Here is a 115,343-nt window from a genome sequence, read left to right as displayed (position 1 = left end):
GTTCGCGACGATGAACGCGATCGGTGACAGCACCGCTGCGGCGGGCATCCGGTAGGGGCGCTCGATCTCCGGGATCCGCTTCCGGAACGCACCGAGCGCCAACGGGGCACCGGCGTACATCAGGACCGACGCGCTCGTGATGAGGCTCACCAGCCCCTGCCACGAGGGGAACGGTGCGAAGCACGCGCAACCGACGACGAACGCCGCGACGAGCCCGACCCACGGCACGCCCTGCTTCGTCGTCCACTCGAACGCCTTCGGGAAGTACCCGTTGCGACTGAGTCCGTAGGAGATGCGGCTCGTCGCCGTCACGTAGATCAGCCCGGTCCCCGCGGGCGAGATGATCGCGTCGATGAAGATGACCACCGCCAGCCACGTGATGCCCGCGGCCATCGCGATGTCGGCGAACGGCCCCGTGTACTTCGTGAAGTCGGCGGTGGCCCAGGACCCCTGGATCGCATCCGACCGGAGCACCCCGAGGAACACGACCTGCAGCAGCAGGTAGATCACCAGCCCGATGAGCACCGAGCCGATGACGGCGCGCGGGATGTCCCGCCGCGGGTTCTTCGCTTCACCCGCGAGCTGGTCGGCCTGCTCGAAGCCCAGGAAGGCGAAGATGATGCCGGAGGTGGACACCGCCGCCAGGACCCCCTTGGCACCCTCGGGCATGAAGCCGTCAGCCGCCGTGAAGTTCGAGCCGTGGAACCCGCTGAATGCCAGCACGATGATGACCAGCAGCGGGATGGCGACCTTCCACCACGTCGCAGCCGAGTTCGTGTTCGCGAGGATCCGGACGCTGAGCAGGTTGATCACGGTGACCACCGCCATGAGGACGACCGCGATCGCGATGCCCGCGCCGGTGAGCAGCTGCTGCGTCTCCCCGTCCACTGTCGTCGTGTGCAGCCACGGGTGCGCGAACTGCCAGTGCTGCGCGTACTTGATCATCGCCTCGACCTCGATCGGAGCGACGGTCACGGACTGCAACCAGGAGAACCAGCCGAACGACGCGCCGGCGATGCCGCCGAACGCGATGTGCGGGAACCTGGCCGTCCCGCCCGCGATCGGGAACATGCCGCCGAGTTCGGCGTGCACGAGGGCGAGGACGAGGATCGCCACACCGCCGATGAGCCACGAGATGATCGCGGCCGGGCCAGCGGTCTTCAGGGCCTCCTGCGACCCGAAGAGCCAACCGGAGCCGATGATCGACCCCGTCGAGGCCCAGATGAGCCCGATGAAGCCCACGTTCCGCTTGAGGCCGGAGTCCGGCAACGCCGGCGTCGTCGTTGTAGCCACTGCTGCTCCCGTCGAGTGAGCGGGCCCCACGAACGGGGGTCGCGCTCATCGACTCTGGCACCGCTACAGCGGCTTGGCCGGATTCTTTAACATGCCGGAAACAATTGTGCTGTATAAGCACTCAGGCTGCTACTTCTTGGACTTCTTCTTCTTGCCGTCGTCCTTCTTGTCCGACTTCTTCTTGTCGGACTTCTTCTTGCCGTTGTCCTTCTTCTTGGACGGCGTCTTGTCCGACTTCTTCGGCTTCTTGCCGTCGTCCTGCTTCTTGGACGGCTTCTTGTCCGACTTCTTCGGCTTCGCTTCCCCCGAAGGCAACGGCAGGACCGGTGCCTGCTCCGGCGACTCGACCCCGTCGATCGGCTCGACGACCACGGCGGAACCCGTGTCCAGCGCGACGTCGACCGCGTGTTCCTCGAGCACGGGCGCGAGCGCGTCCGTCACCCGCTCCACGGTGAGCACCGCGTCGTCCTCGGCGAGCCGCAACAGCGCCTGCGCGGTCCGCACCCGGGTCGTGGTCTTGCGTGCCAGGACGTCGGCGCGCGCACCCTCGAGGAACGTGCGGAGCGTGCGCTCGACGACCGACCGTCCACGCGATGCAGCGCGGTCCAGGCGGTCCAGCTCACCGGCGACCCCGGCCACGTCATCGGCGACGTGCTCGTGCCGCACCGACTCGATCAGCGCCGCGATCGCTGCTGCACCCCGTTCGACAGCAGCCGAACGCTGGTCGAGCACGACGAGCATCTCGACGACCGAACCGTAGGTGACGGTCTCGAGGCGGACGGGCTCGGCACCCCGGCCGCGGACGACCAGGCGGGCGTCGGGCGTGGGCAGCCAGGCAGCGAGGGCGGCAACCGTGGCGACGGACCCCACGATCCGCTCGTAGTCGGCGAGCACCACTCGCTCCTGCTCGCGCAGACGGACTCGGATCGCGATCTCCTGCACCACGTGGGGGCCTTCCGTTCGGGGTCGGCGCGGGCGTTTCCCTGCGCCTCCTCCGGAGCGTAGTCCCCTGACGTGGCGAGACAGCGAACGCCCCGGCATCGTCCAGGGACGGTGACGGGGCGTTCGTGCAACACGTGGTGACAGCGGCTCGACGACCGGCGAATGGTGGAGATGGGGGGAATCGAACCCCCGTCCATCGCTGCAATTCGACGTCTTCTACGGGCGTATCCGGATAGTTCGTTCTGCTCGGCCCCGTCCTTTGCTACCGGCTTCTAGGACGACGGGCCCAGTCTCAGTGCAAGTCCCGCACGGCCCTGAGGCGCAACCGTGCAGCAAGTCCTCTGGATGACGCCGGGATCAGGTTAGGGGACGGTCACCTGGCCGACGGACTTCATGTGCTGGGCTGCTTACGCAGCGAGAGCGAAGTCAGTGCGCTTGGAATTGGCACTTGTTGTTTTCCACGGATCGTTCACGAGATAACCGTGGGTCCTCGGCCCGCTTCCCGTCGGCACACAGGCAATGTCGAAACCGATCATCCCCATGCGGGCCGGACGTGCGAGCCGCTGTCACGCTGTTGAGTTGTGTTGCGACTGCTCCGATCGGAGCAGTCCCTCAGTCTAGCTGACCGAGGTGCGAGGCCGCTACTCGCCGACGCGGTTCTTCGTGCGCATGGCCCGCTCGGCCTCACGCTTGTCGGTCTTCTCCCGCATGGCCTGACGCTTGTCGAACTCGCGCTTGCCCTTGGCGACCGCGATCTCGATCTTGGCCCGACCGTCGTGGAAGTAGATCTGCAGCGGCACGAGGGTGTAGCCGCCCTGGGCCGTCTTGTGCGAGATCTTCACGATCTGCTGCTTGTGGAGGAGCAGCTTGCGCTTGCGCCGAGGTGCGTGGTTGTTCCACGTGCCCTCGGTGTACTCGGGGATGTGCACGGCATCGATCCAGGCTTCGCCCCGGTCGATGTAGGCGTACCCGTCGACCAACGAAGCGCGTCCCATGCGCAGGGACTTCACCTCGGTGCCGGACAGGACCATGCCGGCCTCGTACGTGTCCTCGATGAGGTAGTCGTGTCGGGCGCGACGATTCGTCGCGACGATCTTCTCACCGCGTTCCTTCGCCATGACGACTCCTCTCGTACCGGGCACTGCGCTGCGCAGCCCTACAGACTACCCAACAGCAGGCGCCTCACGCACCTTCCCGGCGCGGCGGATCAGACCTTGAGGTAGCGGCGGATGGCGATCGACGCCGACACCGCGGCGAGCAACACCCCGATGACGATCACCGACGGCACCACGATGGCCGCATCCCCCATGCCGATGAACGCCGTGCCGGTGAAGCGCTCGGCCAGGAAGTTCCGGACGAAGAACCACACCACCGCGGTGATGGCACCACCCGCCAGGACGGCTCCGATGGCGGCGGCGATCACCCCCTCGAGCACGAACGGCGTCTGGATGAACCGGTTCGACGCACCGACCAGCCGCATGATGCCGAGCTCTCGCCTGCGACTGAAGGCGGACAACCGGATCGTGGTCGCGATGAGGAGCACGGCGGCGACGAGCATGAGCGCCGCGATGCCGATCGCCGTGTACGACGACGCGTTGAGCAGGTTGAAGATCGGTTGCAGGTAGCCGCGTTGGTCGACGACGCTCTGCACACCGGCGACCTTCGACAGGCTCTCGACGAGGACGTCGGCCTGCGACGGGTTCTTCAGGTTCACCCAGAAGGTCTCGTTGAGGTACTCGGGCTTGACGAACTCGGTCGCCGCGGAGTCCTTGAACTGCTCCTTGAAGCGGGTGAACGCCTGGTCCTGGTCCTCGTAGTACGTCTTCTCGATGTACGGCTTGAGGGTGGACGACTCGAGCTGGGCCTGGACCTGCTTCCGCTGGTCCTCGGTGGCCTTGGCACCCGTGCAGTTGCCGGTGGTGTCGGTGTCGGTGCACAGGTAGACGGCGACCTGCGCCCGGTCGTACCAGTACCCCTTCATCTGGTTGATCTGCATCTGGAGCAGGATCGCGGTCCCGACGAAGGTGAGCGAGATGAAGGTCACGAGGACGACGGAGACGACCATCGACGCGTTGCGCCGCAGGCCCGAGCCGACCTCGGACATGACGAGCCCGAGCCTCATCGGATGAGCCCCGGGATGGTCTGGATGCCGGTGGTGTTCGACACGGTGCCGCGCTGGATCGGGACCGCCTGGGTCTGGTAGCCGCCGGACTGCTCGTCACGGAGGACCGCGCCGTTCGACAGCTCGATGACCCGACGCTGCATCTGGTTCACGATGCTGGCGTCGTGGGTCGCCATGAGCACGGTGGTGCCTCCCTGGTTGATGCGTTCGAGGAGCGCCATGATGCCGGCGGACGTGGTGGGGTCCAGGTTGCCGGTGGGCTCGTCGGCCAGCAGGATCGCCGGCTTGTTGACGACGGCGCGGGCGATCGCCACGCGCTGCTGCTCACCACCGGAGAGCTCGTGCGGCATGCGGGTCGCCTTGCCCGCGAGTCCGACGAGCTTCAGCACGTCGGTGACGGCCTCGCTGATGAAGCCCTTGCTCTTGCCGATCACCTGCAGCGAGAACGCGACGTTGTCGAAGACGTTCTTGTTCGGAAGGAGTCGGAAGTCCTGGAACACGACGCCGAGGTTGCGCCGGAAGTACGGGACCTTCCGCGACGCCAGGGAGCCGAGGCGCTGCCCGAGCACGTGGATCTGGCCGCGGGAGGGCTTCTCCTCCTTGAGCACGAGGCGCAGGAAGCTGGACTTGCCGGAACCCGAGGCGCCCACGAGGAACACGAACTCGCCCTTGAGGATCTCGAGGGTGAGGTTGTCGAGCGCCGGACTCGGGTTGCCCGAGTAGAGCTTGGTGACCTGGTCGAATTTGATCATGACCGGATCAGGGTAGGTCGCCCCGCTTGGAAAGCAAGCGAGGCGCGCGGCTCACGAACCCCTACGCGTCGACGGATTGCTTGCGCCAGCGGATGCCGGCGTTGATGAAACCGTCCAGGTCGCCGTCGAACACGGCTGAGGGGTTGTTCACCTCGTGCTCGCTCCGCAGGTCCTTGACCATCTGGTACGGCGCCAGCACGTAGGACCGGATCTGGTCGCCCCAGCTCGCCGTGATGTTGCCGGCGAGCTCCTTCTTCTTCGCGTTCTCCTCTTCCTTCTTCAGGAGGAGCAGGCGCGACTGCAGCACGCGCATCGCGGCCGCACGGTTCTGGATCTGCGACTTCTCGTTCTGCATCGAGACGACGGTACCGGTCGGGATGTGCGTCAGGCGCACCGCGGAGTCGGTCGTGTTGACGGACTGCCCGCCGGGGCCCGACGAGCGGAAGACGTCGACGCGGATGTCGTTCTCGGGGATGTCGATGACCATCGTCTCCGGCATGAGCGGGATGACCTCGACCGCGGCGAACGAGGTCTGCCGCTTGCCCGCAGCGCCGAACGGCGACATGCGGACGAGCCGGTGGGTGCCGGCCTCGATCGACAGCGTGCCGAACGCGTGGGGCGCGTCGACCTCGAACGTGGCGGACTTGATGCCCGCTTCTTCGGCGTAGGACGTCTCCATCACGGTGGTCTTGAAGCCGTGCTGTTCGGCGTACCGCAGGTACATGCGCATGAGCATCTCGGCGAAGTCCGCGGCGTCGACGCCACCGGCCCCGGCGCGGATGGTGATCACGGCGGGGCGGTCGTCGTACTCGCCGTCGAGGAGCGTCTGCACCTCGAGGTCGCCCATGGTCTTCTGGATCGCCTTGAGCTCGGCGACGGCTTCGTCGGCCGAGTCCTGGTCGTCGCCTTCGTTCGCCATCTCGACCAGCACCTCGAGGTCGTCGATGCGTCGCTCGGTGTCGGTGATCTTCTTGAGCTCCGACTGCCGGTGCGAGAGCGCGCTCGTCACCTGCTGCGCGTGCTCGACGTCGTCCCAGAGGTCCTGGGCGCCCGCCTGCTCGCTGAGGTCGGCGATCTCGCGCTGCAGGCGGTCGACGTCGACCACCGAGCGGATGTTGCCGAAGGTCTCTCGGAGGGCGGAGAGCTGCTCGGTGAAGTCCAGTTCGACCATGGTCACCGATCCTACCGGCGCGAGCCCGCCGCGGCAGACCGGGAGGCCCGGTGTGGGTCCGTCGCGCCAGCTCGGCGATTCGACTTGCGCCCGGACCCCGATCCACCGATAGATTGCAGGACATGTTGCGCATCCAGAACATCAGTACATCGGTCCGCTTCCTGCCGGCTCTTTTCGTGGGCGCGGCGGTGGTCGCCGCGGTCATGATGCCCTCGTCGGCTTCAGCGTCCGCGCTGGAATCGAACGGCGGCACCGCAGGGGGATTCGCCGAGATCTCCGGACCCGAGGACACGCAGGTCGTCATCGACGACACCGACCCCGCGCAGATCCTCACCACGAAGAAGGTGGGCGGCGGCACTTGGATCTACGGGACCGGCGGTGGCAACTCGTACTCCTACTACGACCACAAGACGAAGAAGCACTCGTCGACGGCCTGCTCCGGGTACGGCACGAGCTGCCGTGGATCGGGCTGGGTCGCGAAGGAGAAGCGCTCCGTTGCGAAGGTCCTCAAGACGGCGTGGGGCAACACGGCCTTCTGGAACACGAAGTAGCCGTACCGGGGCGTCCTCGACCATGCTCCGGGTACTCGGTGCCTTCGCGGCGGCCGCGATCGCGCTGCTCCTCGGCTTCGCCGTGCAAGGCGCCCACGACACGCAGTCGATGGCGACCATCCGGTCGGCGCTGACCATCTCCCACGCGGGTGAGGACGCCCCGACCACGAGGCTCCTCCGCGCAGAGGCGACGAGCCTCAGAGCGAACTTCTACCAGGTCCGCATCGACCCGACGGGACGGACTCCGACGCGGACGCTCGCTCCCGTCATCGGGGACCGGAGCACCCACGAGCGTGTCTTCCCATCCGGGTCCTACGCTGCGTTCGACACGAGCCTGACGACGGAACTCACCCAGGCACCGAGCAGCCCACTCGGGACGTACTTCTCGACGCTGCCGCCCCGAGCGCTCGAAGCGGTGTCCGACCGTCTCGCGATCGCGGGAGTCGACACGCACGTCGAGGCGATGAGCTGGGGCGGGCTGGCTCTGTACTTGCTGGCGTACACCCCGCTCGTGATGGCGGCTGCGGTCGTCGGAGGCGCCTCGTGGCTGGCGGGCCGTGTCCGCGGGTTGGCCCAGGTGCGAGCACAGGCCGTCCTCCGGGTGCACGGCGTGCTCGGACCGTTCGTCCGGGACATCACCGCTTCCGTGCTCGTCGCTTCGGCGGCGTTCGTCATCTCGGCCGGTCCAGCGATCCTGCTGGTTCATGCGTACAACGGCGGACACCAGCTCTGGTCGTACCTCGCGATCAGCGCGGTCCTGCTCGGAGGGTTCCTCACGGCGTTCATCGTCGGGGCATCCGGTCCCGGACTCCTTCCGCGCGGGGTGCGATTCCGCCCGGCGTTCTCGAGCTGGCGTCCGTGGCTGCGTGGACGCGTCACGATGGCGGCGGCACAGGTCGCCACGCTGACCCTGGTGGTCTTCCTCATCGCCCAGGGCTCGGCTGCGTGGACCTCTCTCGCCGTCGTGCGTGCGAGCGGCCCTGACTGGCGGGGCTGCTCCGCGTGCACGGTCACCATCTTCAACGGGTTCGACGGCCAATCGGCTCTCGATGACGCCGTCAGGCCGTTCAGTTCATCGGTGCGAGCGTCGGAGCGGAAGGGGGAGGTGGTCCTGAGTTGGGTGCGGGGTGCCGTCCGGGGGGATCGGTTCAGTCCGGGCGACTCAGAATCGAACGTGATCCTCGCGAATCCGACCTTCGTCGCGCGCTCCGGAGGCGGTCTGCCGGATCCATTGCACGGCAAGGACGGGCCTGGAGAATGGGGGCTCCTGGTGCCGAGTGACCACGCGGACCGTGCCGAGTCGATCGCGGACGAGTGGCTCGAAGCGTTCCGGGAGCCGCTCGGCACCGTCCCGAACCAGTCCGCGCCGAAGCGACCACACATCGCCACGTACCCCGCCGGGCGAGTGTTCAACTACGGGCAGACCGGCTTCCGGAACGAGGTCTACTCGGAGTCGCCGGTCATCGTCGTCGCCTCGGGGTCGGCTGGCCTTCTCGATGACGAGTCGTACTTCGCGGCTGGTTCGTCGGGCGACCTGCTCTTCACAGGCGGCCCACGAGAGACGCAGCAAGCGCTCGACACGGCGGGCGTCGAACGATCGGTGTACTCGCTGGACAGCCTCGGGACGCAGATCGCGAGAGGAACAGCGGCCGCGCAGTCGAAGCTCGTGGTGTCGCTCGTCGCGGCCGCTGCAGGTCTCGTCGCGCTGCTCGGCATGCTGACGATCGGAGCGCGCATCGATGTGGCCCGGAGACGCGACCAGCTGCTCGTCCTCCGAGCGCACGGCGAAGCTCCTGCCCGTGTCCACCTGGTGACGGCACCCCGGTCACTCGCCTTCCTCGCGAGCACGGGTGTCGCTGCCCTCGCCGCGGGGACCAGTGGGCTTCTCGGAGCCGACATCCCGACGGGAACGCTCGTCACCGTCGGGATCGCCGTTTCGGTCGTCGTCCTCGTGACGAACGCATTCATCACCACTCGGCTCACCACCACGAAGGGACTCACGACCGATGAACGATGACGATGCTGCCGTGCACGTGACCGGTCTCCACCACACCGTCGGGAACCGCGCCGTGGTCTGCGGGCTGGACCTGACCGCGCGGGCAGGCGCCGTCCACGCCGTCACGGGTTCCTCAGGTGTCGGCAAGTCGACCCTGCTCCGGTTGCTCGGAGGACTCGAGCGACCGACGAGCGGCGCGATCCGGGTGTTCGACCAGCAGGTGGACACGTTGCGTGGACCGGCACTGCGCCGGTACCTCCGTGACTGCGTCGGTTTCGTGTTCCAGGACGCCGGTCTCGTTGCGCAGTGGACGGTGCGGAAGAACATCTCCGCCGTGCAGGCAGCAGCACCTCGCGCCCCCGTCTCCACACCCTTGAGCATCGAAGCCGCCGCCGATCGTGTCGATCTGCCCAGCCGGCTGCTCGATGCGCGCGCCGGGGAACTCAGTGGCGGCGAGCGTCAGCGTGTGTCGATCGCCCGCGTCCTCGTTCGGAAACCTCCGCTGGTGCTCCTCGACGAACCCACCTCCGCCCTCGACGCTGATCGGACGCGGATGGTCGTCGAGCTCATCCGCGACCTCGCAGACGACGGCGCCGTCGTCCTCGTCGCTTCGCACGACACGGTGATCACCGACGCGTCCGATGCCCGGACCGTGCTGCGGGAAGCGTCATCGACGACCTGACCGGTCGGCGTCGCACCCGCGCCGGCGGGCGCGCTACCGCCCCAGCAACGGCTCCCGCGACGCCATGCCCGCAGCCCCGGCCCGCGCCACCGCGTCCGGCAGCGCCGCCAGGAAGGCGTCGACGTCCGCATCGGTCGAGGTGTGCCCGAGCGTGATCCGGAGCGCGCCGCGGGCGTCCTGCTCCGACAGGCCCATCGCGAGCAGCACGTGCGATGCCTCGGGCACGCCGGCCTGGCACGCGGATCCGGTCGAGACGGCGACCCCGGCCGCGTCGAGCAGGAACAGCAGCGAGTCGCCCTCGCAGCCCGGGAACGTGAAGTGCGCGTTGCCGGGCAGCCGGTCGTCGGGGTCCCCCATCAGCGCGGCGGACGGCACGGCCGCGCGGACACCGGCGACGAGCCGGTCGCGCAGGGCGACGAGCGACGGGTGCGGCATCGGCTCGGCGGCGACCATCGTGGCCGCGACGCCGAACGAGGCTGCAGCGGGGGCGTCCTGGGTGCCGCTCCGCACCTGGCGCTGCTGCCCGCCGCCGTGGATGAGGGGCTCGACGGTGGCCTTCCGCCCGAGCACCAGCGCACCGATGCCGACCGGTCCGCCGACCTTGTGCGCGGAGACGCTCAGGGCGTCGAGGCCGGACGCGGCGAACGACACCGGCACCTGGCCGTAGGCGGCGACGGCGTCGCTGTGCACGGGCACGCCGGCGGCGTGCGCCAGCTCCACGATCCGTGCCACGGGCTGGATGGTGCCCACCTCGTTGTTCGCCCACAGGAACGTGACCAGGGCGACGTCGTCGGCGGAGGCGAGCCGTGCCTCCAGTCCGACGAGGTCGACGCGACCCTGCGCGTCCAACGGGACCACGTCGATGACGGCCCCCTCGTGCGTCTCCAACCAGGTCAGGGTGTCGACGGTGGCGTGGTGCTCGCCACCCGGGACGACGATCCGGGGGCGGGCACGGTCGCGTTGACGAGCCCAGAACAGGCCCTTCACGGCGAGGTTGATGCTCTCGGTGCCGCCGGAGGTGAACACGACCTCGACGGTGTCGGCGTCGAGCGACCGGGCGACCGCGGCGCGACCGTCCTCGAGCAGCATCTTGGCGCGCTGCCCGGCGCTGTGGATCGAGGACGGGTTGCCGACGGTTCCGAGCGCGTCGGTGAACGCGGCGAGCGCCTCCGGCAGGATCGGCGTCGTCGCGGCGTGGTCGAGGTAGACCGGCATCTGCACCCCCTGGAACGAGCGGTGTCCAGGATACGCGTCGGTCCTCGTACCCTTGTCGGGTGCACGAGACAGCGATCGACCACACCCCGGGGTTCGACCTCGGGGCCGACGTCCCGCGGTTCTCCCTGCGGTCCGCCACCGCCACGGCCGTCGTCGTGGTCGTCGAGCGAGCGGACGGGCAGCCGGTCCGGTACCCGCTCGAGCGGCTGCCGGCGACCGACCTGTGGACGGCCGAGATCCCCGGCGCCGCCCCGGGTGACCGCTATCACCTGCTCGTCGACGGGCCCGTCGGACCGCGGAACGAGTTCGACCCGACACGGCCCCTGCTCGACCCGTACGCCCGCGGCATCGCACCGACAGGGCCCGGGACGCCCCGCTGGACGAGCGTCGTCGTGGACGACGCCTTCGACTGGGGCGGCGTCGTCAAGCCCACGGTCCCGCTCGACCGCGCCGTGGTCTACGAGGCGAACGTCCGCACCCTGACCGCCGCGAACCCGCACCTGCCGGAGCACCTGCGCGGCACGTACGCCGGGGTGGCGCACGAGAGCACCATCGCGCACCTGCACCGGATCGGTGTCACGACGCTCGAGCTCCTGCCGGTGCACGCGTTCGACACCGAGAACTGGTTGCGGGACGCCGGCCGCGAGAACGCCTGGGGCTACAACACCCTCGGGTTCTTCGCGCCGCACGCCGCGCACGCCTCCGCACCCGCACGGGCGGAGGGCGCGTCCGCGGTCCTGCGCGAGTTCAAGGGCATGGTCCGGCTGCTGCACGAAGCGGGCATCCAGGTGGTGCTCGACGTCGTCTACAACCACACGGCGGAAGAGGGCCTCGGCGGGCCCACCACCAGCCTGCGCGGCATCGACGGTGCGGAGCGGTACCGGTGGACCCAGGCCGCGCCGCCGTTCCGGGACACCTACTACGACACCACCGGCTGCGGGAACACCCTGGACACCTCGGTGGAGTCCACGGCGGACCTGATCGTCGACAGCCTGGTCTACTGGGCGCGCGAGGTGCAGGTCGACGGCTTCCGCTTCGACCTGATGGCCGCGCTCGCCCGCGACGCCCACCACGTCTTCGATCCGCAGCACCCCCTGCTCGAGCGGATCCGGAACCACCCCGACCTGCAGGACACCCTGGTCATCGCCGAACCGTGGGACGTCGGACCCGACGGTTGGAAGACCGGCTCGTTCGGGGCGGCCGGCGACCGGACCAGTGAGTGGAACGACGGCTTCCGCAACACGGTCCGCCAGTTCTGGCTGACGGACATCGCCGAGGAACGCCGCAACGGCATGCCCCGCACCGGCATCGGCGCCCTCGCCGGCGCCCTGACCGGCTCGCGCCACGTCTTCGGTGCCGACCGCGGTCCGCTCGCGAGCGTCAACTTCGTCACCGCCCACGACGGCTTCACGCTGCTCGACCTGGTGTCGTACGACGGCAAGCACAACGAGGCGAACGGCGAGGAGAACCGCGACGGTTCGAACGACAACCGCTCGTTCAACCACGGCATCGAGGGCGACACCGCCGACCGCGGCGTCCGGGCAGCGCGCGGCCGGTCGATGCGGAACCTCGCGGCGACGCTGCTGCTCTCCGCCGGCGTGCCGATGCTCACCGCGGGTGACGAGCGGAGCCGCACGCAGCACGGCAACAACAACGCGTACGTCGTGTCCGACGACCTCACCCCGGTGGACTGGTCCGACGACGAGGACGCCGAGTCGATGACCGAGGCCGTCGCCGCGCTCGCCCGGTTCCGGCAGGCGCACCCCGCACTCCGGCCGACGCGCTTCGGCGTCGAGGGGCAGGAGACCCCGGGTGCCTCGCGGATGTCCTGGTACGGGCCGGACGGGCACCCGATGACCATCGAGGGCTGGGACCAGCCGGTGCACCGCGTCCTGCAGTACTTCGCCGAGTCCACGCCCGAGCACGAGCCGTACGACCGCGTGCTGGTCGTGGTGCACGGCAGCGGGCGCACTCGTGACCTGACGCTGCCGGTGCGCGAGGACGTGCTCGGCTACCGCCTCGCGTGGTCGAGCGAGAAGCACCGTGACCACGAGCGGCTCCGCCCCGCCGGTCAGGTGTTCACCGCCTACGGCCCCGGCATCCACCTGTTCGAGCCGGCGTAGCGCGCGATCCGGCCCGCGCCCGGCACGTGACCAGTGGGCGGACGGGAGGCCCGTGGCGGCCCCGCCACGGGCCTCCCGTCCGGTTCCTCCACAGGTCCACGGCGCGCCCGACCGTCCACAGGGGGCGGATTCCGGGGAACGCGGAGGCGCTCGCCGGGTAGCGTCGGCTCCGTGGCCACCGCAGACCGACCCCGCCGACCGAAGATCGGGCGCATCCCGATCACCGAGCTCGCCCCGAGGACGCCGAACGGGTTCCCCGGCAAGGCGTTCGACGGCGAGGTGATCACGTTCGGTGCGACCGTCTTCCGAGAAGGACACGGCATCATCGGCGCCGACCTCGTCCTCGAACGCCCGGACGGGGGCACCAGGACCGTCCCCCTGGCCCTCGGCGCGCCCGGGACCGACCGGTACGAGGCGACCGTCCAGGTCGACCACGTCGGCGTCTGGACCTGGCACGTCGAGTCCTACTCCGACGACTGGGCCACGTGGCTGCACGCCGCGCGGCTGAAGATCGCGGCCGGGGTGGACACCGAGGCGACGCTCCTCGACGGCGCCCTGCTGCTCGACCGGCTAGCCGACGAGACCGACTCCCCCGCCGCCACCCGTGCGGCAGCCAAGGTGCGCGACACCGACCTCGACCCGGCCGAGCGCCTGGCCGCCGTCGACGACCCGCGCATCGTGGCCGAGGTCGAGGAAGCCCCGCTCACCTCGCTCCGGACGCACTCCCCGACGCAGCTGCTCGACGTCGAACGCACCCGTGCCGGCGTCGGCGCCTGGTACGAGTTCTTCCCCCGCAGCGAAGGCGCGAAGAAGAACCCGGACGGCTCGTGGAAGAGCGGCGACTTCCGGACCTCGGCCCGTCGTCTGCCCGCCGTCGCCCGGATGGGCTTCGATGTCGTCTACCTGCCGCCGATCCACCCGATCGGCACGACCGCGCGCAAGGGGCCGAACAACACGCTCACCCCGGGGCCGCACGACCCCGGCAGCCCCTGGGCGATCGGCTCCCCCGAGGGCGGGCACGACGCGATCCACCCCGACCTCGGGTCCGAGGACGACTTCCGCGACTTCGTCGAGACCGCCAAGAACACCGGCATGGAAGTGGCGCTCGACTTCGCGCTGCAGTGCTCCCCCGATCACCCCTGGGTCACCGAGCACCCGAACTGGTTCACGCAGCGCGCCGACGGCTCGATCGCCACGGCCGAGAACCCGCCGAAGCGCTACCAGGACATCTACCCGATCCAGTTCGACTCCGACCCCGAGGGCCTGGTCGCCGAGGTCCTGCGCGTCCTGCGGCACTGGATCGACTTCGGCATCCGGATCTTCCGGGTCGACAACCCGCACACCAAGCCGCTCTGGTTCTGGGAGCGCGTCATCCGCGAAGTCCGCGACGAGCACCCGGACACCGTGTTCCTGGCCGAGGCGTTCACCCGGCCGGCGATGATGCGCGCACTGGCCGAGGTCGGGTTCCAGCAGTCGTACTCGTACTTCACGTGGCGGAACACGAAGGAAGAGATCGAGTCCTACTTCGAGGAGCTGTCGCACGAGACGAGCGACTACCTGCGCCCGAACCTGTTCGTGAACACGCCGGACATCCTCACGGAGTACCTGCAGTTCGGCGGCCGCGCCGGCTACAAGGTACGTGCCGCGCTCGCTGCGACGGGCGCCCCGACGTGGGGCATGTACTCCGGGTACGAGCTGTTCGAGGACGTCGCCCGACCGGGCTCGGAAGAGAACATCGACAACGAGAAGTACGAGTACAAGCCGCGTGACTTCGCCCTGGCTGAGGCCGAGGGCGCGTCGCTCGCCCCGTACGTGACGATGCTCAACCGGCTCCGTGCCGCGCACCCCGCGCTCCGCCAGCTGCGGAACCTGCACGTGCACGCCGCCGACGACCCGGCGACCGTCGTGTACTCGAAGCACCTGTCCGGCGAGTTCATCCGCTCCGGGCACGCCGACACCGTGATCGTCGTCGCGAACGTCGACCCGCACTCGGCGCGTGAGACCACCGTGCACCTGGACCTCGCTGCGCTCGGCCTGCCGGCCGACAGCCGGTTCGACGTCCGTGACGTCGTGACCGGGCAGCGCTGGGTCTGGGGCGCGTCGAACTACGTCCGCCTGGACGCCTTCCAGGAACCCGTGCACCTGCTCGTCGTGGAAGGACTGCACCGATGACGAACGACCCGACCGCACCCCAGCCGACCCCGCCGTCGCGCCGCGGCCCCGCCGTACCGCCGGTACCGCCCCCGCCGCCGCCCGTGCCCGCGCGGACGCCGTCCGACGCGAAGCCGGAGCCGCGCTACGAGCCGCGGGTCTCCGCCCCCGACGAGGACCTGCCCGGCGCTCCCGCTGCACCGCGCGAGGCGCCCGACCGCGGGGTCGCCGAGTCCGCCACGCTGGCGGGACACCCCGCCGACGCGACGCACCCGCGGGTACCGTCCGTCGACGCCGTCGCGTCCTCGGGCGCTCCGACCGGAGGCCCGTCCACCGTCGCGCCGTCGACCGCCCTCCCGACGCCGCCGGCTCCCGAGCCCGCCACCGCCGACAGTACGGGCCCGCGCCCGGCTCTGGTCGAGCAGTGGCTGCGCCAACAGGTCGCCGAGGGCCGCTGGTCCCAGCCCCACGACGTCCTCGGCCCGCACGCCGTCGACGGCGGAACGAGCGTCCGCGTGGTGCGCCACCTGGCGCAGGCGGTCCGGCTCGTCCGGCTCGACGGCGACGACGTCGAGCTGACCCACGAGGGCGACGGTCTCTGGGCCGGTGCCACCACCGAGGAGCTCGGGCGCTACCGGGTCGAGGCCGACTACGACTTCGACGAGTCCTCGGAAGAGGACGACGCCACCTGGACGACCGACGACGCGTACCGGTTCGCCCCGACGCTCGGCGAGCTCGACCTGCACCTGTTCGGTGAGGGCCGCGACGAGCAGCTCTGGCACCACCTCGGTGCGCACGTCCGCACGATCGACGGCGTCGACGGCGTCGCGTTCTCCGTGTGGGCGCCCCGAGCCACCGCCGTCCGCGTGATCGGCGACTTCGAGGGCTGGGAAGGCCGCACCACCGCGATGCGCCGCCTGAGCGACCTCGGCGTCTGGGAGCTGTTCTGGCCCGGAGCCGTCGCGGGGCAGCGGTACAAGTTCCAGATCCTCACCGACTCCGGCTGGGTCGAGCGCGCGGACCCGTTCGCCCGCGAGGCCGAGATCGCCCCGGCCACCGCCTCGGTCATCACCGAGTCGAGCTACACGTGGTCCGACGGCGACCGTGCCTGGATGGAACGCCGCGCGGAGACGACCACGCACGATGCGCCGATGAGCGTCTACGAGGTCCACCTCGGCTCGTGGCGCCCCGGGCTGTCGTACCGCGAGGTCGCCGACCAGCTGATCGGGCATGTGCAGTACACGGGCTTCACGCACGTGGAGTTCCTGCCGCTCGCCGAGCACCCGTTCGGCGGCTCGTGGGGCTACCAGGTCACCGGGTACTACGCTCCGACCGCACGCTACGGCTCCCCCGACGACCTGCGGTACCTGATCGACCGCCTGCACTCCGCCGGCATCGGCGTGATCATGGACTGGGTCCCCGGACACTTCCCGAAGGACGAGTGGGCGCTCGGACGCTTCGACGGCCACGCGCTGTTCGAGCACCCGGACCCCCGCCGCGGCGAGCAGCTCGACTGGGGCACCTACGTGTTCGACTTCGGGCAGCCGCAGGTCCGGAACTTCCTGGTCGCCAACGCCCTGTACTGGCTCGAGGAGTTCCACATCGACGGCCTGCGCGTCGACGCCGTCGCCTCGATCCTGTACCTCGACTACTCCCGCACCGACTGGCTGCCGAACATCCACGGCGGCCGCGAGAACCTGGACGCCGTCGCGTTCCTGCAGGAGACGAACGCCACCGCCTACAAGCGCTACCCGGGCATCGTGATGATCGCCGAGGAGAGCACCTCGTGGCCCGGCGTGACCCAGCCGACGAGCGCCGGTGGGCTCGGGTTCGGCCAGAAGTGGAACATGGGCTGGATGCACGACTCGCTCGAGTACGTGCAGCGCGACCCCGCGTACCGCAGCTACCACCACGACGAGATCACGTTCTCGCTCGTGTACGCCTTCAGTGAGCAGTTCACCCTGCCGATCAGCCACGACGAGGTCGTGCACGGCAAGGGATCCCTCTACGGCAAGATGCCCGGCGACGAGTGGCAGAAGCTCGCGAACGTCCGGGCCTACCTGGCGTTCATGTGGGCGCACCCCGGCAAGCAGCTGCTCTTCATGGGGCAGGAGTTCGCCCAGCCCGCAGAGTGGTCCGAGGCGAAGGGGCTCGACTGGTGGCTCCTCGACCAGCCCGGGCACCGCGGTGTGCAGGACCTCGTCGCCGCCCTGAACCGGGTCTACAAGGACACGCCCGCGCTCTGGACGCACGACAGCACGGCCGACGGCTTCGAGTGGATCGAGGGTGGCGACGCACCGCACTCGACGCTCGGGTTCCTGCGCAAGGACGGCGACGACCGGCTGGCGGTGTTCGTGAACTTCTCGGGCGTGCCCGTCGAACGCCGGTTCGGCCTGCCGAGCGCCGGTGCGTGGCACGAGGTGCTCAACACCGACGCCGCGGAGTACGGCGGCTCCGGTGTCGGCAACCTCGGAGTCGTCACCGCCGAGGACACCCCGTGGGCCGGCCGCCCCGCATCGGCGCACCTCGTGGTGCCGCCGCTCGGGGCCGTCTGGCTCAAGCTCGAGCGCTAGCTGTGGCCCGCGTCCTGGACGCGGCCGCAGACGGACGGGAGGCCCGGTGCCAGCTGGCACCGGGCCTCCCGTTCGTCGGTTGCGGACCGCTAGTACAGGGCGCTCGCCAGGCGACGGCGGGCCGCGACCACGCGCGGGTCGTCGGTCCCGATGAGCTCGAAGTACTCGACCAGGCGGACGCGCAGGGCCTCACGGTCCTCGCCGAACACCGTCGGCACCAGGTCGAGCAGGCGCCCGAAGGCGTCCTCGACGTGGCCACCGGAGATGTCGAGGTCGGCGACCGCGAGCTGCGCCTGGACGTCCTTCGGACCCGCACCGGCGGCGGCACGGATGTCGTCGGCGGTGTGGCCGTTCAGCCGGTCCAGGAGCGACACCTGCGCGAGCCCCGCGACGGCCATCTGGTCGTGCGGGTCCTGCAGGATCGCGGTCTTGTACTCGGTGATCGCCGTGGCGTAGTCGCCCTGCTCGATCGCGTCGTACGCGGCCTGGTGGTGCGGCGGCAGCGCTTCCGGCTCCGGCTCGCCCTGCTCGGCGGTGTCCTCGGGCGCGGCAGCACCGTCCACGGTGACGCGACCGGAGACGCCGTTCTGCTCGGCTGCCTGGAGGACCTGCTCGTAGACGTCGCGGACCTGCGCCTCGGGCAGCGCGCCGACGAAGAGCCCGAGCGGGCGCCCGCCGATCAGCGCGGCCACGGTCGGGATCGACTGCGCCTGGAACGCCTGCACGAGCTGCGGGTTCGTGTCGGCGTCCACCTTGGCGAGCAGCACGCGCCCGCCGTACTCGGCGGTCAGCTGCTCGAGGATCGGCGAGAGCTGCTTGCACGGCCCGCACCACTCGGCCCAGATGTCGACGATGACCGGCACCACGGACGACAGCTCCAGGACGTCCTGGAACGTGTCGTCGGTGACGTCGAGCACGAGCGACGGGACGGTCAGGTCGGCGCCGGTCTCGGTACCCGGTGCTGCTGCACCGGTCGGGCTTCCCGCCTGCGCCGGAGCACCGGCGGGCGGCTGGGGCGGCCGCTGTGCGCGGTCGACGAGGGACGACAGGTCCACGGCTCCGCGGAGCCCGGACGGGGTCGGGGGGATGTTGCTCATTGCACCTCACTCGCTGCGGTCAGGCCCTGCGTGAACCCGAGCAGGACCACTTTGTCATCCGAGGCGACCGGCGGCACGTAGAAGAGCAGCTGGACGCCGTACGTGGCGCTGATGCCCTTCTTGCTCGTGTCGACCCCGGACAGTGCCTTGACGGCACCCTCGGTGTTGACCTCGGCGCCGGAGGCGGTCGGGGTCACCTTCTCGATCTCGTTGAGGTCGGCAGAGACGAGCGCGCCGGCGTCGTCGGTCGCGATCGCGACGGCGGAGTCCTCCGGGGCCTCGGACGAGTACTCGATCTTCGCCGTGTCCGGCAGGGACTTCGCCTTCTTGTCCTTGTACGCCTTGCCGATGGTGGTGCGGAGGCCGTCACCCTCGGTGGCGAACAGGTCGGCGTACTCGCTCTTCGAGTCCTTGGACAGGATGTCGCCGTAGGCGGTCGCGACCTGGTCCGGGGCGATCGCGAGGAGCTTCGACTGCGGGGCCAGGAGCGCCGCACCGATCGACGTCGGGGCGAGGCTCGGGATCTTGGCGTCGGCCTCGAGCGAGACGTCGTAGGCGACCTTGTACGGGTCGCGCGCGGTGTCCTGCACGAGCGTCAGGGCCTGCGGTGCCGACTTGGCGTCGCAGTCCTCGGCGACGATCACGAAGACCGTGCGCGGCCACGTGTCGGTCTGCTGGGGCAACGCGACGCACACCTGACCGGCCGAGATCGCCGGCGGTGCCTTGGCGTCGGAGTCCTTGCCGCGGATGGAGTAGTTCGCCAGGCGCAGGTCGAGCGCGGCACCGGTGAAGCGGGTCTTCGCCAGGTCACGGTCGCGGGCGCCGTCGGACTGCTTCGCCACCGTGGCGATCCGCTCGACGACCCGGGTGATCTGCTGCTTGGTCGCCGCCGTGGGCTCGGTGGTCTCCGCTGCGCCGGTCGCGCTGGCCGTGGGGGTCGGGGTCGCGAGCGAGGGGTCCCCGCCCTGCGGCCAGTAGTCGGAGGAGCAGCCGGCCAGGGCGAGCGTGCCGACGAGCACCACGGGGACCGCGATGAACGCGCGCGATCCGCGGCGGCCCCGGGTCGGGACCTGTGCGCCGGCGGCGGCGGCGCGACGCGAGGCCCGTACGCGCGGCGGTCGGGTGCCACCGCTGCGACGACGCGGCCCACGACCGCGGCGCTGGTGCAGGAACGCCAGGATCAACAGCACGATGCCGCCGAGTGCGAAGACGCCACCGGCGACCAGCAGGGGCCCGACGGACGGCGTCGCGGTGTCCTTCGGCCAGGTGACCGAGACGTCGCTCGGCGCCGCGGCGGTGCCGTCGCTGACGATGAGGACCGAGACGTCCTGCGGCAGGCGGACCGTGAACTGCCCGGAGCCGTCGTACTCCTGGTACCAGAGGTCACTGCCCTTCGGCGACGGGACGGACGCCTCGGAGCCGGTGGTCTTGCCCACCAGCTTCGCGCTCTCGGCGTCGAACCGGAGCGTGGTGTGCTCGGCGTCACCGACCCACGCGTCGACGTCGGCCGTCTTGCCGTACGCCGCGAAGACCTTGCCGGAGCCGGACACGTTGATGCGCTGGTAGCCGGGGTTCGCGTTGAGCGTCGACCCGGGGATCACGGTGACCGGAGCGGAGCTGCTGGTCGAGCTGTCCGCGACGAGCGAGGACGGCGGAGCGAACACGGTCCGCTGTCCGACCGCCAACGCGACGAGCAGCAGGCCGATGACGAAACTGACGATCGCCAGGACGAATCGCACGAACACTCTCCCTACCGCGCCGGGGTGGGGATGTCGGCGCGCGAATCAGCGACTCAGGATAGCGAGCATGGCTGAGCAGCGCATCCATCCGGGCTGTCGTCGGACTCAGACGACCCCGTCGGGCCACCACTACAATCGACCGCGGGCCGGATCGGGCCCTCCGCCGAGCACCCAGGAGCGACACGTGGCGAACGACGAGGCAGAGTTCGGGACCGAGCTGCGCGGGTACCGCCGCGACGACGTCGACCGCTCACTGAACGACCTGCGCCGTGAGCTCATCAAGTCGAACACCGACCGTGCCGACGCCGCGAAGGAGATCCGTCTCCTGCAGTCCCGCGTCTCCGAGCTCCAGGGCGAACTCGACGAGGCCGGCACCCCCACCTACAGCGGCCTGGGCACACGTCTCGAGTCGACCCTGCGCGTGGCAGAGGAGCAGTCCACCCGTCTCATCAGCCAGGCGGACATCGACGCACAGCGCCTGCGGGCGTCGAGCCGGGCCGAGGCCGACCGCACCGTGCGCGAGGCACAGGAAGAAGCCCGCGACACCCTCGAGGACGCGCGCACCCGCTCCACCAACGAACTCACCCGTGCTCGTGCCGAGGCCGCCGACACCGTCGAGCGTGCCCGTGCCGAAGCCGGCCTGCTGACCCAGGACGCCCGCAACGAGGCCGCGGCCATCCGGGGTGCCGCGGTGACCGAGGCCGCCGAGGTCCGCTCCGTCGCCATCCGTGAGACGAACGCCCTGCGCGCCCAGGTCGAGCACGAGGTCGCCGAGCTGCGCGAGATCGCCCAGCGCGAGTCGGCCGACTCCCGCACCGCCGCGGCCGACCTCGACCGCGAGACCGAGCACCGCCGCTCGGTGTTCGAGGCCGACCACGCCCGCCGGGTCGAGGACCTCGACCACGAGGAGTCCACCCGCCGTCAGGCGCTCGAGCGCGAGGTCGCCGAGGGGCGTGCTGCGTGGCACCGGGAGCGCGACGAGCAGCAGCGGGCGCACGCCCTGGCGATCGAGACCGGCCGCGCCGAGCTGCAGGCCGAGGTCGACCGACGTCGCGCCGAGATCGACGGCGAGTTCGCCGACCGCCGCCGGGTCGTGGACGAGGAACTCGCCGCAGCCCGTGCCGAGTGGGACCGGGAGCTCGCCTCGGCGCGCACCGCCCTGGCACAGGAGGCCGAAGCGTCGCGTGCGCAGCTGCGCGTCGACGAGGAACAGACGCGCGTCGAGAACGAGCGGCTCGTGCAGGAGACCGCCGACCGCATCGCACGCGAGCTCGAGGAGCACGACACCCGCATCGAGCGGGAGCGCGCCGAGGCCGACGCCGCCGCCGAACGCGCTGACCGCGAGCACGAGAACGCCCTCGCCGCCCGCCGCGAACGCGAGCACGCCGAGGTCGACACCGAGATCGCCGACCGTCGCTCCGCCGAACTCGACACCCTCGAGTCCGAGCGCACCGCCCTCCGTCAGGAGATCGACACCGCCCGCGCCGACCTGGCGAAGGAACGTGACGAGGCCCGTGCCGAGGTCGCCCGCGAGCGTGACGAGGCCCGCACGACGCTCGAGTCCGAGCTCGCCTCACGCCGGGACGACGCCGAGCAGGACTACCTGCAGAAGCACCACGAGACCGTCACCGAGACGCAGAAGTACCTCGACGAGGCGAACCTGCAGCTCGCCGAGGCCACGCGCCGTGCCACCGAGGCCCGAGAGCGCGCCGAGCGGCTCCAGCAGGAAGCCGACGACCTCGAGCGCACCAGCACCGCCGACGCGCAGGAGCACGCCCGCACCATCGTCGCCGATGCCCAGGACCGCGTGCACCGCATGGTCTCCGATGCCGAGGAGCGGACGGCTGCCATCACCGCCGAGGCGGAGGACCGACTGTCGGCGATCCGCACCGAGCGCGAGGCCGTGGCGGGCTACCTGGAGAACCTGCGCGGCGTGCTCACGCACGCGACCGGCCTGCTCGGGACCGCACCCGGCACCGCGGCCGGAGCAGCCGACGACGCAGTGGACGCGAGCGAACGCTGACGCGAGCCGACCAGGAGGCGCGGGTCGCGCCTCCTGGTCGGCCCACCGCACCGAGGTGGGCACGCACCGTGCGTCAGACCAGCGAGTGCCGTCAGACCGGCCAGTGCGTCGGCAGCGGCGCGCTGCCCGGCACGACGAGGTCGGCGACGGCGTCGAGGACGATCCGGACGTAGCGCTCCCCCACCCACAGGTGCTTCGCGCCCTCGATCGGGACGACCCGGACGTTCGGGGCGACGGCGAACCGGGCGATCGCTTCGTCGGGCTGCAGGAAGTCGTCGTGCTCGGGCACCAGGGCCACCACCGGGACGTCCACGGCTGCCCAGCGCGCGAGCTCGTCCTCCGTGGTGCGGTGCAGTGGCGGCGAGAGCAGGACCACGCCCGCGACGGTGCCGGCCTCGACCTGCTCCAGCGCGTGTTTGAGGACCACCTCGGTACCGAAGGACCAGCCCACCAACCACGGCGTCGGCAGACCACGGTCGACCACCTCGGCGACGGCGGCTCGCAGGTCGAAGCCCTCGGAGACACCCTCACCGAACACGCCCTCGGAGGTGCCGCGTGGCGACGTCACCGACCGGAAGTTGAAGCGCAGGACCGCGATGTCCGCCAGGGCCGGCAGACGCGCAGCGGCCTTCTTGAGCACGTGCGAGTCCATGAAGCCGTGCGCGGTCGGCAGTGGGTGCAGCGTCACGACGGTGCCCCGTGCCGGGCGCGAGTCCGGTTCGGCGAGCTCCCCGACCAGGGTGAGGTGGTCGTCGGTGACGAGCTCGACGTCGGTGCGGCGAGCGGGCAGCTGCGTGGCGGAGCGGATCTCGCCGTCGTCGGTCATGCGATGCTCCAGCAGTGGTTGTGCCAGTGACGGCGCGATGCCAGGTCGGCAGCGTCGCCGAGGACCCCGTCAGAACGCCAGACCACCACGTGTGCGGTGCCGGGCAGGACCGTACCGCCGCACCCGGGGCAGATGTACTCCTTCTGCGCCGAGGCCGCGGAGACGGGCTGGACGAGGTACTCCCGCCCGCGACGCACCTCGGTGCGCTTCCACGAGCTCATCAGCCGATCGAGGCCGGTGTCCTCGTCAGGCTCGACGTCGCGGCCACGGGGACGCCGCGGCCGGTTGCTGCGCGGCACCCCAACTGCCGATCAGTACCAGTTGTTCGCCTGGCTGTGGCCCCAGGCGCCGCAGGGCGTGCCGTAGACACCGGCGATGTAGTTGAGACCCCACGTGATCTGCGTCGCGGGGTTCGTCTGCCAGTCGGCACCGGCGGTCGCCATCTTGCTGCCCGGGAGCGCCTGCGGGATGCCGTACGCACCGCTGGGGTTGTAGGCGTTCACCCGCCAGCCGGACTCCTTGTTCCACAGCGAGACGAGGCAGTTGTACTGGTCGGTGCCCCAGCCCCGGGCCGTCACGAGCTGCAGGGCGATGGCCTGTGCGCTGCCCGCGTCGGGCGTCGCGGCCACGGCGGCCAGCGTGTTCGCGGCGGAGACGGTCTCGGTCTCGGTCTCGGTCGCGGCGGCGTCGGTCGTCTCGTCGGTGGTGGCGTCGTCGGCTTCTTCCTCGACGACAGGCTTGACGACCTTGGGCGCCGGCACGGTCACGCCGTAGCCGTCGCGGTCGGCAGCGGCGTCGCCGTAGGTGCCGTGCGCGGTGTACTGCTGCGGGGCCTGCGGCGTCTTCACGAGCACCGGGGTGTCGACCGCGGCCTGCGCGACGTCGGCCTGGAGCGGGTTGAAGAGCGACGCCCCGACGAAGAGGAAGACCCCGACGAACGAGAACGCCGGAACCGAGGAACGCTTCCGTGCGAAGGCGTTGACCGCGGCGGCTGCGCCACGGCTCGGCTGCTGCGCCGTCGCGGTGCGCTGCTTCGCGGCACGCGGGTCCACCCGGGCCGCGGGGGCCTCGTGCGCGAACGCGGCGATGCGTTCGTCGGACACGCGGTTCGCTGCGACGGACTTCGGCGTCGCGACGGGACCGGTCTCCGGCAGGACCTGCGGGTTCGCCTGGAGCACCGAGGTGTCCGCCGTACGGGTTCGGTTCAGTGCCGCGCGGCGCTCACCCGAAGCCTGGAGGCTGAGGTGCTCGCGGGGATCGCGGTCGGAGCTGTGGTCTGCCGTGTGCCTGCCCATGAGTAGGACCAGGGTAACGGAACGATCACGGAAAGCGAAGCACCTGGGTGCAGCGCGTCGTCAGCGGACGGCGAGCATGACCTCGACGACGGCGTCGAGCAGCGCGTCCACCTGGCCCTCGCGGTAGCCGCCGTGCTTCGGGCGGAACACGATCGACCGCACCTCGGTGAGGCTCAGCGGCTTGCCCTCGCGGAAGTAGCCACCGAGGCGGGCCGCGAACGCGTCGACGTCCTTCGGGTGGTAACCGGTGCCGAGCACGCTCACCCGGTTGAACCGCTGTCCGTCCGGGCGCTCGAGGCGGGCCACGACGTCGGAGGCCTTCGTGCGGGCCTCGGCGTACCAGGCCTTCTGCCCGGCGTCGCCGATTTCCCGCTCGCGCTCCCGGGCCGCGAAGGCGTCCTCGAGGCGCTCCAGCGCTGCGTCGACGTGCGAGGTGGAGTAGCCGCCCTTGCGCATCGAGAACGCGGTGGCGCGGATCTTCGCAGCCTCGATGCCGGGGGCGCTGTCGTCGGCGGAGTACGCACGACGGGCGTCCTCGAGGAAACGCTCGACTTCGTCGACGTCGTATCCGAGGGCGGAGCGGGCTGCGGTCGGGAAGGTGGTGGCCACGGCGTCATTCTGCCAGTCCCGACCCGTGGCACAACCTGGACGCGCTGAGGGCGGCGCTCAGGGTGGGCCGACGAGGTCGATCGAGGTCGGTCAGTGGTTGACGATCAGGTACAGCACGTAGGCGACGGCAGCCGACGGCAGGATGCTGTCGATGCGGTCGAGCAGTCCGCCGTGCCCGGGCAGGAAGGACGAGATGTCCTTGATGCCGAGGTCGCGCTTGATCATCGACTCGGTGAGGTCACCCAGGGTCGCGGACCCGGAGATCAGCACGCCGAGCACGACGCCGGTCCACCACGGCAGGCCGAGCATGAGCCAGGCGACCAGGATGCCGACGATGATGCTCGCTGCGACCGATCCGGCGAAGCCCTCCCACGTCTTCTTCGGGCTGATCCGCGGCGCCATCGGGTGCTTGCCGAGGTTCAACCCGGTGGCGTAGGCACCGGTGTCGACAGCGACGACGACCAGGATGAAGCCGATCACCCACAGGTTGCCCTGCGACTGCGCGGAGAGCAGGACGACACAGGCGCCGAGCAGCGAGATGTACGCCTGCACGAACAGGCCGTTCGTGACGTCGCGGAACACGTCGCCGGCCGACGGCTTCTGCCGCGAGAGCGCGACCTCGACCAGACGCCAGAGGCTGATCAGGACGATGCCACCGAGCAGCGTGAAGAGTGCCGCGACCTGCCCGAGCAGGAACGCCGCCGGCACGATCGCGATCGCGACGGCGACGCTCGGGATCCGCGGGACGTCCCGGCCGGCGAAGCGCATGGCGCTCGTGAGCTCGTAGACGCCCACGCCGAGCAGGAACGCCGCCACGACCATGAACGACGGCGGCCAGATGAGGAGCGTGCCGAGCATGACCACGGCGAACGCGAGCGCGATGCCGATCGCCGCCGGCAGGTTGCGCCCGGTGCGCGCCGTCAGGGCCTCGTTGCGCGCACCGAAGTCGGCCTTGCGCTGCCGGAGCTGCGCCTCGAAGTCGGTGCGGGCCGCTCGGGCACGCGCATCGAAGTCCTGGCGGAGCCCCTTCTTCACGGGCCCGGTGTGGTCGGGTCCGTGCTCTGCTGTGGGGCGTTCACCGCCCTGGTCCGGGCGGCGCATCAGACCTCGAGGAGTTCGGCTTCCTTCTTCTTCAGCGACTCGTCGATCTGGTCGACGTGCTTCTTCGTCAGGGCCTCGAGGTCCTTGTCACCGCGCGAGATCTCGTCGTCCGAGATCTCACCCTTGAGTGCGTCGAGGTCGTCCTTGGCCTTGCGGCGGATGTTCCGGATGACGACCTTGTGGTCCTCGCCCTTCGTCCGCACCAGCTTGACGAACTCCTTGCGGCGGTCCTTGGTGAGCTCCGGGATCGTCACGCGGACGATGTCGCCGTCGTTCGTCGGGCTGGCGCCGAGGTTCGGGAACGTCGCGATGGCGCGCTCGATCTCCTTGAGCGCCGTCTTGTCGTACGGCGTCACGATGAGCGTGCGGGCCTCGGGCGTCTGCAGCGACGCGAGCTGCGCGAGCGGCGTCGGCGTGCCGTAGTACTCGACCGGGATCTTCTGGAAGAGCGCCGCGTTGATGCGGCCGGTGCGGACGGTCGAGAAGTCGTCCTTGGCGACCTCGACAGCCTTCGCCATCTTCTCGGTGGCTTCGGTCAGGACATCACTGATCACGGTGTTACTCCTTCGGTACTGGCGTCGAGTCTAGTCAGCGGTGCGGGTCAGTTGCTGACCACCGTGCCGATGCGCTCGCCACGGATGGCGGCCTGGACGTTGCCGTCGCCCTCCATGCCGAAGACGTGCATCGGCATGCCGTTGTCCATGCAGAGCGAGAACGCGGTGGCGTCGACGACCTTCAGGCCCTTCAGGAGCGCGTCCTGGTAGGTCACGTGGTGCAGCTTCTCGGCCGTGGCGTCCTTCTTCGGGTCCGCCGTGTACACGCCGTCGACACCGTTCTTGGCGACGAGGACCTCGTCGGCCTTGATCTCGAGTGCTCGCTGCGCGGCCACCGTGTCGGTCGAGAAGTACGGCAGACCGGCGCCGGCGCCGAAGATGACGACGCGGCCCTTCTCGAGGTGCCGCTCGGCGCGCCGCGGGATGTACGGCTCGGCGACCTGGGTCATCGCGATGGCCGACTGCACGCGTGTCGCGGCCCCGGCCTGCTCGAGGAAGTCCTGCAGCGCCAGCGCGTTCATCACGGTGCCGAGCATGCCCATGTAGTCGGCACGGCCGCGGTCCATCCCGCGCTGCGAGAGCTCGGCGCCGCGGAAGAAGTTGCCCCCGCCGACGACGATCGCGATCTCGACCTCGCGCGCGGCGACGGCGATCTCCTTGGCGATGGCCCCGATCACGTCGGGGTTCACGCCGAGCGATCCGGCCCCGAAGGCCTCTCCCGACAGCTTCAGCAGTACGCGGCGTCGTCCGGTCTTCTCGTCGGTCATCTGATCGCACCCTTCGTCGTGGTCTCGTGGAAATGTACTCGCGGATGTGTCGCGTGTGTGTCGCGCCCGGAGGCGCGAAAAACGGGGCCAGGAACCTGGTTGGTTCCTGACCCCGTCACGGGTTCGTTACGCGCCGACCTTGACGCGGGCGAAGCCCTGGATCGTGATGCCGGCGTTCTCGGCGGCCTTCGCGACGGAGATCTTGTTGTCCTTCGCGTAGTCCTGGTCGAGGAGCGACACCTGCTTGATGTAGGCGTTCACCCGACCCTCGACGATCTTCGGGAGCGCAGCCTCGGGCTTGCCCTCCTCGCGCGTGATCGCCTCGACGGTCGCACGCTCCTTGGCGATCTCGTCGGCCGGGACCTCGTCGCGGGTCAGGTACGTCGGGTTCGCGAACGCGACGTGCTGGGCGATCGAGCGGGCCTCGGCAGCGTTGTCACCCTCGTACGCGATGACGACGGCGATCTGCGGCGGCAGGTCCTGGCTGGTCTTGTGCAGGTAGATCTCGAAGGCCGAGCCCTCGACACGGCGGACCGTGCGGACCTCGAGCTTCTCGCCCAGTGCGGCGGCCGACTCGTTGACGACCTCGAGGACGGTCTTGCCGTCGACGGGGGCGGCGTTCGCGGCGGCGACGTCAGCTGCACCGGCGGCCGCGACGGCCCCGAGCACCTTGTCGGCCAGCGTCGTGAACTTCTCGTTCTTCGCGACGAAGTCGGTCTCGCTCGCGAGCTCGACGACCGTGGCGGCGCCGTTCTCGGAGCTCGCGACGACGACGCCCTCGGAGGTGGCACGGTCGTCGCGCTTGGCGACGGCCTTCGCACCCTTGATGCGGAGCAGCTCGACGGCCTTGTCGTAGTCGCCGTCGGCCTCGACGAGCGCGTTCTTCGCGTCCATCATGCCGGCGCCGAGGTCCTCGCGGAGCTTCTTCACGTCAGCAGCGGTGAAGTTTGCCATTGACTGTCCTTTCTGGACGGTACGTGTGTGGAGAGTGGTGACGCAGGCGCCGGACCCGATCGGGTCCGGCGCCTGCGACAGGTCACTCGGCGGGGGTGGTCTCCGCGGCTGCCTCGGCCTCGGCCGTCGGCTCCGCGTTCTTCGCGTCGTCGGCGATCGGCTCGCCGATCTCCTTCGCGGCGACCTGCGCGTCAGCGTTGTTCTCCTCGACGGTCGCACCCTCGGGAGCGGCGTCGGCGGACGGCGTCGCGGCGTCGCCACCGAGGAGCTCCTGCTCCCACTCGGCGAGGGGCTCTGCGGCCTCTTCGTCGTCGCCACCGTTGTGGCGGGTCTTCAGGCCCTCGGCCGCGGCGTCGGCGACGATGCGGGTGAGGAGACCGACGGAGCGGATCGCGTCGTCGTTGCCCGGGATCGGGTACGTGATCTCGTCGGGGTCGCAGTTGGTGTCGAGGATGCCGATGATCGGGATACCGAGCTTCTGCGCCTCGTCGACGGCGAGGTGCTCCTTCTTGGTGTCGACGATCCAGAGCGCGCTCGGGGTCCGCGTGAGGTTGCGGATACCACCGAGGGTCTTGTGGAGCTTGTCCAGCTCGCGCTTCTTGATGAGGAGCTCCTTCTTGGTGAAGCCCTTCGTCGTGTCGTCGAAGTCGATCTCCTCGAGCTCCTTCATGCGCGCGAGGCGCTTGGAGACCGTCTGGAAGTTCGTGAGCAGACCGCCGAGCCAACGCTGGTTGACGTACGGCTGGCCGACGCGGGTCGCCTGCTCGGCGATGGAGCCCTGCGCCTGCTTCTTGGTGCCCACGAAGAGGATCGTGCCACCGTGCGCGACCGTCTCCTTGACGAAGTCGTACGCGCGGTCGATGAAGGCCAGCGACTGCTGCAGGTCGATGATGTGGATGCCCGAGCGCTCGGCGAGGATGAAGCGCTTCACCTTCGGGTTCCACCGACGGGTCTGGTGTCCGAAGTGGACGCCGCTGTCGAGCAGCTGGCGGATGGTGACGACGGCCATGTGCCGTCCTCCTTCTGTGTTCTCGGAGCGCAGCTGTGCTGTGCCCCTGTTGCGGTTGTGTCGAGCACGACCGGAGGTCGTGATCCCTGGTGTCCTGGCACGCGACCGCCCGCTCGTGAGAGCGGGACCGGTGGTCGGGTGCCGGGTCGGAGACGGCGAACCGTTGACGACCCTGTGGACACGCGAAGTCAGCGCGCATCAGCGCACTGCTGGAGAAATGCTAGCAGACAGGAGGCCCGGATCACGCGCGCCGACCGGCTGACGTGATCCGGGCCTCCTGTCCGGTGTTCTGGGTGTCTCAGACGCGTCTGATCACGCCTTCGCGTTCACCGTGTCGCCCTCGGCGGAGATGCCCATCTCCTCGAGCGAGCGACCCTTGGTCTCCGGGATCTTCGCGATGACGAAGAAGAACGAGATCAGCGCGAACAGCGCGTAGATGCCGTACGTGACCGTCAGGTTGAAGCCGGACAGCACCGGGAAGGTGATCGTGACGATGAAGTTCGCCACCCAGTTGGCGGCCGAGCCGATGCCGAGCGCTGTGGCGCGGATGCGGTTCGGGAACATCTCGCCGAGCAGCACCCACATGAGCGGACCCCACGTCGCACCGAACGACACGACGAACAGGTTCGCGAAGATGAGGGCGATGACGCCCCACGCGCCGGGGAGGCTCGGGTTGCCGTCCACGATCGTCGACTGCGAGAACGCGATCGCGACCATCGCCAGCGACACGAACATGCCGGCGGAACCGGTGACGAGCAGCGGCTTCCGACCGACCTTGTCGACCAGGAAGATCGCGATGAACGTGACCGCGACGTTGACCACCGACGTGATCGTCGAGATGAGGAACGAGTCGCTCTCCTTGAACCCGACGGCCTGCCAGAGCGTCGTCGAGTAGTAGAAGATCACGTTGATGCCGACGAACTGCTGCAGGACGGCCAGGATGATGCCGACCCAGACGATGGGCTGCAGGCCGAAGCGGTTGCCCCGGATGGAGCCCTTCTTCTCGTTGGCTTCCTTCTTGATGCCGTCCTGGATCTCCTCCAGGCTCGTGTTCACCGTGTCGCGCGGGACGATCTTCGTCATGACCGCGCGGGCGTCTTCCGTCCGCCCCTTGGCGAGCAGGTACCGCGGCGACTCCGGCAGCGTGATCGCGAGGATGCCGTAGACCACCGACGGGATCACGCCGACCAGGAACATCCAACGCCAGGCCGGCAGGCCGAAGACCTCGGCGGACGCGCTGCCTGCCGTGACGGCGAAGAACTGGTCGGAGAGCAGCGCGGCGAAGATACCGAGCGTGATCGCGAGCTGCTGGAACGAGGCCAGGCGCCCGCGGATCGCCTTCGGCGACACCTCGGAGATGTACGCCGGCGCGATCACCGAGGCCGTACCGATGCCGAGGCCGCCGACGAGACGCCACAGGACGAAGTCCCACGTGGCGAACGCGAAGCCGGAGCCGATCGAGCTCACCAGGAACAGCACCGCGGCCCAGAACATCACCCGGGTGCGGCCCCAGCGGTCAGCGAGTCGACCGGCGAAGTAGGCGCCGAACGCACAGCCGATGAGCGCGGACGCGACGGCGAAGCCGCTCGCCGCCTCGGACAGGCCGAACTCGCCCTTGATGGCCTCGACGGCGCCGTTGATGACCGACGAGTCGAAGCCGAAGAGGAAACCGCCCACCGCTGCTGCGATGGCGAACGCGGTGACCTTCCCCTTGAACGCACGGTCCTCGCCGTGCCCGGTGGCTGTGTTGGACACGATGCTCCTGGGTTCTGCCGGCCGTGCTGCTGTGGGCACGGTGCCCCGGCGGTCGGCTCGTTCGCCGTCCGTGCGGCGTTGCGTGGTCCGGAGCGGCCCCGACTGTACTCCTCGTGGTGGATGTGGTCATAACCGGGTGCGCTCGGTGCGCGGGGCGGGGCGGTCGGGTCGGGTCGGGTCGGGGAGGGTGTCGCCTCGACTCGGAACGACACCGTCGATGTCGTGCGACATCGAGGACGTCGTTCGTTGCGGTCGCGTCGTCCCTCCACAGGCCGGGAGGCCCGCCCCACCCTCCACGGACCGCCTCACCTCGGTCGTGTGGCCGGTCCGTGGCGGACAGAGTGACGGCATGCTCCTGTTCCCCGGCTCCGGCACTCGGCTCCCTCCGGTCGCCGCGATGGTGGTGGTGATCGGGATGCTCGGGGCGTTCTGGACGGCCACCGCGTCGTTGCCCGGACCCGTGCCCGCGCCGGAGGACCTGCGCGACCACCGGTATGGCACGGCGGCGACTCGTGCTGCCGAACCGTGGATCTGGCCGACCGGAACGCGGGTGGTCGAGCGCGGGTGGGAGCCACCGTCCGACGACTACGCCGCCGGTCACCGCGGGCTCGACGTCCCGGCACCGCTCGGCACGACTGCGGCGGCGGTCGACGACGGCACGGTGGCGTTCGCCGGACCCGTTGGCGGCAGGAGCGTCGTGACGATCGACCACGGCGGCGGGCTCGTCAGCACCCTCGACTCGGTGCAGCCGCTCGTCGCTGCCGGGGACGACGTCCGACAGGGTGATCCGGTCGGCCGGGTGTCCGTGGGGCACTGCCCGGCCTCGGCACCGTGTCTGCACCTCGGCGCGCGGGTCGACGGCCGCTACGTGGACCCGACGTCGTACCTTCCCGTGGCCGAGTGGCCCGTGCTGTTGCCGGAGTCCGCCTGGCCGGGGTGAGCGACGGCGACGAGCGGTGGGCTACGGGCGACGGGCGACTTCCACGTGCGACGTCACACGGTCGCACGGTCGCGCCGTTCCAACGTTCCGACGCCGCGCAGCCGCACGAGTGCGCGGCGCCGGTCCGGCGGTCGCTCGGCGCCGGTCCGACGGTCGCTCGCGGGGCACGGCGCCGGTCCGGCGGTCGCGCCGTCAGGCGCGCGGGTGGGCCGTCCGGTAGACCTCGCGCAGCCGTGCTGAGGACACGTGCGTGTAGATCTGCGTCGTCCCGAGGCTCGCGTGCCCGAGCAGTTCCTGGACCGCCCGCAGGTCCGCTCCCCCGTCGAGCAGGTGCGTCGCCGCGGTGTGCCGGAAGGTGTGCGGTCCGCTCGGCCCTTCGCCGGGAAGGTCCCCGAGCAGGCGAGCCACCACGCGGTACGCACTTCGCACCCCGAGCCGGCCACCCTGGTCACCGAGGAACAGTGCCGTGCTCGGCGCGTCGGCCCGTGCCGCGAAGGTCGGACGCCCCCGCGACGTCCACGCCTCGAGTGCGTCACGGGCCGGGACGCCGAACGGCACGACCCGCTCCTTCCCGCCCTTCCCGAGCACGCGGACCGTGAGCCGCCCGCGATCGACGTCGGCGACGTCGATGCCGACGAGCTCGCTCACCCGGATGGCCGCGGCGTACAGCAGCTCCACGAGCGCGAGGTCCCGCAGCGCACCGGGATCGTCGGTCGCTGCACGGGCCGCGAGGCCGTCGAGCAGCCCGCGGACCTGGTCGGCCGACACCACCCGCGGCAGGTGTGAGCCGCCCTTCGGTGCACGGAGCCGCACGCCGGCGTCCGTCGCGGTCACCCCGGTCTCGCTCGCCCACCGGGTGAAGGCCCGCACCGACGACGACCGGCGGGCGATCGTCGACCGTGCGAGCCCCCGCTGGTCGGCTTCCCACAACCAGTCACGGAGGAGTTCGAGGTCGACCCCGTCGATGCCGACGACGCCGCGTCGCGCGGCGAACTCGACGAACTGGTCGAGGTCGTTCGCGTACGCGCGGAGCGTCTGCTCGCTGAGTCCCCTGGCGTGTCGAGCGTGCCCGAGGAACGAGTCGACCGCTGCCACGAGTCGCTCTTCCTTCTGCTCTGCTCGGTCCGCCACGTCGTCAGCGTACGGCTGGCCGACGTCAAGCGCGGCCCCACCCGCCGCTGCTGTGCGCCACGAGCCCCTGCAACTGCGCGAGCGCGAGGGCGTCCGCCACCGCCGCTCCGGACAGCCCGGACCGTCGAGCGATCTCGGCCTCTGGCAGGGCACGACGGCCGAGCGCGTCGAGGACCCGGACGACCTCGGGATCGCGCTGGACCGACACGAGGGGTTCGTCCGCCGCCGCGGTCGCACCGGATGCGGCCACGGGACGCATCGCGGCGACCGGGTCCCCCGGGTGCACGACGAGCTGCGCCCGGCCCTGCGCCACGAGCCGGTGGCACCCGACCGACGCCGAGGACGCGAACGCTCCCGGGACGGCGAACACCGGGCGACCGAGCTGCCCGGCGTGGTGCGCGGTGTTGAGCGCACCGGACCGCGCACCGGCCTCCACGACGACCGCAGCATCGGCGAGGGCGGCGATCAACCGGTTCCGGGCCAGGAAGCGCCATCGGGTCGGGCGGGTCCCCGGCGCCGACTCCGCCACCAGGGTGCCCTGCCGAGCGACGTTGTGGAGCAGCTGGACGTTGCCGGCGGGGTAGAGCTGGTCGATCCCCCCGGCCAGGACCGCGATCGTCGGGGCCCCTGCGGCGATCGCCACCCGGTGTGCGACCGCGTCGATCCCGTAGGCGCCGCCGCTGACGATCGTGCAGCCGGCGTCCGCGGCGGACGAGGTGATCTCGGCGGCTGCTTCGGCCCCGGCGATGGTGTTCGCCCGCGACCCGACCACGGCCAGGGCGGGTGCCCCGTCGCCGACACCCGCCATGGCGCTGCGAGTCCAGAGCACGAGTGGGGCGTGGGGGCCGAGGTCGTCGATCGCCGTCGGCCACCCAGCGGACCCGGGCACGAGCAGTCGTGCCCCGACGGCTTCGGCCGAGGCGACGACGTCGGCCACGTCGGACCGGACCAAGCGCGGTCGCCACCGGTCGATGGCCGTGTGCAGGACACCGGCGAACGCATCGGGATCCTCCGCACCGGGTACGCCGGCCTCCACACACCCGTCGAGCAGATCCTCGAACGCACCGTCGGCTGCCAGCAGGACCGAGCCGAGGGCGCGCTCCGACCCGAGGGCCGCCATGAGCTCACCGGCGACGGAGTCCCCGGGCTCCACGATCACGGACCACGCGACCCGAGCGGCGGTCTGGACCGGGTCCGACGCCCCGTCAGTCCCGAGGACCCGCCGGATCGCGGCGAGCAGTTCGCTGCCGTGGCCGGGCCCCACGCCGCTCACAGCGCGCTCCGCAGGGCTAGAGCACCCCGGACGTGTGCTCTGCTCGGACGGTCGACCGCTTCGAGGTCGGCGAGGGTCCACGCGAGCCGCATCACCCGGTCCCATCCCCGCATGGTCAAGGTGCCGAGGTCGAGCGCCCGGTCGAGCTCGGTGGTCGAACCGGGTTCGATCCGACCGTCCGCCCGCAGCCAGGCTCCGGTGACCTCGGCGTTCTTCGTCCACCCGGTGTCCCGGAGGCGTTCGGCCATCCGAGCGCGGGCCGCAGCGACGCCGGCGCGGGCCTCGGCCGTCGTCGGCGTGCTCCCGTCGGTACCACGCATCTTCCCGGTCGTCACCCGGGGCACGAGCACCCGGATGTCCATCCGGTCGAGCAGCGGTCCGGACATCCGCCCGAGGTAGCGCCGGACCGCACTCGGCGGACACTCACACGGTTGGCCGTGCGCTCCGCCGGCGTTGCCACACGGGCAGGGATTGGCAGCGAGCACGACCTGGCACCGCGCGGGGAACTCGGCGGCGCCCGCAGCCCGGTGGATGGTGATCCGACCGGACTCGAGCGGCTGGCGGAGCGCGTCGAGCACCGCACGGGGGAACTCCGGTGCTTCGTCGAGGAACAGGATGCCGCCGGTCGCCCGCGACACTGCTCCGGGTCGCAGCACACCGGAGCCGCCGCCGATCAGGGAGATCGCCGACGCGGAGTGGTGCGGGGCCTCCCACGGGGGCTTCGTGCTCCACGACGCCGGCCCGAGTCCGGCGACGGACCGGACGGCGGCGACCTCGAGCGCGGTCGCGTCGTCGAGGTCGGGCAGGAGCCCGGGCAGGCGCTCCGCGAGCATCGTCTTGCCGGCACCGGGTGGACCGAGCAGGAGCACATGGTGCCCACCGGCCGCCGCGGCGACGACGGCGCGCACCCCGATCGGGTTCCCGACGACATCCGCCAGTTCGGCCACCGGGCGTTGGACCGAGGGCACCGGCACCGGCAGCACCGCGTCGACCTCGACCGGCGGCAGCAGCGCGCCGGCGTCGATCGCAGCCGCACGGAGTGAGTCGACCCCGGTGGTGCGCACGCCGTCGACCACGCGGGCCTCGGGCAGGTTGCCGATCGGCAGCACGACTCGGTCGGCCCCGGCGTCGCGGGCGGCGAGCAACATCGGGATGACTCCGGCGACCGGTCGGACCCGACCGTCCAGACCGAGCTCCCCGATGTAGACGATCCGCTCACTGACGTCGGGTGCGAGTCCGGCGCCGGCGAGCACGGCCATCGCGATCGCCAGGTCGAACCCGGAACCCCGTTTCGGGATCGCCGCGGGCGTGAGGTTCACCGTGATCCGACGAGCCGGCAACGGACACCCGGCGTTCGCAGCGGCGGCACGGACTCGCTCGCGCGCCTCGCCGAGCGAAGTGTCCGGCAGTCCGATGATGCTGAAGGCGGGCAGCTGGCTGGTCAGGTGGGCCTCGACCTCGATCCGGCGCCCGGTCACGCCGAGCAGGGCGACGGCCGCAGCACGGCCGATGCCCGTCACAGCACACCCGCCACGTGTTGCACGGCCGTCCGCGGGCCGTCGACGTGGACCGCGACCACGTCGATGCGGATAGCGCGTGCCGACACCTCCGGATGGGCGTCGAACCACTCGGCCACGAGTCGTCGCATCCGCGTGAGCTTCGTCGCCGTGATCGCCTCGAACGGATGCCCCGTCGTCGTACCGGATCGCGTCTTCACCTCGATGAACGCGAGTGTGCAGGAATCCCACGCGACGATGTCGATCTCGCCCCGGGCGCACCGCCAATTCCGCTCGAGGACCCGGAAACCCCGTTCGTGCAACCACGCCACGGCCTGGTCCTCGCCGAACCGCCCCAGGCGGCCGTTCCGGAGTGTTCGTCCAGGGCGATCGTGCAGCTTCTGTTCCATGTCATTGCCTCCACGGCAACGATCGCGGGAACGGCAGCGAGGATGTGCACCGACGAAGACTCTGTGGAATCAGACGACGACGATCGCCCTTGGGGAGGAATGACGAAGGACCCGGGTGATCGCGATCATCCGGGTCCTTCGTCGACAGCGGCTCAGTGTGCGGCTGCGTACGCTTCCTGCACCTGGGTCGAGATACGACCACGGGTCGAGACCTCGTAGCCGTTCTCCTTCGCCCACTCGCGGATCTTGCCGAGCTCTTCGGAGTTGCCACGCTTCGGGGCCGACTTCGGCGCCGTGCTGCCGGTGCGACGACCGGAGACCTTGCGCGCTGCGGCGATGTAGTCGGAGATCGCTTCGCGGAACTTGTCGACGTTGTCGTTCGTCAGGTCGATCTCGTACGACGAGCCGTCGAAACCGAATTCGACCGTGCGACCTTCACCGGTGGTGATGGGGGAATCGTCGAGGTCGTCGACGAGCTGGACGGTGACCTTCTGTGCCATGCGCGGCTCCTGTTCATTGGACGGGAAATCCCGACCAGAATAGCGCGTGGAATTCCGGCACGTCACCGATCACCGGCGATTCACCGAATGCACCGGAATTGACGATCACTCGTCGAGTGCGAGTTCCTTCGGCAGTTCGAGTTCTCGCGATGTCAGTTCTTCGACATTCACGTCCTTGAACGTGAGGACGCGGACGCCCTTGACGAACCGGTCGGAACGGTAGACGTCCCACACCCAGACGTCGTTCATCGTCAGTTCGAAGTAGAAATCGTGTTCGGTGTCCCGGCGCACGAGTTCGACCTCGTTCGCCAGGTAGAAACGCCGCTCGGTCTCGACCACGTAGCGGAACTGCGACACGACGTCGCGGTACTCGCGGTACAGGGCCAGCTCGACCTCGCGGTCGTAGTCGTCGAATTCGTCCTCATCCATTGCGCCCACAGTCTACGGCGGCAGCCGCACCAGTGCGCGACAGCAGCTCGAGGGATGCACCCGAAGACGGAAGTGCGAGCAAGCTCGGCGTCCGCTCCCGATCCGAGCCCACCGAGGTTCCACAACACGCCGTGTGCGCTCCGCTGAGGTTCCGCTGCTGCACCGGGCATGGGCCGAGATGCCGAGATTTCGGAACCTCGCGCGCCACAGGCACGGCAGGGCGGGCGACCGCAGCGCGTCAGCTGACGAGCGCGTCGAAGCCCTCGAGTGACACGCTCGACGCCTGGTGCAGCCATGACTTGCGGTGCAGTGCGTGTGCTCCGACCGCGCGGATGGCGTCGTAGTGCGCGGTCGAGCCGTAGCCCTTGTTCGACGCCCAGGCGTAGTGCGGTGCCTCGTCGTGGGCCGCGATCATCAGGGCGTCCCGCGCGACCTTCGCCACAATCGACGCCGCGGCGACCGAGGCGCAGTCCCGGTCGGCCTTGACCTGCACGACGACCTCGAGCGGGTCCGTCGTCGGACGGAGCGAAGCGGGGACGGCACGGGTCAGCCAGTCGAAGGACCCGTCCAGCACGACGACCGCGCCGTCGAGCGACAGGCCACCGGCGACCAGCGACTCGAGCGCCTGCGCCCCTGCGGCTCCGAGCGCCGGGACGATCCCCTGCCGGTCGACGTACTCGGCGGACGCCATGCCGACGGCGGTGCGCGCCCACCGGGTCACCACGGGGACCAGGTCCGTCCGGCGGGTGGCGGACAGCAGCTTCGAGTCGGCCAGACCCTGCGGGACCCGCCCGACGTCGATCGTCACGGCCGCGACGCCCACGCCGACGGGACCGGCGATCGCACCGCGTCCGACCTCGTCCATCCCGATGACCGTGACACGGCCTTCGGCCAGCAGCCGCTTCTCGACGCGGAGGGAGGGGCGGACGGGGGTCACTGGTCGCGCTCCTCCACCCCGGCGAACACCTCGGGGTGGTCGTCGAGCCACGTCCAGCGGCTCGTCGGCCAGGAGATCACGAAGGCGCGGCCGGTCACGTCGGACAACGGCACGAACCCCTTCGACGGCGTGTCCCCGTTGTAGCGGGAGTCCTTGGAGTCGTTGCGGTTGTCGCCCATCACCCAGATGGTGCCCTTCGGCACGGTGACGGAGAAGTCGGTCGCTGAAGCAGGGGCGCCGGCCGGCAGCTTGAGGTACGGCTCCTTGATCGGGACGCCGTTCACCGACATCTGCCCGAGGTCGTTGCAGCAGGAGACCTTGTCCCCTGGCAGACCGATCACACGCTTGATGAGGTGGTCGTCGCTGTCGCCCGTCCCGAGGCCGATCTGCGTGAGGACCCAGTCGATCGCCTTGGCGGGCTGGGTGTCCGGCGTGACGCTCGGCACCTCGGACCCGGCGAGCCATCCACCCGGGTCCTTGAACACCACGACGTCGCCGCGTTTCAGTGCCACGACACCCGGGACGAGTTCGTTGACGATCACGCGGTCGTTGATCTGCAGCGTGTTCTCCATCGACGCCGACGGGATGTAGAACGAGCGGATCAGGAACGTCTTGACCAAGAACGACACGAGCAGCGCCGCGATGAAGATGATGACGAGGTCGCGGAGGAATGTGAGGATCCCGTTGCGCTGCTTCTCGGGCCGGGGCCTGCGCCCGGATTCCTCAGTCGTGTCCGTCATTTCCGCTCTCGTTCACACCGTGCCCGCCCGGGTTCAGCGGGCGCAAAGGGAAAGCCCCCCGTCGATGCACAACCGTACATCGGCGAGGGGCCAGCAGCGGCGTCCGGCTCGCGGGCGCTCACTGTGAAGGCGATCAGGCGTCGCGCTTCTCCTTGATCTTGCGGCGGGCCGCCTTGCCGCGCAGTTCGCGCAGGTAGTAGAGCTTCGCGCGACGGACGTCACCCTTGGTGACGATCTCGATGTGGTCGATGATCGGCGAGTGCACCGGGAACCAGCGCTCGACGCCGACCTGGAAGCTCACCTTGCGGACCTTGAAGGTCTCGCCGATGCCGTGGCCCTGGCGGCCGATGACGACACCCTGGAAGACCTGGATACGCGAGCGCGTGCCTTCGACGATGTTCACGTGCACCTTGATGGTGTCACCGGCGCGGAAGTCCGGGACGTCGGTCCGCAGCGATGCTGCGTCGACGTTGTCGAGGAGCTGGCTCATGGCTGTTCTACTCTCTGCGGACGCACACGGGTCGCCGCGGATCGATGTCTGATGAAGTGGTGGTGCGTACCCGGTGTCGGCGACTCCCCCGTGGCAGAGTCCAGCCAGGGCACAGCGATCCATACTGCCACACAGAACGCCGGGGGCAAAACAGCGAGGATGGACCCATGATCGAACTGCGCACCCCCACGGAACTCGACGGACTGCGCGTCGCCGGTCGGTTCGTGGCCGACGTCCTCGACGAACTGCTCGCCACGGTCGACGTCGGCGTGAACCTGCTCGAGCTCGACCGCGTCGCCGCGCGGATGATCGCCGACCGGGGCGCCGAGAGCTGCTACGTCGACTACCACCCCTCGTTCGGCAAGTCGCCGTTCGGCAAGAACCTGTGCACCTCGGTGAACGACGCGGCGCTGCACGGTCTGCCGTTCGACCACGTGCTGCAGGACGGCGACCTCCTCAGCCTCGACTTCGCCGCGAGCGTCGACGGCTGGGTGGCGGACTCCGCCGTGTCGGTGCAGGTCGGGACGCCCCGCGACGAGGACCAGACGCTCATCTCGACCGTCGAGCGCGCCCTGGCTGCCGGCATCGCGCAGGCTGCTCCGGGCAACAAGCTCGGCGACGTCTCGCACGCGATCGGGCACGTGGCGAAGGAGGCGGGCTACAGCGTCAACCTGCAGTTCGGCGGGCACGGTGTCGGTCACACGATGCACGGCGACCCGCACGTGCCGAACGACGGGCGACCCGGGCGCGGTCTGAAGCTCCGGCCGGGCCTGGTGGTCGCGATCGAGCCGTGGCTGATGCAGGGCACCGACGAGCTGTACCAGGACGACGACGGCTGGACGCTCCGGAGCGTCGACGGCTCACGTGCTGCGCACGTCGAGCACACGGTGGCGGTCACCGAGGCCGGACCCGAGGTCCTGACCCTGCGTCGCGCCCAGCGCGCCGACCCGACCGCCTGACGGACGGGAGGCGCGGTGCGGTCCCGCCCCGCGCCTCCCGTCCGTCACTGGTCGCGACCAGTGCCCCAAAGCGACAGATCTCGGCTGTGGCCGCCGTCATGTGCGCGACAGCGACAGTTGTCCGCGGATGTTCCGCGGCAGACTGTCGCTTTCGCGAAAGCGACCAAACAGGCGGCAGGCCGCCGCCGGCCGGCAGCCGGACGCGCGCCCGTCAGGCAGGCGGCAGCAGGTCCGGCCGGACGCGCCGCGTCCGCTCCACCTGCTGCTCGTGCCGCCACGCAGCGACCTTGCCGTGGTGGCCGCTGAGCAGCACCTCGGGCACGTCGTGGTCGCGCCAGGACGCGGGCTTCGTGTACGAGGGGTACTCGAGCAGGCCGTCCTCGTGGGACTCCTCGACCAGGGACTCGGGGTTGCCGACGACGCCGGGGACGAGTCGCCCGACGGCCTCGATCATGGCCATCGCCGCGACCTCGCCGCCGTTCAGCACGTAGTCGCCGAGCGAGAGTTCGACGACCGAGCAGCGTGACGCCGCCCACTCGAAGACGCGGGCGTCGATGCCCTCGTACCGCCCGCAGGCGAACACGAGGTGGTCGGAGGTCGACGCGAGCGAGCGCGCGATGGACTGCTTGAACGGCGTGCCGGCGGGCGTCGGGACCACGAGGGTCGACGAGCCGTCCGGCCGCAGCAGGGCGTCCAGCGCCTGCGCCCACGGTTCCGGCTTCATCACCATGCCGGCGCCGCCGCCGTACGGCGTGTCGTCGACGGTGCGGTGCCGGTCGGTCGTCCAGGAGCGCAGGTCGTGCACGTGCAGGTCGAGCAGCCCACCGGAGCGGGCCTTGCCGAGCAGGGACACGTCCAGCACGGAGAAGAACTCCGGGAAGATCGTGACGATGTCGATCCGCACGGCAGCTAGTCCGTGACCGTCTCGGGCCGCGAGGTGTCCTCGGGGTCCTCGAACAGACCCTGTGGCGGCGTGACCGTGACGGTGCCGGACGCGATGTCGACCGCGGGCACGATCGCCGCGACGAACGGCACGAGGACCTCGCCGCGCGACGGGGTGTCGATCGCGAGCAGGTCCTGCGCCGGCATGTGGTCGACCCGGGCGACGGTGCCGACCTCGACGCCGTCGCGCAGCACCTTCAGCCCGACCAGCTGGTGGTCGTACCAGGCGTCGTCCTCGCCGGTCTCGGCGTCGGCGTCCTGCTCGACCCAGAGGATGATCCGGGCGAGCGACTCGGCGCCGGTGCGGTCGTCGATCCCCGCGAAGAACGCGACGGGGTGACCGTTGTACCAGCGGAGCTCGTCCAGCTCGAGGGTCTTGCCCGACCACGGTGAGTCGTCGGGGACCTGGAGCGTGAACGTGGCACCGGGGGTGAACCGACGATCCGGGTCATCGGTGTAGAGCTCGAGCTTGATGCCGCCCTTGAGCCCGTGTGCCTTCGTGATTCGACCCACCCGGAGCTGGGTCGTCTCCCTAGGAATCGGTGTCGACCACGTCGACCCGCACACGCTTGCCGTCGGCCAGGGCCGAGACGAGGGTGCGGAGTGCCTTGGCGGTCCGCCCGGCACGACCGATCACGCGGCCGAGGTCCTCGGGGTGCACGCGCACCTCGAGGACCTCGCCCCGCGGGGAGGTGGAGCTGGCGACGCGCACGTCGTCAGGGTGATCGACGATCCCCTTGACGAGGTGCGTCAGCGCGGATTCGAGCAAGGACTACGCCTCGGTCGTCTCGTCGGCGGTCTCGGCGTCGTCGGTCTTGGCGGCGGGAGCCGTCTTCTCCGACTTCGGCTTGAGGACGGCCTTCTTCGAGGAGTCGACCTGGAAGGCCTGCTTCGGCTCGGCGACCTTGACCTTGGACGCGGTGTCCTTCTCGCCCTTGAACTTGGCCCAGTCGCCGGTCAGCTTGAGGAGGGCCGCGACCTGCTCGGTCGGCTGCGCGCCGACGCCGAGCCAGTAGAGCGCACGCTCGGACTCGATCTTGATGACCGAGGGCTCCTCGGTCGGGTGGTACTGACCGATCTCCTCGAGGACACGACCATCGCGCTTGGTGCGCGAGTCGGCGACGACGATGCGGTAGTAGGGCGCACGGATCTTACCGAGACGCTTCAGACGGATCTTGACAGCCACAATTGCTCCTGTTTGCTTACGTTGTGGTTGAACTGGAACCGCGGGCGTGGGGGCACACACGGTGAAAGCTCGAGAGAGATCGCTCACAGCTGGATAGAGGGTCGAGCTGCGGCGATTCGACCGTTCATTCTTACAGATTCCGGGCCGCGATGCGAGCCGACGCGCTACGGCGCGAGTCGCCGGACCGCTTCGAGGGCCTCGGACGTCGCGCGGACCGCGTCCACGCTCCGTGCGTCGCGTGCGCCGCCGACGACGGCGAACGGCACACCGGCGGCCTGGAGGCCCGTCACGAGTCCGTCACGCACGTCACCCTCGGTGTCGATCGCGCGTTCCTGCCCGGCGCAGACCACGACGTTGTCCGCCGGGATCGCACGCTCCTCGCCGTGCTCGTCGCGGATCCAGAGGGCACCGGGCTCGATGCGCAGGTACTCCTGCACGCCACCGACCATGCGCACCCCCGCGTCACGGAGGCGACCGATGGCGACCCAGCGCGAGGTGATCCCGACTCCCTGCCCGAACTTGCCCGATCGGCGGAGCACGGTGACGTCGGAGCCCGGCCGGATCGTGCGCGACGCCGCGGGCAGCCGCTGGGGGACGTCGCCGACGAGTTCCTCGGAGACGTCGAGGTCCCAGCGCGCGGCGAACTCGGTGGCGCGGACCGACTCGTCCGGCGACTCGGTCAGGAACGCTGCGGTGTCGACGCCGATGCCGCCGCCGCCGATGATCGCGACGGTGCCGGCCGGCACGCCCTCGCGCAGTGCCCGCTCGTACGACAGGACGTGCGGCAGGTGTGCTCCGGGGACGTCGACGTCGCGCGGGACCACCCCGGCGGCGAGCACCACGGCGTCGCTGTCGGCCAGGTCCGCAGTCGTGGCCGGGCGGCCGAGGTGCACCGTGGCTCCTCGTTCGTCGAGCTCGGCGCGGGCAGCCCGTACGGTGGCGGCGTAGTCCTCCTTGCCGGGCACGAGCGCGGCGAGGCCGAACTGGCCGCCGAGCCGGTCGGCGGCTTCCCACACGGTGACGCGGTGGCCGCGTCGGGCCGCGTCGACGGCTGCGGCGAGACCGGCCGGTCCCCCGCCGACGACCTCGACGCGCTTGGGGTCGGTGGTCGGACGCGCCGGGAACGCGACCTCACGGGCGGCGCGCGGGTTCACCAGGCAGGACACCGGCGCGCCGATGATCGAGCGGTCGAGGCAGGCCTGGTTGCAGCCGATGCAGGTGTTCACCAGCGCGAACCGGCCCGCGAGCGACCGGTTCACGAGCGCGGGGTCGGCGAGGAACGGTCGGGCGAGCGCGACGGCGTCGATGATCCCGTCGGCGAGGACCGTCTCACCGTCGCGCAGGTCGGTCATCCGGTTCGACGCAATCACCCGGACGTCGGGGTACGACGAGGCGCGCACGACTCCGGCGATGCGCGCGGCGTAGGCGAGCCAGGCACCGTGCGGCACGGCGGCCTGCACGGTCGGGGTGCGGGACTCGTGCCAGCCGATCCCCACCGAGATGCCGTCGAGCCCGAGCGGCAGCAGGTCGTGCACCAGGGCGTCGACGTCGTCCTCGGTCGACGAACCGGGCATCAGGTCAGCGCCGGAGAGCCGGATCGTCACGGCCAGGTCGGGCACCGCCGCACGGACGGCCTCGACGACCGCCACCGTGAAGCGCCGTCGACGCTCCGGCGAACCGCCCCACTCGTCGTCACGCAGGTTCGTCAGCGGCGACTGGAACTGGTTGATGAGGTAGCCCTCGGACGCCATGATCTCGACGCCGTCGAACCCGATGTCGCGCGCGGACCGGGCCGCGGCGGCGAAGTCCTCGATGGTGCGCTCGATCTCGGCCGGCGTCAGCTCGGTCGGCACCACGCCACGGGCGGCCGCCCAGGGCAGGGCCGACGGTGCCACCACGCGCTGGGGGTCCCCGTGCCGATCGACCATCCCCGCGGCGAGCGCGTACCGCCCGGCGTGGAACAGCTGCGCGAGGATCGTGGAGCCCTCCTCGTGCACGGCGTCGACCGCGGCGCGGAACCGCTCGTCCGCTCCCCCGACACCGAACACGGCGAAGTCGGGGCCACCACGGGCCTCGTCGTTCACCGCGATGCCGCCGGTGATGATGCACGCGGCGCCACCGGCGGCACGTTCGCGGTAGAACGCCGCCATGCCGGCCCCACCGTCGTCGTGCACCTCGAGTCCGGTGTGCATCGACCCCATGACCACCCGGTTGGGCAGGGCCAGGGGGCCGAGTGTCCACGGCGAGGAGACGACGGCGAGCTCGGGCAGGGCGACGGTGCTCATGCCCCTACTCTGCCGCGTCGACAGCCGCGTCGTCAGCAGGGAGCACCGCGTCGCGCAGCGGCGACGTCGTGTCCGCCCAGAACGGCGGGGCGATCACGGTCAGGCCGCCGTCGACCGACAGCACCTGACCGGTGATGTAGCCGGCCTTGTCGGACAGCAGGAAGTCCACCGCGTCGGCCATGTCGTCGGCGGTGCCGGGGCGCTGCAGCGGGAGCTTCTCGAACACCGAGTCGATCGGCGCCTGGCCGGGGACCTTCGTGTAGAAGTACTCGAGCGAGTCGGTGTCGATGAGGCCACCGTTGACCGCGTTCACCGTGATCTGGCGCGGACCGAACTCGACCGCCATGTACTTCATGTACGACTCGCTCATGGCCTTCGCGGCGCCGAGCGCGGCGTAGGTCGGGAACGCGCGGAGCGATCCGTACGAGGTCACGACGACGATGCGCCCACCGCGGTCCATCAGCTCGGCGGCACGCTGCGCCCCGAGCACGAACGAGCGGGCGTTGGTGGCGTAGCTGCGGTCCAGGTGGTGCAGCTTCAGTTCCTTGACGGGCTTGAACGCGCTGGCGGCGGCGTTCGCGACGAACATGTCGAGGCGGCCGTAGGTGTCGCGCACCAGGTCGAACAGGGCGTCGATCGACTCCGGCTGCTCGATGTCGACCTGCGCGGTGATCCCGTCGCCGCCGGCGGCCTTGACGTCGGCCAGGGATTCCTCGGCCAGGTCGGCGTTGCCCTTGTACGTGACCACGACGGTCACGCCGCGCTGGCCGAGCTTCTGCGCGAGCAGGCGGCCGATGCCGCGCGAAGCGCCCGTGATCAGTGCGATGGGTGCGTTGGTGCTGTCGGTCACTGCGGTCCTTCAGGTGAGTGGGAGACGGACGGGAGGCCCGGGGCGGGCCCGCCACGGGCCTCCCGTCCGGTGGGTGGTTGTGGTCTAGAACCCGGCCTTGCCGGTGACGACGGCGCGGCCGACGACCAGCTTCTGGATCTCGTTGGTGCCCTCTTCGAAGCGCTGCGCGCGCGCGTCGCGGTAGACGCGCTCGATCGCGTTGCGCTTCCAGTAGCCCTGGCCGCCGTGCACCTGCAGGGCCTTGTCGGTGACGCGGGCGAGCATGTCGACCGCGACCATCTTCGAGGCGCTGGACAGCGTGCCCGCGTCGGGGCGGTCCTCCTCGTAGGCGCGGGCCGCCTCGAGCACCAGGGCGCGGGCGGCGGCGATGTCGGCGTAGTTCTCGGCCAGGTAGAACTGGATCGCCTGGCGGCTGGACAGCTGCTTGCCGAAGGTCTCCCGCTTGTTCGCGTACTCGACGGCGAGCTCGTTCGCACGCTCGGCGAGGCCGACGGCGCTCATGGCGACGGACACGCGACTCGGCAGCAGGAAGCCGCCGAGCGCGACCTCGAGCCCCTGCCCCTCGGCGCCGAGCAGCGCACTGGCCGGCACGGGCACGTCGGTGAAGCGCAGGATCGCGTGGTCGGTGCCCCGGATGCCCATGGTGTCGGAGTCGTCGATCACCTCGGCGCCCGGCAGCCCGCTGTTCGGCATGAGGAACGCGACCGTGCCGTCCTGGCCGCTGGTGCCCTCGAGGCGGGCGGCGATGAGCCAGTAGTCGGCCTGCACGCCGAACGTGATGAGGTGCTTCTCACCGTTCATGACGTAGGTGTCGCCCTCGCGGCGGACGGTGGTGCGGATGTCCGCGCCGGTGCCGGCCGTGGCCTCGGTCAGGGTGAACGCGACGAGCTTGTCACCCGCGACGCTCGGCTTGACGACCTGCTCGATCTGCTCCGGCGTCGCGTAGGGGGCCATCGCGCGCCAGGTGCCGTTGATGACGTGCACGAGCATCCGGATCGACGCGTGCGAACGCGAGACGATCTCCATGACCTCGAGGTAGCGCGAGAACGGGATGGCCCGTCCGCCGAGCTCGGTCGGGGCGGCGAGGCTGAGCCACCCGTTGTCCTTGAGCTCCTGGAACAGCTCCGGGGCGACCCGGCCGGTGCGCTCGATCTCGTCCGCCCACTCCTCGCCGGGGCCGCGGACCCACTCGGTGACCTCGGCCTTGAGCTGCTGGAAGGCGGATTCGGTGGCGGTTTCCATGACCAGCGTCATCGTGTCTCGTTCTCCTTCGTGGTGCTCGCGGCGACGAGCGCGGCTGCCTGCTCACGCAGGACGTTCTTCTGGACCTTGCCGACGGCGTTGCGCGGGAGTTCGTCGATGGACTCGAGCCGCTCTGGCCAGTAGTACTTGCTCACGCCCGCCTTGTCGAGCGCCTGCTGCATCGCCGCGAAGTCGAGCCGCTCCACGCCGGCGGCCGGCACGACGAACGCGCACGCACGCTCACCGAGTCGGGGGTCCGGCATCGCGACGATCGCCACGTCGGTGACCAGGGGGTGCTGGTACAGCAGGTTCTCGATCTCGACGACCGGGATCTTCTCGCCACCGCGGTTGATGACGTCCTTGATCCGGCCGGTGATCGACAGGAAGCCGTTCGCGTCGACCTTCGCCAGGTCGCCGGTCTTGTACCAGCCGTCCTCGGTGAAGACGTCGTCGGTCAGGTCCTGGCGGTCGAGGTACCCGTCGAACATCGTCGGCGAGTGCAGCTCGAAGTTGCCCTCGGTGTCGGCGGGGAGCTCGTGGCCCTCGTCGTCGACGATCCGGATCCGGATGCCCGGCAGCGCACGACCGTCGTGCCCGTACGCTGCCGCCGGGTCGTCGATCGGGCTGGACAGGGCGCCGAGGCAGGTCTCGCTCGTACCGAACGCGCCGAGGATGGCCGTGCCGAGCACCGTCGCGGCCCGCTGGGCGAGGGCCCGCGGCACAGCAGCACCGGTCGGCACGAAGATCCGCAGCGACTCGGGCTGGGCGCCACCGGCTTCGACCAGGTCGACGAGGTCGGTCAGGAACGGGGTCGCGCACTGCACGAACGACGCCTTCGCGACGCCGAATGCCTGCTCGAGCGCGACGGTGCCGTCCCACACCGGCTGGATGACCTGCGGCGCACCGAGCCGGAACGCCAGTAGCATCCCGTACAGGAACCCGGTCTGGTGCGCCAGCGGCGACGGGATGTAGATCCGGTCCGCGCTCGTCAAGCCCGACTGCGCGACGTGCATGGCCGTGGCCAGCCCGAGGGTGCGGTGCGGGTGCTGCACGCCCTTCGGCTCCCCCGTCGTGCCGCTCGTGAACAGCAGCTGGCAGACGTCGTCCGGGCCCGGCGCGCGCGAGGTGATCTCGTCGACGTCCACGTGCACGGCGTCGAGGGCGTTGTCGAAGTAGCGCCAGTGCCAGTCGCTCGTGGCCACCCGGTCCAGGGCGTCGGCCGGCAGCGGCGGCTGGTTCGTCGGAGCGTCGACCTGGCCGCGCGCCTCGGACCGGAGCACGATCACGTGCTCGACCGAAAGCCGTCGCTGCTGGGCCTTCGCCTCGTCGATGACGTCGAGGAGCTCGAGCGCGGGCCGGCGCTTGCGGAAGACGTTCGGCAGGAACACCACGCGGGCGCGGGACCGAGCGAGCGTCATCGTCGTCTCGCGCGGACCGAACACCGGCATGATCGGCGTCGCGACGGCCCCGATCTGGATCGCGCCGAGGGTGATGGAGACGAACTCGCGCCAGTTCGGCAGCTGCATGGCGACCGACTCGCCCCTGCGGACCCCGAGCTCGAGCAGGAGCGCGGAGACATTGTCGGCCTCGTCCTGCAGTTCCCGCCACGTGGTGTTCACGGGTGCTGCGCCGCCGACCTCGATGACCGCGAGGCCGTCGGGATCGGTGGTCGCGAGCGCGCGGACCTTCTCGCTCAGCACGAGGGGGTCGGCGTCGACACCGGCGAGCGCGAGCGGCTCCGGGGTCGTGGGCTCGGCCGGGTGCTGTTCGCCGAGGTCGGCGCGCTCGCCGCCGGCGCGCTCACCATCGGCGCGCTCGCCATCGGCACGCTCGCCATCGGTGCGCTCGCCGAGGTCGGTGCGCTCGTCGGCGATCGCGGCGGCCTCGGCCGCGTCGGCCCGGTCGTCGCGGGCGATCTGCGCGGCGAGGGCGTCGCCGACCTCCATGTCGAGGCCGACGGAGTTCATCGCCTCGAGGAACGTCGGGTACGAGATCCGGTAGGCCCGCGGGTAGGTCAGCCCCGAGGTGCCGCGCGCCTTCGAGGCGGCGACGGCGAGTGACATCAGGACCCGGTGGTCGTTGAACGACGACATCTGCGCGCCGTGGAGTCCCTCGGCCCCGACACCGGTGACGCGGAGTTCGTCGGCACCCTGCTCGGCCCGGCCACCCATGCGGTTGAGCTGCAGCATCGCCGCGACGCGGTCGGACTCCTTCAACCGGATGTGGGCGACGTTCCACAGCCGGGTGGTGCCCTCGGCGAAGGTGGCCATGGTCGACAGGACCGGCAGCAGGTCGGGGATCGGCTGGCAGTCGATGTCGAGCGGTCGCAGCGGGGAACCGTCGTGCTCGATGCGCACGAACCCGGTCTCCTCGTCGATCCGCATCGGGACGCCCATCGCCTTCGCGAGGTCGAGGAACTCGCTCTCCGGGTGGTCGGTCTCGGCGGTGGTGAAGGCCGTCATGCCGCGCAGGAGCAGGTTCGACTCGCGGATGCCGGCCGCGGCGATGCCGAACGCGGCGGAGCCGATGTCCGGCGGGATGACGTAGTCGTGCGGGGTGGCCTGCTGGTTCGCCGGGATCCGGTACTCGAGCCAGTCGTCGGAGACCTCGACCGTCAGGCCGAACTCTCGCATCATCCGGACGGTCAGTTCGACGTAGGGCTGCTCGTTGAGCCGGTCGCCGGTGATGTGGATCCGGGTCTCCTGCTCGGCGAACGGCGCCACGAGGAGCAGGCCGGAGACCCACTGCGACAGGGTCCCGGCGATCGTGACGTCGCCGCCGCGGGGGCGCCTCGGCTGGACGGTCACGGGCGGGCAGTCGTTCGTCGCCTCGAGCTCGATGCCCATCTGGGTCAGCGAGGTCAGCAGTGCCTTGATGGGCCGGCGCTGGAAGTACTTCATGCCCACGAGCGTCATCGGCTTGTCGGCGAGCGACGCCAGACCGGTCATGAAGTAGAGCGTGGTGCCGGAGGACCCCATGTTCAGGATGCTGTCGGCGCCACGGGACCCGTGGTCGACGACGTCGGTGGCCTCGTACCGGCCGCCGAGCCCGGTGACGTGGTACTCGTCCCCGCGACGCTTCACGTCGACGCCGAGGGCGCGGAGCGTGCCGACGGTCCACTCGACCTGGCGGGTGGCGCTGATGCCGGAGACGATGCTCGTCCCCTTCGCCAGCGACGCGAGCACCAGCGCGCGGTGCGCGTGGTACTTCGAGACCGGGACGTCGAGTTCACCGACGAGTGGTGCGGACGTGCCGCGCACGACCAACTGCATGCGTACCTCTTCCTGCTCTGTACATATCAACGGTACGCCCGGTGTGGAACTACTGTGAATCGGATCCGCACGACCAGAAGCCGCCGTCGTTGTGCGTGTCCGACAACCTTCCGGGCAGGATGTACAGCATGGACATCCGCTTCACCGAGTCCCCTCCGTCGACCATCGGCGTCGAGTGGGAGCTCCCGCTGGTCGATCTGTCGACCGGCGACCTCGCGCCCCGTGCCCCTGCCGTCATCGCGGCCGTGCACGAACGACTCGGCGATCGCGAGCGGGTGACCGAGGAACTCCTGACCAACACCGTCGAGGTCGTCTCCAGCGTGCACGCGCGGGTCAGCGACGCCACGAGCGAACTGTCCGGCATCATCGGCGAGGTCATCGACGCCGCCGAGCCGCTCGGTGCCCAGGTCATGTGCTCCGGCACGCATCCGTTCGCCGTCTGGGACCAGCAGGAGATCACCCCGGACAGCGAGCACTACACGACCCTGATCGACCGGACGCGCTGGTGGGGTCGGCAGATGCTCATCTGGGGCGTCCACGTGCACGTCGGCATCGACGACCGCGACAAGGCCCTGCCGATCCTCGGCGCGATGCTCGCGTACGTCCCGCACCTGCAGGCCTTCACCGCATCGAGCCCCTTCTGGGCCGGCATCGACACCGGGTACGCCTCGAACCGGGCCCTCATGTTCCAGCAGCTGCCGACCGGTGGCCTGCCGCCCGCACTCGGTGCCTGGGCGAACTTCGAAGAGGTCGTGAGCGACCTCACGCACACGGGCGTCATCGACAGCGTGAAGGACCTGCGGTGGGACATCCGCCCCTCACCGAAGTGGGGCACGCTCGAGAACCGCGTGTCCGACGGCATCTCGACCCTGCACGAGGTCGGCGCCGTGACCGCGCTCGTGCAGTGCCTGGTCACCGCGATGTCCGACCGGCTCGACGCCGGCGAGACCCTGCCGACGATGCAGCCGTGGTTCATCCGCGAGAACAAGTGGCGCGCCGCCCGCTACGGCATGGAGGCCGAGATCATCACGAACGCCGCCGGCGACGAGCGGCTCGTGACCGACGAGGTGCACGACCTGGTGCAGCGGCTCGACCCGGTGGCCGAGCGGCTCGGCTGCCAGCAGGAACTGCACCACCTCGACACGATGATCGCGAACGGGGCCTCGTACCAGCGGCAGCTCCGGGTCGCGCAGGAGCACGGCGGTGACCTGCGCGAGGTCGTCCGCCACCTGGTCACGGAGTTCCGCGAGTCCCTGTGACCCCGGGCCGTTCCGCGTAGCTGGTCGAATCGGGCGTACCGGGTCGTTTTTCCGACCAGGTACGCCCGATTCCGCTTTCCATCGCGCCCGTTCTGGGAAGGAACGTCGCGACGTGCGCGCAGACGGACGGGAGGCCCGTGGCGGATCCGCCACGGGCCTCCCGTCCGTCAGGGGTCGCGACTAGCGACCCAGGAACTTCTGCAGGCTCGCGAGCTCTTCCTCGGTCGGCGCCTTGCCGCCCTTGGCGGCACCGCCGAGGCCGAGGCCGGAGCCCTTCGGCGCCTGCTGCGGAGCGGCAGCCGTACCGGCGGCGATCGCCGCACGCTTGGCCGGGTTGCCGACCTTCGACTTCTTCTTGCCGCCCTGCTGCTGCTTCTTGCCGCCGTGCATGCCCGGGATCGGACCCATGCCCGGCATCTGCGGCACGCCACCACGGGCGACGGTCTTCATCATCTTCGCGGCCTGCTCGAACCGGTTCACGAGGGCGTTGACCTCGGTGACCGTGGAGCCGGCACCCCTGGCGATGCGGAGTCGGCGCGAGCCGTTGAGGAGCTTCGGAAGTTCGCGCTCCTTCGGCGTCATCGACTGGATGATCGCCTCGGTACGCACGATCTCGCGCTCGTCGAAGTTGTCGAGCGCCTCGCGCATGCCCTTGGCGCCCGGGAGCATGCCGAGCATGCCCTTGATCGAGCCAGCCTTGCGGAGCTGCTGCATCTGCTGCAGGAAGTCGTTCAGCGTGAACGAGTCGGATGCGATCTTCTCGGCGACCGCGCGGGCTTCGTCCTCGTCGAAGGCCGACTGGGCCTGCTCGATGAGCGACATGATGTCGCCGAGGTCGAGGATGCGGCTCGCCATGCGGTCCGGGTGGAACGGCTCGAAGTCGTCGAGGCCCTCACCCGTGGAGGCGAACATGATCGGGCGGCCGGTGACGCTGGCGACCGACAGGGCCGCACCACCGCGGGCGTCGCCGTCGAGCTTCGACAGCACGACTCCGGTGAAGTCGACGCCCTCTTGGAAGGCACGGGCGGTGACGACGGCGTCTTGACCGATCATCGCGTCGATGACGAACAGGACCTCGTCGGGGTCGACGGCCTTGCGGATGTTCGCGGCCTGCTTCATCAGCTCGGCGTCCACACCGAGGCGACCGGCGGTGTCCACGATGACGGTGTCGTACTGCTGGTCGACCGCGGCCTTGATGGCGTTCTTGGCGACCTTGACCGGGTCACCGACGCCGTTGCCGGGCTCCGGAGCGAAGACGTGCACGCCGGCCTGCTCGCCGACGACCTGCAGCTGCTGCACGGCGTTCGGACGCTGGAGGTCCGCCGCGACGAGCATCGGGGTGTGGCCGTCCTTCTTGAGCCACTTGCCGAGCTTGCCGGCGAGGGTGGTCTTACCGGCACCCTGCAGACCCGCGAGCATGATGACCGTCGGCGGCTTCTTCGCGAACTCGAGGCGACGCTGCTGCCCGCCCAGGATGCCGACGAGTTCCTCGTTGACGATCTGGACGACCTGCTGCGCCGGGTTCAGCGCGCGGTTGACCTCGTCGGAGAGGGCGCGCTCGCGCACTGCTGCGGTGAACGCCTTGACGACCTCGAGCGCGACGTCGGCGTCGAGGAGCGCCCGCCGGATCTCGCGGACGGTGCCGTCGACGTCGGACGGAGTCAGCCGACCCTTGCTCCGCAGATTGCGGAAGGTCTCGGTCAGCCGATCGGAGAGTGAACCGAATTGCGCCATGATCCGTCGATTCTACTGGTTCACGAGCAGGTTCCCTGATCCGGTGTCCGACGCTCGGTATCGTCGAGGCATGCGCGCCGTCCCCGAGGACCTCAACCCAGCGGTGGTCGCCGAGATCGACGGACGGCTCGCGCGCCTGCAGTCCGACCTCGGTGTGACGATCCCGTGGGCGATCGAGAGCGGCAGTCGCGCCTGGGGCTTCCCGTCGCCCGACAGCGACTACGACTGCCGGTTCCTGTACGTGCGACGGCGCGACGACTACCTGTCGCTCTGGCCCAGCCGCGACGTCATCGAGACACCGCTGGACAAGGTGTTCGACGTCAACGGGTGGGACCTCGCGAAGACGGTCCGCCTCGCCGTGAACGGGAACGCGACGGTCGGCGAGTGGCTGCGCTCACCGATCGTGTACGCGGGTGACGAGGCCTTCCGCGACCGGCTCCTGGCGTTCGTCGCGAGCGTGGCCGACCGCGGGCGCATCGGCCGGCACTACCTGCACGTCGCCGCGCGGCAGTACGAGCGCGAGATCACGCTGAAGCGGTTCTTCTACGTGCTCCGGACCGCGGCCTCGCTCCGGTGGCTGCGGGACCACCCGGAGAGCGCCATGCCACCGATGGACCTGCCGACGCTGCTCGCCGAGTCGACGGTCGAGCGTGCGGTGACGGAGGCGACGACGGAACTCATCGCGGTGAAGGCACGCACGCGCGAGCTCGGCACCGGTACCCCGCCCGAGGTCCTCGTCCGCTTCGTCGACGCGGAACTCGACCTGGCGCGGCCGTTCGACGACCTGCCGCCCGAGAACACCTCGGTCGAGGCGTACGCCCGAGCGGATGCGTACTTCCTCGGCGAGCTCGACCGCCTGCGCTGACGACGACCGGACAGCGCTGGGCGGGCGGGTGGCGCGGTGCCGCGCAGAACGGCTCAGCGGAGCACGACCCCCTCGGTGAGCTCGACCGGGGCGTCCAGCCCGACGTCGAGGACCACCGGCGCGGTCGACGGCAGGCGGTCAGCGGTCGGGAACCACCGCCGCTCCGGCGACACCAGGATGACGAGACCGTCGACGTCGCCGACCGCGGCGAAGCCCTCGCCTGCTGGGTTGGCGTAGGGCTCGAGTCCGGCGCGGCGCAGTGTCCCGACGGCACCGAGGACGTCGGGCACGGCGATGCCGACCTCGCTGACGGACAGAAGCGGAACAGCGGACGCGGGCCCGGACGCGGGTGTGGCCGCGACGAGGTCCCGTCGCTCGATCAGCTCGAGCAACTGCCGGTCCGGACCCTCGAAGTACACCGATCGCGAGTTCCAGTTCGGCGGGCCCTCGAACTCGTCACGGCCGTCGGCGTCGACCAGCACCGTCGCGATCTCGGCGATCCACGCGGCAGCCACGTCGAACGTGCCCGCCGGGATCGTGATCGCGAGGTGCAGCGCGCCGGTCATCCCCGGCAGCTCCCGGAACAGGAGCCGCGTCGACCCCACGTGCACCTCGACCGATTCGTCGGCGCGGTGGACGGGGCAGCCGAGCCGTTCCCAGAACCGGGCCGTGTCGTCGAGCGAGCGGGTGGCGAGCTGTACCTGGCGGATGTCCATGTCCGCCATCCGAAGCCCTCAACCACGGTTCAGGTCAAGGTCGTCCGCGTTGTTGTACTCCGTCCAGAAACCGTCGTAGGCTCGCCAGCATGCCGGAACTCGAGATCGTGCGGCCTGCCGGGCTGCTCGACTACGCCGAGGGACTCGCGCTGCAGCGGGACCTCCACGCCGACGTCGTCGCCGGCCGCTCCCCCGGGGCCCTCGTGCTGTGCGAGCACCCGTCCGTGTACACCGCTGGCCGCCGCACCGAGCCGTCCGACCTGCCGACGAACGGCGCGCCGGTGGTCGAGGTCGACCGCGGCGGGCGCATCACCTGGCACGGCCCCGGACAGCTCGTCGCCTACCCGATCGTCCGACTGGCCGTTCCGATCGACGTCGTGGCGTGGGTGCGTGACCTCGAGCAGGTCATCATCGACGCGGCGGCGACCGTCGGGGTGGAAGCGCGGCGCATCGACGGCCGGAGCGGCGCGTGGACGTCCGGGTCGGCGCCGACGACCGGGTCCACGCCGACGACCGGTGCGCCGCCCGCCAAGGTCGGCGCCATCGGCCTGCACGTCGCCGAGGGCGTGACGACCCACGGCATCGCGATCAACTGCGACAACGCACTCGACGCCTACGCCGCGATCGTGCCGTGCGGCATCGCCGACGCCGGCGTGACGACGCTGAGTGTCGCCGCCGGCCGGCCCGTCACCGTCGACGACCTCGCCGACACCGTGGTCGACCGCATCCGCGCTGCCGAACACGGCATGCGGACCGGCCACCGGATCGGCAGCGCCGCCCAGAGCACCACGACGGCCCGCATCACGACCGCCGACACCGCATCCACCAGCACTGTGCCCGCACGACAGGAGACCCTCGTATGACCCTCGCCCCCGAAGGCCGCCGGATGCTCCGCGTCGAGGCCCGCAACGCCGAGACCCCGATCGAGACGAAGCCCGGGTGGATCAAGACCCGTGCCACCCAGGGCCCGGAGTTCCGCGAGCTGTCCGCCCTGGTCAAGGACAAGCAGCTGCACACCGTCTGCCAGGAGGCCGGCTGCCCGAACATCTTCGAGTGCTGGGAGGACCGCGAGGCCACGTTCCTGATCGGCGGCTCGCAGTGCACTCGCCGGTGCGACTTCTGCCAGATCGACACCGGCAAGCCCGAGCCGCTCGACCGCGACGAGCCCCGCCGGGTCGCCGACTCGGTCGTGTCCATGGGACTCAAGTACGCCACGGTGACCGGCGTCGCCCGCGACGACCTGCCCGACGGCGGGTCCTGGCTCTACGCCGAGACCATCCGCCAGATCCACGAGCACTCCCCCGGCACCGGCGTCGAGATCCTGGTGCCGGACTTCAACGGCCGCCCGGACCAGCTCGGCCAGGTGTTCGACGCCCGCCCTGAGGTCTTCGCCCACAACGTCGAGACCGTGCCGCGGATCTTCAAGCGGATCCGACCGGCGTTCACGTTCGAGCGCTCCCTCGACGTCATCACGCAGGGCCGCGACGCCGGGCTCGTCACGAAGTCGAACCTGATCCTCGGCATGGGCGAGGAGCGCATCGAGATCGAGGACGCCCTGCAACGCCTGTTCGAAGCCGGCACGGACATCATCACGTTGACGCAGTACCTCCGCCCGTCGCCGCGGCACCTGCCGGTGGCGCGCTGGGTCAAGCCGGAGGAGTTCGTCGCGCTGCGTGAGGTCGCCGAGGAGATGGGCTTCGCCGGTGTCCTCGCCGGCCCGCTCGTCCGGTCGTCGTACCGCGCCGGACGCCTGTGGGCACGCGCCACGGTCGCGCGCGGCGGCTCGGTTCCCGAGCACCTGTCGCACCTGCTCGACGCGGCGCCGGGTCGCCAGGCCGTCTGAGTCTCGCGCGGAGCTGCGCGAGTTTCGCGCTCAGCGACAGTTCTCGCGCTCCGGAGCGCGAGAACTGTCGCCCAGGCCGAGACTCGGCGCGCGCGGCCCGAGACTCGGGCACGGACAGACGGGAGGCACGGTGCCAGCTGGCACCGTGCCTCCCGTTCGTCCATCCGCCCGTTCAGGGCGACGCGAGCGCTATGCGCGACCGCGGATGCTCCTGAGGAGCCAGCCGATGACGGCCAGGATGATGAGGACGATCCCGACCCACAGCAGGAACTTCAGCGCACCGACGAAGATGCCGCTGAAGAGCAGGACGAGGCCGACGATGATCGCGATGATCAGGAGTGCTGGCATTGAAAGGGCTCCTTCCGGTGTACCTGGACGATCCCTGTACTGCGGAGACAGTACCCGGAATCAGCCGACGAGGTTCTGCACGAACACGTGCGGGGTGAAACCGGTCAGGTCGTTGATGCCCTCGCCCTGCCCGATGAGCTTGATCGGGATGCCCGTCTTCTCCTGCACGCTGAGCACGAACCCGGCCTTCGCGGAGCCGTCGAGCTTGGTGATGACGAGACCGGTGACCCCGGCGCCCTCGATGAACGCCTGCGCCTGGGCCAGGCCGTTCTGCCCGGTGGTCGCGTCGAGGACGAGGAGCACCTCGCTGATCTCGGTCTGCTTCTCGACGACGCGCTTGATCTTCGTCAGCTCGTCCATCAGGCCTGCCTTGGTGTGCAGGCGGCCGGCGGTGTCGATGACGACGATCTCGGTGTTGTCGCGGATCGCCTTCTCGACGGTCTGGTACGCCACCGAGGCCGGGTCCTGCCCGGGCTGCGAGGGGCGGACGACGTCGACGCCGGCGCGCTCGGCCCAGGTCGCGACCTGCTCGACCGCGGCAGCACGGAAGGTGTCGGCCGCTCCGACGAGGACCGTGCGGTCGTAGGTCTTCAGGAACTTCGCGAACTTGCCGATCGTCGTGGTCTTACCGACGCCGTTCACCCCGACGACGAGCACGACGGCGGGCCGCGCGCTGAGCTTGAGCGTGGTGTCGAGCTTCGACAGCCGTTCCTCGAGCACCTCGCGCAGCATGCGCTGCAGGTCGGCCGGGTCGGTCGTGCCGTAACGGTCGACGCGCGCGTGCAGGTCCTCGATGATCGCCTCGGAGATGTCCGGACCGAAGTCGGCGCCGATCAGCGCGGTCTCGAGGTCCTCCCACGTGGTCTCGTCGATCGTCTTGCGCTGGAAGAGGCCGCGCAGCCGTGAGGACAGTGACCAGGAACTCGCCATGCTCCCAGCTTAGAGCGCGGCGCATGTCCGCTGTGCCCGGTATGCTCGGTCTCACGAAGGGGAGTATTCCCTCTCGGTGACCCCGTCAGTACGGCCCGGAACGATCCGGACCCGGGGCGCCGGTCGTGCAGCACCGGTTCCGGTGCGACACGGCGGAAGAGACCTTCAGGCCTCGGCGTACCCGCACATCAGCGGCGCGCCCTACCTGAAGGAAACCGTGGACGTCCCACTCTTCGTCTGGCTCCTCACCATCGCAGGCATCCTCGCCCTGCTGGTGTTCGACTTCTACTCGCACGTGCGCACCCCGCACGTGCCACACATCCGCGAATCCGCGTTCTGGTCCGTGTTCTACATCGGACTCGCGATCCTGTTCGGCTTCGGCATCCTGGTCTTCGGCGGCGGACAAGCCGGCGGTGAGTACTTCGCCGGGTGGCTCACCGAGAAGGCGTTGTCGGTCGACAACCTGTTCGTCTTCCTCATCATCATGACGAGCTTCGCCGTGCCGAAGGAGTTCCAGCAGAAGGTCCTGCTGGTCGGCGTCGCGATCGCCCTCGTCGCCCGAGGCATCTTCATCGCGCTCGGCGTCACGATCATCGAGAACTTCTCGTGGGTGTTCTACCTGTTCGGTGCGCTGCTGTTCTGGCTCGCGTGGTCGCAGGCCCGCAGCGGCAACGACCACGGCGGCGACGAGGGCGACTCCCGCCTGATCCGCATCCTGAAGCGCATCATCCCGACGTCGGACCACTACGACGGCGACCGCCTGACCACCAAGGTCGACGGCAAGCGCCTGTTCACCCCGATGCTGCTCGTCATGGTCGCGATCGGTCTGACCGACGTGCTGTTCGCGCTCGACTCGATCCCCGCGATCTTCGGGCTCACCCAGGACGCCTTCATCGTCTTCACCGCGAACGCGTTCTCGCTGCTCGGCCTGCGGCAGCTGTACTTCCTGATCGCCGGGCTGCTCGAGCGTCTGATCTACCTCGGCCAGGGCCTCGCGGTCATCCTCGGCTTCATCGGTGTGAAGCTCGTCTTCCACGCCATGCACGTCAACGAGCTGCCGTTCATCAACGGTGGCGAGCACATCGAGTGGGCGCCGGAGATCCCGATCTGGTTCTCGCTGGGCTTCATCCTGCTGACCATCGCGGTCGCGACGACCGCCTCGCTCGTCGTCTCGAAGAAGCGCCAGGAGCGCGGGCTCACCCCGACGGGCGAGCCGAAGGAGTCGGTCGCGGCCGACGCGGAGTAAGCGTCACGCCCTGGACGGGCGGCAACACGGACGGGAGGCACGGTGCCAGCTGGCACCGTGCCTCCCGTCCGTCCGTGGTCGCGGCCAGAGCCGCGAAAGCGACAGATCTCGTCGCGGACCCACGATCCTCTCCGCGAAAGCGACAGATTGCCGCGAACTGTTGGCGGAGATCTGTCGCTTTCGCGGCGCGCGACCGCAGCCAGCCAGCCAGCCAGCCAGCCGGCTACGCGACCGCGTCGGCGGGCTCGCGCTTCTGCACCCGCTGCCCGACGACGGCGGACACGCCGTCCTGCCGCATCGACACCCCGTACAGGGCGTCGGCGATCTCCATCGTGCGCTTCTGGTGCGTGATGACGATGAGCTGCGAGGACTCGCGGAGCCGCTCGAACACCGTCAGCAGGCGGCCGAGGTTGGCGTCGTCGAGGGCGGCCTCGACCTCGTCCATGATGTAGAACGGCGACGGCCTGGCGGTGAAGATCGCGACGAGCAGCGCCACTGCGGCCAGGGACCGCTCGCCACCGGACAGCAGCGTCAGGCGGTCGATCTTCTTGCCGGCGGGCTTCACCTGCACGTCGATCCCGGTGCCGAGCAGGTCGGACGGGTCGGTGAGGTTGATCGAGCCGGAGCCGCCCGGGAACAGGATCGGGAAGATGACGTCGAAGGCGTCCTTCGTGTCGTTGAACGCGGACTCGAAGATCGTCTGCATCTTCGTGTCGAGCTCGTCGATGATCGTCATCAGGTCGGTGCGGGTCTTCTGCAGGTCCTCGAGCTGCTCGGCGAGGAACGCGTGCCGCTGCTCCAGCGCCTGGAACTCCTCGAGCGCGAGCGGGTTCACCTTGCCGAGCCGGCCGAGGTCGCGTTCGGCGGCCTGCAGGCGGCGCTCCTGCTCGGCGCGGACGTACGGCACGGTCTCGACGTCGGCGGAGTCGACCTCGTCGGTGACGTCGAACTCGGGCAGGGCGGGGCCCCCGGGCAGGGTCGACGCGAGCTCGACGAGCGCCACGGTGTCGTCGCCGGGGCTGGTGTCGAGGTCCGCCGTGCCGTCGTCGGGGGCGATGTCAGTGTAGGCATCGTCGACCGGCGCCGTGTCGCTGTCGACCGGCACCGTGTCAGCATCCGCCGGCTCGTCGAGGCCCGCCGCGGCAGCCGCGGCGCGCTCGGCGTCGCGGTGCTTCCGAGCCAGCACCCGCGGGTCCACCAGCACGTCGACCGGCACCGGCACGGTCGGCCCGTACTCGGCGACGAGCACGGCCTCGGTCAGCCCGAGGTCGCTCAGCGCCCGGTCGAGCACGCCCGACACGTGCAGTTTCTTCTCGTAGATCTCCATCTCGAGCGAGTGCACGCCGTCGGTGATCGTCTGCAGCCGGTCGCGGAGCTCGCGCTCCTCGTTCCGGATCGCCTGCAGTTCGGTGTTGCGCTTCGACCGTTCGGACTCCTCGGTCGCGAGCCGCACGCGTGCCTCGGCCAGCGAGCGGTCGACGGCGCCCAGCACGGCCGGCAGGTCGGCGAGGACGGCTTCGGCGGTCTCGATCTGCCCGCGGCGGATCACCGCGCGACGCGCTGCTTCCTCTGCCGCCGCGCGCTCGGCCTCGAGCTGCCGTTCGAGCTGGTCGGCGCGTTGCCGTTCGGCGCGGACACGCTCGCGCACGGTCTGCACCTGGATGCGCTGCTCGACCTCGGCGGCGCGTGCGGCCTCGAGTGCGTCCTGCAGGCCCGGACGCTCGGAGGCATCGACGACGGGACGTTCCTGCTCGGTGAACGCGCGGTGCGCCGTCTCGGCCTCTGCCAGGGCGGCGTCGACGACCTCGACGGCGCCGTCGGTCTCGGCGAGGGCGGCACGCAGGCGCTCCACCTCGGCCGCCGCGTTCTCGGCCTTCGCCCGCGTCGAGGCGCTGGCCCGGTCGTACTCGGCCGTCGCCTTCGCGTGCGCGCGGGATGCCGCGTCGGCTTCGTCCGCACGGCGGCGTGCGTCCTCGACGGCGGTGCGTGCTGCCTGGAGGCCCGTGGCTGCGTCCTCGGCGTCCGCCCCGATGGCGTCGCGTCGCGTCACGGCGTCGTCGCGCTCCGCGACGAGCTCGATCCGCGAGGTCACGCGTTCCCCGCCGCCGGTGACGCGGACGGCGCGCACGAGGTCACCGGACCGGGTGACGACCGTCGCGTGCGGGGCGGCGGCGAGCACGGCCTCCAGGTCGAGCGTGTCCGCGTTCGCGCCTTGGCCGTCGGCAGTCTCTGCGATCAGGGTGTTCCGCAGGATCGCGGCGATCGCCGGCGGGCCCTGCACCAGGTCGAGGGCGCGGTGGACGCCGGCCGGCAGCGTGTCCGGCAGGTCCGTGGGGACGACTTCGGCGTCCGCGACGACGACGTCGATGCGTCCGATGTCCGCGGAGCGGGCGTGGTCGACGGCGTCGAGCGCGACCGACCGGTCGTCCGCGAGGACGGCGTCGGCGAGCCCGTCGAGCGCGACGGCGACGGCGCCCTCGAACCCGGGCGTCACCGTGAGCGCGTCGGCCAGACGCCCGACGATGCCCGCGCGTCCGGCGTCGATGAGCGCCTGCGAACCGTCGCGGACGTCGATCGACATGCCGAGCGCCGCGACCCGTGCGTCGAGGGCGTCCCGCTCGCGCTCGAGGGCGTGCAGCCGGTCGCGCTGCTCGTCGCGGGCGGCCTGCGCGGTCTCCAGCTGCGCACGAGCCGCCTGGAGCGTGGCGGCGAGGGCCTCGTCGTCGACGCCCTCGGACGGATCGGCACCGAGCTCGGCGAGGGCCGCGGTCGCGCGCTCGGCGCGTTCGCCCGCCTCGGCGAGGGCCCGTTGCCGACGCTCACGGTCCGCCACCGTGGACCCGCGCTTCGACCGGGCCACGTCGACGGCGTTCGCCAGCCGCTGCGCCTCGAGGTCGTGCTGCGAGACGCGGGCGGCCTGCGCGGCGATGCGGTCGTCGAGGGCGTCGAGGGCGTCACGGGCGGCCTGCACCGCACGGGCGGTCTCGGCGGAACCGCCCTGCATCTCGTCGGCGCGGGCGGCGAGCCGATCGGCCTCGGCACGGACGCCGGCCACTCGCTCCGGGGTGATCGAGGGGCCCTGCTGCGGGGCGTCGGCCTGCTGCGCCAGGAACATCAGCCGCTGGTTCGCCAGGCTGGACAGCCCGCGCAGGCGCTCCTGCACGCTCTCCAGGCGGTGCACCACGGTCCGGGCGCGGTCGACGTCATCGCCGACCATGCTCTGCTCGACGTGCTGCTGGCGGACCCGGGTCTGGTCGAGTCGCTCGGTCAGGACGATGCGCTCGGACTTGCGGCCTGCCTCGACCTCCTGGTGGTCGTGCAGTTCGCGGCGCAGCCGGACGACGTCGTCGGCGAGGATGCGGGCCTTGGCGTCCCGCGCGACGGCGGCGACGGACTGGGCCTTGCGCGCGACCTCGGCCTGGCGGCCGAGCGGCTTCAGCTGGCGCCGGATCTCGCCCGCGAGGTCGGACAGGCGGGTCAGGTTCGTCTGCATCGCGTCGAGCTTCCGGAGGGTCTTCTCCTTGCGGCGACGGTGCTTCAGGATGCCTGCGGCTTCCTCGATGAAGCCGCGGCGGTCCTCCGGGGTGGCATGCAGGACCTTGTCGAGCTGCCCCTGCCCGACGATGACGTGCATCTCGCGGCCGAGGCCGGTGTCACTCAGGAGCTCCTGCACGTCGAGCAGCCGGCAGTTCTCGCCGTTGATGGCGTACTCGCTACCGCCGTTGCGGAACAGCGTGCGCGCGATCGTCACCTCGGAGTAGTCGATCGGCAGCAGCCCGTCGGTGTTGTCGATCGTCAGCAGCACCTGGGCGCGGCCGAGCGGCCCGCGGGTCGAGGTGCCTGCGAAGATGACGTCCTCCATCTTGCCGCCGCGCAGGGTCTTCGCCCCCTGCTCCCCCATCACCCAGGCCAGGGCGTCGACGACGTTGGACTTGCCCGAGCCGTTCGGGCCGACGATGCACGTGACGCCCGGCTCGAACGCGAACGTCGTCGGCTGCGCGAAGGACTTGAACCCCTTGATGGTCAGGCTCTTCAAGTACATGCGGTCTCCGGGTGTGCTCGCTCGTGCGGCGCTGTGGTGCTGCTGGGCGTCAGGCTAACGCGTGCGGGCGCGGGGACGCGGTTGGCACACGGGGCAGATGTGGCTCGAGCGGTTCATGAAGGCCTCGCGCACGATCGTCGTGCCGCAGCGGGGGCAGGGCTTCCCCTGCTGGCCGTAGACGTTCAGCCGCTGCGAGAAGTACCCGGACTGCCCGTTGACGTTGACGTACTGGGCATCGAAGCTCGTCCCGCCGTCCTCGAGTGCGCGCCGGAGGACACTGCGCACCTCGTGCAGCAGGCGTGCGAGGTCGGCACGGGTCAGCCGCTCGGCCGGTCGGTCGTAGTGCAGCTTCGCGGCCCAGAGGGACTCGTCGGCGTAGATGTTCCCGATGCCGCTCACGACGCCCTGGTCGAGCAGGATCCGCTTGATGCCGCTCGAACGCTTCCGGGCGATGGCGGTGAAGCGGTCGTCGTCGAACGCGGGGTCGAGCGGGTCACGGGCGATGTGCGACACCTGCTGCGGCACGCTCCGGCGCCACACGGCGTCGGGGTCCGCCACGTCGACGTGCCCGGCGAACCCCGCGGGGGCGCCGTCCACCGTCGGCACCATCGCGTCGATCGCCATCGAGCCGAAGGTGCGCTGGTCGACGAACTCGAGCTCGACCGCGGGTTCGGTGGTGCCGTCGCGGTCCGTGCCGACGGGTTGCACGTCGATGAGGATGCGACGGTGCTTCGCCGCCGGTCGACCGCGGCCGAGCAGGATCTGGCCGCTCATGCCGAGGTGGGCGACGAGCGCTTCGGGTCGGTCGCCCTCGTGCTCGGGCTGCAACGGCATCCAGAGGAACTTGCCCCGACGGACCGCTGCGGCGATGGTGCGACCGGTCAGGCGCTCGGCGAAGTCCTCGGCCGGGCCGTCGTGCCGGGTGAGCGCTCGCTCGTCCACGACGTCGACGAGCAGCACCCGAGCGCCGCTGACCGCGGGTTCGAGGCCGGCGCGGACGACCTCGACCTCGGGGAGTTCGGGCACGCGGTCAGGCCGCTCGGCCGGACAGCCGGGTCCAGGCGTCGAGCGCCGCGGACATCTCGGCGGCCTTCTTGCTCGAGCCGGTGCCGACCGCGATGTCCTCGCCCTGCAGGACGACGGTCGCGCTGAAGGTCTTGTCGTGGTCCGGGCCGGTCTCGGTGACGCGGTAGGCCGGGTTGCCGAGCGACAGGCTCGCCGCGAGCTCCTGCAGGCTCGTCTTCGGGTCCATCGCGGCGCCGAAGCGGTCGGGGTCGATCATCAGCGGCTCGACCAGGCGGAGCACCAGGTCGGTCGCCGGGTCGGGGCCCGCGGACAGGTAGGTGGCACCGATGACGGCTTCGACGGTGTCGGCGAGGATCGACGACTTGTCGCGGCCGCCGGTCTGTTCCTCGCCCTTGCCGAGGCGCAGGTACTGGCCGAGCCCGATCATCCGGGCGATCTCGGCCAGGGCGACCGTCGACACCAGGCTGGCGCGACGCTTCGCGAGGTCACCCTCGTCGAGGTCGGGGAAGGACCGGTAGAGCTTCACGGTCACGGCCTGGCCGAGGATCGAGTCGCCGAGGAACTCGAGGCGCTCGTTGTGCTTGATGCCCCCGTGCTCGTAGGCGTAGGAGCGGTGTGTCAGGGCGAGCTGGAGCAGCTCGAGGTCGATGTCGACCCCGAGCTGGCCCTGCAGACGAACGACGTCCGGCCCCACGGGGCGGGACCCCGTGGCGCCGGACGTCGTCGTCATGCGTTCGGTCCGATCAGACGTCGGCGACCTTGCGGCCCTTGTACTCCATGTACAGGGGGGTGCCGGCCGAGTCCTCGACGACCTTCGCGCGGTGCGGGAGGCTGTAGGTGACCTGACCGTTCTCGATCGTCTTGACGAGCTGGATCGGCGTGGCCTTCCACTGCGAACGACGGGCGTGCGTGTTCGCACGGGACTGCTTGCGCTTGGGAACGGCCATGGTGAATCTCTTTCGGTTGGTCGGTGGTCGGTACGGGGGCTGGCGGTGTCGGGGCCTACTCGGCCTCGGCCCGCTCCTCGCCCTCGGTGGTCTTCGTGTCGGTGGTGTCGCCGTGGGCCGCACGCTCGGCTGCTTCGAGCTGGATGCCGGTCAGGGCTGCCCAGCGCGGGTCCAGGGTCTCGTGAACGGGCTGCTCATCGAGGTCGGCCAGTCGCTCGCCCGTCACCGGGTCGAGGCCTGGGCAGTCCGGTCGGCAGACCGGCTGGAACGGCAGCGCCAGCACCACCGCATCTCGAACGACCTGTTCGCAGTCCACGTGGTCATCGCGAACGAAGAAGTCGAAATCCTCCGAGGCATCATACGCGAACAGCTCGGCGAAATCGACCTCGACGGGTTCGCTGATGTCGATGAGGCAGCGCGAGCACTCCCCCGTCGCGTCGGCCGAGGCGTGACCGGACACGAGGACACCCTCGTGCAGGCCCTCGAGCCGCAGGTCGATGCGCAGCGGAGCACCTTCGCGCACCGCGATCACACCGGCTCCCAGCGCGTCCGGCACCACGATGTCGAGCGAGTGCTCGCGCATCTCGCCCGGACGGTGCGCCAGATCGCGCACGCGCAGGGCGTAGGGGCTGTTCACGTGGGAAGACACGATCGTCAACCCTAGCGTGAACGCAGCCGAGAGTCGAGGCAGGCGGGGGTGTGTCCGCGCGTCGGGCGGCCGTGCCTCCGGCTCGGCGTGCGGCTCGGCGTGCGGCTCAGCGTGCGGCGAGGGCCGCCGCCACGGCCTTCGGCACGTAGGGGGTGACGTCGCCGCCGAGCGTCGACACCTGGCGGATGAGCGAGCTCGACACGTGGGAGCGCGAGGCGTCGGGCAGCAGGAACACGGTCTCGACGTCGGCGAGGTGCCGGTTCATGATCGCCATCGGGGTCTCGTACGCGACGTCCTCGCCCGATCGCACGCCCTTGACGAGCACCTTCGCCCCGACCTGCCGGCAGTAGTCGACGAGGAGCCCGGAGGTCCACTCCCCGACCCGGACCGTTCCCGGCGTGCCGACCTCGGCCAGGGACTCCTCGATGAGCCGGACGCGGTCGACCGCCTCGAACATCGCGGGCTTCTTGTCCGGGTTGTGCACCACGAGCACGTGCACCTCGTCGAACAGCCCGGCAGCTCGACCGATGACGTCGAGGTGCCCGAGCGTGACGGGGTCGAAGGAACCGGGGACCACCGCGATCTGCGCCATGGCAGCGACGATACCGGTCCGTGCCGGGGCGTCCGGCTCGGGGTCAGTTCTTGCCGAGGAACGCCGCGTCGGACTCGTCGAGGCGGCGTGCCAGTGCCTCGCGCAGGGCCGGGGACCCGTCGAGCTCGGGATCGGGTTCGAGGACCCGTTCGGCTTCGCCACGGGCGTCCACGATGAGGTCGGCGTGCTCGACCACGCGCAGCAGGTTCAGCGACGACCGGCCGCCCGACTGCCGCTCGCCGAGCACGTCGCCCTCGCGCCGGAGCTCGAGGTCGACCCGGGCGAGCTCGAAGCCGTCGTCCGAGGCGGACACCGCGTCGACGCGCTCGCGCGAGGTGGTCTCGAGCTCGGCGGTGGTGACGAGCAGGCAGACGCCCGCCCACTGCCCGCGGCCGATGCGGCCGCGCAGCTGGTGCAGCTGGGAGACGCCGAAGCGATCGGCGTCGAGCACGGCCATCATCGCGGCGTTCGGCACGTCGACACCGACCTCGATCACGGTCGTCGCGACGAGGACGTCCAGGTCGCCGGCGGCGAAGGACGTCATCACGCGGTCCTTCTCGTCCGCCGTCATCCGGCCGTGCAGCACCGCGATCCGCCGGCCGTCGAGCACGGGCATCGTGCGCATCCGCTCGGCGGTGGCGAGCACGGTCGCCGGCGCGCGCTTGGGGGCGTCGTCCTCGGACTCGGCGGGCGCGGGTTCGCCGTCGTCCTCGGCGTGGGCGTCGTCGATCGCGGGGCAGACCACGAAGGCCTGACGCCCCTTGTCGAGCTCCTCCGCCATCCGCGACCAGATGCGGGACTCCCACCCGGGGTGCTCCGCCAGCGGGACCGTGAAGGTCTCGACGCCGGCACGGCCGGAGGGCAGCCCGGTGATCGTCGAGACGTCGAGGTCGCCGAACACCGTCATCGCGACGGTGCGTGGGATCGGCGTGGCGGTGAGCACCAGGACGTGCGGCGGGGTGGCGCCCTTGGTCCGGAGCGCTTCACGTTGCTCGACTCCGAAGCGGTGCTGCTCGTCGACGACCACGAGCCCGAGCTCGGCGAAGTCGACGCGGTCGCCGAGCAGGGCGTGGGTGCCGACCACGAGCCGCGAGCTGCCCGACGCCGCGGCGAGCAGGGCCCGTCGGCGTTCGTCGGTGGACTGCGACCCGGTCAGGATCACCGGACGGAGCTCGGCCGCCAGGTCCGGTCCGAGGAACTTCACGATGGACCGCAGGTGCTGCGCGGCCAGCACCTCGGTCGGGGCGATGAGGGCGGACTGCCCACCGGACTCGGCCACCGTGAGCATGGCGCGGATGGCCACGAGGGTCTTGCCGGAACCGACCTCGCCCTGCACCAGCCGGTGCATCGGCCAGGTGCGGGCGATGTCGGTGTCGATCTCGGCACCGACGGCACGCTGGTCGTCGGTCAGGGTGAACGGCAGGGTGGCGTCGAAGCGCGCGAGGATGCCACCGGGAACCGCCACCCGCGGGGTCGCCGCGGTGCGTCGGGCGCGGATCCGGCGCTGCACCAGGGCGGTCTGCAGCACGAACGCCTCGCGGTAGCGCAGGGCGTCCTGCGCGCGCTTGAAGTCCGCGACCTTCTCGGGGCGGTGGAGCAGCTCGAGCGCCCGGCGGAACGGGACGAGGTCGAGCCGGCTGCGCGCCGAGGCCGGCACCGGGTCGGGCAGGTCCGGCAGGGTGTCGAGCACGATGCCCATCGACTTCGCGATCTGCCACGAGGTGAGCGAGGCCGTCGCCGGGTAGATCGGGATCGGCTGCCGCGACCACCGGATCGCTTCGTCCGAACCCGGGTCGGCCGTGGCGCGGGGGTCGTCGGGGTCGAAGAGCTCGTAGTCCGGGTGGGCGAGCTGGCGGGCACCGCGGTAGTCGCTGACCTTGCCGGAGAAGATGCCGCGGGCACCGGGCACCAGGTCCTTGGTGCGCCAGCCCTGGTTGAAGAACGTCAGGGTGAGCAGCCCCTTGCCGTCGCCGATCTTGGCTTCGAGGATCGATCCGCGGCGGGCACGCATCGTGCGCTCGCGGACGTCGACCACCTCGGCCACGATGGTGACCGGCTCGCCGATCGCCAGGGAGTCGAGCGCCGTCAGGGCCCCGCGCTCGGCGTAGCGCCGGGGTGCGTGCTCGAGGAACTCCCCCACCGTGCGGTGGCCGAACGCCTTCTGGATCGCGGACGCGGTCCGACCACCGAGCACGTTCGCGAGCCGCGCGTCGAGGGGCGCCGGACCGAGGTCGGGCGCGGCCGGCGCAGCGGGGGTTCCGGTGGTGACCACGGACACCACGGTACCGGGCACGACCGACGTGCCACGTGCCTCCCGTCCGGCCTGTGGACGACGCCGCCGGCCGATACGGTGGCTGCATGACCCGCATCATCGCCGGCGCCGCCGGCAACACGACGCTCCGTGTGCCGAAGTCCGGCACCCGGCCGACGAGCGACCGGGTGCGCGAGGCGCTGTTCTCGTCGCTCGAGGCCCGTGGGCTCGTCGACGACACCTCCGTCGCGGACCTCTACGCCGGCACCGGTGCCCTCGGGCTCGAAGCGGCGTCGCGCGGTGCGGTCGAGGTCGTGCTGGTCGACCGCGCGTCGGCCGCGGCGCAGGCGTGCCGGGCGAACGCGAAGGCCGTGCAGCAGCGGATTCCCGGGGTGCGGATCGACGTGCAGCCGCAGCCGGTGCTCGGGTACCTGCGCGGGACGGTGCGCACGTTCGACCTGGTCTTCATCGATCCGCCGTACGACGTGACCGAGCACGAGATCGCCGAGGTGCTCGAGACGCTCGTGCCGCGGTTGACCGCCGGTGCCGTGGTGGTCGTCGAGCGGAGCAAGCGCTCCGCCGAACCGACGTGGCCCGCGGGGCTCGAGCCGTTCAGCAAGCGCAGCTACGGCGAGACCGTGGCGTGGGAGGCCGTGGCCGCCGCGTCCTGAGCCGCGCGGGTCTCGGGGCGTGGGCGCGTTTCGCGACGATCCACGAGTTGATCGACGCGTGCCGTGTCGCAAGATGCGCATGCATCGGATGCGTGCGCATCTTCCGACAGGACGCCAGGTGATCGACGCGTGTTCCGTCGACAGATGCACGCGCACTGACCGGGAGGCCCGGCTCGGCTCCGCCACGTCGCCGCCGTCCGACGTCGGGCCGGGCGGGTCAGCCGGCGGCGCCGTCCCAGTCGGCGTAGGGGTCCCAGCCGGTCGTCGGCACCGGGGCTCCGGCGCGCAGCAGGTCCGCGTCGCCGCGGTCGCGCGCGACTCCGATGCGGCGGAAGCCACCCGGCAGCGCAGCCTCGGCGGGGAAGGTCGCGAGCAGACCGTGGTCCTCGCCACCGTGCAGCGCGACCTCGTCGAGCGGGGCGTCGGCATCGAGGTCGAGCGTCACCCGGCTCGCACGGGCGAGCCGTCCGGCGTCGATCGCCAGGCCGTCGGACAGGTCGAGCATCGCCGTCGCCCCGGCCGCAGCAGCGAGGGGCCCGTCGCCGATCGGGGGCACGGGTCGGCGCTGGCGGTCGACGTCGGGATCGGCGTCCGCACCGCTCGCCACCGTCGCTGCACGGTCCGGCTCGCCCTGCGCGTCCACGCCGTCGCGGAAGAGCCGTGCGAGCCCGCGGGCAGCACGGCCGAGTTCGCCGGAGACCGCCACGACGTCGCCCACACGAGCGCCTGACCGGAGCACCGGGGCGCGACCACCGAGGTCGCCGAACGCCGTCACCGCCACCGTGAAGGTCGCCGAGGTGGAGAGGTCGCCGCCGACCACACCGCAGCCGGGCGCGAGGGCGTCGACAGCGAAGCGGAAGCCGTCCGCGATGCCCTCGAGCACCGCCACGGGGGTGTCCTGCGGTGCAGCGAGGGCGATGACGAGGCCACTCGGCACCGCACCCATCGCCGCGACGTCCGACAGGTTCGTCGCGGCGGCCTTCCAGCCGACGTCCTCGGGCGAGGACCACGCCCACCGGAAGTCCGGGCCGTGCACCATCATGTCCGTCGTCACGACGAACCGGCCGTCGGGAGCGGCGACGACGGCGCAGTCGTCCCCGGGCCCCACGAGCGGCGAGCCCGTCGGCAGCCGGCTCGTGATCCGGTCGAGGACGACCAGCTCACCGAGCTCCCCCACGGTCGGTCCGGCCCAGGCGTCGTACGTCGCGTCCACACGAGAACGGTAGCCTGGACCGCGATGGACACCGCGCGCCGCACCCCTCGCACCCTCGCGATCGCGGGGGTCGTGATCGCCCTCGCGGCAGGGCTGACCGGGTGCACGAACTCCGTCGGCATGAGCGCGGCACCCTCTGCGAACGCAGCGGCGTGCGCGGCCGCACAGGTGCGGTTGCCCGCGACCGTCGACTCGACGTACGACCTGCGGAACACCAACGCACAGTCCACCGCGGCCTGGGGCGACCCCGAGGCCGCGCTGTACCACTGCGGCGTCGCCGTGCCGACCGTGTCCGACCTGCCGTGCTTCACGCTCGGGTCGGTCGACTGGATCCGCGACGACCGCGGCAAGCAGATCGTCTACACGACGTTCGGACGGTCCCCCGCGGTGCAGGTCGTCGTCGACACGTCGAAGACCGGCAGCGCGGTGCTGCAGGACATCGCGACGGCGGTGTCGACGCTGCCGGAGGACGGGCACAAGTGCCTGGACCCGTCCGACGTGCAGGGCTGACGCCGGTCGACCGTCAGCGGACGGCGGCGCGCCCCAGCTCGATGAGCTCGGTGACCAGCTCGCCGTAGGACACACCCGACGCCGCCCAGCAGCGCGGGTACATCGACAGCGGGGTGAACCCGGGCATCGTGTTGACCTCGTTCACGACGAAGCCGTCGTCGGTCAGGAAGCAGTCGACGCGGGCGAGCCCGGAACCACCGATGGCCTCGAACGCACGAGCACCGATCGACCGGATCTCGTCGGTCTGCGCCTCGGTGAGCGGCGCCGGGCACAGCAGCGACTCATCGCCACCGAGGTACTTCGACGCGAAGTCGTAGAAGCCGTCCTCCGCCACGACGATCTCGCCGGGCAGGCTCGTGCGCGGCGCACCGTCACGGCCCTCGAGCACGGCGACCTCGACCTCGCGGCCGACGACCCGCGGTTCGACGATCACCTTGGAGTCGTGCTCGAACGCCAGGTCCATCGCGGCGCCGAGCTCGTCGGGCCCGTCGACGCGCGAGACGCCCATGCTCGACCCCGCGCGTGCCGGCTTCACGAACAGCGGCCAGCCGTGCGCCGCGATCGTCTCGGCGACGTCGACCGGGTCGGACGCCCACTCGCGGCGGAGCACGGTCGTCCAGGGAGCGACCCGCAGACCGGCGTGCTCGAGGACGGCCTTCGCGACGTGCTTGTCCATTGCCAGGGCACTCGCGAGCACGCCGTCACCGACGTACGGCAGACCGGCGATCTCGAGCAGGCCCTGGATCGTGCCGTCCTCGCCGAACGGACCGTGCAGGATCGGGAACACCACGTCGACGGCGACGGACGTGACCGAGCCGTCCGGGTGCGAGACGACGAGTTCGTTCGTCGCCGGCGACGTCGGGAACGCCACGCGTGTGCCGTTGTCGGGCACGGTCGGCAGGGAGCGGTCGCGGATCGCCCACTGCGAGGGGTCGTCGGACTGCAGCGTGAACGCACCGTCCTTCGTGATGCCGATCGGGACGATCTGGTACTCGGTGCGGTCGACGACGTCCATGATGCCGCCGGCGGTCACGCAGCTGATCTCGTGCTCGCTCGAGCGCCCGCCGAACAGGACGGCGACGGTGGTCGTGGGAACGTCGGTTCCCTCGGGGATCGTGGGCACGGGAGTCCCTTCGTGACTCGGTGCGGGACCGGTCACTCGCCCTGGGGCTCGTCGGTCTCGGTGAGGTGCGGCGCGATGTTGCGCGGATCGAGCCTACCGGCGAGGACCTCGCCGACCTGGCTGACGATGGGCATGTCGACGCCGTTCGCGGCGGCGAGCTCGAGGATCGGTGCGACGGACGCCAGTCCCTCGGCGGTCTGGTTCATCTGCCGCACGACCTCGTCGAACCGGTACCCCTGCCCGAGCAGGCGCCCGGCGGTGTTGTTCCGGGACAACGGCGACTGGCAGGTGGCGATGAGGTCGCCGAGGCCCGCGAGGCCCGACAGGGTCGACGGCTGCGCGCCGAGCGACACCGCGAACTCGGTCATCTCGGCGAGGCCGCGGGTGATGATCGACGCCTTGGTGTTCTCGCCGTAGCCGACGCCGTCGACGATGCCGATCGCCACGGCGATGAGGTTCTTCAGCACGCCGCCGAACTCGGTGCCGATGACGTCGGTGTTGATGAACGACCGGAAGTACGGGTTCGTCGCGACGGCGGCGACAGCGGTCGCGGTCTCCACGCTCGACGACGACACCACGGCGGCGGTCGGCTGCCGGCGGGCGATCTCGAGCGCCAGGTTCGGTCCGCTCGCGACGGCGATGCGGTCCTGGTCGATGCCGAGTCCCTGGAGCAGGACCTCGCTCATCCGCAGGCCGGTGCTCTTCTCGACGCCCTTCATCAGGCTGACGACGGGGACACCGGCGGGCAGGAGCTCGCGGATCGCGTCGAGGTTCGAGCGCAGCGTCTGCGACGGCACCGACACGTACACCTGGGTGGCGCCGTCGAGCACCTGCTCGAGCGACGTCGACGCCGTGAGGGTGCGGGGCAGGTTGATGCCGGGCAGGTAGTCGGAGTTCCGCTTCGTCTCGGTGATCTCGCGGGCGACCTCGGGACGGCGGGCCCACACGACCGTGGAGGCACCGCCCTCGGCGAGCACCTTCGCGAACGTGGTGCCCCAGCTGCCGGCACCGATGACCGCCACACGGGGCTTGTCGGTCGACTGCATCACCACCCGGATCGCGGCGGTGTCGAAGGCACCCGGCGCTGCTGCGACGGGGTCGGGACGATCGTCGTGCGGGCGGAGGTCACTCAAACCGGCCGGTCTCCTTCTGGTTGTTCGCCGCCGGGTCCCAGCGGGTCTTCGGGGCCTGCTCGCCACGGAGCTGCTCGAGCAGCTCCGTGATGCGCTGCATGAGCAGCTCGGTGGCCTCGGTCAGCATCTGCTGGTCGATCGGCCGGCCACGGTAGGCGGACAGGTCGACGGGGTCGCCGACGATGACGTCCACGCGCGACCGCGGGAACAGGCGGAGCTTGTTCGAGTAGCGCGCCATGATGCCCTGCGTGCCCCAGTGGGCCATCGGGATCAGCGGCACGTCGTTCTCGAGCGCGATGCGGACGGCTCCGGTCTTGCCGCGCATCGGCCAGAGGTCGGGGTCGCGGGTGAGCGTGCCCTCGGGGTAGACGATGATCGCCCCGCCCTGCTCGATGAGCGATCGCCCGCCGCCGAGCGGGTCGCTCAACCGGGTGCGGCCGGAGCGCTCGACCGGGATCTGGCCCATGCCGGACATGAGCTTGCCGAAGACGGGCACCTTGAACAGCGAGGCCTTGGCCAGGAACCGCGGGGCCCGCCGACTGATGTAGACGGCGGTGCCGACGACCAGCGGGTCGATGTTCGTGAAGTGGTTCGGCGCGAGCACGAAGGCACCGTCCGCCGGCAGGCGGTTCGGGCCGTACCAGTGGTAGTTCGACGAGAACCGGAACGTCGGGATGACGATCGACGCCACGATGCGGAACGCGGGGTTGAGCTCCCCACGCTTCCACCGCCGTCCACGCACCGGCAGGCCGGTCGCGACCTGCACGGCGGACGCACCACGGGCCTCCCGGCCATCGCCCTGGCCCGACGGGCCGTCACCCGGACGCGACGGACCGTCACCCGGACGCGACGGACCGTCACCCGGCTGCGGAACCGACACCGCGACTAACCCGCGAAGTCGAAGTCGGCGCCCAGCTTCCGCAGCTTCGGGATGAAGTGCTCGTAGCCGCGGCTGATGATGCCGACGTTGGTGATGTGGGACTCGCCGTCGGCGGTCAGCGCCGCGATGAGGTGGCTGAAGCCACCGCGGAGGTCGGGGACCCGGACGTTCGCCGCGTGCAGCGTCGTCGGACCGGTGATGACCGCGGCCTGCTCGAACGGACGGCGGGCGACACGGCGGTCGTGCCCGGGCAGCCCCTCCTTGTGGACGACGATGTCGGCGCCCATCTCGTTCAGCGCGTCGGTGAAGCCGAAGCGGTTCTCGTACACGGTCTCGTGCACGATGCTCTGCCCCTCGGCCTGGGTCAGCGCCACGACGAGCGGCTGCTGCCAGTCGGTCATGAAGCCGGGGTGCACGTCGGTCTCGATGACGACGGGCTTGAGGGTGTCGCGCTCACGGTAGAACCGGATGCCGTCCTCTTGCACGTCGAAGCCGCCGCCGACCTTGCGGAAGACGTTGAGGAACGTCATGAGCTCCTGCTGGTTCGCGCCCTCGACGAAGATGTCGCCGTCGGTGGCGAGCGCGGCGGAGGCCCAGCTGGCGGCCTCGTTGCGGTCGTTGATCGCACGGTGCGTGTAGCCGCGCAGCGACTCGACGCCCTCGATGAAGATCACGCGGTTCGGCTCGACGGACACGATCGCGCCCATCTTCTGCAGGATCGCGATGAGGTCCATGATCTCGGGCTCGATCGCCGCGTTCCGCAGCTCCGTGACGCCGGTCGCCAGGACGGACGACAACAGGACCTGCTCGGTCGCGCCGACGCTCGGGTACGGCAGCTCGATGGACGCGCCCTTCAGCCCGTTCGGAGCCGTCAGGTGGATGCCGTTGACCTGCTTGTCGACGACCGCACCCATCGCGCGGAGCGCGTCGAGGTGGAAGTCGATCGGGCGGTCGCCGATGCGGCAGCCGCCGAGGTCGGGGATGAACGCCTCGCCGAGCTTGTGCAGCAGCGGGCCGCAGAACAGGATCGGGATGCGGCTCGAGCCAGCGTGGGCGTCGATCTCGGCGAAGTGCGCCGACTCGACGTTGGCCGGGTCGAGGATGAGCTCGCCTCGTGCAGGATCGGTGATGCGCACGCCGTGCACCTCGAGCAGCCCACGGACGACCTTGACGTCGGAGATGTCCGGGACGTCCTTGAGGATCGACGGGGTGTCACCGAGCAGCGACGCCACCATGGCCTTGGTCGCGAGGTTCTTCGCCCCGCGGACCTCGATGCGCCCCACGAGCGGCTTGCCCCCGCGGATGACGATCTCGTCCGACTTGAGGCCCACGCGCGCCCCTGCGGCCGCTGCGTCCTGTACGAGAGAGTTCACTACTTCACCGGCAATGTCTTCGGCCGCCAACTGGAGCGGCGGGATTCGAACTCCGTGATCGAGGTCTCGTCACGGAGGGTGAGCCCGATGTCGTCGAGCCCTTCCATCAACCGCCAACGAGTGTAAGCGTCGATCTCGAAGGGGACGTCCACATCCCCGAGCGACACGCGCTGCGCCACCAGGTCCACGGTCGCCGACACCCCCGGGTTCCGCTCGATCTCGGCCCAGAGCCGCTCGACTTCCGATTCGGTCACGATCGCGGTGACGAGGCCCTGCTTGCCCGCGTTGCCCTTGAAGATGTCGGCGAACCGGGGCGAGATGACGACCGCGAAGCCGAAGTCACGCAGTGCCCAGACCGCGTGCTCACGGGACGACCCTGTGCCGAAGTCCGGGCCGGCCACCAGGACCTTCGCGCCCTGGTACTCGGGCTGGTTCAGCACGAAGTCGGGGTCCTGGCGCCAGCCGGAGAACAGGGCGTCCTCGAAGCCGGTCTTCGTCACGCGCTTGAGGTAGACCGCGGGGATGATCTGGTCGGTGTCGACGTTCGACCGCTTGAGCGGGGCGGCGATGCCGGTGACGGTGGTGATCTTGTCCATCAGAAGGTCCCCTCGGTGGTGTTCGCTGTGTCGGTCACGTTCGCCAGTGCGTCGTCGGTCGCCAGGTCCCACGGGCTGGACAGCGTGCCGCGGATCGCGGTGGCGGCGGCGACGAGCGGCGACACCAGGTGGGTGCGCCCGCCCTTGCCCTGGCGCCCCTCGAAGTTGCGGTTCGACGTGCTCGCGCAGCGCTCCCCCGGTGCGAGCTGGTCGGGGTTCATGCCGAGGCACATCGAGCACCCGGCGAACCGCCACTCGGCGCCGAACTCCTTGATGACGACGTCGAGCCCCTCGGCCTCGGCCTCGAGCCGCACCCGAGCGGACCCCGGCACGACCATGACCCGGACGCCGTCGGCCTTCTTGCGGCCCTGGATGATCGACGCGAAGGCCCGCAGGTCCTCGATGCGCGAGTTCGTGCACGAGCCCATGAAGACCGCGTCGACGGCGATGTCCTTCATCGGGGTGCCGGCGGCGATGTCCATGTAGTCGAGGGCCCGCTGCGCAGCGGCCTGGTCGTTCGGGTCTTCGAAGTCGAGAGGCGAAGGCACGTTCTCCGACAGCGAGACGCCCTGGCCGGGGTTGGTGCCCCAGGTGACGAAGGGCTCGAGGTCGTCGGCGTCGATGAAGACCTCGGCGTCGAACACGGCGTCGTCGTCGGTCGCCAGGGTGTCCCAGTACGCGACGGCGTCGTCCCAGTCGGAACCGGTCGGGGCGTGGTCGCGGCCCTGCACGTAGTCGTAGGTGATCTGGTCGGGGGCGACCATGCCGGCGCGGGCACCGGCCTCGATCGACATGTTGCAGATCGTCATCCGGCCCTCCATCGAGAGCGCACGGATCGCGGAACCGCGGTACTCGAGCACGTAGCCCTGTCCGCCGCCGGTGCCGATCTTCGCGATGACCGCCAGGATGATGTCCTTCGCGGTCACGCCCGGACGCAGCGTGCCCTCGACCGTGATCGCCATCGTCTTGAAGGGCTTCAGCGGCAGGGTCTGCGTCGCCAGCACGTGCTCGACCTCGGAGGTGCCGATGCCGAACGCCATGGCCCCGAACGCCCCGTGGGTGCTGGTGTGCGAGTCGCCGCAGACGACGGTGATGCCGGGCATCGTCAGGCCGAGCTGCGGGCCGACGACGTGCACGATCCCCTGCTCCTTGTCGCCGAGGGAGTGCAGGCGGACCCCGAACTCCGCGCAGTTGCGGCGCAGGGTCTCGATCTGGATCCGGCTCGTCGGGTCCGCGATGGGGCGGTCGATGGCGAGCGTCGGGGTGTTGTGGTCCTCGGTCGCGATCGTCAGGTCCAGCCGGCGCACCGGGCGGCCTGCCTGGCGCAGGCCGTCGAACGCCTGCGGGCTCGTGACCTCGTGCACGAGGTGGAGGTCGATGTAGAGGAGGTCCGGGTTCCCGTCCTCACCCTTGACCACGACGTGGTCGTCCCACACCTTCTCGGCGAGCGTCCTACCCATGAGCTCGACTCCCTCGTTCTCGTCGTTGCGCCGCGACCGCGGCACGATCAGGCGACTCTACCATTGGTATACCAACGCGTCGTCGCGTTCTCCACGTGGTGCGACGGTCGACCGGGAGGCCCGTGGCGACTCCGCGACACCCGTCGCGGTGGGAAGATGGTCGGGACATGACGACACCTGCGCACTCGACCCGGACGATCAACCTCGAGGGCGCGGTACGCGCAGCGATCGCGGGTGGTGCACCGCTGGCGCTGCTCATCGCCCTCGGGATGCCGGGCTACGCCGCGTTCGCGATGTTCGCCGGGTTCACCGCGATCTTCGGGGCGACCGAGCCCTACCGGCAGCGCGCCGTCACCACGGGCGTCGCGGGCGCGCTGCAGACCCTGTGCATGTTCGCGGGCATCGGCGTCGCCCTGCTCGGCTCCCCGCTCTGGTTGCAGGCGACCGGGCTCGTCGTGGTGCTCGTCGTCGCGGTCTGCACCCTGTCGACCCTGCGGACGATCCCCGCGCAGCCGATCTTCCCGGTGTTCGCGTTCGTGGTCTCCGCCCTCGTGCCGCTCAGGCCCGCGGACGTCCCGCTCGTCGCGACGATCATCGTCTGCTCGGTCGTCTGGGCCTGGCTCGTCGCGATGTCCGGGTTCGTCATCCGGCACGTGTGGCACCCGCGCGCCCCGCACCGGTTCCGGCCGCTGGCGCCGCTCAAGGAGCGCGGCTTCGGCATCCTCCGCACCGCCGCGCTGTGGGAGACCGTGGCGCTCAACGTCGTGGGGTCGCTCGTCGCCGGCGGGGTGGCGTCGACCATCCCCTGGCTCGGGCACCCGTACTGGGCCGTCATCGCGGTGGTGTCGACCCTGCCCGCCCTCCGCCAGCGGCACACCGTGATCCGGGCGTTCCAGCGCTTCATCGGCACGATCGGCGGCACCGTGATCGCCGTCGGGATCCTGCTGCTCGAGCCGTCGGCGTGGTGGATCGTCGTCATCGCCGTCGTGGGGCAGTTCTTCGCGGAGATCTTCGTCGCCCGGAACTACGCCGTCTGCCTGCTGTTCCTGACGCCGCTCGCCCTCGCCGTGTCGTGGCTGAGCCTGCCCGAGGCCCCGGAGCTCCTCGCGCTCGACCGGGTCGCGCAGACCACCCTCGGTGCGCTCGTCAGCGTCGGGCTGTTGTTCGTGGGGCGCGCGATCGAGCGGCGGCGCGGCCGTGCCCTCGGTGCCACGAGCGCGATCCGTACCATCTGAGGCCGGGAGGCCCGTGGCGGCGTCGCCACGGGCCTCCCGTCCGGTCGTGGGCGCGACCCGGTCGCGAAAGCGACAGATCTCCGCGAACTGTTCGCGCAACTCTGTCGCTCTCGCGGGACTGACCAGCCGAGGTGGCGCGGAACTGTCGCTCTCGCAGACCGCACCCACGGACCCGCGGCCGGCAGGTCAGTCGCGGGGCTGGATGTTCCAGGCGTCGATGACCGGGCGGCCGTGCTCGTACCCGAGGACGCTGACCGATGCGGTACCGAGCTTCAGTACGGCACCGTCCTGCGGCGCGAGCCGGATCCACGCGGCGCCGAGGGCACGCAGCACGTGGCCGTGCGCGACGAACACGGCGTCCTGGCCCTCGGCGAGCACCGGACGAGCGCGGTTCAGGATGCGCTCGACGCGGACCCGGACCTCGGCGGCGTTCTCACCGGGGGTGTCACCGGCAGGTACTCCATCGGTCCAGAGGTCCCACGGCCCGTGGCGCAGCACCTTGATCTGCGGGGTGGTGAGCCCTTCGTACGCGCCGTAGTCCCACTCGTACAGGTCCTCGTCGAGCTCGGGGTCGACGCCGATCAGGTGCGCGGTGTCGCGGGCACGCTGCAGCGGACTCGACAGGGCCAACGCGAACGAGCGGTCGGCCAGGTACCGGCCGGCGCGCTTCGCCTGCTCGACACCGTTGTCCGTCAGCGGGATGTCGGTGCGGCCGGTGTGCTGCCCGCTCTTCGACCACTCCGTCTCTCCGTGACGGACGAGGACGAGTTCGCCGGGGCGTTCCGAGGTCATGAGTTCCTTCCGATCCAGAGGCCGAGCGCAGCTGCGCCGACCGAGACGACGAGCATCCCGAGGCCGTGCAGGACGGCGAGCCGGGGCTTGCCGGATCGGAGGAACTGGACGGTCTCGACGCTCGCCGTCGAGAACGTCGTGTACCCACCCATCATGCCCGTCCCGAGCACCGCGACCGCCGGGAGCGGGATCGTGCCGGCCTGCCCGAGGCCGGTGAGCAGGCCCAGGACGAGCGATCCGGACACGTTGATGAGCACGGTCCCGAGCGGGAACCCGGCAGTCCGCGAGCGGGACGTGCGCGCCTTGACGAGGCCGTCGAGCAGGAACCGGAGCGCTGCTCCGACTCCCCCGCCGACGGCGACGAGCAGCAGGTCGAGCGGGTTCACGACGCGCCTCCGTCCGGGCCGGTCGGACGCGGTCGGAGCCGCCCGGCGATCAACACCCCGAGCGCGACGGCGCCGAGCCCGAGGACGACGGACAGCAGCGCGTACCCGCTGCCCGCACCCCACCGGCCGACCTCGAGCAACTGCGCGGTGTCGTCGGCGAGCGTGCTGTACGTCGTGAAGCCGCCGAGCACGCCGGTGCCGACGAACAGCCGGAGCGTGCGGCGCCCCTCGACGTCGGGCCCACGCATCGCGAGCGCCTCGAGCAGGAGCCCGAGACAGAAGGCTCCGACGACGTTGATCGCGAGGATCACCCAGCTGATGCCGTCGTGGCCGGGGAACGCCTCGGCGAGCAGTGCGCGCATCGCGGTCCCGATCGCGCCGCCGAGTGCGACGAGGGCCAGGAAGCGCCAGCGGAGGTGCGGCGGTCGCGCATCGGTCATCGGTACTCCTATCGCCGAGCACGCCGGATCGTCTCCGCGCGTGCGGTGTTCTCGGGATAGGGACCGTTGGCGCTTCGTGCGCGGTTGGGTCCGGCAGGCCCCACTGCCGGGTCTGATGACCCGTCCAGCGTACTGCTCAGTCGGCGACGGCGGCGATCGCCTCGACCTCGACGAGCTGGTCGTCGTAGCCGAGGACGGTCACGCCGAGCAGCGTGCTCGGCACGTCGTGGTCTCCCATCGCGGCGCGGACGACGTCCCAGGCGGAGACGAGGTCCTGCTGCTCGGTCGTCGCGACGAGCACCCGCGTCTGGACCAGGTCGTCGACCCCCGCGCCGGCGGCTGCGAGCGCCGTCCGCAGGTTCGCGATGCACTGCGCGGCTTGCCCGGCCACGTCACCGACGGCGACCGTCGCGCCGTGCTCGTCGAGCGGACACGCCCCCGCGAGGAACACGAGCCGTGTCCCGGCCGCCACGGTGGACGCGTAGGCGTACTCCGCGACGTCACTGAGCGCTGCGGACCGGATGAGCTGGACGGCACTGGACACGGAATCAGCCTGGCACACGACGACGAAACCCCCGGCGAGCCGGAGCTCGTCGGGGGTTTCGTGGTGCTGGTGACCCCAGCGGGATTCGAACCCGCGTTACCGCCGTGAGAGGGCAGCGTACTAGGCCGCTATACGATGGGGCCGCGGCTGTTGTCGGACTCGGAGCATGTCACCTGGGTGACCCCAGCGGGATTCGAACCCGCGTTACCGCCGTGAGAGGGCAGCGTACTAGGCCGCTATACGATGGGGCCGTTCCGACAACTCGACAAGTATTGCACAAGCCGCGCATCGCGCCAAAACGAGGCGTGTCGCCCGGGTGTGCCGCCATGCCGCGCCCGGCATACGGCGCTCGCTGCGCGTGCAGATTCCGACAGAACACCGGTTGAACGACGCGCGCTCTGTCGCAACATGCACACGCATCCGTTGCGTGCGCATCGAGCGACGAAACACGCGTCGAACGACGCGCGCTCTGTCGCAACATGCACGCGCATCGGTCGCGCGGCCGTGGACGCGACCGCCCATCGGACGGGAGGCCCGTGGCGGGCCCGCCACGGGCCTCCCGTCCGACCGCGCGCACGTCCGGGGCCGCGCTTCGTGAGCAGGAATTGTCGCGCCCCGCGCGGTCAGACCGTGAGCGACTCCCCCGGCCGCAGGATCTCGAGCACGCCGTGCGGGGCGAGCGCCTCGCGGAGCCGACCGGTGTGCATGCCGTAGCCGATGTCGGAGAGCGTGGCCTCGTGGATCGGGTAGGCGCGGGCCGGGGCGAGCGCGGCGACGTAGTCCATCATCTCGGCGACCTTGAGCCACGGGGCACCGACGGGTGCGGCGAGGACCTCGACGGGCACGCCCGGGTCGGTGTACGAGTCGCCGGGGTGGAAGAGCGTGCGGTTCACGAGCACGCCGGTGTTGTCGACGATCGGCACCGAGGAGTGGATGAGCTGGTGCCGCGTGCCGTGGAAGTCGAGCTCGAACGGGCCGACGGTGCGGTGGTCGCCGTCGGTGACTACCTCGACCGCGATGCCGGACTCGGCGAGCGCCGCGCGGACGCCCTCGGGGCCGAACACGACGGCGTCGGGGTTGGCGGCGAGGATCCGGTGCAGCTGCTCGGGCGTGACGTGGTCGGGGTGTTCGTGGGTGACGACGACCGCGACGACCCCGGTCGCGTCGACGAGGCGGGTGAAGTTGCCCGGGTCGAGCACCAGGCGGGCGTCGCCGTCCGACAGGATCTGGCAGGCGTGTTCGAGCTTCGTGACCTCCATGCGGGCGACGCTACCCGCGGCGGGCCGGGCGGGCTCGGGCGGGGGCCGACTCGGAACGACGTTCCTGTTGTCGTGCGACATCGGGATCGTCGTTCCGAGTCGAGTCCGCCACGCCGCCACGCCGCCACGCCCCACACACCCTCACCCCGGCGGCGGCCCCGTCGTCCCCCGCACCACCAGGTGCGCCGGCGCCGCGACGATCGTTCCGGCAGCGCCGCCGTCGACCTCGGCGAGCACGGCCCGCGCCGCTGCGCGCCCCTGCGCCTCCGGGTCCTGTGCCACGGTCGTCAGGCCCACGGTGGCGCCGTACTCGTGGCCGTCGATCCCGATCACGGAGACGTCCCCCGGCACCGACAGCCCGGCCTGCCCAGCGGCGAGGAGCACCCCGAGCGCCATCTCGTCCGAGGCGCACAACACGGCAGTCGGACGATCGGGCCCGGCGCCAGCACCGGCGCCGGCACCAGCGCGCCCGCCGAACAGCGCGTTCCCCGCCGCCAGCCCGCCGGCGAACGAGAACCGCCCGTCGAGCAGCCACCGGTCCGGCACCGCGTGTCCGGCGGCCCGCATCGCGTCGACGAACCCGTCCCGCCGCAGGTGCGGCACCGCCACGTTCATGCCGGCCTCGTCCTGCCCGCCGACGTAGGCGACCCGTCGGTGTCCGAGTCCGCACAGGTGGTCGACCGCGATCCGGGTGACGGCTCGGTCGTCGACCCCGATGTTCCGCAGGCCCGGTGCGGGTCCGCCGATGACGATCATCGGGTGCCGGGTGAGTTCGAGCTCGGCACGCTCGGTCGCGTCCAGCACCAGGGACAGCAGGACGAGGGCGTCGACACGGTGCCGCAGCATCGAGCGTCGGAACGCCCGGTCGCGGTCGCCGCCCGGCCCGCCCAGGTTGTAGAGCACGAGGTCGTACCCGGCCCGACGGAGTTCTGCGTCGACGCCGCCGAGTGCCTTGACGTAGAACCACCGGTCGATCACCGGGACGACGACGCCCACGGCGCGCTGCCGCCCGGTGGCGAGGCCGGCCGCCGCCGAGCTCGGGACGTACCCGAGTTCGTCGGCGACCCGACGCACCTCGTCGATCGTGGTCTCCGCCACGTTCTCCATGCCGCGCAGCGCTCGCGACACCGTGGACTTGGACAGTCCCGTGACGGTCGCGATCTCCTGGATCCCCATCGATGCGACCCGGGAGGCCCGTCAGCCGTCCGTACCGTGTGTCACGCCCGCCGGACGGTCGGCTGCAGTGCCGGGGACTGCTTGCGCGACGGCCGCTGCGGTCCGGCGCGCTCGGTGCGGTGCACGACGACCCGCTGGTGCGAGCTCGTCCCACCCGCTGTGCTGGTGCACCCGCCCGTCCGCCGAGGGCCGTGGCTGACGACGGGTGTCGTCACCGCGAGCGGTGCGGACGGGGGCGACGGCAGGAGCGGCACCGATGCCGTCGGTGGCCCCGTCGACGACCGCGTGGCGGCGGAGTACCCGCACCCGCCACCGGTCGAGCGACACGACCCCGAGCACGCAGACCAGCAGGGTGAGTGCCCAGCCGAGTGCCGGTCGACCGGTGACCTCGCAGAACACCGTGGCGCCGAGGAACAGGATGCCGAACATGCCGACGAACCCGATCGCCTCTTCGATCCGGGCCGTGGGCCGGGTGGGTCCGCGCTGTGCCATGGTCGTCAACCCTTCACGCCACCGGCGGTGAGGCCGGCCACGATGCGTCGCTGGAAGATGAGGACCAGGATGACGAGCGGGATCGTGACGATCGTGCCCGCGGCCATGACCGCCGTGTACGGCTCCTGGTGCGGAACGCTTCCCTGGAATCCTGCTATCGCGACTGTCACGGGCTGCGTCGCGTCGCTTGAGAGCTGCGAAGAGATCAGGTACTCGTTCCAGCTCGAGATGAACGCCAGGATCGCCGTCGTGAACACCGCGGGGGCGGCGAGCGGCAGGATGATCCGCCGGAACGCCTGCACGCGGGTGCAGCCGTCGATGCGCGCTGCTTCCTCGAGGTCCCACGGCATCTCGCGGAAGAACGACGCGAGCGTGTAGACCGTCAGCGGCAGCACGAACGAGATGCTCGGCAGGATGAGCGCCTGGTAGGTGCCCATCCACCCGATGTCCGTGAAGAGCTGGAACAGCGGGGAGATGAGCGCGACGCCCGGGAACATCGACGCTGCCAGGATCGCGCCGGCGATGAGCGACTTGCCGCGGAACTCGAGGCGGGCGAGGGCGTACGCCGCCGTCGTGCCGACGAGCAGGGCGATGATCGTCACGACGCCGCCGATGAGCAGGCTGTTGGCGAGCGCCCGCCCGAGGTGGTTGCCGAGCGCCGTGGAGAACGCCGTCGCGTAGTTGTCGAGCGTGACGTGCGTCGGCCACGGGGTGGCGTCGAACGTGAACCCGACGTCGCGGAAGCTCGTGACCACCATCCAGTAGAAGGGCAGGAGGCACCACACGGCGATGACGATCGCCTGCACGGCCGTGCGGATGCGGGGGCCGGTATTGCGGCGGACGCGGACGTCGGCACGGTCGACGGCGCGGTCGCGTGCTGCTGCGGAGGACCGGGGGCGGTCGGCTGCGAGGGTCACTTGAGATCACCCTTCTGCTGGGCGGCCTGCGTCTGGACGACGTTGGCCCCGAGGAACCGGACGAAGACGAAGGCGACGATGAAGATCACCAGGAAGGTGATGGTCGACAGTGCCGACGCGGAGTTGAAGCCCTGCCGGATCTGTTCGACTACCAGGATCGACAGGGTCGTGGTGGCGTTGCCGGAACCACCGCCGCCGCCGGTCAGGATCTGTGGCAGGTCGTACATGCGCAGCGCGTCGAGCACGCGGAACAAGATGGCGACCATCAACGCGGGCTTGATGAGCGGGAGAGTAATGAGCACGAAGCGCTGGAACGTCGAGGCGCCGTCCATCTTGCCGGCCTCGTAGACCTCTTCCGGGATCAGCTGGAGCCCCGCCAGGATGAGCAGTGCCATGAAGGGAGTGGTCTTCCAGGTGTCCGCGATGATAACTGCCCACCGTGAGGACCACTCACCGCTCGTCCAGAGGATCTGGTGCCCGAGGACGTGGTTCAGGACGCCGTTCGCGTCGAAGATGAAGTACCAGAGTTTCGCGGTTACGGCGGTCGGGATCGCCCACGGCACCAGGATCGCGGCACGGACGAGCGCGCGGCCCTTGAAGTTGCGGTTCATGATGATCGCCATCCACACGCCGATGGCCGTCTCGAACGCCACGGTGACGACCGTGAAGAAGAACGTGTTGCCCATCGACACCCAGAACTGGGAGCCGAGGCTGCCGGGCGGGCACGTGACGTTGCCGCACTGCTGGCCGAGCCAGTGCGCGTAGTTCGTGATGCCGGCGAAACCGCCTTCCACGAACAACTGCGTGGTCTTGTCGAGGCCCTGGTCGAGCTGGAACGACTGGATGATCGCGCTGATGACCGGGTAGCCGATGACGATCGCGAGGAGCAGGATCGTCGGGCCGATGAGGTACACGGCCCACCGGCCGTGCTCGGCGTTGAGTCCGCCCTTGCGCCGTTGGCGCTTCGGTTCCATGCCCGTCGGGTTGGGGATGGCTGTGGGGATCTCGGTTGCTGCTGACACGTGTCGGCCTCCTTGCCGGGGGTGTCGGAACGCAAGTAGGGGCGGACTGGAGGCACGTGCCGGGATGGCACCGTGCCTCCAGTCCGATGCGGCGTGCGCCGCGTGTCGCTAGCTGCTGGTCGCCGACTTGAGGGCGTCCTGCATGTCCTTCATGGCTTCGTCGACCGACTTCGATCCCTTGAGCGCCGCGTAGGTGTTGTCCTGGATCGCCTTCGTCACCGCCGGGTAGAACGGCGTGACCGGCCGCGGCTCCGCCGACTCGATCGACTTGAGCAGCGTCGGCAGGTACGGCAGCTTCGCCGTCAGCTCGGAGTCGGTGTAGAGGTCACCGACGACCGGGGCGAGCGAACCCTGCGTCGCGAAGAACTTCTGCGTGTCGTTCGAGATGAGGAACTCGAGGAAGTCGTGCGCCGTCGCCTTGTGCTTCGAGTACACGCTGATCGCGGCGTTGTGGCCGCCGAGCGTCGAGGCGCCGGTGCCGTCTGCACCCGGGATGGGCGCGATGCCGAACGTGTCCTTGACCTTGCTCGAACCGTCGGTCTTCGCCAGGTTGTAGACGTACGGCCAGTTGCGCAGGAACAGCAGCTTGCCGGCTTCGAACGCCGTGCGGCCCTGCTCCTCCTGGTACGTGATCGCCTCGGCCGGGATGTTCCCGTCCTTGAACGCGTCGACCAGGTTCTGCAGGCCGGCCTTGGCGTCCGAGGTGTCGACGTCCGGGTCCCCGCTCTTGCTGAGCACCGAACCACCGGAGCCGTTGATCGCCTCGGAGGCGTTCACCGTCAGGCCCTCGTACTTCGCGAACTGCCCGGCGTAGCAGCCGATGCCCTTGTCCTTCGCGATCTGGCAGTCGGCCATCATCTCCTTCCACGTGGTCGGAGGCGTCTTGACGAGGTCCTTGCGGTAGTAGAGCAGCGCGCCGTCCGAGGTCTGCGGGGCGGCGTAGAGGGTGTCGTTGTAGGTCGCGGTCTTCACCGTGGCCGGCAGCAGCTTCGAGGTGTCGATCTTCATGTCACCGGTCAGCGGCGTCAGCCAGCTCTTCGCGGCGAACTCGGCGGTCCAGACGACGTCGACGTCGACGACGTCGTAGTTCGCGTCCTTGGCCTGGAAGTGCTGCACGAGGTCGTCGTGCTGCTGGTCGGCCTGGTCGGACTGCTCCTTGAAGGTGACCTTCTCGTCGGGGTGGGCCTTGTTCCACTTCGCGATCAGCGGGCGGACGACGTTCGAGTTGTCCTTGCCCTGCACGTACGTGATGGGTCCGCGGCTGTCCTGGCCGCTCTTGGCGTCGTCCGAACCGGCGCCGGAGCTCCCGCTCGAGCAGCCGGTGAGCACGAGGCCGATGACGGCGACCCCGGCAACGGATGCGAACCGCACCCTGGAGCGTGTTGTCTTCACAGCGTTGTCTCCTCATTGAGATCACCAGGGGGCATCGATCGGGTTCGACGACACTGCCCTGGAGCAGGCGCCGCTGCCTGCTGGTGGAGGAAGCTACGCCCGCCGCAGGGGTTCCGCAACCGGTTGCATCGGTTCCGTGACCTGAGCGTGACCTTGGAAGTCCCGGAGACTTCCTGGGTGAGCGCTCACAACGAAGGCGCCCTCGCAAACCGTGAAGAGGGCGCCTTCGAAGAGAGGCGAACTCGCTCAGCTGTAGGTGCCGGCGCCGTAATCCGACCATGCCTGGAGATAGCCGCCGTCCTGGGATTTGGCAATTATGACCCGTCGTCCCACTTGAAGCGTACCGGCGGCCATCACCCGCCCCGACGAAGCGTTGACAAAGCCATTGTTCTTGGCTGCCAGCCCGTACCTCCATTGCTGCCTTGCACTGCCATCAACAGGCTGCATCGTGAACTTCGCGCCAGCGCTCTGCGAGTCGGAAGTCAGAACGTAGCTCTTTGAAGTCTTCGAGACGCTCGCAACGTTGGTGAGCACGATCACGTTGCCGTAGGAAAGCTGGAACCATTGCTGCGCCTTGGTGTTGGCGCACGTGGTGGTAACCACCGCCGCCCCCTTGCCGGTAGAGGTGAGGCACAACTTCGTGCCGGTCGAACTGAGACGAGTCAGCTGGTAGTAGTAGGTCCTTACCGAGGCCGACGCCGATTGGGCGGGTACGACCACACCCACCGCTGCCATCGCGGCAACTACCAGGGCCGCGAAACGGACTGATCGCGTGCGCTTAATCATGTGCTTCTCCCTTGAACCACGCAGGAGACACACCGTCCCCCGGACTTCATCCCACTCCTTCATGCCCAGGGCGGCCCCTCATTCGACTGAAGGTGTTCACAGCTTCACCACTGCGGAACTCCGCATGAACACCGCCACTGGGGTCCCGCGCCGTTGTCCGCACCCACGGCCCCACGTAGCGTCCACGACATGGCCACCCTCCACACCGCCGACACCGTGCCCGCACCGCGCCGTGTCATCGGCGTCGACCTCGACGCCCCGCTCCCCCGTCTCGTCGCCGACGAGACCGGCGAGTCCGCCATGGTGATCGGCTACCGCGGCGGCCACCCCACCGGCACCCTCGACGTACTGCTCACCGACGACCCCGCAGACGCGGCCCGCGCCCTCGAGGCGCTGCAGGAGACCGTCCTGGCCGACGTCCCTGCGGTGTCCGACGACGACCTGCCGACCATCTCGGTCGTCGTGTCCACGATCGTCGACCGCGTCGAGGACCTCGGCAAGCTGCTCGACGTCCTCGAGCACCTCGACTACCCGCGGCACGAGGTCATCCTCGTCGACAACCGCGTCCGCGTCCCCGCCGGCGACGCGCTGCCCGCGATGCTCGCCGGGCGGAACGTCCGCCTCGTCGAGGAACGCCGCCCCGGTCTGTCCGCCGGACGGAACGCCGGTGTCGCCGCCGCGACCGGCGACGTCATCGCCTTCACCGACGACGACGTCCGCGTCGACCCGCAGTGGCTCCGCGCCATCGGGTCCCGGTTCGTCAGCGAGCCCGGCTTGGACGCCGTCACCGGCGTGATCCTGCCGAGCGAGCTCACCACCCCCGCCCAGATCTGGTACGAGGCGTACTACGGCGGGTTCAGCGCCGAGCGCACCTTCTCGCCCGTGACGATCGTCCCGGACGACGTGCAGGGCACCATGCGGCACGCCCGCGTCTCGGCGGTCACCCCGTCCGGCGAGGTCCTCAAGCACTTCGCCGTCTACGGCATCGGCGCGTACGGCGCCGGCGCGAACATGGCCTACCGTCGCACCCTGATCGAGGCCGTCGGCGGCTTCGACCACACCCTCGGCGCCGGCTCCCCCGCCCGTGGTGGCGAGGACCTGGCGATGTTCATCGAGACGCTGTGGCGCGGCGGGAAGATCGGCTTCGAGCCCCGCGCGGTCGTGCACCACCGGCACCGCCAGACCATCGAGGACCTGCACAAGCAGCTGCACGGCAACGGCGTCGGCTTCACCGCGCTGATGTTCGCGCTCGCCGCGAAGGACAAGCGGCACGTCGCCGTCCTCGCACGCCTGATGCCGCTCGCGGCGAAGGTCAAGTCGAAGCAGATGCTCTCCCGCCTGGCCGGACGCCGGGACGCCGCGACCGAGGTCACCAACGACGCCTCGACCACGCGCATCCCGAAGACCCTGGCGTACCACGAGCTGCGCGGGTTCCCCGCCGGCCCGGCCGCCTGGTTCCGCAGCCGACGCCGCTGGCGCGACGTCGAGGCCGGCCGCTTCCGGCCGTAGTCGCGCAGCGTGACGGACGGGAGGCCCGTGGCAGTGTCGCCACGGGCCTCCCGTCCGTTCGTTGTCGGGTCCGACCGACGCGGTACGACACTCGCGATGTCGCACGACGTCGAGGACGTCGCCCCCACGCGCACGCAACCGTTGCGCACGCAACAAGCGACAAGACACGTGTCGTACGACGACCGTCTTGTCGCAAACCGGGTGCGGCGACCCCGCCCAGCCGCGCCCGGCGCCCGGCGCCTCAGCGCGCGGTCAGCCGCCCGGCCAGGTACCGCCACGGCCCACCCAGCGCGGCCGTCAGCTCGGCGCGCTTGAACCCGCGCGTCGCCTCGGTGAACTCGGCGTCGACGGGCCAGCCGCCGCTCGCGTCGACGGGGCGCTCGTCGGCACCCTGCCCGAGCGCACCGAGCCGGCGGAGCGCGCCGGCCGCACGCCGCAGCACCGCGAACGCCGTCGAGGGCCGCAGCACGAGCTTCGTCACCCAGGCGCCGAGCCCGGTGCCGTAGCCGATCGCCTGCGAGCGCAACGCGGCACGGTCCTTGCGGTGCTCGTGCCAGACGACGGCCGAGGGCTCCACGGCGAGCGCCCCACCGGCGAGCAGGACGCGGGTGAACAGGTCGGGGTCCTCACCGGCTCGGGCGCGGGTGCCGGGGCCGAGGGCGACGTCGAAGCCGCCGAGCTGGCGGACGGCGTCGCGGCGCACGGACATGTTCGCGCCGGTGCCGAACGCGCCGACGGTGAAGGGGAACAGGGGCTCGTCGACCGGCGGGGCGGACGTGCGGTACACCCGGCGCTCGAGGTTCCGCGCCCAGGTCACCCGCTCGTCGAAGAAGCGCTGCGTGGGGGTGCGGAGTTCGCCGCTGGGGACGAGTCCGGTGACGCACCAGACGTCGGCGTCGCGGTCGTAGGCGGCGGCGATGGCGGCCATCCAGTGGCGGTCGACGACGACGTCGTCGTCGATGAACGCGACGATGCCGCCGGTGGCCAGTGCGAGTCCGGCGTTGCGGGCCCGGGAGACGCCGGCACGTGCCTCGAGGACGTAGTGCACGCGCGGGTCGTCGACGGCGGCCACGACGTCGCGGGTGCCGCTGGTGACGGGGGCGTTGTCGACGACGAACAGCTCGAAGTCGTCGTAGGCGGAGTCGAGGACGGAGCGCACGGCGCGCGCGAGCGCCACGGGGCGCTCGCGGGTGCCGATGACGACGGAGACGCGTGCGCCGTCCGCAGGGGCGTCGACCGGGAGGCCCGGGGCCGGCAACCGGCGCAGGGCCGGTCCCAGCTCGGCCGGGTCCACCGCCCCGCGGTCGTCGACGCGCACGTCGACGAACCCGGCGACGTCGCGGCCGTCGCGCACCATGAGGCGGGCGCGGCGGAAGCCGTCGGCGCCGGCGAGGTGCACGGTGTCGGCGGCGAGCGCTGCGGACCGGTCGACGGCGCCGACCCAGGCAGCTCCGACCCAGGTGGGGGCGTCGGGCGAGGGCATCGCGGGGTCGAGCGTGAGGGCTCGTTCCGCGGTGGTGGTGTGGTCGGTCATGTTCGTCCCGTCGGGCCGGTCTGGTCGGGTGGACGTGGCAATGCTCCGCGCGCGTCGACAGGGGGTCAACCGCGATGCTCGGAGGATGCGGGGAGGCTGCGGTTTGCCGCCACTAGACTCGCGGGAGACGCCGGTCGACCCGCCGGTGCGACCCCGGTCCCCGCCGGACACGAGGAGGACGCATGCCGCTGGCCCGAACGATGGACCGGCTCGGCCTGACCAGGCGTCCACGCCCGACGTTGCACCTGGTTCCGGACCCCGAAGCGTCCGACCTCGTCGTGGTGCACCTCGATGCCGACGACGCCGCGTGCAGCACGTGCGGGCACGCCCAGGCGGCACACGAGCACTACCGTCCGGGCACGGACTGCGCGCTCTGCGACTGCCCGAAGTTCCGCCGCGCCCGCTGACGAGATCCCCCTGACGCGATCCCCCTCGCGACCCCCCTCGATCGGGGGGCGCCTGCGGGAAACCGCCGTTCCCCCGCAGGTGGTCCCGACCTCCCTTGTCGGTGCTGCCGGGCCCGCTTAGCGTCGCGGACATGGCCATCACTCCCACGCCACTCGCGTGCATCGTCCTCGCCCACGAGGACCCGACGCACGTCCGTCGGCTCGTGGCGGCGCTCGACCCGTTCCCGGTGTTCCTGCACTGCGACGCGAGCACCGACGACGACGTCTTCGAGGCGATGACCGCCGGCCTGCCCGAACGGGTGCACGTGCTGCCGCGGATGCGCACCGGGTGGGCGAAGTGGGAGAACGTCGCGGCCGAGGTCGCCGGCTACCGTGCTGCCCTGGCGCAGACGGACGCCACGCACGTGGCGCTGCTGACCGGCAGCGACTACCCGCTGGCCGACGCCGACGAGATCTCGGCGCTCCTGACCGCGAACCCCGGGCGGTCGTTCGTCGAGGCGAAGCCGCTCCCGCACCCCGCGTGGGGTCGCGACGGCGGTCGGTCGCGCGTGCGGTTCCGGCACTGGGCGTGGCGGAAGCACATGCTGCGCCTGCCGGTCCCCCGTCGGGTCCCGCGGGACGTCGTGTTCGGCGGCGGCTCGCAGCTCAAGGTCCTGGCCCGCCACCACGCGCAGGGGGTCGTCGACGTGTTCGACGGGCGCCCCGACCTGGTGGCGTTCTGGGAGCGGGTGTGGATCGGCGACGAGACCTTCGTGCCATCGGTCCTGCTGACCCCGGCGTTCACCCCGGACTTCGCGGACGCCCACGCGGTGCAGCCGCTCTGGTGGATCGGGTGGGACGGCACGAAGCAGAAGAGCCCGCCGTGGCTCGGGATCGAGGACGCCGGCCGGGTGCTGGAGCGTCGTACCGCGGCTGACCAGTCGACCCCGTACGTGTTCGCCCGGAAGTTCTCGACGTCCCGGAGCACCGACCTGCTCGACGTGGTCGACGCGACCTTCGGGCTCCGCACGTCAGCCGACGACCAGCCGGTGGTGGTGGCACAGTGACCGTCCCCCAGACCCGACGCGAGGCGCGTGCGGCCGAGGCGGCTGCGCTGGCGGCACAGCCCGACGACGACGAGCTCGAGGCGTCCGTGCAGCCGGCGGCCCCCGGCGCGCTGTCCACCGACACGGACTCGATCGCCGTCGCACGCGGCTCGTCCGTCCTGTTCGGCCGGGGCCTGCTCTACGTGGTCGTCTGGTCGATGCAGCTCGTCGTGAGCTCGTTGATCTCCCCCGTGCTCGCGCACCTGATGCCACCGGCCGAGTTCGGCGTGCTGGCCTCGGCGATCGCGCTGTACCAGGCCCTGGTGGTCGTGGCCGTCTGCGGCATCGACCAGGCGTCGGTGCTGCAGCGCGCCGAGGACGGCGACGACCGGCGTGCCCGGGGCCTGATGTTCGTCGGCATGGTCACCGCGGTCACCGTCACCGTGTTCGCCCTGGTGTCGATCCCGCTCTGGGGCGACGCCGCGGGCTTCGTCGACCAGCACCCCCTGCTGCTGGTCGCCGTGCTCTGGACCGGGCCCGCCGCGATCGTGCAGCTGTCCCTCGCGCTGCTCGTCGCCCAGGACCGCATCCGCGTGTTCGCCGTGACGAGCCTGCTGTCGTCCGTCGGCGGGTCGATCATCGGTCTCGGGCTCCTCGCCGCCGTGCACGCTGACGCGACCACGTACGCGTGGGGTGGGGTCGTGGCGCAGGGTGCCGCGATGGTCATCGGCATCATCGCCACGAAGCCGCGCGTCCGCGGTCTGTTCGACCACCGCACCACGGTCCGGGCGTTCAAGCTCGGTGTCCCGATCGCGCTCGGCAGCCTGTCGTACTTCGTCCTGAACGCCGGTGACCGGCTCGTCGTGCAGCGTCTGCTCGGTGCCGACGAGGTCGCCCGCTACCAGATCGCCTACGTCGTCGGCTCCGCGGTCATCCTGCTGTTGACCTTCACGAACCAGGCCTGGGCGCCGCACTTCGCCGCCCTCCGCGACGCCGTGGCCCGCCGCCGGCTCGCCATGCACGCCCGGGACGAGCTCTACATGCTCCTCGCCCCCGTGCTCGTCGCCGTCACCCTCGTGTCGCCGGTGGCGCTGCCGATCCTGGCCCCGGCGTCGTACCGGGTCGAGTCCCTCACCGTCGTCGTCTTCGTGGTCGCCCTGACCGCGTTCCCGGTGGTCGCGAGCGGTGCGACCGGCCGGCTCCTGCTGGTCGAGCGCCGCGGCGTGACGGTCGGCGTCATCGGCGCCGTCGCCGGTGTCGTGAACATCGCGGCGAACCTGGTGCTGGTGCCCCTGACGGGCATCGTCGGCGCGGGCATCGCCACGGTCATCGCCTACGCCATCCTCGCCGCGCTGCAGCAGGCCTCCCTGCCGGACCGCCGTGAGTGGCGCGGCCCTCGACGCCGGGTGCTGCTCGCCATCGCGATCGCGATCGTCGTCGCTGCGGCCTCGCTCCTCCCGCCGCAGGACCTGGCGTGGAACATCGTGCGCATCGTCGGCGTCGCCGCGTGCCTGCCCTGGTTCTTCCGCCGCCTGAAACTCGCTCGCGGAGGATCCGCATGACCCGTTCCACCCCCCGTCCGCTGCGTGTCGTCGTCGCCACCAACGGACTCGCCATCACCGGCGGTGTCGAACGCTGCGTCGTCGAGGACGTCGGCGAGCTCGTCGCAGCCGGCCACGACGTCGAGGTGTGGCACCGCGCCGGTCCGGACGGCGACCCGGACGAGGGCCGCGCGGTGTTCGACCGGCTCGGTGTCCGACTGCGCCACGCCCGCGACTACCGCTTCGGCATCCGGACCGCCCCGACGGACGTGTTCCGCTTCGTCCGTGAGGGCCTGCGCCTCCGCCGGTCACGCCCGGACGTGCTGTGGCTGAACCGTCCGGAGTTCCTGCCGTGGGGCCGCGTCGTGTCCTTCGTGTCCGGCGTCCCCCTGGCCGTGCACCTGCACCACGCCCCGAACTACCGTCGGCTCGGCCCGTTCGCCGGCGGCCGGACCCGGTACCTCGCGGTCTCGGCGGCGATGGCCCGTGCGTGGACCGCCGTCGGTGCCCCGCCGGACCGCGTCGACGTGGTCCCGAACGGCGTCGACACCGCGGCGTTCCCCGCCGCCACGCCGGCGAGCACACGCCGAGCACGCGCTGCGCTCGGCCTCGACCAGGACCGCCCCGTGGTGCTCTACTACGGACGGCTCACGCGGTCGAAGGGCGTCCTGGCCCTCCTGGAGGCGTGGGGTCGCGTCCACGCGTCGGCCCGCGTCCTCGTCGGGCCCGGCACACCGCCCGCCCCGGCTCCGGTGCTCGTCCTGGCGGGTGCGCTGTACCCACAGGACGCCCCCGCCGTGCACCGCGCGATCGCCGCGTTGCCCGAGGGATCCGTGGTCGTGGTGCCCGAGCGCGACGACGTCGTCCCCCTGCTGCACGCCGCCGACGTCGTGGTGGCACCCTCCATCGAGCCCGAGGGGTTCGGCCGCGTGGTCGTCGAGGCGATGTCCACCGGACGCCCCGTCGTCGCGGCGGCGTCGGGCGGCACCGCCGAGATCCTCAGCGGCGAGTGGACGCGCTTCACCGTCGACCCCACCGAGACCGCCGCGCTGGCCGACAAGGTCCTCGAGGCGCTGCACGCGGCCGGGACCGAACCGGGACTCGCGGACCGGTGCCGCGCCTGGGTGCGGGACCGCTACGGCCGGGAGCGGCACGTCGCGGCGCTGCTCCGGGCGCTCGAGGCGCACGCAAAGCACTGATGGACGAAGACCGAGCGGTGCCGACGACGACGTCGGCACCGCTCAGTCGTTCGGGTCCGTCGTCGCGGTGTCGTCCGGCAGCGACGCGCTCGGCGCGGCACCGTCCGCCGGCACGTCGATCGTCATCCAGTCGATGAGGAGCGACCCGGCGGCGTCCGCCGGTGGGTTCCCGTCGTTCGACCCGGCCTGCACCACGAGGTGCATCCGAGCGGTCGGGATGTTCTCCGTGGTCGTGCCGACGACCTCGTCGTCGACCAGGAACGACATCCGGTCGGCGGTCCACTCGATCGTGTAGGTGTGCCAGTCCTGCAGCGACGCCTCGGTCTGCTGGTGGATGCACTTCTCGGCGGGGTCGGCCAGGCAGTGCACGTTCAGCCAGGCGGGCGCACCGAGCGCCCCCTCGGGGAAGTCGATCTCACCGTCCGACCACAGGTTCTCGTCGCTCCACAGCAGCACGGCGACGCCGTAGCCGTCGACCTCGTCGCTGCGCATCCGGATGCTGTACCGGCCGGCGGTCTGCCCGCCCCACTCGCCGTCGACGAGCGGCACGACACCGCCCGCCAGCGGCACCCCGGCGCGCGTGGTCCGCAGACGCACGTCGAGCACGCCGTCGTGCGCCGACAGGGTGGACGCCTGGTAGCGCCCCGTCCCCGCGGTGTCGGCGAACCCGTGGTACGCGACGAACCGGTCCGAGTACCGGGACTCGAAGGTCCGGTTCGTGGCGGCGTCCGCGAAGTCCTCGCCGAACACCCGGGTCCACCCCTCGGGCTCGGAGCTCGGCATCGAGACGCCGCTCGGGTCGTCGAGGGTCACGTCGTCACCGTTCGCCGTGGTGGTCGCGGTCGTGGTGCCGGCGACGATGCCGGCAACCACGAGCAGGGCGCCGGCCGCGAGCGCGGTCCGGCGGGTGCCGGGGCGCCGCGGCGGCCGGTGCCGGGACAGGCCGCGACCGTGTGCCGGTGGGGCGCCGTGGGCGGATGCCGCGTCGTCGGCGACGTGTTCCGACCAGGTGGGGCGGGCCTCCTGGCCGTCGCCCTGCTCGTCGGTCACCCGGTCGTCCACGCGCGGATCTCGGAGAGACCGACGTTGCCGGTGCTGTTCGAGACGCCCGTCACCGTGAACCGCACCCAGGTGACGTCACGCGGGGTGAAGTCGACCGTCAGGGCGTCGCCGCCGTTCGGCAGTGTGCCCACCGCGACCTGGCTGCCGTCCGAGAACGTCAGGGTGCCGCTGGTGACCTGGTCCGAGCTGTTCGGGCGGTCGTTCAGGACGATCCGACCGAGGTGCTGCGAGGCGGCCCAGTCCAGCTGGATCCACACCCCGGTCCGGCCCCACGGGGCGACCCACTCGGCCGTCGGGTTGTCGGGGTAGCCCGACACGACGCCGTCGACGGCCTTCGCGACGGTCTGCCCGGTGGACTGGTCGTCCCACGCGGCGGTCGGGGTGGCCGACCCGGTGACGTCCGACAGCGTCGGCGTCGGGGTGGGCGTGGGGGTCGGCGTCGGGGTGGGCGTGGGGGTCGGCGTCGGCGTGGGCGTCGGCGTGGTGTCCGCCGGCCGGAACGCCCGGATCTCGGCGAGGCCGACGTTCCGGGTCGTGCTGCTCACGGAACCGACCGTGAACCGCACCCAGGTGACCTGGCGGGCGCTGAACGCGACACGCTGCACGGCTCCCCCGTTGTCGAGCGACGGGACGGCGACGCTGGTGCCGTCGGAGAACGTCAGCGTGCCGCCGGTCACCTGGTCGTCGCTGTTCGGCCGGTCGGCCAGGTCGATCTCGTGCAGGGTGGTTCCCGCCGACCAGTTCAGCTGGATCCACGTGCCCGCCCGGCCGCCGGGCGCCGCCCACTCGGCCGTCGGAGCGTCCGGGTAGCCGCTCACGACGCCGTCGACGGCCTTCACGGCGGTCTGACCGTCGGCCGGGTTCTCGGCGCTCGCGGTGACGGTCGCGCCGGCGGTGACGTCGGTGCCCTGCGAGGTCGGCGGGTCCGTCGGGGGCTGGGCCGACGAGCCGACGGCGTACTGCCGGCTCAGCCAGGAGCCCTCCGGGCGCGACGCGCAGGCGGAGGTGGACCCGCAGGTCTCACCGTCGTACGCGGCGTACGCGAAGAAGGCGGCGGCCTTCGCGGCCGTCTGCGCGGAACTCAGGTTCGACGGGCGGTCCGCGATCGGGTACCCGAGGTAGCCCGTGAACGTGTGCGCCGCAGTGTAGGCGGACTGCGCCTGGTCGGCGAGGTACGCGACGGTGTGGTGGTCGCTGTGGTCGCCGTCGCCGTACGTGCCGCCGTGGTCGAGCGTGTGGATCTCGGTCGGCGCGTACCCGGTGACGAGCCCGGAGAACGTCGCGCGCAGGTCGGTCAGCGAGAAGGACGTCGGTTGGGCTGCCCCGGCGACGGTGTGGATCGTGCTGATCTGGCCCTCGTAGAGCTTCTCCAGGCTCTCGCTGCCCGTGGCCGCGAAGCCGGAGCCGTCGATGTTGCCGTCCGGCAGCTCGAGGAACACCAGGCTGAGCCGCGGGGCCGTCGCCAGGGTCGCCGTGCGGAGCGTGTGGCCGGCGACCGAGAGCTGCCCGGCGGTCCAGTTCGACGAGACGCCGGCGATCGACGCGTACGACGCCATCAACCCGTTCTCGCGGGACTGCCAGTACCAGGCGGGCTTGCCGGCGTCACCGGCGGTGACGATGACCGAGCGGACGCACTTGCCGGCGTCGATGTCGGCGCGGAGCTCGGTTCCGGAGAACAGCAGGTCGTCGTCGGCGTGCGCCACCATCGTGAGGACCCGGCCGGCGCTGCAGTCGGCGTTCGCGGCGGCCGTGCCACCCGTCGGTGTGCTGCTGGGCGTCGGCGTCGGCGTCGGTGTGGGCGTCGGCGTACTGGTCGGCGTGCTCGGCGGCGGTGTCTTCCGACCTCGTGCGTCGGCAGACATCGCACCGCCGGGTCCGGCGATGACGGCGACGACGACCGCCAGGACCCCCAGGACCGCCGCGGCGGACGCGGCGCGCGTGCGCCACGTCCGCCGGGAGGCCCGGGCCGTGCGTTCCTCAGTTCGTCGCATGCGCCAGCCCAGCCGGGGTCAGTTCGTAGACGGCGGTGGTGCCGGAGCCGAAGACGCGCTTCCAGTAGGGCGAGTCGGCCATCGCGGCCGCGAGCTCCTGGTAGTCGGCGTCGGTCTGGTACCCGTACCGCTCGTCGTAGGCGCCGAAGGGCTCGGCGACCAGTGCGTAGTACTTCGTCGCCGGCCAGTCCAGGACGAGCTGGCGGGTCATCGTGGACACGTCGGCCTCGGCGTCGTAGCCCTCCGGCTCCGGGTACGCCCCGAGGACCTCGCGGGACAGCGCCCCGACGTCGAAGTAGCGTGCGCCGGTGTTGCTCGGGACGGCGTTCGCCGAACCGGTCAGCAGCATCATGGAGCCCTTCGGCGCGGTCGCGTCGTAGAACTGCGTCGCCGCCGACTGGCTGCGCGTCGGGACGCGGTTCCAGTCGAGGGCGGTCTGACCGAACGCGCCGATGCCGACCATCGCGGCGACCGCGGCCGCAGCGACGACGACCTTGACCGCCGTGGGCTGCACCGCACGGGTGACGAGTCGACCGACGGGAGCCAGCCGGCCGCTGGGCATCGGGAGCCCCGCCGCCAGGATCGCGATCCACGGTGTCGCGAACAGCACGACGCGGAAGATGCCCTCCTGGCCGTAGTTCGTCGCGACGAGCAGCGAGATCGGGCTCGCTGCCGTGGCCAGCAGTCCCCAGTGCACGCGGTCGCGGCGCATCAGCACGGTGATCACGGCGACGAGGCCGAGGACCACGAGGGCCGCCGCGGGGATGTCGAACGCGAGCCGTGTGACGAGCGGCTTCGGCAGGACCGTCATGTCGTGCGACGGCGGCTGCACGTTGTCGAGCACCTTGCCGACGGCTCCCAGGGACAGGAACTTGCCGAGGATGTCGTCGTTCAGCAGGGCGAAGCCGACGGCGGGGACGAGCACCACGACGGGGAGCCACCAGGGGCGGAGCAGTCGGAACACGATGAGCGTCACGAGTGCGGCGACCGTCAGGTACGGGGAGATCTGGTGGGTGACGACCAGCACGATGCCGATCAGGGTGATCGCGATGATCCGGGACAGGCCGACGCGGCGGGCCCGCAGGATCGTCGAGCGGACGCCGTCGGCGGCGGTCACCGCGGTGCGTCGCAGCGGGCCGACGGCCAGCACGAGGATCACCAGGGACATCAGGATGCCCACCGACTGCGGCGAGAAGTACGTCGTGTTGAGCGAGCCGGTCATCGCGGTCAGGAACGCGGCGATCCAGGGGCGACGGTTGCCCGGCAGCCAGTTGGCGGCCAGGACCCCGACGGCGATCGTCGTGCTGAAGGCCAGCAGGACGGGGACCCACGCGGCGATGGTCATCGCGTTGTCGATCCCGCCGACGTCCGCGACCCAGGCGCCGCCGGCGAACAGGCCGGACCACGTCTGGAAGATGTCGGCGGCCGGGTTCGTCGAACCCCAGCGGCGGATGTACTCGAGCACGCCGATGTGACGGGCGGCCGCCATCACGGTGGGCATGCCGTAGGTGATGGCCTGTGCGAGCTGGATCGACCCGCCGAGCACGACGACCGGGATCGCGAGTCCGCGACCGCGCACCAGGGCGACGACGGCAGCGGCGACGACGATCGCCAGTCCGATGACCAGGCCCGGGCCGAGCGACCCGAACAGCCCGTCCGGCACCGGGTCGCCGATGTGCGTGAGCGCGGCGACGACGATGACGAGCAGGCCGACGACCGAGCCGGCGGTGACGGTGTCGGTGGTGGTCCAGCGACGGGCCGTGGCGCCCACGGCGGCCGGCTCGAGGCGGGCGCGCTGCAGTTCGGCGACGTCACGCGGCACGGCGATCGCGAGGGCGACGGCGGTGAGCACGACGACCCCGACGAACGGCACCGTGGGGTTCCAGAGCTGGAACGTCGCCATCGTGTAGCCGATGCCGATCGTGCCGACGAGCGACGCCGTGACCGCGAAGACGCTGAAGCGTGCCAGCGGCATCGGGCGGACGAGCAGCAGGGGTGCGACGCCGAGCAGCGCGAACAGGTACACGCCGATCGCACTCCCCCGCAGTACCGGGAGTCCGGCGATCGCGGCGACCCCGGCGACGAGGAGCGTCAGGACGACGATCGCCGCTGCGGTGAGTCGTGCGATCGGGCTCATCGCGTCCACCGCGAGCGGGCGGGCGGGACCGGCCGAGGCCAGACCGTGCCGGAGCTCGTGGCGACCGCGGGCGTTCCGGTCGATCGTGCCACCACCACGCAGTCGTTCGACGAGCGCCAGGAACGGCGCCGTCAGGACCGAGCGCTGCTCGACCCCGCGCAGCCGCCGCTGGGTGGCGGCGAACTCGGCGTCGACCGCGTCGGGCACGCGGTCCGCGTCCCCGGGCTGGTCGCCGGCGATGTCCGTCGCACGGTCGCCCTGCTCGAGGCCGAGTCGTGCGAAGGCGCTGAGCGCCTCGGGCGCTGCGTCCACCGATGCGGTGAGCGACTCGCGGTCGATGGCGTTCTTGGTCATCCAGGCTCCGAGTCCGTGGCCGTGCGCGGCTGCAGCGGCGCGGAGCGACGCGACGTCGTCCGCCGATCGCTGCCACGCGATGGCGGCCGGTTCGACGGCGATCGCGGATCCGGCGAACAGCAGTCGTGTGAAGAGGTCGAGGTCGTCGCCGGCACCGACGCGGGTGCCCGGTCCGAAGGCGGTGTCGAAGCCGCCGATCCGGAGCGCGGTCGCGCGGTGCACGGCGAGGTTGTCACCGGTGCCGTAGGCAGCGGCGGCGAAGGGGTGGTGCGGGGGCGCGTCGTCGGTGCCGTCGAGGCGGAACACCCGACGGCGGACGGTGCGGCCAGCTGCGGTGCGGTCGTCGTGCCAGCGCTGCGCGGGGGTGCGCAGTTCGGCGCTCGGGACGAGCCCGGTGACGCAGGCGACGTCGGGGTCCGCGGCGAAGGCGGTGGCCAACGCGGCGACCCAGTCACCGTCCACGACGGCGCCCTCGGCGACGAACGCGACGACCTCGCCGCTCGCGGCGAGGAGTCCGGCGTTGCGGGCGGCGGCGAGGCCACCGGTCGGCGCGGCGATCGTGGTGACGCGCCGACCGCCGATCTCGACCGTCGCGGTGCCGCTGTCGTCGGCGCCGTGCGAGACGACGACGACGTCGAAGTCGGGGTACTCGTTGGCGAGCACCGACCGCATGGTGGTGCCAGCGGCCCCGTCCGTGCAGAGCACCACGGTGACGGACGGCAGCACCAGACCTGCTGCCGGCCGACGCTCGGGCACCGGCATCGGCCGGATCGCGCGCTGGAGGGTGCGGACGTCGATGGTCCCGCCGATGCGGCGACGCTCGGTGATGTCCGCCTCGACGAAGCCGAGCGGCTCGCCGTGGTCGCGGACGAGCAGTCGGGCGCGCCGGTAGCCCGCGGCGCCCTCGAGTGCGACCACGTCACGGTGGCTGGACGCGTGCACGTCGGCGCGGTCGACCTCGCCGACCCACAGGGCGCCGTCCCACGTCGGGGACAGCGGCCCGGTCACGATCGGCGAGATGACCATCGCCAGGGTCGCGCGGGTCACCGCGTCCCCACCGGCTGGGGGACGGGGGCGGCCGCCGGGGTGCGGACGACGACGCCACCGAGGACACGCCCGACGGCGTAGCCCGTGACGGTCGACGCGACGGAGAGCACGATCGCGAAGGCACGCAGGGCACCGCCGCGACCGATGTGGCGCAGTTCGCGCAGCACCGCTCCGGGGATGACCTTCGTCAGGTACGTCGACTCGCTGGCGAGCGAGTCACCCGTGCCGACGCGACGGCTCAGGACGGCCTTCGAGATGCCCTCGTAGTAGCTGCGACGGCGCAGGTAGCGCATCGTCACGCGGTCCGGGGAGACCCGGTGCGAGACGTTCGAGCGCGGTTCGTGGCGGATGCGCGCACCCGGACGGGCCTGGGCGATGCGGATGCAGAGTTCGGTCTCCTCGCAGCCGAGCGGCTGGTTGCCGACGCGGCCGATGCCGGAGCGGAACCCGCCGGCGAGCATGATCGCGTCACGGCGGAACGCCATGCTCGAGCCGATGACGTTGCGCACGTCGCCGGGGGTCTCGGGCAGGCCGCGGTAGGAGCAGCCGACGATCCAGAGGAGTTCGTCGGCGTACGGGCCGGCACCGGTGGCGGTGGGCCAGGACGGTGTGGCCCGGCCGCCGACGCCGACGACGTCCGGGTCCTCGAGGGCGGTGAGCATGTGGCCGAGCCAGTCCGGGTCGGCGGTCGCGTCGTCGTCCAGGAACGCGACGACGTCGGCGTCGGTGAGGGCGACGCCCGTGTTGCGGGCACCGGACAGGCCGCGGTCCTCGGTGTTCGGGACGACGCGGAGCTCGGGCCAGCGCGCCGCGGCGCGGGCGAGGAGCTCGGGTTCGTGGTCGATCACGACGACGACCTCGGGGGCCTCGGGCTGGCGCTTGGCGGACTCGACGCTGTCCTGCAGGTCGCCCCAGCGCTGCTGGGTGTAGGCGCAGATGACGACCGCGACGGTCGTCACGCGACTTCCTCCTCGAGGCTGGCGACGGCCGCGACGGGGGCGCCGTGCGGGGCGTGCGCGCCGAGCGGGGCGTGCCCGGCCGCGTGGACCGGAGCGTGCGGAGCGGAAGCGTGCGGTGCGGCGGCGTGCGGTACGGCGGCCAGCTGCTCGGCCGGCGGCACGACGCTCATCGCGGCACGACGGACCTCGGAGCGGCCGATCGCTGCGCGACGACGCTCGTGCATGATCGACTTCAGCACGCGGATGCCGTCGGTCACGGCGTTCAGGTTGCTCGAGCCGTGCACGCGGAGCTTCTCGTGGCTGGGGACCTCGGTGATCGCGAGCTCGGCGGCCGACCAGCGGCAGGTGAGCACGGTCTCGATCTCGAACCCGTCGCCCCAGAGCATCGAGCCGTCGGACGGCTTCGGCAGCTCGGAGGACAGCAGGCCGATCTCCGGCAGGACGTCGGCCCAGAAGGCGTTGTAGCCGTAGCAGAGGTCGCTGTAGCGGGTGCCGAGGATGATGTTGCAGAGCATGTTCAGGCCACGGTTGCCCAGGTTGCGGACGATCGTGATGTCGTCACTGCCGCCGCCGAGCGAGTAGCGGGTGCCCTTCGCGACGTCGGCGCCCTCGACGAGCGCCTGCACGAAGCGCGGGATCTCGTCCGGGTCGGCGGAGCAGTCGGCGTCGAACATGACGACGACGTCGCCGGTGACGGCCTCGAACCCGCAGGCGAGGGCGTTGCCCTTGCCCTTGCGGGTCTGGTGCACGACGCGGATGTCGGGCATCACGCGCTGCGCGGTGGCGATGGTGTCGTCGACGGAGTTGCCGTCGACCAGGATCACCTCGTACACCGGCGGGAGCTTCGGCAGGATGATCTCGAGGTTTCGGGCCTCGTTCCGCGCCGGGATGACGACGGAGACCCTCGGGTCTGCAGGGCGAACGGTACGTGCGGGCATGGGCGCGGTCCTGTCGGGTCAGGGTTGCTGTCGGGTTGTGGCTCGTGTGACGAGCGGCGCGTCCTCGGATGACGCATCGACGACGGTGACCGTCGTCGGTCGAGCAGCGGGACGCGGGTACGACGCCGCCGGCTTCGCAGGTGAGTGGGTACTCTCCCCCGCGTGTCCAACCATCGTCGCGGGGTGGCAGGCGGTCAATGCGCGGTGCGGTCCATTGCGGACACTCGGCCGCGGATACGGAAACCCGCAACACCGCGCCGGCCGCGTGCCGTGGACGCAGGGGCAGACGTGACGGGAGGCGCGGTGCCAGCTGGCCCCGCGCCTCCCGTCCGCTTCCTGGTCGCGACCACCGCACCCGGTGAGCAGAAGACGTCGCCTCCGGACCGCGGAGGCGACGTCTTCTGCTCACTCGATGCGCGCAGCCGCTCAGTTCCGGGCCGCGCCCTCCGTCGCGAACGCCGCACGCAGCGCCGTCGCGAGGTCGGCCACGTGCGGTTCCCGCAGCAGCGAGCTGTGCTCGGCCGCGATCCGCACCGTCTCGGTCCGCCCGCGCAGCAGCGCGGACCAGCCGGTCGCGTCCGGGTTCGCATCGGCGAGCACGTACGTCGCCCGTCCGTGGAACGGCGTCGGGTGGTGCCGCCGGGTGACGAGCTCGGCCTGGTCGAAGAAGGCGTCGAAGTCCTTCTGCCCGCCGTGCCGCAGCACACCAGCGCTGTAGGCCCGCGCGCGCTTCGCGACGTGCTCGCCCCACGACATGCCGGACGGCATGACCCGCCGGACGGCCCCGGCGAGGCGCTGGCCGACGACACGGACTGCGGGGTTGCGGTGTTCGCGGGGCTCGAGCCGTCCGAAGTGCTTCCGGACCCCCTCGGCCCCGGTCCGCGGCAGGTAGGTGTCCAGCAACGCGACGTGCTCGACCTGCTCGCCGCTCTCGGTGAGCAGCCGGGCGATCTCGAGCGCGATCAGTCCGCCGAGCGAGTGGCCGACCAGCAGGTACGGTCCGCGCGGCTGCACGATGCGCATCAGGGCGACGTACCGGCGGGCGCTGGCCTGGATGCTCCAGTCCGGCATGCCCCGACGCTCGAGGCCGTGCTGCTGGAACGCGTACACGTCGTGCTCGGGCAGGTAGCGGGACAACGGCAGGAACGTCAGGGCGAGCGCACCACCGCCGGCGAAGCAGAACACCGGCGGACGGCCGGACTCGCGCGCGCCGGACACCTTGACGACGTCGGGGTGGCTCGGCAGCGCCGTCGTGCCGCTCCGCACCCGTCGAGCGAACGCTCGGAGCGTGGGGTGCTGCAGGACGTCCGACGAGCGCAGGTCGATGCCGAGACGGCTCTGCACGAGCGCGAGCATCTCCTCCGCCGACAACGAGTCGCCGCCGAGGGCCGAGAAGTCCTCGTCGAGGTGGACGCCGCGCAGGCCCAGCACCTCGGCCCAGATCTGCCCGACCACGAGCTCCCACTGGTCGTACTCGCCCTCGACCATCTCGGTCTCGATGCTCGGCGCACCCGGCAGCTCGGCCCGGTCGACCTTGCCGCGTTCGTTCCGCGGCAGCTCGGTCATCGGCACGATCGACGCCGGCACCATGTACTCCGGCAGGCGGTCGCGCAGGGCCAGGCGCAGGGCCGCGGGCGCCGGCGTGCGCTGGCCCGGACGGCCGACGACGTACGCGACGAGGCGGGTGACGGCGGGCGGGTCGACCTGCGCGGTGACGACGGCGTCGTGCACCTCGGGGATCGCGCGGAGCGCCGCCTCGACCTCGCTCGGTTCCACGAGGTACCCGCGGACCTTGACGGCGTCGTCGGAGCGTCCGAGCAGCACGAGCCGGCCGTCCGGCTCGATCCGGGCCAGGTCGCCCTGGCGCCAGGTCGGCGTACCGTCGTCGGTGCGTCCGGCACGCTCGGCGGTCTTCTCCGGGGCACCCCAGTACCCGGCGGTCAGGCCCTGGGAGACGATGACGAGTTCGCCGGTCTCCCCCGGGTCGGCGGGGCTGCCGTCCTCGCGCAGCACGAGCACCTGCTTGCCGGGCAGCGGCCACCCAGCGGGCACCACGCCCTCGGGCACCGGGGCACCGGGCTCCACGGGGCAGTACGCCACGCAGCCGGTCTCGCTCGACCCGAAGGCGTTCAGCAGCAGCGTCGTCGGGTCGAGATGCGGTCGGGCGGCGGCGATGTCGGCGCCGGTCACCGCCTCGCCGGTGGTCATCAGGAAGCGGAGGCCGCCGAGCGCGGGGCCCGCCCCGGACGCCTGCGCCCCGGGTGCCGTCTGCGAGCCGACGATCGAGCGCAGCAGGTGCGGGGTGCAGACGAGGACGTTCACGCCGTCGGCGGAGAACCGTGCGAGCAGGCGTTCGACCCCGAGCTCGCGGGGTTCGAGGAGCACGACGCTGCCGCCGCTCAGCAGGGTGTCGAACGAGAACAGCAGGCCGGCGGCGAACGACAGCGGCAGGACCACGCCGAGGCGGTCACCGGGTCCGGTGCCGAGGGCGACGGCGTCCTGCTCGGCGTTCGCGAGCTGCTGCCGGTGCGTCAGGACGACACCCTTCGGCATGCCCGTCGAGCCGGAGGTGAACACGATCGCGAACGCGTCGTGGCCGCCCGGGCGGGTGCCGGTCGCGTCGGCCGCTGTGTCCGGCTGCGTTTCGCTGCCCGCGGTCTCGCCGCCGGCTGTTTCGTTGCCCGCTGTCGCGCTGCCCGCTGTCTCGCCGCGTCGTTCGATCAGCTCGTCGAGTGCGTGCACCCGGCCGTCCCGGTCGGCGACGACGGTCGCCGCCAGGTCGGCGCGTGCGGCGTCCGCCACGATCTCGTCGACCCCGGCGAGCTGCGCGACGTGCCCGAGACGGACGGCTGGCAGGTGCTCGTCGAGCACCACCACGGTGCGCCCCGCGCGGACGAGCGCCAGGATCGCGACGACGGCCTCGGTGGTCTGGCCGGCCATGACGCCGACCGGCTTCGATGCCCCACCGGCCACGGCGCCGACGCCGGCACCACTGTGGTCGTCGGGTCGGAGCTCGGCCCCGAGCACCGACGCGAGGTCGCGCGCCGCCCGGTCCGCCTCGCTGAACGTGTAGGGACGGCCGTCCCCGGCAAGAGCAGCGGCGTCACCGTGGAGCGCGACCACACGGTCCCAGCGGTCCAGCACGGAGTGGTCGTCCGCCAGCGGGATCGCGGCGCGGTGGGTCCAGTGCTCGGTCGTCGTCAGCGGGTCGGCGGAGGTCACGATGACACCTCGGATGCTCGTCGGCGGGCCGCCGCGGGTCCCGCGCCGGTCCTGCGACGGTACGTCCGACGGGGTACGGCCCACGAGCCGTGTCACGCGGGGTGCGGGGTCACGCAACCCGACCGGGAGGACCGGTGCACCTCCGCCAGCGTGCTCGGCCCTCGTACGGGGACGGTCCAGGGCCGCGGGTGGCCCGGGTGGGCGCGGAGCATCGTGCGGTTCCGCGCAACCTCGGAATGCGCAGTCCGGAGCCTGTGGATCGCCGATGGAGGCGATGGCGGCGCACGAGTCCGGAGACGAGAACAGCCCCCGGGGATCCCGGGGGCTGTTCTTCGAGTGCTGGGGTACCTGGACTCGAACCAAGAACGACGGTACCAGAAACCGCTGTGTTGCCAATTACACCATACCCCAAAAGGCCTGCTGGCCTTCTGTCCCCGTTGTCCGGGGCACGATCAACTACTGTACAGCATCCCGGAGGTCCACGAGACCACCCACGAGGTCTCGGTGCACTGCCGCTGCCGTCGTGGCACCGTGCCCGGCGGCGACGATGAGCTGCTCCGGCCCGGGAGGGGTCACGTCCCCCACGGCGTACAGCCCGGGAACCGTGGTCCGGCCGACCCGGTCGACGACGAGGAGTCCGTGGGCATCGCGCTCCGGGGCCGTCGGCGCGCCGGGCGTGTCGGCGCGCAGCCAGTCGAGGTCGGCGTGCCACGTCGGTCGGACGAAGCCGCCCGTCCGCGGCTCCACGTGGCCGTCGACCAGCCGGACCCCGGTCATGCCGGTCCGGTCGCCCTCGAGGTCCTCGATCACCCGCTCGTCGACCACGACGCCGGCACGCGCCAACCGGGCTCGCCCCGCGTCGTCGAGCGGAGCGACACCGTTCGTGTACACGATGAGGTCGTCGGCCCACGCCGCGATGAGCAGTGCCCGGTCCACGACGTCGTCGGTCTCGCAGATGAAGGCGAGGGGCTCCCCCGCCTTCTCGTAGGCGTCGCACTCGACGCAGCTGTGCACCGCGGTGCCGTACAACGCACGGAGCATCGGCAGTGCCGGGAACTCCTCGCGCAGCCCCGTGGCGACGACGACGGTCCGCGCCCGCGCGTCCACCTCGGCACCACGCCAGGTCCCGTGCAGCCGCCACCCGTCGGCGTCGGGGGTCACCAGGTCGACCACGGCCTGCACGATCGTCGCCTCGGGGTACTCCTCGACCTCGGCGCGACCGAGCTTCCGGAGCTCGAGGGGGGAGATCCCGTCACGCGTCAGGAAGCCGTGCGACCGCAGGGTCGCGGCGTTGCGTGGCCGGTTCGCGTCGACGAGGAGCACCGTGCGCTTCGCCCGCACCAGGTTGAGCGCAGCGCTCAGACCGGCCGGTCCGGCGCCGATGACCGCGACGTCGTGGACGACCGGGGTACTCGGCACGCCCGTGGGTCCTGCAGCGCTTCCCGCGGTGCTCATCGTTCGCCGTTCAGCGGGCCGCGAGGGCGCGGAGCCGCGTCAGGGTGGACTCCTTGCCGAGGATCTCCATCGACTCGAAGAGCGGCGGGCTGATCCGGCGCCCGGAGACCCCCACGCGCAGCGGACCGAAGGCGACCCGGGGCTTCAACCCGAGGTCGTCGATGAGCGCCGTGCGGAGGGCACCCTCGATCGCCTCGGTGCGCCAGTCGTCGAGCTGCTCGAGCGCCGCGATGCCGGCCGTGAGCACGGCGCCGGTGTCGCCCTTGAGCGATGCCAGTGCGTCGTCCTCGACCACCAGGTCGGCGTCGGCGGTGAACAGGAACCCGAGCATCGCCGGGGCCTCACCGAGCAGCTGCATGCGCTCCTGGACGAGCGGCGCCGCCTTCGTCAGGACCTCGGTCTGCTCCGCGGTCGGCGGGTCGGCCACGAGGTCGGTCAGGTACGGCAGGAGCCGGGAGCGGAAGTCCGACGGCTCGAGCAACCGGATGTGGTCGCCGTTGATCGCCTCGGCCTTCTTGTGGTCGAAGCGCGCCGGGTTCGGGTTGACGTCGGTGACGTCGAACGCCGCCACCATCTCGTCGATCGAGAAGACGTCGCGGTCGGCACCGATCGACCACCCCAGCAGGGCCAGGTAGTTGACGAGCCCCTCGGGGATCATGCCGGCGTCGCGGTGGTGGAACAGGTTCGCCTCGGGGTCGCGCTTCGAGAGCTTCTTGTTGCCCTCGCCCATGACGTACGGCAGGTGACCGAACACCGGGATCGCCGGTGCGAGCCCGATCTCGTACAGCGCCTCGTACAGGGCGATCTGCCGCGGGGTCGACGACAGCAGGTCCTCGCCACGCAGGACGTGCGTGATGCCCATCAGGGCGTCGTCCACCGGGTTCGTGAACGTGTACAGCGGCTTGCCGTTCGGCCGGACGACCACGAAGTCCGGGAACGTCCCCTGCTTGAAGGTGATCTCGCCACGGACGAGGTCGTCGAAGCTCAGGTCACGGTCCGGGACCCGGAGTCGCAGCGCCGGCTCGCGGCCCTGGTCGCGGAACGCCTGACGCTCGTCGTCGGACAGGTCCCGCTCGTGGTTGTCGTAGCCCTGCTTCGGATCGCGCCCGGCAGCCTTGTTGCGGGCCTCCATCTCCTCGGGCGTGACGAAGGACTCGTAGATGTGCCCGGACGCCTTGAGCTTCGCGATGACGTCGTCGTAGATCGCGGTCCGCTCCGACTGCCGGTACGGTCCGTGCTCACCGCCGGCGTCGACGCCCTCGTCCCAGTCCAGCCGGAGCCAGCGCAGGCCGTCGAGGATCTGCGCGTAGGACTCTTCGCTGTCCCGCGCGGCGTCGGTGTCCTCGATGCGGAACACGAGCTTGCCGCCGGTGTGGCGTGCGTACGCCCAGTTGAAGAGCGCCGTGCGGATGAGCCCCACGTGCGGGGTCCCCGTCGGGCTCGGGCAGAAACGGACGCGGATCTCGGACCCGGAAGCAGTGGTGAATGGCGCAGTCATGACCCGCCAATGCTACCGTCACGCCCTGCTCGAGCGACGCGTGAACGCAGAAAACCCCTGACCAGTGCTGGTCAGGGGTTCCCTGGTGTTGCAACGTTAAGTCCGGCGGCGTCCTACTCTCCCACAAGGTCCCCCTTGCAGTACCATCGGCGCTGAGAGGCTTAGCTTCCGGGTTCGGAATGTGACCGGGCGTTTCCCTCTCGCTATGACCACCGGAACACTTTCGACCATCAATCCTGGTCTCAAACATGTTCCGGCTGCTGCCCACGAATGGGCAAAGCGGTGTATTCAGTTTGATTCCCGATCGTCTGTCGGGAACCACAAAGTGGACGCGAGCCCGTGCAACAAGTGCACGGAAATCAGTGTGTTATCAAGTCTTCGGCTTATTAGTACCGGTCAGCTCCACGGGTCGTTAGTCCCCGCTTCCACATCCGGCCTATCAACCCAGTAGTCTGCTGGGAGCCTCTCACACTCAAGGTGCATGGAAATCTCATCTCGAAGACGGCTTCCCGCTTAGATGCTTTCAGCGGTTATCCGGTCCGAACGTAGCTAATCAGCGGTGCCCTTGGCAGAACAACTGACACACCAGAGGTTCGTCCATCCCGGTCCTCTCGTACTAGGGATAGATCTTCTCAAATTTCCAACGCGCGCAGCGGATAGGGACCGAACTGTCTCACGACGTTCTAAACCCAGCTCGCGTACCGCTTTAATGGGCGAACAGCCCAACCCTTGGGACCTACTCCAGCCCCAGGATGCGACGAGCCGACATCGAGGTGCCAAACCATGCCGTCGATATGGACTCTTGGGCAAGATCAGCCTGTTATCCCCGAGGTACCTTTTATCCGTTGAGCGACAGCGCTTCCACAAGCCACTGCCGGATCACTAGTCCCGACTTTCGTCCCTGCTCGACCTGTCAGTCTCACAGTCAAGCTCCCTTGTGCACTTACACTCGCCACCTGATTGCCAACCAGGTTGAGGGAACCTTTGGGCGCCTCCGTTACTCTTTGGGAGGCAACCGCCCCAGTTAAACTACCCATCAGGCACTGTCCATGAACCCGATCAGGGTCCTACGTTAGACATCCAGAGTGACCAGAGTGGTATTTCAACAATGACTCCACGAACACTAGCGTGCCCGCTTCACAGTCTCCCACCTATCCTACACAAGCCACACCGAACACCAATACCAAACTGTAGTAAAGGTCACGGGGTCTTTCCGTCCTGCTGCGCGTAACGAGCATCTTTACTCGTAGTGCAATTTCGCCGAGTTCGCGGTTGAGACAGCTGGGAAGTCGTTACGCCATTCGTGCAGGTCGGAACTTACCCGACAAGGAATTTCGCTACCTTAGGATGGTTATAGTTACCACCGCCGTTTACTGGGGCTTAAATTCAGAGCTTCGCCCAAAGGCTAACCCTTCCTCTTAACCTTCCAGCACCGGGCAGGCGTCAGTCCGTATACATCGTCTTGCGACTTCGCACGGACCTGTGTTTTTAGTAAACAGTCGCTTCCCACTGGTCTCTGCGGCCTTCAACGCTCACGGAGTAAATCCGGTCACGTGTCCGGCCCCCCTTCTCCCGAAGTTACGGGGGCATTTTGCCGAGTTCCTTAACCACGATTCTCTCGATCTCCTTGGTATTCTCTACCTGACCACCTGAGTCGGTTTCGGGTACGGGCGGCTGCAACCTCGCGTCGATGCTTTTCTCGGCAGCATAGGATCACTGATTTCCCCTTACGGGTACGCGTCGGATCTCAGGCGTACAGACGACGGATTTGCCTATCGTCAGCCCTACATCCTTACACCAGGTTCACCTTACGGATACCATCGCCTGGCTCAGCTACCTTCCTGCGTCACACCTGTTCATACGCTAACCGCACCAGCATGGGGTCGAGCGTTAGACCGGCCACCATCACCCCGAAGGGATCCGGTTGATCCGGGTTAGGACTCTTAGCACCACTGGATTAGCTTGGGCGGTTGTTCGCCGGTACGGGAATATCAACCCGTTGTCCATCGACTACGCCTGTCGGCCTCGCCTTAGGTCCCGACTTACCCAGGGCGGATTAACCTGGCCCTGGAACCCTTGGTCTTTCGGAGGACGGGTTTCTCACCCGTCTTTCGCTACTCATGCCTGCATTCTCACTCGTGTAGCGTCCACGGCTGGATCACTCCGCCGCTTCACTCGCCACACGACGCTCTCCTACCACTCCGCACGACTGAACCACGAAGGCTTGTCTAGTGTGCGAAATCTACAACTTCGGTGGTGTGCTTGAGCCCCGTTACATTGTCGGCGCGGAATCACTTGACCAGTGAGCTATTACGCACTCTTTCAAGGGTGGCTGCTTCTAAGCCAACCTCCTGGTTGTCTATGCAACTCCACATCCTTTCCCACTTAGCACACGCTTAGGGACCTTAGTTGGTAGTCTGGGTTGTTTCCCTCTCGACGATGAAGCTTATCCCCCACCGTCTCACTGCTGCGCTCTCACTCACCGGCATTCGGAGTTTGGCTGACGTCAGTAACCTGTTGAGGCCCATCGGCCATCCAGTAGCTCTACCTCCGGCGAGAAACACGCAACGCTGCACCTAAATGCATTTCGGAGAGAACCAGCTATCACGAAGTTTGATTGGCCTTTCACCCCTATCCACAGCTCATCCCCTCCATTTTCAACTGAAGTGGGTTCGGTCCTCCACGACGTCTTACCGTCGCTTCAACCTGGCCATGGATAGATCACTTCGCTTCGGGTCTAGAACATGCGACTCAAACGCCCTATTCAGACTCGCTTTCGCTACGGCTGCCCCACACGGGTTAACCTCGCCACATATCACTAACTCGCAGGCTCATTCTTCAAAAGGCACGCCGTCACCCCTACTAAGGAGGCTCCGACGGTTTGTAAGCAAACGGTTTCAGGTACTATTTCACTCCCCTCCCGGGGTACTTTTCACCTTTCCCTCACGGTACTTGTCCGCTATCGGTCATCTGGGAGTATTTAGGCTTATCAGGTGGTCCTGACAGATTCACACGGGATTTCTCGGGCCCCGTGCTACTTGGGATACACATCCGGCCATAACACCATTTCGTCTACGGGGCTGGCACCCACTACGGCCCGGCTTTCAAACCGGTTCGACTATGATGCGCTGTAACCGCCCCAGTCCGGCAGAACTGAGTGACGTGTCCCACAACCCCGACCATGCAACGCCCGCCGGCTATCACACATGATCGGTTTAGCCTCATCCGCTTTCGCTCGCCACTACTCACGGAATCACATGTTGTTTTCTCTTCCTGTGGGTACTGAGATGTTTCACTTCCCCACGTTCCCTCTACCCGCCCTATATATTCAGGCGGGAGTCACCAGGTCACAAAAGCGCCCAGCGGGGTTTCCCCATTCGGAAATCCTCGGATCAGGGCTCGATTATCAGCTCCCCGAGGCTTATCGCAGATTTCTACGTCCTTCTTCGGCTCCAGATGCCAAGGCATCCACCGTTTGCTCTTAGAAACTTGACCACAAAGATTAAAATTGCGATCCGTCATCACCCACAACACGAACACCAAAAGTGCCCGGTCGATTGGATGACGCGAATCAAAGATGCTCGCGTCCACTGTGTAGTTCTCAACATACGATCGGCACCACACTCCCCACCGTCCAGTGACAGTGCTTCATGCGGCCCAACGAAGGACCCGTAGGCCCAACCCCCAACCCACCTCACGGCAGATCAGGAAGCCTGGTCCCTCAGGACCCAACAACGTGCACCAGCAGGCAACTCCACCCCAACCCGTCCCAACCCTGCAAGCAGAGCGTACTGAGGTCGGAAGCATCACTCCCAACTGCACTGTCAATGTTCCACCCATGAGCTACCGGCAACCACGTTCGGGTTACTCGGCGCCTGGACCACGCCCACCCCGAAGGGCACACGAGGCCAGATGCTCCTTAGAAAGGAGGTGATCCAGCCGCACCTTCCGGTACGGCTACCTTGTTACGACTTAGTCCTAATCACCGATCCCACCTTCGACGGCTCCTTCCACAAGGGTTAGGCCACCGGCTTCGGGTGTTACCGACTTTCATGACTTGACGGGCGGTGTGTACAAGGCCCGGGAACGTATTCACCGCAGCGTTGCTGATCTGCGATTACTAGCGACTCCGACTTCATGAGGTCGAGTTGCAGACCTCAATCCGAACTGAGACCGGCTTTTTGGGATTCGCTCCACCTTACGGTATCGCAGCCCTTTGTACCGGCCATTGTAGCATGCGTGAAGCCCAAGACATAAGGGGCATGATGATTTGACGTCATCCCCACCTTCCTCCGAGTTGACCCCGGCAGTCTCCTATGAGTCCCCGGCATAACCCGCTGGCAACATAGAACGAGGGTTGCGCTCGTTGCGGGACTTAACCCAACATCTCACGACACGAGCTGACGACAACCATGCACCACCTGTACACCGACCACAAGGGGGCGACCATCTCTGGCCGTTTCCGGTGTATGTCAAGCCTTGGTAAGGTTCTTCGCGTTGCATCGAATTAATCCGCATGCTCCGCCGCTTGTGCGGGCCCCCGTCAATTCCTTTGAGTTTTAGCCTTGCGGCCGTACTCCCCAGGCGGGGCGCTTAATGCGTTAGCTACGACACAGAAACCGTGGAAAGGTCCCTACATCTAGCGCCCAACGTTTACGGCATGGACTACCAGGGTATCTAATCCTGTTCGCTCCCCATGCTTTCGCTCCTCAGCGTCAGTTACGGCCCAGAGATCTGCCTTCGCCATCGGTGTTCCTCCTGATATCTGCGCATTCCACCGCTACACCAGGAATTCCAATCTCCCCTACCGCACTCTAGTCTGCCCGTACCCACTGCAAGCCCGAGGTTGAGCCTCGGGATTTCACAGCAGACGCGACAAACCGCCTACGAGCTCTTTACGCCCAATAATTCCGGACAACGCTTGCACCCTACGTATTACCGCGGCTGCTGGCACGTAGTTAGCCGGTGCTTTTTCTGCAGGTACCGTCACTTTCGCTTCTTCCCTACTAAAAGAGGTTTACAACCCGAAGGCCGTCATCCCTCACGCGGCGTTGCTGCATCAGGCTTTCGCCCATTGTGCAATATTCCCCACTGCTGCCTCCCGTAGGAGTCTGGGCCGTGTCTCAGTCCCAGTGTGGCCGGTCACCCTCTCAGGCCGGCTACCCGTCGTCGCCTTGGTGAGCCATTACCTCACCAACAAGCTGATAGGCCGCGAGTCCATCCCCAACCAAAAAA

The 115,343-nt window shown here is 70.3% G+C and carries 96 protein-coding genes, 3 tRNA genes, 3 rRNA genes and 1 other RNA gene (1 of these 103 running past the window's edge); 22 read left to right on the top strand and 81 right to left on the bottom strand.

The features are described 5' to 3' along the window. The 7 genes from EDF28_RS07200 to prfB form a co-directional block, all read right to left on the bottom strand. Positions 1-1,293: the 5' portion of an APC family permease gene (locus tag EDF28_RS07200; RefSeq protein WP_221182549.1), read on the bottom strand. The gene continues 375 nt to the left of window position 1, outside the view; the window shows 1,293 of its 1,668 coding nt (coding positions 1-1,293); it begins with the start codon at positions 1,291-1,293; the stop codon falls past the left edge of the window. Positions 1,294-1,422: 129 nt separating this feature from the next. Then, positions 1,423-2,238, bottom strand: a complete 816-nt coding sequence (locus EDF28_RS07195) for a hypothetical protein (protein WP_123937708.1) — start codon at positions 2,236-2,238, stop codon at positions 1,423-1,425. A gap of 160 nt (positions 2,239-2,398) precedes the next feature. After that, positions 2,399-2,775: a transfer-messenger RNA gene (ssrA, locus tag EDF28_RS07190) on the bottom strand. Between the two features lie 101 nt (positions 2,776-2,876). Continuing rightward, positions 2,877-3,353, bottom strand: a complete 477-nt coding sequence (gene smpB / locus EDF28_RS07185) for an SsrA-binding protein SmpB (protein WP_123294782.1) — start codon at positions 3,351-3,353, stop codon at positions 2,877-2,879. An 89-nt stretch (positions 3,354-3,442) separates the two neighbouring features. Beyond that, entirely contained in the window at positions 3,443-4,357 is a 915-nt protein-coding gene (gene ftsX, locus EDF28_RS07180) for a permease-like cell division protein FtsX (protein WP_111086440.1), read from the bottom strand. After that, positions 4,354-5,109 (bottom strand): cell division ATP-binding protein FtsE, encoded by a 756-nt coding sequence (gene ftsE, locus EDF28_RS07175; RefSeq protein ID WP_123937707.1) that lies wholly within the window; start codon positions 5,107-5,109, stop codon positions 4,354-4,356. The genes ftsX and ftsE overlap by 4 nt, the downstream gene beginning before the upstream one ends. A 61-nt stretch (positions 5,110-5,170) precedes the next feature. Continuing rightward, positions 5,171-6,280: a peptide chain release factor 2 gene (gene prfB / locus EDF28_RS07170; protein WP_111086442.1), complete on the bottom strand. Its 1,110-nt coding sequence runs from the start codon at positions 6,278-6,280 to the stop codon at positions 5,171-5,173. Between the two features lie 122 nt (positions 6,281-6,402). On the opposite strand from prfB, the gene EDF28_RS07165 reads away from it, so the two are divergent. From EDF28_RS07165 to EDF28_RS07155, 3 genes are read left to right on the top strand one after another with little or no spacing between them, the layout of a single operon-like run. Next, positions 6,403-6,831 (top strand): lactococcin 972 family bacteriocin, encoded by a 429-nt coding sequence (locus EDF28_RS07165; RefSeq protein WP_123937706.1) that lies wholly within the window; start codon positions 6,403-6,405, stop codon positions 6,829-6,831. Positions 6,832-6,853: 22 nt separating this feature from the next. After that, on the top strand, positions 6,854-8,848 hold the full coding sequence (locus EDF28_RS07160; protein ID WP_123937705.1) for a hypothetical protein: 1,995 nt from the start codon (positions 6,854-6,856) through the stop codon (positions 8,846-8,848). Next, positions 8,838-9,509 (top strand): ABC transporter ATP-binding protein, encoded by a 672-nt coding sequence (locus EDF28_RS07155; protein WP_123937704.1) that lies wholly within the window; start codon positions 8,838-8,840, stop codon positions 9,507-9,509. The genes EDF28_RS07160 and EDF28_RS07155 overlap by 11 nt, the downstream gene beginning before the upstream one ends. A 33-nt stretch (positions 9,510-9,542) precedes the next feature. Here the strand turns inward: EDF28_RS07155 and EDF28_RS07150 are convergent, their stop codons facing one another. Then, a complete protein-coding gene (locus EDF28_RS07150) occupies positions 9,543-10,724 on the bottom strand; it encodes a cysteine desulfurase family protein (protein WP_123937703.1) in 1,182 nt (393 codons plus the stop codon). Positions 10,725-10,783: 59 nt separating this feature from the next. On the opposite strand from EDF28_RS07150, the gene EDF28_RS07145 reads away from it, so the two are divergent. The 3 genes from EDF28_RS07145 (at position 10,784) to glgB (ending at position 17,571) form a co-directional block, all read left to right on the top strand. Continuing rightward, positions 10,784-12,847 (top strand): glycogen-debranching protein, encoded by a 2,064-nt coding sequence (locus tag EDF28_RS07145; RefSeq protein WP_123937702.1) that lies wholly within the window; start codon positions 10,784-10,786, stop codon positions 12,845-12,847. Between the two features lie 171 nt (positions 12,848-13,018). Next, a complete protein-coding gene (locus EDF28_RS07140) occupies positions 13,019-15,019 on the top strand; it encodes an alpha-1,4-glucan--maltose-1-phosphate maltosyltransferase (RefSeq protein ID WP_173168709.1) in 2,001 nt (666 codons plus the stop codon). Next, positions 15,016-17,571: a 1,4-alpha-glucan branching protein GlgB gene (gene glgB, locus EDF28_RS07135; RefSeq protein WP_123937701.1), complete on the top strand. Its 2,556-nt coding sequence runs from the start codon at positions 15,016-15,018 to the stop codon at positions 17,569-17,571. Before EDF28_RS07140 ends, glgB begins: the two co-directional genes overlap by 4 nt. A gap of 89 nt (positions 17,572-17,660) precedes the next feature. Here the strand turns inward: glgB and EDF28_RS07130 are convergent, their stop codons facing one another. After that, positions 17,661-18,668 carry a tetratricopeptide repeat protein gene (locus tag EDF28_RS07130; protein WP_123937700.1) on the bottom strand — a complete coding sequence of 336 codons (1,008 nt, stop codon included), beginning with the start codon at positions 18,666-18,668 and terminating at the stop codon, positions 17,661-17,663. Beyond that, a complete protein-coding gene (locus tag EDF28_RS07125; RefSeq protein ID WP_123937699.1) occupies positions 18,665-20,407 on the bottom strand; it encodes a hypothetical protein in 1,743 nt (580 codons plus the stop codon). The genes EDF28_RS07130 and EDF28_RS07125 overlap by 4 nt, the downstream gene beginning before the upstream one ends. Before the next feature lie 184 nt (positions 20,408-20,591). On the opposite strand from EDF28_RS07125, the gene EDF28_RS07120 reads away from it, so the two are divergent. Next, positions 20,592-22,430 carry a hypothetical protein gene (locus EDF28_RS07120; RefSeq protein ID WP_123937698.1) on the top strand — a complete coding sequence of 613 codons (1,839 nt, stop codon included), beginning with the start codon at positions 20,592-20,594 and terminating at the stop codon, positions 22,428-22,430. Positions 22,431-22,521: 91 nt separating this feature from the next. On the opposite strand, the gene EDF28_RS07115 is transcribed toward EDF28_RS07120, so the two are convergent. From EDF28_RS07115 to EDF28_RS07070, 10 genes are all read right to left on the bottom strand, one after another. Continuing rightward, positions 22,522-23,256 (bottom strand): alpha/beta hydrolase, encoded by a 735-nt coding sequence (locus EDF28_RS07115; protein ID WP_123937697.1) that lies wholly within the window; start codon positions 23,254-23,256, stop codon positions 22,522-22,524. Then, positions 23,253-23,555, bottom strand: a complete 303-nt coding sequence (locus EDF28_RS07110; RefSeq protein WP_260154625.1) for a hypothetical protein — start codon at positions 23,553-23,555, stop codon at positions 23,253-23,255. Before EDF28_RS07110 ends, EDF28_RS07115 begins: the two co-directional genes overlap by 4 nt. Before the next feature lie 12 nt (positions 23,556-23,567). Further along, positions 23,568-24,551, bottom strand: a complete 984-nt coding sequence (locus EDF28_RS19525) for a lytic transglycosylase domain-containing protein (protein WP_260154624.1) — start codon at positions 24,549-24,551, stop codon at positions 23,568-23,570. A gap of 60 nt (positions 24,552-24,611) precedes the next feature. After that, complete coding sequence (locus tag EDF28_RS07100; RefSeq protein WP_111086090.1) at positions 24,612-25,160, bottom strand: DivIVA domain-containing protein; 549 nt, start codon at positions 25,158-25,160, stop codon at positions 24,612-24,614. A 90-nt stretch (positions 25,161-25,250) separates the two neighbouring features. Beyond that, positions 25,251-26,195, bottom strand: coding sequence for a phosphatidate cytidylyltransferase (locus EDF28_RS07095; RefSeq protein WP_123294841.1), 945 nt, complete (start codon positions 26,193-26,195; stop codon positions 25,251-25,253). 65 nt (positions 26,196-26,260) lie between these two features. Beyond that, complete coding sequence (frr, locus tag EDF28_RS07090; RefSeq protein WP_111086089.1) at positions 26,261-26,815, bottom strand: ribosome recycling factor; 555 nt, start codon at positions 26,813-26,815, stop codon at positions 26,261-26,263. A 47-nt stretch (positions 26,816-26,862) separates the two neighbouring features. After that, complete coding sequence (gene pyrH, locus EDF28_RS07085) at positions 26,863-27,582, bottom strand: UMP kinase (protein ID WP_111086088.1); 720 nt, start codon at positions 27,580-27,582, stop codon at positions 26,863-26,865. A 126-nt stretch (positions 27,583-27,708) separates the two neighbouring features. Next, on the bottom strand, positions 27,709-28,536 hold the full coding sequence (gene tsf, locus EDF28_RS07080; RefSeq protein ID WP_111086087.1) for a translation elongation factor Ts: 828 nt from the start codon (positions 28,534-28,536) through the stop codon (positions 27,709-27,711). 82 nt (positions 28,537-28,618) lie between these two features. Further along, positions 28,619-29,545, bottom strand: coding sequence for a 30S ribosomal protein S2 (gene rpsB / locus EDF28_RS07075; RefSeq protein WP_111086086.1), 927 nt, complete (start codon positions 29,543-29,545; stop codon positions 28,619-28,621). 312 nt (positions 29,546-29,857) lie between these two features. Continuing rightward, positions 29,858-31,300 (bottom strand): sugar porter family MFS transporter, encoded by a 1,443-nt coding sequence (locus EDF28_RS07070; protein ID WP_235035896.1) that lies wholly within the window; start codon positions 31,298-31,300, stop codon positions 29,858-29,860. A gap of 349 nt (positions 31,301-31,649) precedes the next feature. On the opposite strand from EDF28_RS07070, the gene EDF28_RS19195 reads away from it, so the two are divergent. After that, on the top strand, positions 31,650-32,240 hold the full coding sequence (locus EDF28_RS19195) for a murein hydrolase activator EnvC (protein WP_185094172.1): 591 nt from the start codon (positions 31,650-31,652) through the stop codon (positions 32,238-32,240). Between the two features lie 192 nt (positions 32,241-32,432). Here EDF28_RS19195 and EDF28_RS07060 read toward each other — a convergent pair whose 3' ends face one another. The 9 genes from EDF28_RS07060 to rplS all read right to left on the bottom strand — a co-directional run bounded on the left by EDF28_RS07060 (position 32,433) and on the right by rplS (position 39,646). Continuing rightward, on the bottom strand, positions 32,433-33,371 hold the full coding sequence (locus EDF28_RS07060; protein ID WP_123937694.1) for a tyrosine recombinase XerC: 939 nt from the start codon (positions 33,369-33,371) through the stop codon (positions 32,433-32,435). A 25-nt stretch (positions 33,372-33,396) separates the two neighbouring features. Then, complete coding sequence (gene dprA / locus EDF28_RS07055; protein WP_185094171.1) at positions 33,397-34,644, bottom strand: DNA-processing protein DprA; 1,248 nt, start codon at positions 34,642-34,644, stop codon at positions 33,397-33,399. Beyond that, positions 34,641-36,164: a YifB family Mg chelatase-like AAA ATPase gene (locus EDF28_RS07050; protein WP_123937692.1), complete on the bottom strand. Its 1,524-nt coding sequence runs from the start codon at positions 36,162-36,164 to the stop codon at positions 34,641-34,643. Before EDF28_RS07050 ends, dprA begins: the two co-directional genes overlap by 4 nt. After that, positions 36,161-36,550 (bottom strand): YraN family protein, encoded by a 390-nt coding sequence (locus tag EDF28_RS07045; RefSeq protein WP_123294793.1) that lies wholly within the window; start codon positions 36,548-36,550, stop codon positions 36,161-36,163. The genes EDF28_RS07050 and EDF28_RS07045 overlap by 4 nt, the downstream gene beginning before the upstream one ends. 152 nt (positions 36,551-36,702) lie before the next feature. Beyond that, the gene (locus tag EDF28_RS07040) at positions 36,703-37,050 is read right to left on the bottom strand and encodes an Lsr2 family protein (protein WP_111086073.1); all 348 of its coding nucleotides are present in this window, start codon (positions 37,048-37,050) and stop codon (positions 36,703-36,705) included. A gap of 105 nt (positions 37,051-37,155) precedes the next feature. After that, entirely contained in the window at positions 37,156-37,479 is a 324-nt protein-coding gene (locus EDF28_RS07035; RefSeq protein WP_111086072.1) for a DUF2469 family protein, read from the bottom strand. A gap of 238 nt (positions 37,480-37,717) precedes the next feature. Further along, positions 37,718-38,416, bottom strand: a complete 699-nt coding sequence (locus tag EDF28_RS07030; RefSeq protein WP_123937691.1) for a ribonuclease HII — start codon at positions 38,414-38,416, stop codon at positions 37,718-37,720. Then, positions 38,413-39,156, bottom strand: coding sequence for a signal peptidase I (gene lepB, locus EDF28_RS07025; RefSeq protein WP_111086070.1), 744 nt, complete (start codon positions 39,154-39,156; stop codon positions 38,413-38,415). The genes EDF28_RS07030 and lepB overlap by 4 nt, the downstream gene beginning before the upstream one ends. 133 nt (positions 39,157-39,289) lie before the next feature. Further along, positions 39,290-39,646 (bottom strand): 50S ribosomal protein L19, encoded by a 357-nt coding sequence (gene rplS / locus EDF28_RS07020; protein WP_123339832.1) that lies wholly within the window; start codon positions 39,644-39,646, stop codon positions 39,290-39,292. 167 nt (positions 39,647-39,813) lie between these two features. On the opposite strand from rplS, the gene map reads away from it, so the two are divergent. Continuing rightward, positions 39,814-40,605 carry a type I methionyl aminopeptidase gene (gene map, locus EDF28_RS07015; protein ID WP_123937690.1) on the top strand — a complete coding sequence of 264 codons (792 nt, stop codon included), beginning with the start codon at positions 39,814-39,816 and terminating at the stop codon, positions 40,603-40,605. A gap of 211 nt (positions 40,606-40,816) precedes the next feature. Here map and trmD read toward each other — a convergent pair whose 3' ends face one another. The 8 genes from trmD to aroA all read right to left on the bottom strand — a co-directional run bounded on the left by trmD (position 40,817) and on the right by aroA (position 50,382). Next, positions 40,817-41,509 (bottom strand): tRNA (guanosine(37)-N1)-methyltransferase TrmD, encoded by a 693-nt coding sequence (gene trmD / locus EDF28_RS07010; protein ID WP_123937689.1) that lies wholly within the window; start codon positions 41,507-41,509, stop codon positions 40,817-40,819. A 5-nt stretch (positions 41,510-41,514) separates the two neighbouring features. Next, positions 41,515-42,060 (bottom strand): ribosome maturation factor RimM, encoded by a 546-nt coding sequence (rimM, locus tag EDF28_RS07005; protein ID WP_123294799.1) that lies wholly within the window; start codon positions 42,058-42,060, stop codon positions 41,515-41,517. Positions 42,061-42,079: 19 nt separating this feature from the next. Then, complete coding sequence (locus EDF28_RS07000; RefSeq protein ID WP_111086067.1) at positions 42,080-42,316, bottom strand: RNA-binding protein; 237 nt, start codon at positions 42,314-42,316, stop codon at positions 42,080-42,082. A gap of 3 nt (positions 42,317-42,319) precedes the next feature. After that, on the bottom strand, positions 42,320-42,733 hold the full coding sequence (gene rpsP, locus EDF28_RS06995; protein WP_111086066.1) for a 30S ribosomal protein S16: 414 nt from the start codon (positions 42,731-42,733) through the stop codon (positions 42,320-42,322). 164 nt (positions 42,734-42,897) lie between these two features. Further along, positions 42,898-45,018, bottom strand: coding sequence for an FAD-dependent oxidoreductase (locus EDF28_RS06990; protein WP_123937688.1), 2,121 nt, complete (start codon positions 45,016-45,018; stop codon positions 42,898-42,900). 4 nt (positions 45,019-45,022) lie between these two features. Continuing rightward, entirely contained in the window at positions 45,023-45,868 is an 846-nt protein-coding gene (locus EDF28_RS06985; RefSeq protein WP_123937687.1) for an SDR family oxidoreductase, read from the bottom strand. A gap of 84 nt (positions 45,869-45,952) precedes the next feature. After that, positions 45,953-47,110: an acyl-CoA dehydrogenase family protein gene (locus EDF28_RS06980; protein WP_185094170.1), complete on the bottom strand. Its 1,158-nt coding sequence runs from the start codon at positions 47,108-47,110 to the stop codon at positions 45,953-45,955. A gap of 8 nt (positions 47,111-47,118) precedes the next feature. Continuing rightward, a complete protein-coding gene (gene aroA / locus EDF28_RS06975; RefSeq protein ID WP_123937685.1) occupies positions 47,119-50,382 on the bottom strand; it encodes a 3-phosphoshikimate 1-carboxyvinyltransferase in 3,264 nt (1,087 codons plus the stop codon). A 119-nt stretch (positions 50,383-50,501) separates the two neighbouring features. Between aroA and EDF28_RS06970 the strand changes: the two genes are divergently transcribed. Next, positions 50,502-51,641 carry a glutamate--cysteine ligase gene (locus EDF28_RS06970; protein ID WP_185094169.1) on the top strand — a complete coding sequence of 380 codons (1,140 nt, stop codon included), beginning with the start codon at positions 50,502-50,504 and terminating at the stop codon, positions 51,639-51,641. Between the two features lie 180 nt (positions 51,642-51,821). Here EDF28_RS06970 and ffh read toward each other — a convergent pair whose 3' ends face one another. Beyond that, positions 51,822-53,375: a signal recognition particle protein gene (ffh, locus tag EDF28_RS06965; protein WP_123937683.1), complete on the bottom strand. Its 1,554-nt coding sequence runs from the start codon at positions 53,373-53,375 to the stop codon at positions 51,822-51,824. A 70-nt stretch (positions 53,376-53,445) separates the two neighbouring features. Here ffh and EDF28_RS06960 point away from each other — a divergent pair, with 70 nt between their 5' ends. Continuing rightward, positions 53,446-54,240: a nucleotidyltransferase domain-containing protein gene (locus EDF28_RS06960; RefSeq protein WP_123937682.1), complete on the top strand. Its 795-nt coding sequence runs from the start codon at positions 53,446-53,448 to the stop codon at positions 54,238-54,240. Between the two features lie 53 nt (positions 54,241-54,293). On the opposite strand, the gene EDF28_RS06955 is transcribed toward EDF28_RS06960, so the two are convergent. Next, a complete protein-coding gene (locus EDF28_RS06955) occupies positions 54,294-54,956 on the bottom strand; it encodes a VOC family protein (RefSeq protein ID WP_123937681.1) in 663 nt (220 codons plus the stop codon). Between the two features lie 89 nt (positions 54,957-55,045). Here EDF28_RS06955 and lipB point away from each other — a divergent pair, with 89 nt between their 5' ends. After that, entirely contained in the window at positions 55,046-55,819 is a 774-nt protein-coding gene (gene lipB, locus EDF28_RS06950; RefSeq protein WP_123937680.1) for a lipoyl(octanoyl) transferase LipB, read from the top strand. Further along, a complete protein-coding gene (gene lipA, locus EDF28_RS06945) occupies positions 55,816-56,799 on the top strand; it encodes a lipoyl synthase (protein ID WP_123937679.1) in 984 nt (327 codons plus the stop codon). Before lipB ends, lipA begins: the two co-directional genes overlap by 4 nt. Before the next feature lie 189 nt (positions 56,800-56,988). Here lipA and EDF28_RS19055 read toward each other — a convergent pair whose 3' ends face one another. Both EDF28_RS19055 and ftsY read right to left on the bottom strand, forming a co-directional pair. Then, positions 56,989-57,147, bottom strand: a complete 159-nt coding sequence (locus tag EDF28_RS19055) for a DUF4175 domain-containing protein (RefSeq protein ID WP_139199230.1) — start codon at positions 57,145-57,147, stop codon at positions 56,989-56,991. Between the two features lie 60 nt (positions 57,148-57,207). Next, the gene (gene ftsY / locus EDF28_RS06940) at positions 57,208-58,077 is read right to left on the bottom strand and encodes a signal recognition particle-docking protein FtsY (RefSeq protein WP_111086057.1); all 870 of its coding nucleotides are present in this window, start codon (positions 58,075-58,077) and stop codon (positions 57,208-57,210) included. 217 nt (positions 58,078-58,294) lie between these two features. Here ftsY and EDF28_RS06935 point away from each other — a divergent pair, with 217 nt between their 5' ends. Beyond that, complete coding sequence (locus EDF28_RS06935) at positions 58,295-59,323, top strand: TerC family protein (protein WP_111086101.1); 1,029 nt, start codon at positions 58,295-58,297, stop codon at positions 59,321-59,323. 223 nt (positions 59,324-59,546) lie between these two features. Here EDF28_RS06935 and EDF28_RS06930 read toward each other — a convergent pair whose 3' ends face one another. The 7 genes from EDF28_RS06930 to EDF28_RS06900 all read right to left on the bottom strand — a co-directional run bounded on the left by EDF28_RS06930 (position 59,547) and on the right by EDF28_RS06900 (position 68,851). Beyond that, positions 59,547-63,365 (bottom strand): AAA family ATPase, encoded by a 3,819-nt coding sequence (locus EDF28_RS06930; protein WP_123937678.1) that lies wholly within the window; start codon positions 63,363-63,365, stop codon positions 59,547-59,549. A gap of 54 nt (positions 63,366-63,419) precedes the next feature. Beyond that, positions 63,420-64,391, bottom strand: coding sequence for a bifunctional DNA-formamidopyrimidine glycosylase/DNA-(apurinic or apyrimidinic site) lyase (gene mutM / locus EDF28_RS06925; protein WP_123937677.1), 972 nt, complete (start codon positions 64,389-64,391; stop codon positions 63,420-63,422). A gap of 4 nt (positions 64,392-64,395) precedes the next feature. After that, entirely contained in the window at positions 64,396-65,121 is a 726-nt protein-coding gene (gene rnc / locus EDF28_RS06920; protein WP_228506018.1) for a ribonuclease III, read from the bottom strand. A 13-nt stretch (positions 65,122-65,134) separates the two neighbouring features. After that, positions 65,135-65,338, bottom strand: coding sequence for a 50S ribosomal protein L32 (gene rpmF / locus EDF28_RS06915; RefSeq protein ID WP_017888273.1), 204 nt, complete (start codon positions 65,336-65,338; stop codon positions 65,135-65,137). A gap of 55 nt (positions 65,339-65,393) precedes the next feature. After that, positions 65,394-65,921, bottom strand: a complete 528-nt coding sequence (locus EDF28_RS06910; protein ID WP_216834224.1) for a DUF177 domain-containing protein — start codon at positions 65,919-65,921, stop codon at positions 65,394-65,396. A gap of 172 nt (positions 65,922-66,093) precedes the next feature. After that, positions 66,094-66,579, bottom strand: coding sequence for a pantetheine-phosphate adenylyltransferase (coaD, locus tag EDF28_RS06905; RefSeq protein ID WP_111086053.1), 486 nt, complete (start codon positions 66,577-66,579; stop codon positions 66,094-66,096). A 43-nt stretch (positions 66,580-66,622) separates the two neighbouring features. Beyond that, positions 66,623-68,851 carry an ATP-dependent DNA helicase RecG gene (locus EDF28_RS06900; protein WP_123937676.1) on the bottom strand — a complete coding sequence of 743 codons (2,229 nt, stop codon included), beginning with the start codon at positions 68,849-68,851 and terminating at the stop codon, positions 66,623-66,625. An 86-nt stretch (positions 68,852-68,937) separates the two neighbouring features. Here EDF28_RS06900 and EDF28_RS06895 point away from each other — a divergent pair, with 86 nt between their 5' ends. Next, positions 68,938-69,501 carry an RsmD family RNA methyltransferase gene (locus tag EDF28_RS06895; RefSeq protein WP_123937675.1) on the top strand — a complete coding sequence of 188 codons (564 nt, stop codon included), beginning with the start codon at positions 68,938-68,940 and terminating at the stop codon, positions 69,499-69,501. A 217-nt stretch (positions 69,502-69,718) separates the two neighbouring features. On the opposite strand, the gene thiL is transcribed toward EDF28_RS06895, so the two are convergent. Next, positions 69,719-70,714, bottom strand: coding sequence for a thiamine-phosphate kinase (thiL, locus tag EDF28_RS06890; protein ID WP_123937674.1), 996 nt, complete (start codon positions 70,712-70,714; stop codon positions 69,719-69,721). A 24-nt stretch (positions 70,715-70,738) separates the two neighbouring features. Here thiL and EDF28_RS06885 point away from each other — a divergent pair, with 24 nt between their 5' ends. After that, positions 70,739-71,224, top strand: coding sequence for a DUF3515 family protein (locus tag EDF28_RS06885; protein ID WP_123937673.1), 486 nt, complete (start codon positions 70,739-70,741; stop codon positions 71,222-71,224). Positions 71,225-71,237: 13 nt separating this feature from the next. On the opposite strand, the gene EDF28_RS06880 is transcribed toward EDF28_RS06885, so the two are convergent. From EDF28_RS06880 to leuC, 6 genes are all read right to left on the bottom strand, one after another. Further along, on the bottom strand, positions 71,238-72,347 hold the full coding sequence (locus EDF28_RS06880) for a D-alanine--D-alanine ligase family protein (RefSeq protein ID WP_311394734.1): 1,110 nt from the start codon (positions 72,345-72,347) through the stop codon (positions 71,238-71,240). Between the two features lie 32 nt (positions 72,348-72,379). Then, complete coding sequence (locus EDF28_RS06875) at positions 72,380-73,393, bottom strand: NAD(P)H-dependent glycerol-3-phosphate dehydrogenase (RefSeq protein WP_111086095.1); 1,014 nt, start codon at positions 73,391-73,393, stop codon at positions 72,380-72,382. Positions 73,394-73,472: 79 nt separating this feature from the next. Further along, the gene (locus tag EDF28_RS06870) at positions 73,473-74,246 is read right to left on the bottom strand and encodes a 1-acyl-sn-glycerol-3-phosphate acyltransferase (protein WP_123294848.1); all 774 of its coding nucleotides are present in this window, start codon (positions 74,244-74,246) and stop codon (positions 73,473-73,475) included. Positions 74,247-74,365: 119 nt separating this feature from the next. After that, on the bottom strand, positions 74,366-75,733 hold the full coding sequence (gene murA, locus EDF28_RS06865) for a UDP-N-acetylglucosamine 1-carboxyvinyltransferase (RefSeq protein ID WP_123294811.1): 1,368 nt from the start codon (positions 75,731-75,733) through the stop codon (positions 74,366-74,368). Next, positions 75,733-76,329, bottom strand: a complete 597-nt coding sequence (leuD, locus tag EDF28_RS06860) for a 3-isopropylmalate dehydratase small subunit (RefSeq protein WP_111086049.1) — start codon at positions 76,327-76,329, stop codon at positions 75,733-75,735. The genes murA and leuD overlap by 1 nt, the downstream gene beginning before the upstream one ends. Next, positions 76,329-77,789: a 3-isopropylmalate dehydratase large subunit gene (gene leuC / locus EDF28_RS06855; RefSeq protein WP_123937672.1), complete on the bottom strand. Its 1,461-nt coding sequence runs from the start codon at positions 77,787-77,789 to the stop codon at positions 76,329-76,331. The genes leuD and leuC overlap by 1 nt, the downstream gene beginning before the upstream one ends. 167 nt (positions 77,790-77,956) lie before the next feature. On the opposite strand from leuC, the gene EDF28_RS06850 reads away from it, so the two are divergent. Next, positions 77,957-79,024, top strand: a complete 1,068-nt coding sequence (locus tag EDF28_RS06850) for an FUSC family protein (protein WP_123937671.1) — start codon at positions 77,957-77,959, stop codon at positions 79,022-79,024. Between the two features lie 186 nt (positions 79,025-79,210). Here EDF28_RS06850 and EDF28_RS06845 read toward each other — a convergent pair whose 3' ends face one another. The 13 genes from EDF28_RS06845 to EDF28_RS06785 form a co-directional block, all read right to left on the bottom strand. Then, complete coding sequence (locus EDF28_RS06845; RefSeq protein ID WP_123937670.1) at positions 79,211-79,816, bottom strand: histidine phosphatase family protein; 606 nt, start codon at positions 79,814-79,816, stop codon at positions 79,211-79,213. Further along, entirely contained in the window at positions 79,813-80,202 is a 390-nt protein-coding gene (gene crcB / locus EDF28_RS06840) for a fluoride efflux transporter CrcB (protein ID WP_123937669.1), read from the bottom strand. The genes EDF28_RS06845 and crcB overlap by 4 nt, the downstream gene beginning before the upstream one ends. After that, on the bottom strand, positions 80,199-80,642 hold the full coding sequence (locus EDF28_RS06835) for a CrcB family protein (RefSeq protein ID WP_123937668.1): 444 nt from the start codon (positions 80,640-80,642) through the stop codon (positions 80,199-80,201). Before EDF28_RS06835 ends, crcB begins: the two co-directional genes overlap by 4 nt. Positions 80,643-80,778: 136 nt before the next feature. Further along, complete coding sequence (locus tag EDF28_RS06830; protein WP_123937667.1) at positions 80,779-81,186, bottom strand: RidA family protein; 408 nt, start codon at positions 81,184-81,186, stop codon at positions 80,779-80,781. 67 nt (positions 81,187-81,253) lie between these two features. Beyond that, positions 81,254-81,329: transfer RNA gene (locus EDF28_RS06825), tRNA-Glu, on the bottom strand. 35 nt (positions 81,330-81,364) lie between these two features. Further along, positions 81,365-81,437 (bottom strand) — tRNA-Glu (locus EDF28_RS06820). A 372-nt stretch (positions 81,438-81,809) separates the two neighbouring features. Continuing rightward, on the bottom strand, positions 81,810-82,445 hold the full coding sequence (locus EDF28_RS06815; RefSeq protein WP_123937666.1) for an MBL fold metallo-hydrolase: 636 nt from the start codon (positions 82,443-82,445) through the stop codon (positions 81,810-81,812). A gap of 141 nt (positions 82,446-82,586) precedes the next feature. Then, entirely contained in the window at positions 82,587-83,621 is a 1,035-nt protein-coding gene (locus tag EDF28_RS06810) for a LacI family DNA-binding transcriptional regulator (RefSeq protein ID WP_123937665.1), read from the bottom strand. A 21-nt stretch (positions 83,622-83,642) separates the two neighbouring features. Continuing rightward, positions 83,643-84,113: a hypothetical protein gene (locus EDF28_RS19190; protein ID WP_185094168.1), complete on the bottom strand. Its 471-nt coding sequence runs from the start codon at positions 84,111-84,113 to the stop codon at positions 83,643-83,645. Positions 84,114-84,118: 5 nt separating this feature from the next. Further along, positions 84,119-84,931, bottom strand: coding sequence for a carbohydrate ABC transporter permease (locus EDF28_RS06800; RefSeq protein ID WP_260154811.1), 813 nt, complete (start codon positions 84,929-84,931; stop codon positions 84,119-84,121). Positions 84,932-85,026: 95 nt separating this feature from the next. Beyond that, complete coding sequence (locus EDF28_RS06795; protein ID WP_123938095.1) at positions 85,027-86,004, bottom strand: carbohydrate ABC transporter permease; 978 nt, start codon at positions 86,002-86,004, stop codon at positions 85,027-85,029. Between the two features lie 156 nt (positions 86,005-86,160). Further along, positions 86,161-87,444, bottom strand: coding sequence for an ABC transporter substrate-binding protein (locus EDF28_RS06790; RefSeq protein ID WP_123937663.1), 1,284 nt, complete (start codon positions 87,442-87,444; stop codon positions 86,161-86,163). A 246-nt stretch (positions 87,445-87,690) separates the two neighbouring features. Further along, positions 87,691-88,230, bottom strand: coding sequence for a ricin-type beta-trefoil lectin domain protein (locus EDF28_RS06785; protein WP_185094167.1), 540 nt, complete (start codon positions 88,228-88,230; stop codon positions 87,691-87,693). Between the two features lie 189 nt (positions 88,231-88,419). On the opposite strand from EDF28_RS06785, the gene EDF28_RS06780 reads away from it, so the two are divergent. After that, positions 88,420-89,739 carry a glycosyltransferase gene (locus EDF28_RS06780; RefSeq protein WP_123294822.1) on the top strand — a complete coding sequence of 440 codons (1,320 nt, stop codon included), beginning with the start codon at positions 88,420-88,422 and terminating at the stop codon, positions 89,737-89,739. 241 nt (positions 89,740-89,980) lie between these two features. Here EDF28_RS06780 and EDF28_RS06775 read toward each other — a convergent pair whose 3' ends face one another. Further along, positions 89,981-91,273, bottom strand: coding sequence for a glycosyltransferase family 2 protein (locus EDF28_RS06775; protein ID WP_123937661.1), 1,293 nt, complete (start codon positions 91,271-91,273; stop codon positions 89,981-89,983). Between the two features lie 182 nt (positions 91,274-91,455). Between EDF28_RS06775 and EDF28_RS06770 the strand changes: the two genes are divergently transcribed. The 4 genes from EDF28_RS06770 (at position 91,456) to EDF28_RS06755 (ending at position 95,445) form a co-directional block, all read left to right on the top strand. Further along, positions 91,456-91,680 (top strand): hypothetical protein, encoded by a 225-nt coding sequence (locus EDF28_RS06770; protein WP_123937660.1) that lies wholly within the window; start codon positions 91,456-91,458, stop codon positions 91,678-91,680. A gap of 131 nt (positions 91,681-91,811) precedes the next feature. After that, positions 91,812-92,726, top strand: coding sequence for a beta-1,6-N-acetylglucosaminyltransferase (locus EDF28_RS06765; RefSeq protein ID WP_111086034.1), 915 nt, complete (start codon positions 91,812-91,814; stop codon positions 92,724-92,726). Further along, a complete protein-coding gene (locus tag EDF28_RS06760) occupies positions 92,723-94,267 on the top strand; it encodes a lipopolysaccharide biosynthesis protein (RefSeq protein ID WP_123294825.1) in 1,545 nt (514 codons plus the stop codon). The genes EDF28_RS06765 and EDF28_RS06760 overlap by 4 nt, the downstream gene beginning before the upstream one ends. Next, positions 94,264-95,445, top strand: a complete 1,182-nt coding sequence (locus tag EDF28_RS06755; protein WP_123937659.1) for a glycosyltransferase family 4 protein — start codon at positions 94,264-94,266, stop codon at positions 95,443-95,445. Before EDF28_RS06760 ends, EDF28_RS06755 begins: the two co-directional genes overlap by 4 nt. Positions 95,446-95,487: 42 nt before the next feature. On the opposite strand, the gene EDF28_RS06750 is transcribed toward EDF28_RS06755, so the two are convergent. The 12 genes from EDF28_RS06750 to EDF28_RS06685 all read right to left on the bottom strand — a co-directional run. Next, on the bottom strand, positions 95,488-96,507 hold the full coding sequence (locus EDF28_RS06750) for a glycoside hydrolase family 16 protein (protein ID WP_185094166.1): 1,020 nt from the start codon (positions 96,505-96,507) through the stop codon (positions 95,488-95,490). Beyond that, positions 96,492-98,498, bottom strand: coding sequence for a PIG-L family deacetylase (locus EDF28_RS06745; protein WP_123937657.1), 2,007 nt, complete (start codon positions 98,496-98,498; stop codon positions 96,492-96,494). Before EDF28_RS06745 ends, EDF28_RS06750 begins: the two co-directional genes overlap by 16 nt. Continuing rightward, a complete protein-coding gene (locus EDF28_RS06740; protein ID WP_123937656.1) occupies positions 98,485-102,036 on the bottom strand; it encodes a glycosyltransferase in 3,552 nt (1,183 codons plus the stop codon). The genes EDF28_RS06745 and EDF28_RS06740 overlap by 14 nt, the downstream gene beginning before the upstream one ends. Continuing rightward, complete coding sequence (locus EDF28_RS06735; RefSeq protein WP_123294830.1) at positions 102,033-102,995, bottom strand: glycosyltransferase family 2 protein; 963 nt, start codon at positions 102,993-102,995, stop codon at positions 102,033-102,035. Before EDF28_RS06735 ends, EDF28_RS06740 begins: the two co-directional genes overlap by 4 nt. Next, positions 102,992-103,933, bottom strand: a complete 942-nt coding sequence (locus tag EDF28_RS06730; RefSeq protein ID WP_123937655.1) for a glycosyltransferase family 2 protein — start codon at positions 103,931-103,933, stop codon at positions 102,992-102,994. The genes EDF28_RS06735 and EDF28_RS06730 overlap by 4 nt, the downstream gene beginning before the upstream one ends. Before the next feature lie 426 nt (positions 103,934-104,359). Further along, complete coding sequence (locus tag EDF28_RS19185; protein WP_185094165.1) at positions 104,360-107,155, bottom strand: alpha/beta fold hydrolase; 2,796 nt, start codon at positions 107,153-107,155, stop codon at positions 104,360-104,362. A gap of 339 nt (positions 107,156-107,494) precedes the next feature. Continuing rightward, a tRNA-Gln gene (locus tag EDF28_RS06710) sits at positions 107,495-107,566 on the bottom strand. Between the two features lie 45 nt (positions 107,567-107,611). After that, the gene (locus EDF28_RS06705) at positions 107,612-108,610 is read right to left on the bottom strand and encodes an NAD(P)/FAD-dependent oxidoreductase (protein WP_123937653.1); all 999 of its coding nucleotides are present in this window, start codon (positions 108,608-108,610) and stop codon (positions 107,612-107,614) included. A 10-nt stretch (positions 108,611-108,620) separates the two neighbouring features. Next, complete coding sequence (gene gltX, locus EDF28_RS06700) at positions 108,621-110,108, bottom strand: glutamate--tRNA ligase (protein ID WP_123937652.1); 1,488 nt, start codon at positions 110,106-110,108, stop codon at positions 108,621-108,623. Positions 110,109-110,208: 100 nt separating this feature from the next. Further along, positions 110,209-110,325: ribosomal RNA gene (rrf, locus tag EDF28_RS06695) — 5S ribosomal RNA — on the bottom strand. Between the two features lie 149 nt (positions 110,326-110,474). After that, a 23S ribosomal RNA gene (locus EDF28_RS06690) occupies positions 110,475-113,603 on the bottom strand. A 428-nt stretch (positions 113,604-114,031) separates the two neighbouring features. After that, positions 114,032-115,343: ribosomal RNA gene (locus EDF28_RS06685) — 16S ribosomal RNA — on the bottom strand; the annotation flags it as partial.

This window comes from Curtobacterium sp. PhB137 (assembly GCF_003814955.1).
In the GTDB taxonomy this organism is placed as follows: Bacteria; Actinomycetota; Actinomycetes; order Actinomycetales; family Microbacteriaceae; genus Curtobacterium.
The sequence above is the reverse complement of the archived record's forward strand: the minus strand, read 5'-3'. Positions and strand labels throughout refer to the sequence as shown.

Coding starts and splice junctions, on each gene's coding strand:
- smpB (WP_123294782.1), bottom strand. CDS start 3,353: ATGGCGAAGGAACGCGGTGAGAAGATCGTCGCGACGAATCGTCGCGCC.
- ftsX (WP_111086440.1), bottom strand. CDS start 4,357: ATGAGGCTCGGGCTCGTCATGTCCGAGGTCGGCTCGGGCCTGCGGCGC.
- ftsE (WP_123937707.1), bottom strand. CDS start 5,109: ATGATCAAATTCGACCAGGTCACCAAGCTCTACTCGGGCAACCCGAGT.
- prfB (WP_111086442.1), bottom strand. CDS start 6,280: ATGGTCGAACTGGACTTCACCGAGCAGCTCTCCGCCCTCCGAGAGACC.
- EDF28_RS07165 (WP_123937706.1), top strand. CDS start 6,403: ATGTTGCGCATCCAGAACATCAGTACATCGGTCCGCTTCCTGCCGGCT.
- EDF28_RS07160 (WP_123937705.1), top strand. CDS start 6,854: ATGCTCCGGGTACTCGGTGCCTTCGCGGCGGCCGCGATCGCGCTGCTC.
- EDF28_RS07155 (WP_123937704.1), top strand. CDS start 8,838: ATGAACGATGACGATGCTGCCGTGCACGTGACCGGTCTCCACCACACC.
- EDF28_RS07150 (WP_123937703.1), bottom strand. CDS start 10,724: ATGCCGGTCTACCTCGACCACGCCGCGACGACGCCGATCCTGCCGGAG.
- glgB (WP_123937701.1), top strand. CDS start 15,016: ATGACGAACGACCCGACCGCACCCCAGCCGACCCCGCCGTCGCGCCGC.
- EDF28_RS07130 (WP_123937700.1), bottom strand. CDS start 18,668: ATGAGCAACATCCCCCCGACCCCGTCCGGGCTCCGCGGAGCCGTGGAC.
- EDF28_RS07115 (WP_123937697.1), bottom strand. CDS start 23,256: ATGACCGACGACGGCGAGATCCGCTCCGCCACGCAGCTGCCCGCTCGC.
- EDF28_RS19525 (WP_260154624.1), bottom strand. CDS start 24,551: ATGGGCAGGCACACGGCAGACCACAGCTCCGACCGCGATCCCCGCGAG.
- pyrH (WP_111086088.1), bottom strand. CDS start 27,582: ATGACCGACGAGAAGACCGGACGACGCCGCGTACTGCTGAAGCTGTCG.
- tsf (WP_111086087.1), bottom strand. CDS start 28,536: ATGGCAAACTTCACCGCTGCTGACGTGAAGAAGCTCCGCGAGGACCTC.
- rpsB (WP_111086086.1), bottom strand. CDS start 29,545: ATGGCCGTCGTCACCATCCGCCAGCTGCTCGACAGCGGCGTCCACTTC.
- EDF28_RS19195 (WP_185094172.1), top strand. CDS start 31,650: ATGCTCCTGTTCCCCGGCTCCGGCACTCGGCTCCCTCCGGTCGCCGCG.
- EDF28_RS07045 (WP_123294793.1), bottom strand. CDS start 36,550: ATGGAACAGAAGCTGCACGATCGCCCTGGACGAACACTCCGGAACGGC.
- EDF28_RS07040 (WP_111086073.1), bottom strand. CDS start 37,050: ATGGCACAGAAGGTCACCGTCCAGCTCGTCGACGACCTCGACGATTCC.
- EDF28_RS07035 (WP_111086072.1), bottom strand. CDS start 37,479: ATGGATGAGGACGAATTCGACGACTACGACCGCGAGGTCGAGCTGGCC.
- lepB (WP_111086070.1), bottom strand. CDS start 39,156: ATGACGGACACGACTGAGGAATCCGGGCGCAGGCCCCGGCCCGAGAAG.
- rplS (WP_123339832.1), bottom strand. CDS start 39,646: ATGAGCCAGCTCCTCGACAACGTCGACGCAGCATCGCTGCGGACCGAC.
- map (WP_123937690.1), top strand. CDS start 39,814: ATGATCGAACTGCGCACCCCCACGGAACTCGACGGACTGCGCGTCGCC.
- EDF28_RS06990 (WP_123937688.1), bottom strand. CDS start 45,018: ATGAGCACCGTCGCCCTGCCCGAGCTCGCCGTCGTCTCCTCGCCGTGG.
- EDF28_RS06980 (WP_185094170.1), bottom strand. CDS start 47,110: ATGGAAACCGCCACCGAATCCGCCTTCCAGCAGCTCAAGGCCGAGGTC.
- aroA (WP_123937685.1), bottom strand. CDS start 50,382: ATGCAGTTGGTCGTGCGCGGCACGTCCGCACCACTCGTCGGTGAACTC.
- EDF28_RS06970 (WP_185094169.1), top strand. CDS start 50,502: ATGTACAGCATGGACATCCGCTTCACCGAGTCCCCTCCGTCGACCATC.
- ffh (WP_123937683.1), bottom strand. CDS start 53,375: ATGGCGCAATTCGGTTCACTCTCCGATCGGCTGACCGAGACCTTCCGC.
- EDF28_RS06960 (WP_123937682.1), top strand. CDS start 53,446: ATGCGCGCCGTCCCCGAGGACCTCAACCCAGCGGTGGTCGCCGAGATC.
- EDF28_RS06955 (WP_123937681.1), bottom strand. CDS start 54,956: ATGGACATCCGCCAGGTACAGCTCGCCACCCGCTCGCTCGACGACACG.
- lipB (WP_123937680.1), top strand. CDS start 55,046: ATGCCGGAACTCGAGATCGTGCGGCCTGCCGGGCTGCTCGACTACGCC.
- lipA (WP_123937679.1), top strand. CDS start 55,816: ATGACCCTCGCCCCCGAAGGCCGCCGGATGCTCCGCGTCGAGGCCCGC.
- EDF28_RS19055 (WP_139199230.1), bottom strand. CDS start 57,147: ATGCCAGCACTCCTGATCATCGCGATCATCGTCGGCCTCGTCCTGCTC.
- ftsY (WP_111086057.1), bottom strand. CDS start 58,077: ATGGCGAGTTCCTGGTCACTGTCCTCACGGCTGCGCGGCCTCTTCCAG.
- EDF28_RS06930 (WP_123937678.1), bottom strand. CDS start 63,365: ATGTACTTGAAGAGCCTGACCATCAAGGGGTTCAAGTCCTTCGCGCAG.
- rnc (WP_228506018.1), bottom strand. CDS start 65,121: ATGACGACGACGTCCGGCGCCACGGGGTCCCGCCCCGTGGGGCCGGAC.
- rpmF (WP_017888273.1), bottom strand. CDS start 65,338: ATGGCCGTTCCCAAGCGCAAGCAGTCCCGTGCGAACACGCACGCCCGT.
- EDF28_RS06910 (WP_216834224.1), bottom strand. CDS start 65,921: ATGCGCGAGCACTCGCTCGACATCGTGGTGCCGGACGCGCTGGGAGCC.
- coaD (WP_111086053.1), bottom strand. CDS start 66,579: ATGGCGCAGATCGCGGTGGTCCCCGGTTCCTTCGACCCCGTCACGCTC.
- EDF28_RS06895 (WP_123937675.1), top strand. CDS start 68,938: ATGACCCGCATCATCGCCGGCGCCGCCGGCAACACGACGCTCCGTGTG.
- EDF28_RS06885 (WP_123937673.1), top strand. CDS start 70,739: ATGGACACCGCGCGCCGCACCCCTCGCACCCTCGCGATCGCGGGGGTC.
- EDF28_RS06875 (WP_111086095.1), bottom strand. CDS start 73,393: ATGCAGTCGACCGACAAGCCCCGTGTGGCGGTCATCGGTGCCGGCAGC.
- leuD (WP_111086049.1), bottom strand. CDS start 76,329: ATGGACAAGATCACCACCGTCACCGGCATCGCCGCCCCGCTCAAGCGG.
- leuC (WP_123937672.1), bottom strand. CDS start 77,789: ATGGGTAGGACGCTCGCCGAGAAGGTGTGGGACGACCACGTCGTGGTC.
- EDF28_RS06850 (WP_123937671.1), top strand. CDS start 77,957: ATGACGACACCTGCGCACTCGACCCGGACGATCAACCTCGAGGGCGCG.
- EDF28_RS06845 (WP_123937670.1), bottom strand. CDS start 79,816: ATGACCTCGGAACGCCCCGGCGAACTCGTCCTCGTCCGTCACGGAGAG.
- EDF28_RS06835 (WP_123937668.1), bottom strand. CDS start 80,642: ATGACCGATGCGCGACCGCCGCACCTCCGCTGGCGCTTCCTGGCCCTC.
- EDF28_RS06815 (WP_123937666.1), bottom strand. CDS start 82,445: ATGGAGGTCACGAAGCTCGAACACGCCTGCCAGATCCTGTCGGACGGC.
- EDF28_RS06810 (WP_123937665.1), bottom strand. CDS start 83,621: ATGGGGATCCAGGAGATCGCGACCGTCACGGGACTGTCCAAGTCCACG.
- EDF28_RS19190 (WP_185094168.1), bottom strand. CDS start 84,113: ATGGCACAGCGCGGACCCACCCGGCCCACGGCCCGGATCGAAGAGGCG.
- EDF28_RS06795 (WP_123938095.1), bottom strand. CDS start 86,004: ATGGAACCGAAGCGCCAACGGCGCAAGGGCGGACTCAACGCCGAGCAC.
- EDF28_RS06785 (WP_185094167.1), bottom strand. CDS start 88,230: ATGATTAAGCGCACGCGATCAGTCCGTTTCGCGGCCCTGGTAGTTGCC.
- EDF28_RS06780 (WP_123294822.1), top strand. CDS start 88,420: ATGGCCACCCTCCACACCGCCGACACCGTGCCCGCACCGCGCCGTGTC.
- EDF28_RS06775 (WP_123937661.1), bottom strand. CDS start 91,273: ATGACCGACCACACCACCACCGCGGAACGAGCCCTCACGCTCGACCCC.
- EDF28_RS06770 (WP_123937660.1), top strand. CDS start 91,456: ATGCCGCTGGCCCGAACGATGGACCGGCTCGGCCTGACCAGGCGTCCA.
- EDF28_RS06765 (WP_111086034.1), top strand. CDS start 91,812: ATGGCCATCACTCCCACGCCACTCGCGTGCATCGTCCTCGCCCACGAG.
- EDF28_RS06755 (WP_123937659.1), top strand. CDS start 94,264: ATGACCCGTTCCACCCCCCGTCCGCTGCGTGTCGTCGTCGCCACCAAC.
- EDF28_RS06745 (WP_123937657.1), bottom strand. CDS start 98,498: ATGCGACGAACTGAGGAACGCACGGCCCGGGCCTCCCGGCGGACGTGG.
- EDF28_RS06730 (WP_123937655.1), bottom strand. CDS start 103,933: ATGCCCGCACGTACCGTTCGCCCTGCAGACCCGAGGGTCTCCGTCGTC.
- EDF28_RS06705 (WP_123937653.1), bottom strand. CDS start 108,610: ATGAGCACCGCGGGAAGCGCTGCAGGACCCACGGGCGTGCCGAGTACC.
- gltX (WP_123937652.1), bottom strand. CDS start 110,108: ATGACTGCGCCATTCACCACTGCTTCCGGGTCCGAGATCCGCGTCCGT.